Origin of the sequence: Dialister succinatiphilus (genome assembly GCF_928721695.1) — a bacterium.
GTDB lineage: Bacteria > Bacillota > Negativicutes > Veillonellales > Dialisteraceae > Dialister > Dialister succinatiphilus.
Map to the genome: position 1 here is coordinate 292519 of NZ_OV788641.1, position 115343 is coordinate 407861.

Sequence of the window (115343 nt, forward strand, 5' to 3'; positions counted from 1 at the left end):
CAACGAGGTATATCATGAAAAGCTTACTGAACCATTCCTTTCTCTCCATGCTGGACTACACACCGGAAGAATTCGCCTACTATCTGGACCTGGCGGAAAAGCTGAAGCAGGACAAGGCCGCCGGAAAAGAAATCAAAACTTTAAACGGTAAAAATTTTGCCCTTATTTTCGAGAAAGACTCCACCCGCACCCGGTGTGCCTTCGAAGTGGCAGCCCATGACCAGGGAGCTTTCACCACCTACCTGGGGCCCACAGGCACCCAGATTGGCAAGAAGGAATCCATTGCCGACACCGCCCGGGTACTGGGAAGCATGTTCGACGCCATTGAATTCCGGGGGTATGCCCAGAGCGCGGTAGAAGAGCTTTCCGCCAAAGCCGGCGTTCCCGTATGGAACGGTCTTACGGACTATGACCATCCCACCCAGACTCTGGCCAATTTCCTTACCCTGAAGGAACATTTCAAAAAGCCCTTAAACCAGCTGTCCTATGCCTATGTAGGTCATGGCCAGTCCAATATGGCCCACGCCCTCATGGCCGGCGCCGCCCTTGCCGGTATGGATTTCAGAATCATCGGCCCTGCCCGGTATTTCCCGGAAGATGATTTCACCGCCAAGTGCAGGAAGATAGCCGAGAAAACAGGAGCTTCCTTTACTTTCACCGATGATCCGGTGGAAGGAGTGAAGGGACTGGATGTCATTTACACCGGCGTATGGGTAACCATGGGAGACCCCTACGACCTGTGGGGCGAAAGAATCAAGCTCTTCATGCCTTACCGCATTACCATGGACATGATAAAAAATACAGGAAATCCGGATACCGTTTTCTGCCACTGCCTGCCTTCCTTCCACAACACAGAAACAAAGGTGGGAAAAGACATTTATGAACGTTTCGGCCTGAATGGCATCGAAGTGACCGATGATGTATTCGAAGCCCCCTTCTCCCTGGCTTTTCAGGAAGCAGCCAACCGGCTTCCCACTATTAAAGCAGTCATGGTAGCCACCTTCGGCGAATATCCCATGGACTGAAAGGAGGAACTATCATGAAAACACTACCGAAAGTATTCATTGTAGGTGAATCGGGAACCACAGGACTCCGTCTTCAGGACCGGCTGTCCGAAAGAAAAGATATAGAACTCCTCCATCTGCCGGAAGATAAAAGAAAAGATCTCCCCACCATTCAAGCCTTCGCAAAAGAAGCAGATCTCATGTTCCTCTGCCTTCCCGACGCTGCCTCGAAAGATGTGGTAGAGGCCGTGAAAGATATCCCCATCCGCATCCTTGACACATCCACCGCCCACCGCACCGACGACGACTGGGTATATGGATTCCCGGAACTTTCCAAAGACCAGAAAGAAGCCATTTCCAAAGCGCAGAAAGTAGCCGTTCCCGGCTGCCATGCCAGCGGAGTCATTTCCATCCTTTATCCCCTGATCCATGCAGGCATCCTTCCCATCAACTATCCCCTCCACTGCTTCTCCCTCACCGGCTACAGCGGCGGCGGAAAGAAAATGATTGCCCAGTACGATGAAGAAAAAGGAGCCGACTTCAAAGCGCCCCGGCAGTACGGCCTTTCCCAGAACCATAAGCACCTTCCGGAAATCATGAAAGTGTGCCACCTCTGTGAAGCGCCCCTCTTTTCCCCGGTGGTGGACGACTTCTTCGAAGGCATGGAAGTCACCATCGGCTTCCACACCCACTTCCTCCAGCTGCCCTGCGGACTGCCCGGTGATATCGACACCGATGATTTTCATATGATTTTCAAAAAACATTATGAAAATTCCAAGCTCATTCACCTCTCCCCCCTGTCTCTGGAAGAGACAAACGGCCTCTTCCTCTCTGCCAATGAAAACGCAGGAAAAGACAGCCTCACCATCCATATCGCCGGCAACGATGACCGGGTCCTTGTCATTTCCACCTTCGACAACCTGGGCAAAGGCGCTTCCGGCGCCGCCATCGAGTGCATGAACCTCATGCTGGGTATGCCGGAAGAAACGGGACTGGTGATCTGAAAGCGGCGAGCCGCTTTCACAGGGTTCTTAAGATTGATCGGCCTAACGGCCGGAGGGTTCTTAGGTTTGACGGCCCTTCGGGCCGAAGGTTGTGGTGGCGCCCTATGGGCGCATATTGAAAAAAGGGGCGCGGCTGGCGCTGATATTAAAAAGGCGCCGAAGGCGGCAGCCAATCCCGGGCCGAACCCGGGCAGCCCAGGGCGCAGGCCCGGCGGCTGCTTGAACCCGAACGCCATAGGTGCCTGAACCCTCTTGTGTACGGGAATACAGCCCACTATCCCACTAGCTCACCAGCCCACTAAATAAAGGAGTCCACTATGAATACATCCAATGCAGTACGGGCGGAAATCCTGACCCAGGCCGTCCCTTACATTAAAGAATATACAGGAAAATATGTAGTAGCCAAGTATGGCGGAAACGCCATGACCGATCCCCAGCTGAAAAAATCAGTGATGCAGGACATTCTTCTTCTCCAGCTGGTAGGCGTCAAGATTATCCTCGTTCACGGCGGAGGACCTGAAATCAGCGCCATGCTGAAGAAACTGTCCATCGAGTCCCATTTCGAAAACGGCCTCCGCGTCACCGACGATGACACCATGGAAGTGGTGCAGATGGTCCTGGCCGGCAAGGTCAACAAAAGCCTGGCGGCTGATCTGTCCGCCCTGGGCGGCAGGGCCGTAGGCCTCTGCGGCATCGACGGCGGCCTCATCAAGGTACACCAGAAAAATGAAAAACTGGGTCATGTAGGCGAAATCGATGAAATCAATACGAAAATCCTGGATGACCTTTTGGATGGCGGCTTCATCCCCGTCATTTCCTCCATCGGCATTGACGACGACGGAAACCCCTACAACATCAATGCCGATACGGCGGCAGCCAAAATTGCCGCCGCCCTTCACGCCGAATCCATGGTAGTCATGAGCAATATTAACGGCGTGCTCAGGGACAAGGACGATGAAAACTCCCTGATCAGCCAGATGTCCCTTGCTGACGCAGAAGAGCTGAAAAAGAGCGGAATCATTGCAGGCGGCATGATTCCCAAAGTAGACTGCTGCACCAACGCCGTCAAAGAAGGGGTAAAGAAAGTTTTCATCATAAATGGAGAAATCCCCCATGCCATCCTCATCGAACTGCTCACCGATGAAGGACTGGGAACCATGTTTACGAAATAAAAGGACCGATTCCCCGCCCCGGGTTCAAAAGGTCACCAGCCCACTCATAAAGGAGATTCACTATGAATACAGAAGAAAAAGATGCTGCCTATATAGCCCATACCTATTCCAGATATCCCGTATGCTTTGTGAAAGGAAAAGGCTCCCACCTCATAGATGAAGAGGGAAAAGATTACATCGACATGGGAAGCGGTATCGGCGTTGATATTTTCGGCGTGGCCGACGAGAAATGGATGGATGCCGTCACCAGCCAGCTTCATGTGCTGAACCACGTTTCCAATCTTTTCTACACGAAGCCCATGGCCGGCCTGGCGGAAATGCTCTGTCAAAAGACCGGCATGAAGAAGGTTTTCTTTTCCAACTCCGGTGCCGAAGCCAATGAATGCGCCATCAAGGGAGCCCGGAAGTACTCCATTGACAAGTATGGAAAAGAAAGAAATGAAATCATTACCCTCATCAATGGGTTCCACGGCCGCACCATTACCACCCTTGCCGCCACAGGCCAGGACATTTTCCACAAGGATTTCTTCCCCTTCACACCGGGCTTCCTCTATACTCCGGCCAATGACCTGCCATCTTTCATCAAACTCTGCGAAGAACACCCCCAGGTCTGCGCTGTTATGGTGGAACCCATCCAGGGTGAAGGCGGCGTCCACCCGCTGTCCAAAGATTTTTTCGAAGGCGTCGGCCAATATGCCAAAGACCATGATATCCTTCTCATCGTGGATGAAGTGCAGACCGGCAACGGCCGCACCGGAAAGCTTTACGGCTATATGAACTATGACGTGGAGCCGGATATCGTGTCCACCGCCAAAGGTATCGGCGGCGGTCTTCCCCTGGGTGTTACCATGTTCAATGAAAAAACGGAAAATGTATACACCCCCGGCACCCACGGTTCCACCTTCGGCGGCAACCCCATTGCCTGCGCCGGTGCCCTTTCCATTATGGAAAGAATCGATGATGCTCTATTAAAGGAAGTAACCGCCAAAGGACAGTACATCAAAGATGAATTCACCGGTGCCAAAGGCGTGAAATCGGTGGCCGGCATGGGCCTCATGTGGGGCATAGAGCCGGAGAAAGACGTGAAGGAAATCGTGCCCCGGCTCCTGGCTAAAGGGGTGGTGGTGCTTACGGCCAAGGAAAAAATCCGTCTTCTGCCGGCTTTGAACATTCCCTGGACAGATTTGAAAAAGGCAGTCTCCCTCATGAAGGATGTACTTGCAGAATCCATCATTTAACCCCCTAAACCGGGCTGATTGTTCAGGAAATCAAAAGGGGCAGTGAAGAAATGTAAACCATTTCTTCACTGCCCTTTTTCTATTTCACTATGGTCACCATGGCCCTGGCATGGTGAAGGATATACTGGCTCACGCTGCCCATGACGATGCTCCGCACAGCGCCAAGGCCCCGGCTTCCCATGACGATCAGATCCGCTCCTGTATCTTCTGCCATGGAAAGGAGTGTCTGCGGCGGAGCGCCGATACGGACCATGGTATCAAGCTGGATACGGGGCGGCACCCTGCGGGCAGACCGGGAAAGGAGCCGGTACCCTTCATCCAGTATTTCCGAAGGCACGTAACCGCTCATGGTGACCTGATCCAGGGCCGTCATTTTTTCATTCATGTCCACCACATGGGCCAGCACCAGACGGGCATCATACTTTTCCGCCAGGTCCAGTCCGAAGGTGAAGGCTTTCTCTGATTCCGGTGATCCGTCCAGAGGAACCAGGATCTTTTTGATTTCCATACTGCCTCCTGTTCTGCAGTTTCTGCTGTTAAAAGAATGCCCTCTCTAAGCAAAGCGTTACGAATGAATCAGCCCTTCCTTCACGCAGTCTTTCCGGGCCTTTTCAAAGCGGAGGCAGAAAACCACCGCAATGGCCAGGAGATAGAGGAAGAACGCCCCGATTTCCTGCATTATATCGCCAAACCCGGCGCCCCGCATGAGGATATCCCTGACGAAATGGAACTCCCAGGTCAGGGGAAAGAAATGGGACAGCACCTGGGCCCAGTAGGGAATGAAAACCAGGGGCGCCGTCTGTCCGCCCAGGATGAAACCGCCGGGGATGAAAAGAATCATGCGGCTGGAAGCCACACCGGGATTGGCGGCGGTCCAGCCGAAAAGAATGCTCATCATGCCTACGCCCCAGATGTAGAAAATCTGGAGGGCCATGAAAAGAAGAAAGCTGCCGGATATAACCATATTGCCCCAGACGCGGAGAATGGCCATGCCCACCATGAGGGCTGTAATCAGGCAGCCCATGTAGGGAAGAATCCGCACCATAAGGTCAAAGGGGGATCCCTTCTCCAGAAGGGCCTCCCATTTGTGCTTCAGCTTCAGTCTTGGCACCATGCCGATGGTGGCAAAGGTAAAGAACATACTGGAGAAAAAGAAGAGGAACCCTTCGGTTTCTGAATTGCTGGTACTGCTTGTGGGGTTGAAAAGGTAACGGGTACTCACCACCAGACCGCCGCTTTCGGTAGAGCCGCTGTTCATTCCATTCAGCTCCGCGGCGATTTCATTCATGGCAGCCTGGATATCGGCCGTCAGGGCGATATTGGTGTAGTCGCAGTAAAGGCCTATATTCACCGAGGTGCCGGAATACAGGTCCCGTTCCAGGTCCTTAGGCAGACACACCACCGCATAGGCCTTGTCTTCATAGAAGAAATCCTTCGGGTCCGCCGGAGTGTACAGCACATGGCCCACCTTCATGTGGGGAGAAGAGTGAATCATTTCCACTACTTCCTGGCTCGTCCTGGAATGGTCCAGGTCCACCACCACCACATTGACATCCCTGGTATAGTTGTAGCCCATGGCCGCCGTAAAGAAGACAGTAATCACGATGGCCACCAGGAGGGACACCTTTTCATAGGGCATGCCCCTGCCGGAAAAGAGGAAATGGATTTCATCGGCCAGTGAACTCATGACGGTTCACCTCCACTGTCATTCCCGGAATCACACCGGGTACGGGGTCGATATAGGTACGAATCTGGAAGGCTGTCAGATCAGCCGAGCTCTTTTCCCTGGACATTTTAAAATCCGCAAACCCCGGCGCTCTGGCTATGAGACGCACCGTGCCGGGCACTTCCCTATTTCCGGACACCGTATGACCTGTGAGCCGGTCTCCTTCCTTCATCTGTCCCTTTTCTACCTCATTCACATAAATGTCATAGTAATAGCGGCTGCTTTCCAGAAGAATCACCGGCGTATTAGCTGAAACCATTTCTCCTTCCTTAGCAATCACCTTCAGGATTTTCCCGTCTTCCGGGGCCCGAAGGATCAGTCTTTTCTTATTGACTTCCTTCTGTTCCAGAGCCACCTCCAGCTGCTTTTTCTGCTGTCTCAGAGATTCCAGGTCATTGGCTTTATTGTCAGCGCTCTGCCTTTCCTGGGCAATGGTGGGAAGAGCAATGTCTTCTGTATTGTCCCGGTCCTCTGCACCGCCCAGCAGTTTATGGAGAAGCTCCTGCTGAGCCCGCACATCTGCCTCGGCAGTGCGGAGACTGGCGGTGATATTATCCATTTCCAGCTGGGAAATGGCGCCGGCCTCCACCAGCTGCCGTTTCCTGTTGTAATCAGACAGCTTGTTTTCATACACCGCCTGTGACGATGCTAAAACCGCCTTCTGCTGATCGATCTGGCGATGGGTTTCCACCTCGTCAGTATCCGCTTTCTGGTAAGCCACATCAATGCTTCCTGCCATGGAGCTGATCTGTGCATCCAGCTGGGCAATCTGGGAACGGAGTTTTTAATATCCAGGTCCGTATCCGTTGGGTCCATCACCATGAGCACATCCCCCTTCTTCACCCGGTCCCCTTCCTTCACGTTTTCCTTCAGCAGGCGGCCGCTGACAGAATCGAAGGACACCTTGATCTGCTCGGCAGTCACAATGCCGTCCCGCTTTTCCTTGGCCATGGCTACGGCATCATTTCCCTTGAAGAGGAGTACCAGCCCGCACACCGCTATGAGCCCCAGAAAAAACAATCCAATTTTCACCGGTTTACTATGCATATTCATGTCCTTACCTCCAAGCCTGTTTAGTTAGCCGACTGACTATATAGGGCTGAAAATACCGGTCACTTTCTATCAGAAAATGACCGGAAAATCAGAGTGATTTCCATTATTCATCCACGATTTTATGGAGAAGCCGCACCAGCTCCTTCTTTTCCCCTTCATCCAGCCTGCCGATGAGACGGGAAATCCGTACATAATGGTCCGGCAGGATACTGTCCATCTCCCGCCTGCCCTTGTCGGTAAGATACACCAGCCGGGCTCTTCCATCATCTGCATTCACCGATTTTTTCACCAGCCCGTCCCGCTCCATGCGAGCCAGCATGACGGAAATGGTGGCCTTCGTCACCCCTGCCATAACGGCCAGCTTCGACGGTGCCAGCCCTTCTCTGTGCTGGTGAAGGATAATCATGACACAGAGCTTTCCCTGGGACATGTGGTACCTCCGCTCCAGGATACCATCGGTTTTCCCTTTGATTTCCTCGGCCGCCTTCATCACCGTAAGCATGGTAATCACATCGTCAGGATGGATTTCCGGCATCTCCCGGGCATGGGATGCCAGTTCCTCCCGTGATGGAAACACAAAATTTCGATACATAAATCCTCCCGTATCAGGAAAGGCCGATTTCATGATGTGTCTTTTCCTGCCATGGCAGGAAAAGGACAGAAAGGATGCCCCGGGCTGCTTCATAATTTTCTGACCCGGCGGTCCAGACAATCCTTATAAGAACAGACTTCTTTCATGAGCGGCGTTTTTAGTTAGTAAGCTGACTAAATAAATAATAAACCACTTCAGGAAAATTGTCAAAGCCTGTCAAAAATCCTCTTGACGAAAAAAGGGAAAGAGTGATATAGTATTTTCAACTTCATAAAGGCAATGAAGAGAAGAGTACGCGGGAAGGAAGAGCAAAGAGAGCCCCCACAGGTGGGAAGGGGCCTTGGATAGCCTGCCGAACATGGCCTCTGAGCCTCTCTGCTGAATCATCAGGCAGACCGGGAATTCCCGTTACAGAAAAGAAGTATCAAGGCAGAGCCGGCGTACTTCATAAGGCTTTTCCGGCGACGGAAAAGTAAATCTGGGTGGTACCACGAATAGAATCCTTCGTCCCTTTCGGGAGGAAGGTTTTTTTATTGATTTCATCATAGGAGGAGTATTATGAACTACAAGAAGACCCTGATCGCATCCATTGCCGCACTGGCAGCTGTCGGATTTTTAGCAGGCTGCGGAGGAGAGAAAGCCGCTGCCCCTGCCAAATCTGCCGCTCCGGACAAAGCCGTTACCATTAAAGTCGGCGTTTCCCCCGTTCCCCATGGAGAAATCCTGAATTCCGTCAAGGACCAGCTGGCCAAGGAAGGGGTCAACGTGGAAATCGTGGAATTCACCGATTATGTACAGCCGAACCTGGCACTGAACGACAAGAGCCTGGATGCCAACTATTTCCAGCATAAACCCTATCTGGACGAATTCTGCAAATCCCGGGGCCTGAACCTGGTTTCCATCGGCACCGTCCACCTGGAACCCATGGGCGTATATTCCAGCAAAATCAAAGACATCAAAAATCTCCCTGACGGTGCCCATGTAGCAATCCCCAATGATCCCACCAATGGCGGCCGTGCCCTTCTGGTACTTCAGTCCGCCGGTCTCATTAAGCTCCGCGACGGTGCCCCCATTACCGCAACGCCCCAGGACATTGCTGAAAACCCGAAGAACCTTCAGTTCTCCGAACTGGAAGCGCCACAGCTGCCCCGTTCTCTGGAGGATGCGGATATTGCCGTCATTAACATGAACTTCGCCCTGGAAGCCAAACTGGACCCCAAGAGCTCCATCTACACCGAAAGCTCTGACTCCCCCTATGCCAATATCGTAGCTGTCCGCGCAGGCGATGAAAAACGTCCGGAACTGCAGAAGCTCATGAAAGCCCTGAACAGCCAGGAAGCCAAGGATTTCATCAACAAGAAATACAACGGCTCCATTAAGGCCACATTCTAAGTTTCTCCAGGGAAATCCTGGAGCAGGGCTGACCTGCCATGGAACCCTTCATTTAAAAGATGAGAAAGTGAAATTACTTTCTCATCTTTTTTGATGGAATTATAAAAAGAATCATCGCCTCTGATGATGAAATTATAAGGGAAGTGTAAACTAAAGTTAAAATTCCTTTTTCTCCCTTTCCCCAGCTTGCATTGCAGCCTTTCCTATATTACACTAGTACTGATAGCGAACAAATAGTACTATAAATCAGGAAGTCAGGCCATGATTCCTGATTTCCGAAAGCCAGACAGGGAGAACGTTTATGGACCGTCGCCAGCAGAAAACAAGAGCGGCTATTTTCAGCGCCTTCAGCGCCCTTTTGTCAGAAAAGCCCTACTCTAAAATCACCATCCAGGACATTATTGACCGTGCCAATATAGGAAGAAGCACCTTCTATGCCCACTTTGAAGCCAAGGACAGCCTTTTGAAGGAAATGTGCAGCGAGCTTTTTGACCATATCATCGAAGGCGTCATGCACGACAATGTTCCCAGTGATGCCCATATGGCACCCGGTGTGCCGGATCCCGTATTCTGCCATCTGCTGCAGCATATCGATGCCAACACCAACCATGTGAGAGATCTTCTCACCTCAGAAAGCAGCGATATTTTTCTCCGTTTTTTCAAATCCAGTCTGGACAGACTCATTTCCTCCTACCTTTTAAAGGACCGAAAGCCTTCCTGCCCGGTGCCTGAAGAGTTCCTGCTGAACCACATTTCCGGAAGTTTCGTGGAAATGGTGCAGTGGTGGGTGAGACGAAATATGAAGGAAACGCCGGAAGAACTGGACGCCTATTTCAGGGCCGTGATCAGACCCCTGCTGTAAAGAGAAACGCCGCAGACTGCGGCGCTTTTTTTATGACTGCCATTGCCGGTCATTCATGAATGGGAGACAAAAAGCATCCCCCTGCCCGGTCTTTTTAAGGCCTTTGGACAAAAGCAGTCGGTCCTCTCTAAAGCCCCGCCATGTTCCCCCTTTTCTCCCTTTCCAATATAGGCTATAATGGGTAAAAATATAATGACAGCGTAACAGAAGGGAACCTGCAAAAAGCACTTGACCCTTTGCAAGGAAAGATGTATATTTATCCTTAATACCCTGTTATGGAATTTTTTTATTCAAGGAGGAAATGATGGCAACCTACATTAATGAACCGGCACATACCTTTAATGAATATCTTCTGATTCCGGGATATTCTGATACGAACTGCATTCCTGCAAACGTGTCCCTGAAGACACCACTGGTGAAGTTCAAAAAAGGTGAAAAACCGGCTATTACATTAAATATCCCCATGGTTTCTGCAATCATGCAGGCCGTATCCGGTGAAAGACTGGCAGTGGAACTGGCAAGAAACGGCGGCGTTTCCTTCATCTACGGCTCCCAGACCCCGGAAGAGGAAGCAGCCATGGTTGCCAGAGTCAAAGCCCAGAAAGCAGGCTTTGTTCCCAGCGATTCCAACCTTTCTCCTGAAAACACCCTGGCCGATGTACTGGCTCTGAAAGCAAAAACCGGCCATTCCACCGTAGCCATTACAGACGACGGCACCTCCGGCGGCAAACTGGTGGGCATCGTTTCCAGCCGTGACTATCGCGTGAGCCGTATGGATAAATCGGAAAAAGTTAAAAATTTCATGACCCCTCTGGAAAAACTGGTTACCGCCAAGTACGGCATCACCCTTTCCGAAGCCAACGACATTATCTGGGACAACAAAATCAACTCCCTCCCCGTTCTCTTTGAAGATGGCAAGCTCTACGGCTTCGTATTCCGCAAGGACTACGATTCCCATCAGGAAAACCCCAACGAAATGCTGGATGCCCAGAAACGCTTCATCGTCGGTGCCGGCATCAACTCCCGGGACTATGAAGAAAGGGTGCCGAAGCTGGTAGATGCAGGCGCTGACGTACTCTGCATTGATTCCTCCGAAGGCTTCTCCGAATGGCAGAAAATCACCCTGAACTGGATTCATGAAAAATACAACGGCAAGGTCAGAGTAGGTGCCGGCAACGTGGTTGACCGCGATGGCTTCCTCTTCCTGGCCAAAGCAGGCGCTGACTTCGTAAAGGTAGGCATCGGCGGCGGTTCCATCTGCATCACCCGTGAAACAAAGGGCATCGGCCGCGGCCAGGCTACCGCCCTCATCGAAGTATGCCAGGCCAGAGATGAATACTACAAGGAAACAGGCATTTACGTGCCGGTATGCTCCGACGGCGGCATCGTTTACGACCACCACATCACCCTGGCCCTGGCCATGGGCGCTGACTTCGTCATGCTGGGCAGATATTTCGCCCGTTTCGACGAATCCCCCACACAGAAGAGAACTGTAGGCGGCACGGTGGTCAAGGAATACTGGGGTGAAGGTTCCAACCGCGCAAGAAACTGGGGCCGCTACGATCTGGACGGTTCCAAGAAGCTGGCCTTTGAAGAAGGGGTGGATTCCTACGTTCCCTATGCAGGGCCGCTGAAGGAAAATGTAGAAAAGACCTGTGCCAAGATTAAAGCCACCATGTGCAACTGCGGCGCCATCACCATTCCGGAACTGCAGAAGAAAGCAAAGCTCACCCTCGTATCCGCTACCTCCATCGTAGAAGGCGGCGCCCACGACGTCATCCGGAAGGAAAAAGACGGCTCCGACCGCTGATTTTCCCCACCAAAAATGTAAAAAAGCTGTGGAAACAGAAAAATCCTGTTTCCACAGCTTTTTTGATGACCACCGGCCTGACCGCTGATTTCCCATGATCTATCTGCCCAAAGCCAAGAGGGATATTCGCCCATAGGCCTTCTTATATATCAGAAGGAAAAGACCCACTTCCATAGGGAAACAGATCAGATTCTTGATCAGTCGTCCCAGAAAAATGGCAGAGGCCGCCTTGTCATAGTAAAGTACCAGCCACAGGGTATTAAGCCCCAGGTGGATCAAGACCATAATGACAAGGAACGGAATACACACATAGGGAAAGGTGATTTTCTTTCTGTAGAAGAAATAGCCGAAAATGAAGCCTGTAAGGAAATCGGACAGGGTAAAGCCGGGGAAAAATATGCTTGTCCCCACAAGAGCCGTGCCGATCAGGTTATCCAGCGCCCCCACCAGCCCCGCTTTCCATGGCCCATAGAGGGCCCCTGCCAGAGCCAGGGGCAGGAAACCGAAGGTAATCCTCACAAAAGGTGTCTGTATGGCAAAGACATAGGACAGAAGCACTGCCAGTGCCGTAAGAATTCCCAGAACCACCATTTCCTTTTCTCTATTTTTATGCATTATAAAAAGACCTCCTTCATGCAGAGCTGCATGGAAAGGGGTCTCCATGCAGCAGCGGGATGCAGCACAGGCACCGCAAGCTTCTGCTTTTCGTCCGGATGACAACTCCCCGTTCATCCGGCACTGGAGGAAAAGGACCAGCCTTTTCCTGCGCACCTGCACTTACTCTGCTAACTTATAAATTGGATACAGTATATCACTCCAATCAAAAATTGCAATCAAAAAAGCTGCCCCCTAAGGCAGCTTTTTGATTAGTTACTTCATGGATTAATAAAGTTTGGCACCGGCAGGAATGTGGCGGTCTACCATGAGGAGGTGAAGCTTTTCTTCCCCTTCTTCTTTATGAATGGCAGAGAGAAGCATGCCGCAGGAGTTGATGCCCATCATCTTTCTCGGCGGCAGGTTCACGATGGCAATCAGTGTCTTTCCTACCAGTTCTTCCGGTTCATAGTAGGCATGAATGCCGGAGAGAATGATGCGGTCTTCTCCTGTACCGTCGTCCAGGGTGAACTTCAGGAGCTTCTTGCTCTTGGGCACTGCTTCGCAGGCCTTGACTTTGACAGCCCGGAAATCAGACTTGCTGAAGGTATCAAAATCCACATAGTCCTTGAAGAGCGGTTCGATTTCTACTTTGGAGAAGTCGATAGGTTCATCATCTGCTTCTTTGGCCAGTCTTTCAGCTTCCTGGGCCGTCTTCTTTTCCAATGCCGTTTCCGGTTTCATAGCCGGGAAGAGGAGAACGTCGCGGATGGAAGCGGAGTTGGTCATAAGCATGAAGAGGCGGTCAAGGCCGATGCCCAGTCCACCGGTTGGCGGCATGCCGTATTCCAGAGCAGTCAGGAAATCTTCATCAATCGGATGCGCTTCGTCGTCGCCGTGCTTTCTTTCTTCCACCTGCAGTTCGAACCGTTTTCTCTGGTCAATGGGATCGTTTAATTCGGAGAAGCCATTTGCCAGTTCACGGCCGTAAATGTAGGATTCGAAACGGATGGTGTAGCGCGGATCTTTCGGGTCCAGTTTGGAGAGAGGAGATACTTCGATCGGATGCTTTGTGATATGCACCGGCTGAATCAGGTGTTCTTCCACATAGGCATCAAAGCATTCGGAAAGAATCTTGCCGAAGCCGTCGTATTCGCCGTATTCCACATGGAGCTTGTCTGCAATGGCTCTGGCGTCTTCGATGGTCTGGCAGGCATCAAAGTCCTCGCCGGTGTATTTTTTCACAGCTTCAGCCATGGTAAGCCGCGGCCATGGCGGAGTGACATCGATTTCCGTATCTTCATAGGTGAATTTCATGGAACCATAGGAAGCCATAGCGCAGGCAGCCACGATCTGTTCTGTCTGGTTAATGACATCTTCGATATCACCATAGGCCTGGTAAGTTTCGATGGCAGTGAATTCCGGATTATGACGGATGTCCATGCCTTCATTTCTGAAGTTTCTGGTAATTTCAAAAATCCGTTCATAGCCGCCGACCAGAAGTCTCTTCAGGTACAGTTCCGGAGCAATGCGCAGGTACATGGTCATATCCAGGGCATTGAAATGGGTAGTGAAGGGTTTTGCATTGGCGCCGCCATAGAGAGGCTGCAGCACCGGGGTTTCCACTTCCAGGAAGCCGTGGTCTGTGTACCATTTGCGGATAGCAGACATCATGGCAGCTCTCTTCACGAAGGTTTCCCGAACTTCCGGATTCATGATGAGGTCCAGATATCTCTGGCGGTAGCGCTGTTCCTTGTCTGTGAGGCCATGCCATTTTTCAGGCAGCGGGCGCAGGGACTTGGAGAGCATGGTGAAATGGAGAACCCGCACGGTCAGTTCGCCGGTATGGGTAGTGAAGACGGTGCCTTCAATGCCAAGGATATCACCGATATCCACCAGCTTGAAAAGGGCCCATTCATTTTCAGGAAGCTCATCTCTCTTGAAATAAACCTGGATGTCACCGGTCTGGTCGCGAAGCACGCAGAAGGCTGTCTTGCCCTGGCCGCGGCGGATCATGATTCTGCCGGCAATGCGGACATGGGTCTCATCCTTTTCCAGCTGTTCCGCTTCTTTGCGGATATCGGCAGCATGGTGGTCCCATTCAAATTTCTGTCCGTAGGGTTCCACACCCAGTGCACGGATTTTATCCAGCTTTTCGCGGCGGATGATCATCTGGTCATTCAGTTTCGGACCGCTGTGCTGTGTATTCTGGTTTTTATTTTCTGTCATTCCTTAACCTCATTTCCTACCAGTCATATTATTCTTCAATAGAAATGACTTTGTATTTCAAAACGCCGTTAGGCGCTTCTGCTTCCACCGTATCGCCGGCCTTGGCTCCCATCAGGGCACGTCCTACCGGGGATTCGTTGGAAATACGGCCTTCAAAGGGATTGGATTCGGTGGAACCTACAATGGTCACCCTTTCCTGAAGATGTTCTTCCATATCTTCGATGAGTACGGTAGAACCAACATCTACACGGTCCTTGGCCACCTTTTCAATGACCTGGGCGGTGCGGATCTGCTGTTCAAGCTGGAGGATACGGCCTTCCAGGAAAGCCTGGGCGTTCTTAGCTTCATCATATTCGGAGTTTTCGGAAAGGTCGCCCATTGCGATGGCGGCCTTCAGGCGCTGTGCAATTTCCGCACGTTTTGTGGAACGGAGTTCATCCAGTTCCTTCTGCATCTTTTCAAGGCCTTCTCTGGTGACCAGAGTACGCTGCATTTCTGCCATAACAATCTGCCTCTTTTCTTTAATACTTATACCTTATATAGATATCATAGGGGAATCCTAAACAGGGCATATTTCATAGTATATAGCAAAATGAAGGGTGTAGTCAAACAATTTACGTATTGTTTCCCATTTCCCCAACATGCCTTTCTTAGGATAGCGTTTGACAGAAAACTTTGTTCTATCTCCCCTGCTCTGCCAAAACCGTGTCCACCAAAACGGTCCTTCTTTCTCCTCAGGAAGAAGGGATTTTTCCCTCTTTTTTCCTATAAAACATTTTTCTAATTGACTCAAGAAAAAATATATTATTCTCATTATTTTGCTTGTTTTCTCAATTAAAAATCAGAAATTTCCCCTGTGAGGTTATATGGGGCAATTTGGGGCTGTTTCAGGCGGCACAGGGCTAATAGAAATTTACGCCCATTTTGCAAAATTGTATTTTTATCCATATTGGTTTCAATTTTATACAGGATATTCATCCCCGCCAAATCGAAGAATCCCCCGGAATGCCCACCATGGCGCCCTTCCGGGGTTTTGTTCATTTTTACCATGAAATTCCACAATACATCATGATGTATCATTCCAATCCATGCCAAACCATGATGGCAAGCATTTTTTGCTATTTTTCTTCTATTTCCTCAAAAGTTCTCAAAAGTCCATAGGAGTTCATAGAAAAAAGTTTACAAAAAAAATTGTAAAAAAGTCTTGTCATATGATTTCATTTATGGTATATTGCAGTAAATAAAAATTCATCGCGCCCTGCCCCGAGAGCAGTTGAGCAGCGAACCGTTAAAAAATAACGGATGGTTTTCTTTATGCCCTGTTTCTTTCACCTTTATAGAAAGCAAATGGGGCTCGTGCATGCCTTGATGATTTTCATGACTGCATCATCCGGTTTATTCCGGGACAATATTTTTCCCCCAATACGCTTCATGCGATTTGGATTAAGAAAGAAGGGAACAACCTTGTCTAAGAGCAAAAAAATGGGAGTGGTACAGCTCACAACAGTAACAGCCATCAACATGATGGGTTCCGGTATTATCCTTCTGCCGGCCACACTGGCAGAAATCGGGACAGCTTCAATTTTCGCGTGGATTCTGGCCTCCATCGGAGCCACGATTCTGGCTTATGCCTTTGCCCGCTGCGGCATGCATACCTCCAAGGTAGGCGGCATGGGCGGCTATGCGGAGTACCGTTTCGGCAGAGCGGGAAATTTCCTTTCCAATTTCTGCTACACCATTTCATTAATCATCGCCAATGCAGCCATCGCCAGCGGCGTCGTCAGCTACGGCTCCTACGTGTTCGGCCTCACCCTTTCCCCTGTGGAAGTGTGCATGGCTACCATCGGTGTCCTCATTCTGGCAGCCACCATCAGTCTGGTGGGCCCCAAGAAATTCGGCAAATTCACTTCCCTCGGCGTTTTTTGTGTCGTATCTCCAGTGGTAGGCCTTCTCCTCTGCGGCTTCTTCTTCTTTGATACCGGTATCTACAGCGAAGCCTGGAACCCCGGAAACCTGCCATTCTACGATATCATGAAAGACTCCATTGCCGTTATCATCTGGGCCTTCCTGGGACTGGAAACTGCCTGCGCTAACTCCGACACCGTGGAGAATCCTGAAAAGAATGTGCCCATTGCCGTACTGGCCGGTACTCTTCTGGCCGGTGCCTGCTACACCACTTCTACTGCTATCATCGGCGGCCTGGTGCCTTACAAGGAACTGATGGCTTCCGGAGCTCCTTTCGGACTGGCTTATGCCACCATGTTCGGAGAAAAAGCAGGATATATTATTTCCTGCATGCTGGTATGCTCCTGCTTCGTGTCCCTCACTGCCTGGCAGTTCACCGTTTCCGAAGTAGCAAGAGAAGCTTCCTCCATCGGGCTTTTCCCGAAATTCCTGTCCAAGGTCAACCGTTTCCGTTCCCCCTATGTGGCTATCGGATCCCTGGTGGCCATCCAGGTCATCATGACCCTCTCCACCATGAGCCCCACTCTCTTAAAGCAGTTCAATGTGCTCATTAACCTGGCTGTCATGATTAACCTCATCCCCTACCTTCTAGCCATGGGTGCCGTATCGGATCTGCAGAAAGCCGAAGGCATTCCCCATGACAAGGCAAAGCTGGCCAATGCAGCAGCCATTGTAGGTGGCATTTACAGCTGCTATGCTGTATACGGCTGCGGCTGGACCGTCATTCTGGAAGGCGCTTTCGTAGCTGCCATGGGCCTCGTAATCTATGCCCTCATTTCCTCCCGTCTCCGCTATGCGCCGACGCCGGAAGTTTCCACCTATCCGCCTATTGACAAGAAATAAAAAATTAAATAAAAGGAGCGGTGAAAGAATGTAAATCATTTCTTCACCGCTCCTTTTTGGTCTGACCGTGGGATGGCAAGTCTGCCATTCTGTAAGAAAGCAGAAACCTTTCCATCCATTGACAGAATCTTTTTCCCCATGTATTATTATATGTGTAATTTCATAAGAAACTCTTCCCTGTCACCGGATAGGGAGCCAAGAGGGTTTATTCCTGCTGCAGGTAATATGGCGAAAGCCATTGAAAGGCAGGAATAAATCCTCTTTTTTTTAAGGAGGTTATATCATGAACATTAAACCCTTTGCTGTCGAAGAATGGATGAATGCCTATGAAACAGGTGCCCGGTACAATATTGCCGAAACCTGCGTGGATTCCATTTCACTGGACGAACTTTTTGAACTGTCGGGAACCCATAAGGAATCATTCCTTAACAAACTCTGTGCCCGCCGTCTCACCTATGGCTATATAGAAGGTTCTCCTGATTTGAAGGAAGGCATTGCTGCCCTGTACCACACCATCAGGCCCGATGAAATCGTTCCTGCCCATGGTGCTTCCGGGGCTAACCACCATGTTTTTTATTCCCTTATCAATCCGGGAGACAAGGTCATTTCCATCATGCCCTCTTACCAGCAGCTCTACTCCATTCCTGCCTCCCTGGGAGCAAAGGTGGAAATCCTGCATTTGAAAAAGGAAAACAGCTATCTGCCGGACCTGGAGGAACTGGAAGAAATGGCCCGGGGCGGTGTGAAGATGATCTGCCTCAATAATCCGAACAACCCCACCGGCGCCCTGATGTCTCCCGAAATTCTGAAGAAAGTGGTGGACATTGCCAAAAAATCTGACGCCTACCTTCTGGTAGATGAAGTATACCGCCATCTCACCCAGGATGACGAATGGCAGCCGTCCATTGTGGACATGTACGAAAAAGGCATTTCCACTTCTTCCATGTCCAAAGTGTTTTCCCTGGCCGGCGTCCGTCTGGGATGGATTGCCACCCATGATAAAGAGGCCTTAAAGCAGTTCTGGTCCCATCGTGACTACAACCTCATCAGCTGCGGCATGATAGACGATACCATTGCCGCGCTGGCCCTGGCTTCCAAAAATCAGATTCTGGAAAGAAATAAAAAAATCATCCGGGAAAATCTGGATATCCTGGATCACTGGATTCAAAAAGAACCCCGCCTTTCCTATGTGAAGCCCAAAGCCGGTACCACCGCTCTGGTGTATTATGATTTTCCCATAGATTCCTATACCCTCTGCCGCCGCATGTATGACAGCTGCGGCACCTTCGTAACCCCGGGGGACTGCTTCGATGAACCCCGTTCCATGCGTATCGGCTATGCTGCCGACAGGGACACATTAAAAAAAGGCCTCCAGGCCATGAGTACCTTCCTTGGCTCCCTGGAAGCTGAATAATCATCTGCTTTTTTCAAGGTCTGCCATCTATCATGGTGGCCTTGCCTTTTCCCTTCCCATATGATAGACTGCAGACAATAAAACCGTCATGGTTGTGGATTTTTTCAGAATTTTCTGTTTTCGCCGCACAGTGCATGCTGCACTGTGCTTTTCTTTTGGAGGAAATCATGCATAAAGGATTCTATGCATTTATTGTATTTTCCGCCGGCGCCTGCTACGGCATTCTTTCCACCTTTGTAAAAACCGCCTATGCCGCTGGTCTCACCCTCACCGATGTGAGCGGTATGCAGTGTCTTTTCGGCATGCTCTTTCTATGGCTTTCCGCCATACTCACTGTAAGACGGATTCCTTCTTTCTTCCAGATTCTGTCCCTTGCATCCATTGGCATTCCCATGGCGCTCACCACCATTTTCTACTACCATTCCCTGGAAAGTCTCTCTGCCTCCCTGGCAGTGGTTTTCCTGTTCCAGTCTATCTGGATGGGTACGGCGGCGGAATCTTTGATCTTTAAAAAGCTGCCAGGAAAGAAGCAGCTCCTTTCCATCATTCTCTGCCTCACGGGCACCCTGCTCTCAGCTGGTCTTCTGGATGAAGGCGCCGACTTTTCCTTTTCCTCCGGCATGGGATGGGGCCTTCTTTCCGCCCTATCCTACACCGCCATGATGTGCGCCAGTTCCCTTCTGGGAAAAGGCATAGCCCCTGCCCTGAAGGGAGCTCTCATGTCCACCGGTGATACCCTGCTGACCTTCCTTCTCCTTCCGCCGGTCTTTCTTTTTGATTTTTCCGCCTGGCCCCTTCTCCTCCCCTATGGCTTCCTCCTTGGTATTTTCGGCGTAGCCCTGCCGCCTTTTCTTCTGGCCTGGGGCATGCCCCATGTAGGTCCCGGTCTTGGCTCCGTGCTGGCCGCATCGGAGCTTCCTGTGGCCCTCGTCATGGCCCTTCTGGTGCTGGGTGAATCCATCACCCCCATCCAGTGGGCAGGCATCTTCCTTATCGGAGCAGGCATTGTGGCAGGAAATATTAAGGATTCATAAGGCTTAGAGGGTTCAGAGGGGAGTCTTCGCCCGCTCCGCAGGCAGATTGTGTCCCCCAGGGGGAAATGAGGCACTATTTTGTGCATCGCTTCACTCAGGGCGCAGCAGCTTTTCAGGCTGAAGGTGGCAGGGCGCTGTCTGCTTTCCCGCCGTCCACCAGCCTGCGTAAAGCAGACAGCAGACAGCGGATAGCTGACAGCCAGCAGCCTTCCCCTGTCACCAGCGCACGATCTCACAATCCCATCTTTTTCTCTATCTCTTCCTTTGCCTTTCTCACGAAGGAGAGCATGTCTTCATCCAGGGGATAGCGGATGACGCAGCCCGGAGAAAGAATGACTTTTCTGCCTCCAGTCTGTTTCAAAGTTTCATAGATTTCCCGTTCGATTTCATTTTTATGGTGTTCTGTAATATCCATCCGCTCCAGACCTGCCATGATGCACTTTCCTGTCAGGAGCTGGGCTTCTGCGATTTCCGGCAGCGATTCGAAGGCATGCCAGTTGAAAACCTGCACCGGATATTTGCGAAGGAGGGGGAACATGATATTTTTGCCATGGGCATGAAGCACGTTGCACCAGCCCGACGAGGCGGAGAGCACTGCCAGATCGTAGGGCATGCCATATTCCCGATAGTAGGATTCTTCTGTGAGATTATAGGATGAAAGCTGGGTGGCAAAAAAGATACCGTCAGCCCCCAGTTCGATAACCCGCTGCACCAGGGCACAGGTGGTTTCTGTAATCACCTTCAGCGCTTCCTTCACCTTATCTCCATGGCCCTGCCGGATATGGTCCATCATGGAAGGACAGAGTTTATTGGCCGTGGTGAGGGGGCTGAACACTGTAAATATGACCGGCACTTCTCCCTTTGTTTGATTCAGGAGAAGCTTCAGATACTTCTGCTCCCTGGCCAGGGCCCCTTCATTCACGGATACCGGCTTGAGCCTGAGCCAGTCCTCCGGTTCCTTCACCGGCGTCTCTGTAATCCGGGCCACGCCGCCTTTGGGTACATCGCTGAAATCAGTTTTGGCTCCGAAATCCTCGACGCTGTACATGCCGTTATTCATGGTTTTCAGAATATCCACATCATATTTTTTATAGAAATCGTATGTATGCTCTGCATTGCTCACAGGATCCAGGTCTATCATAGGCAGATGGGTCCACAGGGAATAGGGCACCCGGTCCACTTCCTCGCCGCGGATGGCCGCCTGGATGCGTTCCTTCTTTGTCATGGCAGAAATGATTTTCTTTTTCATAGGATTCCTCCTTAAAGAAATAGGGTTCAGAGGGCGGTGGTATCGCCCTGCGGGCGATGAATATGAAATGAGCGTTACGGGATTGGCTTGCCGCCCTGCGTGTCATTCTGAGCGAAGCGAAGAATCTCGGTAAGAACCGTAAGTAACAGAAATATTGATAAATGCCGGTCGGCGGGAAGCCCTCGTGGAAAGCCCCCGCAGCCAGCGGATAGACGACAGCCGCCTTCACTGTCCCACTAGCTCACTATCTCACTAATCTATACCCCTTTATCATACCATACATATCTGCCAGGGCCCAGCCGATGGGAATGGAGAGCCAGATACCGGTGACACCGATTTCCGGGAAAGAGGAAAGAAAGTAGGCCAGCACCACCCGGGTGCCCAGAGAGAGGATGGTAAGGATGACACTCATTCCGGCCCGTTTGATGGCGCGGTAGAAGCCGTAGAGCATGAAAAGGATGCCGATGCCCAGATAGCAGCTGCCTTCGATGCGAAGGTAATGCGCCCCCACTGCAATCACCTCTTCTGCCGTTTCCGGTACGAAGAAGCCCATAAGCGTTGGCGCCAGGAAGGACACCAGGCAGCTGGCCAGGATGGAGAAAAGGAAAATCATCTTTCCTGCTGTAATCACGCCCTGCCGGATACGTGCTTTGTTTCCTGCGCCCCAGTTCTGGGCCACATAGGTGGAAAAAGCGTTGCCGAAGTCCTGGAGCGGCGAATAGGCAATGGTGTCGATTTTCACGCCTGCCGCAAAGGCTGCCATCACAGTGGTGCCAAAGCTGTTCACCAGCCCCTGCACCAGAAGAATGCCGAAATTCATAATGCTCTGCTGGAGGCTGGTCAGAAGGGAGAGCTTCGACATGTCCCAGAAGATTTCACGGCTCCAGACCCTGTCTTTCCCTGAAATATGGAACTCCCGCCGAAACAGGCAGTAAATAAAGATACCTGCGCCGGACGCGTACTGGGAAATCACGGTGGCCTCTGCAGCACCACTTACGCCGAATCCCAAATACACCACGAAAAGAATGTCCAGCGCCACATTCATGAGAGAAGAGAGAATGAGAAAGAGAAGGGGCGTCACGGAATCTCCCACGGCCCTCAGGAGTGCGGCGCCGAAATTATAGAGAAACACCGCCAAAAGTCCGGTCAATATCCACCATAAATAGTCCCGGATATAGGGAATGACCTCGAAAGGCACCTGCATGAAGGAAATGAGCTCGTCCAGAAGGAGGTAAGCAGCACCGTTCATGATGACCGTCAAAAGACCGATGGACAGGAAGGAAATAAAAACCGCCTGTTTCATGCGGTCAAAATTTTTCCTGCCGAAGCAGAGGGAAAAATAAACGCCTGCCCCCATGGTAAGGCCAATCAGTATGGAAGTGAGGAAAATCATGAGAGTATAGGCGCTCCCTACCGCCGCCAGCGGCGCTTCTCCCAAAAATTTCCCCACCACCAGCGTATCCACCACATTGTAAAGCTGCTGGAATACATTCCCTACCATGAGAGGCAGGGAAAAGAGGAGGATTTTCCTTCCCACCGGGCCTGATGTGAAATCAATATGTCTCATTTTACCCCCTGCGACAGCCTGCTCTATACAGACTATCCTTTGCCAGATTATATAAGTCATTATAATGGCCCCATGATAAAAATGAAATATGTACCCGAAGCAAGTGGTGAAAGAAGAAAAAGAGCCATAGAAAAAGGGGCTGTGAAGAATGGGGAATCCTTTCTTCACAGCCCTTTTGACCTGACTTACTTTTATTTCATATTGGCTTTGGCCCAGTCTGCTTTGAACCGGGCAATGCCGTTATCGGTGAGCGGATGTTTCATGGCATCCATGAGCACCTGGAAAGGAACGGTGGCAATATCAGCGCCGGCCAGGGCACACTGCATAATGTGCTGGGGCTTTCTGATGGAAGCGGCAATAATTTTGGTTTCAATGCCATGGAGTTCAAAGATTTCAGAAATGGTCTGGATCAGTTCGATGCCATCCCAGCCGATATCATCGATACGGCCTACGAAGGGGCTTACATAGGAAGCGCCTGCGCGGGCTGCGAGCAGTGCCTGGTTGGCAGAGAATACCAGGGTCACATTGGTGCGGATTCCCAGTTTTTTCAGGCCCTTGACTGCTTTCATGCCTTCCGGGGTCATAGGAATCTTCACTACCACGTGAGGATCCAGTCCGGCCAGGACTTTGCCTTCTTCAATCATGCCTTCTGCATCGTCAGCCAGTACTTCAGCGGAAATAGGGCCGTCCACAATGGATGCGATTTCCTTAATGGTGGCATGGAAATCCTTCCCTTCCTTGGCAATCAGGGAAGGATTGGTGGTTACACCGGAAATAAATCCCATATCATTGGCCTTGCGAATGGCCTCTACATCAGCAGTATCAATAAAAAATTCCATTTGTTTTTCTCCTTTGCTTCAATGTATATAGTACATTTTCACACCATCTGCCCCTTCTGTCAATGAAAAAATGAAAACGCCATCCAATGATGGAAGCAACCGCAAATCACAGAGGTCACGAAGTGTGTTTTCGCAGGAAATGATGCCCTGCCGGGTGACCGGGGCTTAAACAGCTCCTGCGGTTCCCCGGTTCCCGCATTGTATACCATTTCAGGAATAAAAGAAGTCAATGATTGAATCAGCCCTCCCTTAGATGATTCTATAAAAATTTTTTATAAATGCCCTTTCCTGTTCCTATTTCTCTCCGGTTCTTTTTCAATCCCCCCTGTTTTCTATACTTTCCGCAGGTTTTGCAAAAATGAATCATTTACTGGAATTTCTAAATTACAATGCATGATATTTTATATTCATTGATTATTGATAGAGTGAAGTGTATAATTAAATAAAAGAAACTATTGTTTTTAATTCGAACTCCACCATTGGAATTGAGGGGGATATTATGAAATTAACGCTCCTCGCTTTGAGCTATTTCCAGAAAACAGCTGAGCTCCAGCACCTGACCCGGGCGGCTGAAGCCCTTCATATTTCCCAGCCTTCTCTGTCCCACACCATCAAAGTGCTGGAAACGGAGCTGGGCGTACCGCTTTTCTCCAGAAGCGGCCGCAATATCGTACTCACCAAGTACGGCGAAATTCTTCTCCGCCACACGAACCGCATCATGCAGGAGCTTCATGGCGCCCAGAAAGAACTGGCAGATACCAAGGAAGCCCAGAAACTCACGGTCACCATTTCCCTTTTTGCCGCTTCCATGATTATTCCTGCCTTCCTTACCCGCTTCCGCCAGGAACATCCGGATATCCGCTTTGAAATCCTGCAGCAGCGCAGCAAACCGGGGCAGCAGAGCCAGAATCATGTGGACCTTTTCCTGTCCTCCTCCATCAATCCCATTGAAAATGATCACTCCGTCACCCTGTTGAAAGAAGACATTATGCTGGCCATGCCAGACACGGATCCCCATGCCCGAAAATCCTCAGTCAACCTGGATGAATTTGAAAAAGCCGGCTTTATTTCCCTGGAAGCCGGAGCCAGCCTTCGAACCATCACCGATTTCTACTGCCGCATGGCCGGTTTCGTCCCCCATGTGGTGCTGGAAAGCGACAGCCCCATGACCGTGCGTGAATTTATCCGCGCAGGTCTGGGCGTATCCTTTGCGCCCCGCATTACCTGGCATGGCGTAGGCGGAGACCATGTGGCCCTGGTGCCTATTGCCTCTCCGAACTGCCAGCGCTACATCAGCCTGTCCTGGAAGAAAGGCGAGAAGCTTTCGCCGCCAGCAGAAATGCTGAAGAAATACATTATTGACAACTTCTCCGACTTCGCCAGAGAATACGCCGGCCTTCCGCCGGAAAGATAAATCCATGGGACTGTGAAAAAGACTCCTCTTTTCACAGCCCTTTTTTATTCGCCAAAGGAGCCCCTATGAAAGAAACCGCTGATTCCCATTTTGAGGAAGAAGTCAAACAGTCCAAAACCAAAGTCATTGTCGAGGAATACGAGAAACTGTCCTCCTCCCTGATTTTTGAAATCATCCGTCATGATGGAGAAAAGGAACTGGACCGGGCCACGGTGCCCCTCATCTTTTCCGCCCTGGCTGCAGGACTTATGATTTCCTTCTCCTTTTATTTCCGCGCCGTCCTCTCCATGTATACCGGCCATAGCCCCTGGGCCGACGCCATCAGCGGCATAGGCTACACCACGGGCTTTCTTATCGTCATTCTGGGAAGGCTTCAGCTTTTCACGGAAAATACCATTACCACCGTGATTCCCTTCTTTGAAAGCCCTTCCTGGAAAACGCTCCTTCGTATAGGGCGGCTATGGGCCATCGTCCTTCTTTCCAATATGGCCGGTACCCTGCTTTCTGCCCTCTTCATGACCTCCTCCTGTTTTGCATCGCCGGAAATCACATCCTTCCTTCTCTCCACCGCCCACCACATCATGACCCCTACTCCCCTGGAGAACATTTTCAAAGGGATTCCCGCGGGCATGCTCATTGCCGCAGTGGTCTGGATGATTCCCATGTCCCGGGGCTTTTCCTTCTTCACCATCTTCACCTTCACCTACTTCATCGCCATCGGCGGCTTCGCCCATGTGGTGGTAGGCTCCGGAGAAGCAGCCTACGCAGTGCTCATGGGTAATTCTTCGGTTTACGACTATTTCTTCCGATTCCTGATTCCCACCGGCCTTGGAAATATCATCGGCGGCACCGGCATCTTCACCCTGCTTGTCTCTGCCCAGGTCAAGGTGGAAAAGAAATAACTTTTTAAAGGCCCCTTTTGCGAAAAAGGGGCTTTTTCTTTCTCCCCGGCGCCTGGCTCCGGTTGATGAATGGAGCCATATGGGTTATAGTGTATAAGAACAAAAATTCACGAAATCGAACATAAGGAGACTCCCATGAAAAGAAAAGTAGAAATGGAAGAAGACAGCCTCTTCTCCCAGACCGATATGGCTCCGGCGAAAAAGAAAAAAATCCCAAAAACAGCCCCCTCCCTCAGGCCCGCAGAAGAAGCGGCCGCCCATGCGTGGAAGGAAAAAATCTGGGAATTTGACCTTACAAAGCCCTCCCAGTGGATGAAGGATACCATGAAAGAAGATATGCTCAAGGAAGGCTTCGGCAAAAGGGAAGCCAATAAAGTATTCAAGGGCCTCTTCTTCAAGGAAAAGGTCTGCAATACCCGCACCCAGGCGCTGGAATACCTGAAGTCCATCCCCACCTCCTATGCCGTGAAATATAAAATCGGCATCACCCCTTCCCCTAAAATGGTATCCCTGGAAAAAAGGCTCCGGGAAAAAGAAGAAAAGCTGTCAACCTATACAAAGGAACAGAACGAGAAGAAATTCACCGCTCCCTTCGTATCCTGCCCCCACTGCAAATCCAGAGTGAACCGCAGCTTCATCCATCCGCCCCTCTGTCCGGTGTGCGGCAAAGACATGCGCTCCGACACTGCCGTCAAAACCATAACCACTTTGGAAGAAACGGTCAGGGACTTGAAAAAGCGCTATGAAGATACGGCCAGAAAATACAACAGTAAATTCACCGGAGGCGAAACCTGGATCATCCGCCTGGTGAATCCCCTGTATGAGGGGAATTGAGGTTCAGCGCCCTTCAGGCGCTGAAGGGTTCTTAAGATTGACCGGCCTAAAGGCCGGAGGGTTCTCAGGTTTGACGGGCCTATGGCCCGAGGGTTGTGGTATCGCCCTTGCGGTGCACAGCGAACACATTTAGCACTAGCGAACTGGATTTGTAAGGGAGCATCAGCGACCCGAAAATCCAGTGAGTCAGTGACAGCAGAGGATGAAGGAGCGCTAGCGACGCGCAAAATGTAGTGAGTCGTTTCCCTTTTAGGGGGCGATGAATATAAATGCCGCTTAGCATCCCCCTTCCCGCCCTGCGTGTCATTCTGAGCGCCAGCGAAGAATCTCGGTACTCGAAGCGTATGAGACAATCGGTAGTAAATACCAGCCTGTGGGAAGGAGCCGCTGCCGGGCATAACCGATATTAAGCATTGTGCAGGGAGATTTCTCGACTCCGCTTCGCTGCGCTCGAAATGACAGGAACGCCAAGGTGTCAAAGTGCCGTTAGCGATTCCAACCAGCCCACCAGCCCACTAAACTATCCCAGGTCCCAAAAACTCCCAATCAAAAATCCGTCACCCCAGAGATGACGGATTTTTTTACATGAGAAAAATGGTATTCTTCCCCCGGAATTTGGCCTGGTAGAGGGCGCTGTCCATTTTATGGTAGAAGGACTCGAATGTCTCTCCTTCCCTGGCCTGTGTGACGCCCAGACTGGCAGATACAGGGCTTCCGTCGGGGCAGGACACCGTTTCTTCTATGGTTTTTCTCAAGGTTTCTGCCAGAGCGGCGGCTTCCTCTTCCTCCATTCCAGGAAGAAGGATAACGAATTCATCGCCGCCCCACCGGCCTATACAGGCATTGGGCGGTGATTTTTTGGAAAACACGCCTGCCACCTCCTGCAGTACCCTGTCTCCTTCCCCATGGCCGAATTCATCATTAATTCCCTTGAAATTGTCAAGATCCACCATAATGGCTGTGAATACATGGTGATTCTTCTGCACAGGGCCGGTGAGTTCGTGAAGGATGGATTCCACACGGCCACGGTTTAGAAGGCCCGTAAGGCCATCATGGGTCGCCACGTAGACCAGTTTCCGATTCACTTCCTCCAGACGGCGGTTTGCCTGCTCCAGTTCTTCCGTAGACGTGGTAATAAAGGAGGCCAGACGCTGTATGGTGGTCATGGTTTCCGTATAGAAAACGATGCCTTCCGAAGACTTTTCTTCCTGCCTCATCCCGTTTTCCTCTTTTTCCCTGAAAGCAGCAGCCACCAGAGTCATGTTGAAGGCCGATGTCCTGCCGCCGGAGCGGCTGATTTCGCCGCGGGAATAGCCGCCGCATACAGGCGCCAGGGCTCCGTATGCCGCCAGCACCTGATTGGTATCTTCTTTCAGGAAAAGACGTCTGGTAATGCAGGAAAAAATGAGAATTCCCTCCGGTGCAAAGGCCCGGAGCTGTTTCGTGTTCTCCTGGCAGCGGGCGATGATTTCATTGGGATCCCCGTAGGCCAGCCTTACCTTTTCCCCTTCAAAGCAGCTGGCTGACATGATGAGGCTCCCATCATCCCTGCAGGCCGCCGGAAGCCTGGCCAGCATGCGGCCCTTTCTCATAAGAATCAAAGGGAAGGAAATCAGCTGCTGTCCGCCAAAATCGGATTTCTTCATTTTCAGATATTTCTCATACACCTGAAAAGCAGGCCTGCCGTCCAGTTCACGAATCACCTTGTCCCCATCAATGGCAGTAATGGTCATCACCTGTCCCAGGGGCTGCCAGCCCAGGTTCTGGGACACCCGGATTTTCACCTTCCCTGCAAAGCACACTGCCACAATGGCCTTTCGGGAAATGAAATCATTGCCAAAGACGCAGGTATCATCGCTGCCGGTATAGGCATCGGCGCCGCCGCCGAAAATGGCCGTCTCCGGCGGCAGGTGATCCAGCTCCGTAAGGAAATCATCCACGTCCACCGTGGAAAGGGTGGTAAATACTTCCACCCCTGCCAGATTTCTGATACCGCTGAAGCTTTCCAGCGCCCTTTTCCCTGCCTCGCCGGGGGTCATGCTGCTGATGTCATAGCAGTGCACCGACACTTCCGTATCTTCAAAGGAAAGAAAAGCAAGTACGCTTTTCCCCAGTACCATGCGTCCGTCCTTAATACCGCCGGAAGCGGACATGCCGGCAATGGCCGATTGGGGAAAAGCCTTCCTCAGTGTCTGTATGCTCTCCTTAACTTTTTCCAAATCGTTGGACTCATGATAAAGGGTAATAAAAAGCCCCGCCTTTTCCCTTCGTTCCTGCCTGAACCGGTCTATCACTTCTTCCAGTTCATTTTCCCCATAGAAATCATACACATACTGTTTCATGCAAAGCCTCCTGATGAAACCGGTGTATCTCACGTATCCATCAAATGATGGTATCCTGCTTCAAGGCATGCCTTCTGTAAATTCTCAGTTATGTCGTTCTTATATTTACTATAGCATAAAAGCAAAATAAATTAAAATCACATTTTAAACATCGAAGAGGACTGCGAAAAAATGATTGAAGCTCCGTCCGGTCCTCCTATGCAGAAAATCAGAGGCCCTTTGCCAATCTGAAAAGGAAACGAATCGCAAAGGGACCGCGCCGCTCTGCCTGAGATGACGAATCCTCTGACTGCTTAGCTTCACCCCAGGTAAAATAGGGGTGCACTAAAAAAGGAGGGGAAAGATAATTAACCTTTCTTCCCCTCCTTTTCTCCTTAAAATTCTCAGGATTCCGGCCAGGACTTATTCTTATATTCTGTGCCGGTTCGCGGGTCAAAACCGTTATTTTTGTTATACCCTTTACCCTCTACATAGGACAGATTATAACTGTCTCCGTTTCTTGTAATCCCCACGCCATACCAGTCTATATCAGACTGGTGAACAGAAGCTTTACTGTAGGAGCCTTCCGTGTCCACCGCTTTCCAAAGACCGTCAAACCCAACCTGGTTTGCCTTGTTCCCATAGCTCTTCCCATTCACTTTAGTTTGTCCATATACAGCTCCATTCACAAAACTATTGTCAAGCTTCGTGCCCGGTTTATTTTGAGCAAGAAGATATACGGTGGTTTTGTCATCCATCACCAGTACCCCGTTCTTAATTGCATCTTTCAGAAGCTCTGCCATATGGTCCGCATAGTTTCTGTCATCATTCCTGGCCGCTGCTTTCTCCGCTTCCTTTTTCGCCTCTTCCTGGGTTTTATTCACCTCTTCCAACAGGTTTCCTGCATGGTTGAAAACGGCAGAAATGTTGTCCCCATACCCCTGGGTGTAGATAAAGCTTCCGATGCCTACCACCAGTGCCAGCATGAGGGCATATTCAATGATGTTCTGTCCTTTTTCCTTCCACATGGTTCTCACCTCTTTACCGATCACCTATCTTGAAAACGATTTCTATCTACCTGTATTTTACCATTTTTCTATATGTAAGTCATTATTATACCCTTCCCACATAAAAAGCTGCCCTGCAGGGGCAGCCCGGGAAAATCGGAAAACACGGAGTATCAACTCTCCTTCCTGTGATGAGCCTTTTCCATGATTCCTATGACATGGAGAGAGATTTCATAAAAGAAAACGGCAGGCAGGGCCAGGAGGGACTGGGTGAGAATGTCCGGCGTAGGAGTAATCACCGCCGCCAGGATGAAGGCGGCCAGAATGACAAACTTTCTTCCTCTTTTGAGTGTCTTCTCCTTCACCAGCCCTGCCAGAGCAAGAGCCATCATAAGCAGGGGAAGGTTGAACATGACTCCGAAAGGAAGAATCATGAGCAGCACAAATTCCAGATAGCTTTCCATGGAAAGAAGAGGCGTGAAATTCTCCCCGCCGAAGGCCATGAGGAAATGGAGACTGTGGGGCATGACAAGGAAATAGGAAAATCCAATGCCTCCCAGAAAGAGCGCCACCGAGAGGGGGACGAAGAGAATGGTCCAGGTCCGTTCCCTGTCCGTCATGGCCGGCAGGATAAAACGCCAGAACTGGAAGAAAACCACCGGCGACGCCAGGATGAAACCGGCGATTACTGCCGTCTTCATATAAATGACAAAGACCTCTGCCGGCCGGGCAAAGTAAAGATGGCCCGCCGGTGCTGTAAGAAGGGAAATGAGGTTTTGAATGAAGAAAAGACAGATCACTGTACCGGCCAGCACGGCCGCCAGTGAATAGAGGATCCGTTTTCGCAGTTCCGCCAGATGGCCGGTGAGGGGCATATCACCGGCTGCTTCACCGGGAGCTGTCATTTTTTAGCGCCTTCCGTTTTCACTTCTGTCCCTTCTGCCTTCACCACCACTGTCTTTTGTGTATCCATATTCACCGCATCCTTGAATTCATGCATGCTTTTTCCCAAAGCTTTGCCGATTTCCGGCAGCTTGCCGGGTCCAAAAACAATGAGACCGATAACCAGGATGAGAAGCAGTTCAGGAATTCCAATACCAAACATGGGAAGCCTCCTTTATGAAAAACAATTGAATTTCCTTCCATCATAAAGGAAAGATTTTCCGATTTCGTCAAATCTTTTTATGGACTTTGTCATATTCTGCCAAATTTCTGCAAATTTACAAAAATCTGACGGTCTTTGTCCTTATTTTTCCATACCCTGTTATCTCCTTTGCAAACCACAGATACACTGAGAGGAAAGCAGGAAATCCCCCTTTTCCGGATTTTCCCCTGCCCTGCCGGTCATTTGCAATCCGGCTTTTATGGTAAGCGGACCCCCGCTTCTGTCAATTGAGGAGGATGAATCAATGAGTGAATCCATGATGAAAGAACCTATTTCCAGAAGGACTTTTCTGAAGCTGGCAGCCGGCAGCGCCGCCGGTGCCCTTCTTTTCCATTTCCCCTTCCAGGCCTCTGCTGCCGAGGAAACCGCTAAGACTCTGGAAATCAGACCCTGCGCCCTTTCCGCCCTGCCTGCCGCAGAAGAATCTGCCAAAAATTCTCCCCTGGTCAAGGGTTCCTTTAAGGACATTATCAGTCAGGTCAATACCATTCATGACAGCGGCCTGAAATCGGCAGTTCTTTCCATGATCAACCATCCGGAGCCTTCCTTCATGGAAAACTACAGCTCCTCTTCCACCATCCAAAAGATTTACAATAAGCTGGTGGAAATGAAGCTGGCAGATCCCTCCAAAATTACTGCAGAAACCCTTCTTCCTCCCCTTCCGTCCCGCCTGCAGCCCTTTATGACTGCCCCGGGCAGCGGCTACATGAGCCACCATCCCTATCCCGGCGGCCTTGCCACCCATGTATCAAGCAACCTGCATATCACCGCCGGCATCTGCCGTACTTACAAGGATGTGTTTGGCTACCATGTGGATTATGACACCGCCATGGCAGGCCAGGCCCTCCATGACATTGAAAAGCCCTTCGTATTCCAGTGGCAGAAGGACGGCAGTTCCCGCAAGGAATACACCCTGGCCGGCCAGGGTGCCCACCATGTGTTAAGTATTGCCGAATCCATGTACCGCGGCATACCATCCGAAGTGGTGGTGGCACAGGCCTGCGCCCACGGTGCGCCTTCCAACCCAAAGGATGAAGGGGATGTGGTGGGCTGGATCAAGGCAGCTGCCCTGATTGCCGGAAAAGATCCCGTCCGCCATGGTTACCTCCGGAAGGATGGAGAAGGCCTTCCCGCTCCCCACAAACAGGAAGGATACATCGTTCATCTGGGCGACCATGACTGGGTTCTCACTTCCCCGGCATCCCAGAAGTCCATTGCCCTCCTGAAGAAAGCGGCCTCTTCCCTCTACGGTATCGATGCCGAAAAGAATCCTAAAAAATTCAACCGCTTCCGGAATTATATCGGTTCCCAGGTTTCCTTCATGTACATCAACCACCTGTCCTCCTTCCCTGACGGAGAAAAGCAGATTGAAGGACTGGTAGAAAAAATTGTAATCAAGGACTGAGTCTGAATCTTCCCACCCTGTTCTGGCAGCCGGTGTCCCCATGCTTTTGGAAAAAGCAATCAAAAAGGAGCTGTGAAAAAATGATTACCATTTTTTACAGCCCCTTTTGAAATGCCGGAAATTCAGGAAAGAATTCTTCTCCAGAAAAAGTAGTAGGCAAGGCCAAGAAGAGAAGAAGAAAGACAGATGACGCCGTACATGAAGGGATAGCCGAAGGCATTGGCTGCCACGCCCAGCACTGCTGCCGCCAGGCCTACGGAAATATCGAGAGACCAGAAATAGGTGGACGTAGCCACCCCTGCCCGGGATGCCGGGGCGCTCTGCACTGCCAGCGTCTGGAAAGCGGGAGCCAGAGCGCCAAATCCGATTCCCAGCACCGCTGCTGAAAGGAGAAGGACCGGCAGATTTCCTGCCAGGCTGAAAAGGATGAAGCCCAGGGAGAAAAAGGCAAATCCCGGATACACGGTAGCATTGGGGCCATGATGGTCAAAGAGATAGCCCACAAAAGGCCTTGTCACCACGATAACCAGGGCAAAGACCAGGAAGAAAAGACTGGTGCTCCCGCCCATGCCCAGACTTCTGGTATACATGGGGATAAAGGTCAGCACGCCGCCGTAGGCAAAAAACACAAGACCTCCCAGGATTCTGGTCATAGGTCAAGTCTTTTTTTTGAAGAAATTTATTATTTTTTCTTAAAAAAGTGTAACCTTAACACACCACCGGGTAAATTGATTTTTTCGAATATATTCCGGCGTTCGATCTTTCTATTCCAACGTTACCATTACTTTGTTATCGGAATACAGCTGATGTTTATCCAGTAATGTAAAGATCAGCCGGACGATCTTTCGAGCAACGAGATTGAGTGCGGCCCTGTATGGAAATAGGGTCTTACGACTGCGAATACGTTCATATGCCTCGCGATATTTAGCGCTGTAGTTTATGATCTGTCCTGTAGCTAAGAGCACATAATAGCGGAGATACACATCACCGGCTTTTGACAGATGCTTAACCGGGCTTTCTGATTGACCGGATTGCTTTCCTCTCCAGGTTAATCCTATGTATTTAGCTAGGGCATCATCGGTTTTGAACCGCTTGATATCGCCAATTTCCGCTAGGAGCCCTCCGGCTATGACTGGTCCGACGCCGTCGATTGACAGCAGGATCTGATATGAGTCGCTTGAAAAACTTTTGGCCATTGTCTCAATGGACTTGTCCAATTTCTTTATTGCAGCCTCAAGAGAGTGTATAATGAAAAAGGACACGGATAATCCCGAAGTCAGTGGCTCATAAACCCTTTTGTCCAACCGATAGGAATTGCGGGCTGCCTTCTTCACTTTTTCGACGACATCTAAAGGATGGGAAAATCTTCCGTGTCCTTTTTCTGTGATGAAATTGAGCAGTTCCTCATCGGACAGACTGAGGATTTCATCAGGGCCCTGAAAGGTTGTCAGCAGCTCCTGGCAGGTGGTGGTCCATACATTACAAAAGGGATTCTCTCCTGTCATAAGTCCGCTGCATTCAAGGTAGATGCTGTTTCCGGTCGAGTTCTTCACTATTCCCATGAGTTTGGCGATGCGGAATCTCAAACGTGTAAGTACCCGCAAGCCAAGCAGTTCTGGCCCTTTCCAAGGGCGTGACCGGATTTTGTTGGAACGCGCATAATCGGCAATAACCATGGCATCGACATAGTCGTCTTTCCCTACATCCGTAAAAGTTTTCTTGTAAGCATGAATCTCTTTGGGATTAACGGAATAGACGATGGCTGGGATGTGTCCGTTAAAATGTGCAACGGACAGAAATGTTGCCAGGTGAAAAGAATAAACCGAAGTAGCCTCTAACGCAATGACAACCTGTATGACATCAGGATAGAATTTCAAGAAGTCACTGACTTTTTCGACAATTCCTACAGATCCAGCAGGAGTGTTAGGAGCGGAAAAACGCAGATGCGCGTGCCCAGGATGGTCCTCAGGGGAAAAAGGCATCGCATGCACAACGTTCTCTTTCATCGAAACGTCTATACCAACAAACAAAGAATGGAGTAATTCATATTGTTTCATAATCGCACCTCCTTCCTGGCAACATTCATGAAATAGGAGAAGGAATCCTGATCTCAAACTCCCTCTAAAATCTCGTTAATAGGCAATCACCCGTGGAGGTAAATCGTTTACTGGAAGAAGCTCCGCCCGGGGCCGCAAATTCTGAAGTAGGCAGAATGGGAGAAAGAGCCAGGCGAGAATACTGAGCTGGCGGTAGAACCGCAGGATGACTTGGTCGTCTTCTGAGCTATTCCATGTTACTTTCATCGTAGCACCAGGATTCCCTACCCATCAAGATGGGCAATGGAAGTATTTGACTTCATGCCCTACACATACTATACGAGGATGACGGAAGGAAGGGCTCTTTTTTCTATGAAATCACTGATATGGAAACCCTTTTGCCTTTTTCCGCCAGGCAGGATGGTTTCATCGGGCAGCTTCTTTCCGTTTCCTGCCACAATGGCTCCCAGCGCCAGCAGGGCCAGGAAAATAAAGAGAGGATGAGCTCCCAGGTAATCCATAATCAAAAGTCCCACCAGCGGCCCGATGACCATGGCCATGTTCCCGCAGACCGCAAAATAACCGATGCCCTCTCCCTTACGCCGCCGGGGAAGCACAAGAGCTGCCATGGCTGCAGAGGCAGTGGTGCCCAGAGCAAACACGGCGCCATGGACAAGGCGGAGAAACCATACCGCATGAAGCGAAGAGGCAAAGTAGAAACCGGCCATGAGCAGGAAAAACAGGAAAGACGCCCCCAAAAGAAGTTTCTGCTTGTTTACCCCATCAATAATCCGTCCCGCCAGGGGCCGGCAGAGCACCGTGCCGATCTGGAAGCAGGTCATGGCCATGCCTGCCTCCCACTGCCCCTTCCCTAAATCGTCCATGATGAACACAGGAAGAGCGGCGATCAATATGTACTGGGACATAAAATAAAAGAAATTCGTGAGTCCCATTCCCACGAATTCCCGGGTCCAGATTTTATTTTCCGACATAGCATACCTTTCATTATTATTACGACAACGAAGTAATCCTATTGTATCATAAAATGACGGAAAGTAAACAGTTTCAGAGATTCCAGTGCTCGTGGATATCATGGGACTTTGATCCCCTGGGCCTGCCCTTTTCTTCCTGCGGTTTTCTATCTGTCATAGTATAATGAATATATTACAGGGTGAAGGGAGATAGAGTGATGGGACTTCATTTTATATTCGGCCGCGCCGGCACGGGAAAAACGGAGCGATGCTGCCGGGAAATCAGGGAATACGTGGAAGGCCATCCGGAGCGGAAGGCTTTTCTTCTGGTGCCTGACCAGGGCACATACACAGCAGAGTACCGGCTGGCAGAATCCTTCCCCGGCAAAGGATTTACCAATGTGACGGTGTGCGGTTTTTCCCGCCTGGCCTACCGCGTATTTCAGGAGCTTCATTCGCCGGTGAGCGATGCCCTGTCACCGCTGGGACAGCAGATCATTCTCCGCCGTCTTCTGGAGGAAAACAGGGACCATCTGCAAATGATGATGAAAGCGGCTTCCCAGCCCCATTTTTCTGAAGAGCTGACGGGCTTTTTCCATCAGCTGGATATGTTCTGCGTATCAGAGGAGGATCTGGAAAACGCCGCCATGGCCCAGGGCGACACGCCGCTGGGGCGGAAGATGAAGGACCTTTCCCTCCTCTATCGCGCCTACCACCGGTACCTGAAAGACCACTTCGACTACCAGGGGAGCCTTTTCGACCTGCTGGCCCGGGAAATTCCCAAATCTCCCACCCTCCGTTCCTCCCGTGTATGGATTGACGGGTTCAACGGCATGGCGCCCCAGAAAATCCACATTGCTTACGCCCTTTTACACACGGCAGAAGAAGTCACCATGACACTGCAGATGGACAGGCCGGAAGAAGCGGCAGTCAATCCCAATTTTGCCCGCCCCTTCCATCTTTTCTCCCTCCTTTCCGCAGAGGAGCGCCACTTTTCATCCATTCTCCTGTCCGAGGACTGCCGCTTTGCTTCTCCCCGCCTGAAAGCCATGGCCCGTTTTTTCTTCAACCGGCGGGCAGCCCATTCTCCCCTTCCTCCAGCAGCCACGCCGGCACCCGACGAAGGGCTTCACCTCATCACTGCCTCCCACAGGGCTGAGGAAGTGGATTTCATTTCCAGAACCATTTTGTCCCTGGTGCGGGACCGGCATCTCCGTTTCCGGGATATTCTGGTCCTTCTCCGAAACCCAGAGGACTATGACGATGCATTGGAGCGGTCCTTCAAGCGCTATGAAATTCCCGGATTCATCGACCGGAAGCATCCTATGAACAACCATCCCCTGGTGGTGCTTCTGGACAGTCTGGTCCGTTTCCTCACCGCTGAATGCAGCCGGAAAAACAGCGGCTGGCAGCGGGAAACCATTTTCCGCATGCTGAAAACCTTTCTCCTCCCGGAATGGCAGGAGGAAGAGGTAGACCGGCTGGAGAATTATGTGCTCTCCCATGGCATCCGCCCCTGGCAGTACCACGAACCATGGGAATTCCGCACCTACCGGGATCTGGATGCACCTGCGCCTGCTCTTTCCGAAAAAGAACAGGCCGAGCTCACAGAGGTCAATGCCTGGCGCACCCGCCTCACTGCTATGCTGGACGAACTGGCAGAAAAATGGAGCCAGAGCCCAAAGTCTAAAGACCGCTGCCGCCTCCTCTACCAGTGGATGATGGACAAAAAGATACCGGACACCCTCTCAGCCATGGATGAAAAGGAAGTGCTCCGCACCAACCTTCGTCCTCACCTGCAGGTGTGGAAGAAAATCCTTTCCCTTCTGGATGAAATCGTCCACACCGCCGGTGATGATGAGATTTCAGAAAAGAATTTCCTCTCCATCTTCGAAGACGGCCTCACTGCCCTCACCTACTCCACCATCCCCCCTACCCTGGACCATGTCACCGTCACCGGCATGGACAGGGGCTATGCCATGGAAGCTGCAGCTGTCTTCATTCCCGGCGCCGTGGAAGGGGAATTCCCCCGCCGCGTAGAAGAAGGAGGCTTCTTCACCGAGCTGGAGCGGCAGAAGATTTTCAAAGACAGCCGCCTCATTTTCGGCGAAAGCCTGCTGGAAGAAGTGCACAAGGAACAGTTCTTCACCTACCTGGCCCTCACCAGGGCAGAGAAGGTGCTGTACATGACCATGCCTTCCGTGAACGATGACCACAATGACACGGAGCCCTCTTTCCTCCTTTCCCAGCTCCGCCGCCTGGGCTATGCCTCGGAAGAACGCACCCTGACGCCGGAGGATCGGGAACATGACCGTTCCTATTTCGCCAATCCCCGGCAGGCCCTCTCCCTTCTTCCTGCCCTTCTCCGGGAAAAAATCCCCGAAGGAGGGTCCCCCTGGGCAGCCCTGGTCCGCTGGGCGGAGGACAATGGCAAAGGAAAAGACGTAAAGGAGGCCCTCTCCGGATACCAGTACAAAAACGAAGCGCCGCCCCTTCCGAAAGACCTGGCGGATCAGCTTTTCAAGCCGGGGGGCCGCTTCTTCGGTTCTGTCACCCGCTTTGAAAACTACCGCCGCTGTCCCTTCATGTACTTTGTCCGTTACGGACTTAAAATCGACAAACGGGACGAAGGGGAAATGGAATCCATGGATTTCGGCAGCTATCTGCATGCAGGACTCCACCAGTTCGGGCAGTCCCTGTCAAAAGAAAAGAAACAGTGGCGGGATGCCACGGACGAAGATATCCGGAATCTTTCAGAAACCATTGCCTCCCGCCTGGCCCCCAAGGTCCGCTACGGTGCCCTCCACGCCGACGGCGCCTCCCGTTATACGGAAAAGGCGCTGAACGAAACCTTCCGCCGCTCCCTTACATCCCTCCGCAAATGGAGTCAGAACAGCTCCTTTGACACAAAGGCGCTGGAAAAGGAATTCTACCTCCATCTTTCCGGCGAAAAGGATACGTTCACCCTGAACGGCAAAATCGACCGCATCGACAGCTGTGATGATGCAGTGGCCATTTTTGACTACAAAACCGGCCATACCACTGCCACGCTCCAGGAAGCAGTGGCAGGGCTGAAACTGCAGCTTCTCACCTACCTTTTGGACGTGGAAGAAGAAGGGGGCGGAGGCCTTCTTCCCGCCGCCCTCATGTACATCTACCTGTCCGGCGATGTGAAGAGCCTTCCTGCCGTGCCGCCGGGAGGAAAACCGCCGCTGAAAGATAAGGAGTATACCTCCGGCTGGATTCTTTCCGACACCGATATCCTGCGCCGCCTCGATGGTGCCGCCGGAGAGGAGGACTCCTTCCTCCCTGTCAAATTGTCAGGGAAAGGCACTCTCACCCAGACCGCCTCCACTCTGTCTGCCGAAGATTTCCAAAATCTTCTCACCATAGTGAAAAGAAAACTGCTGGAAATCTATCATCACATGGAAAAAGGCCATATCCCCATCCGTCCGGTACGATACAAAAACCAGGTACCCTGCACCTACTGCCCCTTCCATGCCATCTGCCGCTTCGATCCAAAAGGTGAAGGGGAAAGCTACGACTATGTCAATCTTCCCACCGACAGGGAACTGAAAAAACAGCTGGCGGAAAGGGCAATGGAGAAACCCCAAGGACCAGAGAGTTCAGAGGGTTCAAAAGGGGAAGGCTGACGGGGCCGGCGGCCCCGAAGGTTATGGCCGCTCCGCAGCAGGTTGTGTTCGCTTCGCTCAAGGGGCATCATTGGCCTTCGCCTCCGAGGGTGGTGATATCGCCATTTGACACGCCCTGATGGGCGTGTCGATTCAAAGGGTTCAGAGGGGGGTATCGCCTTCGGCGATGAATATGTATGCCGCTTCGCGGCCCCTTTCCCGCCGGGCTCGTCATGCTGAGCGGAGCGAAGAATCTCGGTACTCGAAGCATATGAGACAATCGGTAGTAAATACCGGTCTGCGGGAAGGAGCCTGCGTTACGCTTTCCTCCCCGCCTCCCACCCGTCATCCTGAACGTCAGCACCTGCCGATAGTGACACAAAAGTTAGTAAATACCAGCCAGCGTGGAGCCGGGAGCCGGAAGCCGACAGCCCCCTGACTCTCCCACTGTCCCACCAGCACACGAATACACCAGTCCACTACCCACCTCACTGAAAGGAGAAATACCATGAGTAACCACTGGACAAAAGAACAGGAAGAAGCCCTTTCGGTGAGAGGGAAGAATCTTCTTCTTTCTGCTGCCGCCGGCAGCGGAAAAACAGCGGTCCTTACGGAACGGATTGCCCGTCTGGTCAAGGATCCTGCAAACCATACGGATATTAATGAGCTTCTGGTGCTTACCTTCACGAAAGCCGCCGCCAGCGAAATGAAAGCCCGTATTTCCCAGGCTTTGTCTGACGCTTTAAAGGAAGCTGACGAAGCAGATGATGAAGGGCGGATCCGCCATCTGGAAAAACAGATCTCTCTCCTGGGAAGCGCCCAGATTTCTACGCTGGATTCCTATTTCCAGTCCATTATCCGCCAGTATTTCTACCTTCTGGACCTGGACCCGAAAACAAGGATTATTTCCGATGAAAATGAGGAATTCCTGCTGGAAGATGACGTACTGTCCGCGGTACTGGAGAAATGGTATGAAAAAGGAGATGCCCATTTCCTTGACACCGTCGACCTTTTTGCCGACCGCTACCAGGACCGGGCCTTAAAGGATATGGTACTCCGCATCTTCCATTTCGCCTCCTCCCTTCCCTTTCCGGAAGACTGGATCCGCCGCCTTCCCTCCCACTACTGCATTCCGGAAAAGGCCTCCATGGATGACCTTGCCTGGGACAGGCCGGTACTAGAAAAGCTCATGTCCCTTTCCGAAAAAATCATGGACTCCTATCGCCAGATATTTGCCATCATGGAAATGAGCCCCGCCGCAAAAGCAGTATACGGCGAGCAGATGAGCAATGAATATGCCTATTTTTCTACCCTTTCTGCCATGAAAAGTTGGAAGGACTGGTTTTTCCTGCCCTCTTTTACCTTTGATCGGCTGAAAAGTATGAGCAAGGCCCAGGCGGAAGCCTACCATTTTGCCAAACCCGCCGATTTCACCAAATCGCCGGAAGCAGAAACCATCAAAACCCTTCGGGACAGCGCTAAAAAGCTGTGGCAGAAGGAAATTGCCCCCTTTGCCCAGATACCGGAAAAGCAATGGATTTCTGAAACGGCAGCCATGCTTCCCACAGTCACCGTCCTTTCCCGTCTGACCCTGGATTTTTCTGCCGCCCTCAGGACCAGGAAGAAGCAGGAAGGCCTCATGGATTTCAATGACATGGAGCATTACGCCCTGGACATCCTTCTGGACAGGGATAATCCTCATTTCACGCCGGAAAAGGCGGCCCTTTTCCCTTCCGCTGCCGCCCTGTCCATCCGCCGCCGGTTCAAGGAAGTGATGATTGATGAATACCAGGACACCAACGGCGTGCAGGAACTCATTACCGCCCTGGTATCGAGCGGCAGCAGCCGCTTCATGGTGGGCGACATCAAGCAGAGCATTTACCGCTTCCGCCAGGCGGATCCCACCATTTTCCTTGAGAAATACCACACCTATTCCCTGGATAAAGACGCCCCTTGTCATCGAATCGACCTGAACCGCAATTTCCGAAGCGACGCCGCCATTCTTTCGTCCATCAATTTCATTTTCCACCAGATCATGACAGCCAAATCCCTGGAGCTGGACTACGGAGATGCGGAAGCCCTCTATGCCGGCCGCCACGAAGAAGAAAGGCCCCTGTCCTATGTGGGCGGCAGCGTTTCCATGGACCTCATCGACAGGGAGGGCCTCAAAGATGCGGAGGTGTCCGAAGATGTGAGGGACATGGAAAATATAGCGCTGGAAGGACGCCTCATAGCCCGCCGCATCCATGAAATCATGGACGGCGGCATGGTGATGGAAAAAAACGGCACCTTCCGGCCCATAAAATACGGGGATATTGTCATCCTTCTTCGTTCCATTGCCGGAAAAGGGCCCCAGCTCATGAAGGTGCTGGAAGAAAATCACATTCCCGCCGTTTCTGATAAGGAAGAAGATTTCATGGAAAACAGCGAAGTGGAAGTCCTGTGGGCCCTTTTAAAAATTCTGGACAATCCCCGGCAGGACCTGGCCCTGGCGGCAGTGCTCCGCTCCTTCTTCGCAGGGCTTGACGAAAAGGACCTGTCCCTCCTTTATCTGGAAAAGGTACGTCAGGGAGAGACGAACCTCTGGCCCGTCCTTACATCATCGGTTCTTTCGAAAGAAAAGGAAGAAAAGCTCCGCCGATTCCTCCACCATTACCGTGACTGGCGGGAAAACGGCATGCAGGACGGCACAGCGCCGCTGCTGCGCCGTATACTGGGAGATACGGACTACCTCACCTATGTATCCGGCCTTTCCGGCGGCGCCTGGCGGGCAGGGCATATCCTCTCCTTCTATCATCTGGCTCTGGAGCGGGACAGCGCCCCGCAAAGCGGGCTCTACTCCTTCCTGAACTATCTGTCCAGGCTGAAAAAGGAAAAGAAATCTTTCAAAGCCCTGGCTGTTTCCGCCATGCCCGACTCTGTCCACATTATGACCATCCACAAGAGCAAGGGCCTTGAATTTCCCGTGGTCTTCCTGGCAGATGCCCGTAAAGAATTCAACCTGCGAGATACCTGGCAGACTGCGATTTGTCATAAAGACCTGGGCCTTGGCATCCAGTACTACGACAAAAAGAACAGGGTCCGCTGGCCCAGCCTGTACTGGTATGCCCTCAGGGAAGCGTCCCACAGAGAAAACCTGGCTGAGGAAGCCCGCCTTCTCTACGTGGCCATGACAAGGGCCCGGGACAAGCTCTTCGTTACAGCGGTCATGAAAGACGCTGCCTCGGACCTGGACCGCTGGACCACGTCCCTTTCCTCTGCCGGATCCGGTGAGGCCCTTTCTCCCCTTCCTGCCCACCTCACGGCCAACGCCAAATCCTTTCTGGACTGGATCATGCCCGCCGCCCTGCGGCACCGCACCATGAAAGATGCCTGGGAGAGGGCGGGAAAAATCCCTTCCTATCGGAATGACGCCCCCTCAGACCACTCCCGCTTTTCCTTTTCCATCACCAGCCAGATGGACCTTCTCACAGAAGACGAAAAAGAGGCTTCCCTTATAAACGGAAAGGACAGCCTCCTTCCGTCACCAAAGGAAGAAAATCGGGAAGAAAAAACAGAGCTTTCCCATTTCCTCGCTCATCTTCCAGCCAAGGCGCCAGACTGGATGGACGCCCAGCTCTCCTGGACCTACCCCTGGCAAGGTGCCCTCGAAACGCCGGCCAAGCTCACTGCCACTGCCGCCGTGCACCTCAGGGAGCTGGCGGAATATGCAGCAAGCGATGAACCGCCGCAGCCGTCAGTGATACTGGCAGACGAAGGGGACAGCCTGGACGCAGACTATGCGGCGCCGCCCCTCTTCCTCTCAGGCGATGAAACGAAATACCAGGGCACCTCTTTCGGCACCCTCATGCATAAGGCCATGGAAATGATAGACTTCACCACCCTTCCAGCCGATGCAGAATCCCTGAAGGCCGCCCTGCGGCAGCTGGTGGAAGAGAAGGTTTTCACCGAAGAGGAAGGGAAAATCCTTCTCTCTCAAAAGAGAAAACCCAGCCCCCTGTCCTCCCTCCTTGCCTTCGCCAGAGGACCGCTGGCAGAAAAGATGAAAACCGCCTCCCACATCCGCAAAGAAATGCCTTTTTCCATCCTTCTCCCTGCCCGTTCCTTCTACCCGAAATGTGAAGAAGGAGAAAATATTTTCCTCCAGGGCGTTATGGACTGTCTTCTGGAATACGAAAAGGATTTCATCATCATCGACTACAAAACCGACCGCACCATGACAGAAGAAGAGCTGAAAGAGCATTATAAAATCCAGCTCCAGGTCTATGGAGAAGCAGCAGAAAAACTGCTGGGAAAACCGGTGTCCCACCTCTACCTCTGGTCCTTCACCTACGGGAAAGCCATAGAAGTGGAAAAGATGTAATGGGCCCTTTGGCGGCCCCGGGTTCACCAGCTCACTAGTCCACCAGCTCACTAGTCCACCAGCTCACTAGTCCACCAGCTCACTAGTCCACCAGCTCACTAGTCCACCAGCTCACTAAAAAAGAGCCCCCTTTGGGAGCTCTTTTTTGCACTATGATCAGATGCCCAGTGCCTCTTCTGCCGTAGCCGGCATTTCAGGCAGAGGGGTCTTGAACCATTTTTCATGAAGTTCATTCAGTGTGCCCTTCTGTTTCAGGTCGGCAATGGCTTTATTGACTTCCTGCTGCAGCTGTTTATTGTCCTTGTTGAAGCCGAAGGCGAAGTACTGGACCTTGGAGTCCGGCACATCCACCACCCGGAAAGCGCCTTTGCCATCGGTGGCTACGAAGTAATCGGCCGCCGGTTTATCCAGAATGCCTGCTATGGCGCCGCCGGCTTTCAGTTCCATAATAATATCGGAAGAGTGATCGAAGTTTCTTGTTTTCATACCCTTGTCCTGGGCGTAGTAGGCAGCTGTGGTGCCTACCTGCACGGCAATTTCCTGGCCCTTGTTCATGTCATCTACAGAGTGGATGTCACTGTCTGCCTTGGTGACCACTGCCAGCTTGGTTTCATAGAAAGGAGCCGCGAAAAGGATTTTTTCCGCCCTTTCTTTCGTAGCCGTCATACCGGAAGCAGACATATCCACTTCCTTAGACTGGAGGGATGGGATGAGACCGTCGAAGGCAATGTTTCTAAACTCCACATCCCGGCCCATTTCCTTTGCCACCGCCCTGACCACGTCGATTTCATAGCCTGTATAATCCTTGCCGTCCTTTGTTTTGAATTCAAAGGGCACATAGGTGGCATTGGTAGCTACCTTCAGCACATTTTTTCCGGAAGCGGAGGAAGCGGCCTGTTTTTCTCCGCCGCAGCCTGCCATCATGCCTGCCGCCAGCAGAAGAGCCGATGTAATCAATATGCCTTTTTTCCAAAGTTTCATAGGAGCACCTCATTTTTATGCAATTTATACGTTTTATGTAAATAATTATACACTCCCATGTTCCTTCTGTCTATAAGGAAGCATGGATTCATTCATAAAATCTGCTTTAATCAAAATTCTCATGCCCTGCATCGTCATAAGGATTCGTACACAGGACGGCTGTTCCCATGGCGCCTTCCCTCCATGGCATAAAAAGGGAAGAATCCAAAAAGGCCTCCAGGAAATCCGTGCTTTCTGAAAAAAGGGCCACAAAGAAATGATTAACCTTTCTTCGCAGTCCCTTTTTTATCGGATATTTCTATTCAATTCGTCCAGCGTTTCCATGAAGCTGGAAGCAAAGTGTTTCATAAACCAGTCCACTTCTTCCATATGAAGAGCCTTCAGCTTTTCTTCCGTAGACTTGAAGGCTTCCCTGAACTCGCTGTTGCCATCCCGGATTTCTTCCATGCATTTCAGGTAGGCGCTCATGGTGTCCGCCGCCTTGGCCAAAGGCCAGAGGGGATCTTTTTCCATGTCCACCACATAGGGTTTATAGGAAGGCCGGAGACTTTCCGGCAGGGTGCGAAGCAGCTTTTCCCGAGCCTGATCTTCGATTTTCTGGTACTGCTCCCGAAGATCACTGGTGAAATATTTCACTGGCGTCGGCATATCCCCGGTAAAAACTTCGCTGGCATCATGATAGAGCGCCAGCAGAGCCGCCCGCTCCGGGTCCAGGTCCTTGTGGAAGATGTCCCTTCCTATGACCGCCAGAGCATGGGCAATCATGACGGTCTGCAGGGTATGCTCTGCATCGTTTTCAGAAATGGAATTCCGCATGAGACCCCAGCGAGAAATATATTTCAGCCGGGCCATGAAAGCAAAGAAGGGATAGTTCATTCCATGTGCCCCCAGTTTTCCCCATAAAACCAGAAATGGTGCACCGGGCCGTGTCCATGGCCTACGGAATCTACGGAAGCCCTTCTGATGGCCCCTTCCATATACTTTTTCGCTTCTCCCACCGCTTCGGTGAGGGAAAGACCCCGAGCCATGGAAGCTGCAATGGCACTTGAAAGAGTGCAGCCGGTGCCATGGGTGTTTTCCGTCGAAATCCGCCTGCCGGAAAATACATGAAATTCCCTGCCGTCATAGAGGATATCCCTGGCATCTTCCACGCTGTGGCCGCCCTTCACCAGCACCGCCGAAGGACCCAGGTCCATCAGGGCCAGAGCCGCCTTTTTCATGTCCTCCTCATTCTGAATGGAAAGACCCGACAGCACCTCCGCCTCAGGGATATTGGGGGTAATCAGGGTGGAGAGGGGAATGAGCTTTTCCTTATAGCTTTGAATGGCATCTTTTTCCAGCAGCACGGCGCCGCTGGTGGCCACCATCACCGGATCCACCACCAGGGGCACATTTCCATGGGAAGAGAAGAAATCCGCCACAGTCTCCACAATGGGGGCAGAAGAAAGCATGCCCGTTTTCACCGCCCTGGGCGGAATATCATCAAATACAGCCTCCAGCTGGGCCTTCACCATGTCCACCGGCGTATTCACCACCATGGTGACCCCCTTCGTATTCTGGGCGGTTAAAGCACAGATGCAGCTCATGCCGTAGGTGCCAAGGGCGGCAAAAGTCTTGAGATCCGCCTGGATACCGGCGCCGCCGGAAGAATCAGAGCCTGCCACTGTCAGTACTGGTATCAAGATTCAGTCCTCCTTTTTCAGCTGACGAAGATCGGAAGTGAAATAGCCTATCAGCTTTCCCTGGTTCCATTTCAGGTCATAATCAATCACCGCAATGCCGGCCAGGTCAAATTTCACAGCCGCACTGCAGGTGGTCAGGAGATAGGACTGCAGGAAAGGATGGTGACTCACCAGGGCAATGGGAGAGCCCTCCTGCAGAAGATGATTCCGTACCATCTGCCAGTTGGGCTGGAGCAGCTCATCGGCCGTATGGATTTCCTCGGCAAAGCACTCCTCCGCCAGGATACCGGCAGTCTGCCTGGTCCGCACATAGGGGGATGTAAAAATCCGGATCGGATGATCCTTCAGGAAACGGGCCAGCATACGGGAGGACCGGCGGGCCTGCCGCATACCTTTGGGCGTAAGCCCTCTTTCCCTGTTCGTTATATCTTCCGTCTGGGGAACCGCTTCCCCGTGACGCATCAAAATAATGTACATAGGTCTCCCTCCATTTCTTATTGTTTTTCTTCCATATCCCTGCCTACGGAATAGGCATCCTTTTCCTTTCCGCTTCTGGCATATTTCACAGACAGATTCTTTCCCACTGTGGTGTAAGTCTGCTCCACCGGAGAACCATTGGCCAGCACCTTGGAAATCACCACCCTGCCGTCCTTGATATGGATCAGGGCAGTGAGGTCGTTCTTCATCCTTGTTTCCGTCTTCTTCCCGCTCTTATCCTTCAGCTGCACCCGTTCCGACAGCTCTACCACCGACAGCTTCTTCAGCTGCTCCGGCAGCATGTACATGCGGTCCGCAGGGAAGCGGAAATGTACAAGCCCGTCCGATGCAGAAACCACCCGGGTTATGATATACATACCGCCGGGCTTCCTGTCAGAGGCGCCTGTAATTTCCAACAGCCCCTCCCCGTTCTTATCAAAGGACAGGTAGATTTCCTCTCCCTTTTCCGGCGTGGCCGTGCCCTTCCAGGGCGCTTCGGTGAGAGGAATATAAATGGGCAGATAATTTCTCCCGTAAAAATCCCCCTTGAAATCGATGGCTGCCGGTACCTCGTATTCTGCTCCGTCCAGCATGGTGGAGCGGTAATCACCGCGAATCCAGAAAAGAGAACCTGCTTCAATCACAAAAACCACGGCCAGAAGGATAAGGGATAACTTCTTCGATATCATCGGGATCCCTCCTCTCCCTGATTTTCCCTGTCCCTATGGACCGGCGCCTTTTTCCTGGAAGGAAGATAGAGAAAATAACAGATTACCGCCGCCAGAAGGCCGATGCCCAGGAAGAAGAACCCTCTTTGGGCAAAGGTAAGGGCCGAGTCAATGACCCGGATGGCTCCGTCACCGGCCAGAAGGAACACACCGGCCCAGCTCTGCACCGCACGGTCTGTCAGAAGGCCACGGATGATGACGCCTCCTGCCAGAATGCCCGTATATACGGAAACGATAATGGCCGGCAGGGCACCGGAAGTTTCAAAAATAGACACAATAGCCGAAAGGCCCATGACAAAGGGCGTGAACCCTGCCAGCACCGAAAGCCATTCCTTCTTCAAAGCCATACGGAAAAGAAGTACTCCATCCGCCGCCAGGAAAAGAAGGAAAATGAACCACAGCGCATAGCTGCCGGAAATATCCGCCCACACAGCGCCATAGGATCCCTCCAGAAGTACGGCGAATACCGCAATACCGCCGAAGAAACGGAGTGCATCAGCCCCCAGGCCGTAGGAACGGAAAAGCCCCCCTGCCATCCAGGTAAGCGAAGCTGCCAGGGAGAAGAAGATCGTCTGCCAAAGCATATTTCCTGCAGACCAGAAAATAAGAAGCAGTATACCTACCGCCCACACCCAGGAAAAGCATACCACCGCCCGGTCCCGGTGGCTCCGGAGCATGTGGCCCAGGATGCCCAGAGCCAGGAACATGTAAATCCAGGATGCCGCCTCCGGCCAGCCCCTCACCGGTGCACTGTAAAAAATGCCTACGGACACAATCATGTAAATAATCCCCATGCCCGCCGACTCCGTTACCACCGTCATGATAAGAAGAAGAAGGGCACAGAGGGCAAGGGCTGTGTACAGATCAGAAGACAGCTTAAAGGAATCCCCCACCATCCAGAAGGCGGCGATAAGGCATATGCCATGGAAAGTGGAGGCCGCCTCCCGCAGGAACACCGGCACCCGGTGCACCGGTGGCGATTTCTTCGGAAGAAGCACTTCCTCCTCCGTTTCTTCGCCATCCATCTCCTTTTTCTTTTCCTTCGGAGCCAAAAGACCTTTATCCACCAGCGCCACCGCTGCTGCCAGAATAAAAGACACAGCCAGCGGCGCCAGGGCGAGCAGGAACCGCTGATCCTGGTCCAGTCCGCTCCACAGGCTGGCACAGAGAAAGAAAATCCCACCTATAATACACACCGCAGCCAGGATAAACAGGGCTTCCCTGTAAGCCGCACTGTCCTGTCTTTTATACCGGGAAAGAATCTTCTTCCCCGCATCCTCTGTAATGACCTCTTCCTTCACCCAGTGAGGAATCTCCTGCTTCAGCCATCCTCGATTCGACATACCTATCACATCCCGATTCATTTTATTCCACGGCAGCCAGGGCTGCCCTTTGATTTCTTTATACTTCTTTCTTTATTCTATACAACCGCAGGGAAAAAAGCTATTACTTCGTGAAAAGCCCCGGAGCTTTCCCCCCGAGGCTTTCCATAGAAAATGTATATGACTCCTTAATCCATACCATGTCAAACATAATGTACAAAGATTCTCATCCTTGACAGACTGTGCAAAGTAAAGGAATTTCTTCGGAAACGGCGCTCAAAATCGGTCACTCTATAATAAGGCAATGCGTCCATTATAAATCCCTAAAAGAATAACCAGCAAAATCATCATAAATCCGATAAAGATGACCACCTGTCCATAAGATGCCAATCGAATCAAGTCATAATATTTCTGTACATCTTTTGATTGTTCATCATGCTTTTTGGCATTTTCGTATATGTAATAGATGAAAGCAGCATAAGAAATCTTGTCTAGCCAAATATATTCCCTTAAAGTTTTCCATTATGGAATCCAACCCCAAGTACAAATATAAAAATCGCCAATCCAATATAATAAGCTTTATTTAATATCCGCAAACAGCTGATATGCCTTCTGCATTGCTTTGCTTCTTTAGAATTATCCCCATATAGCTTTATCTGTATATCATATTTTTTTCTGGAGCACCACTGAGACCTTCTATTCTGCAGAATAAAAATAGCACAAATAAGGCAGAACATGACTGCTACATTAAAATCATAATGGTTTACACTAATGTATAAAAGCCATGAAAAATATAATAAGCCTGATAAACCGCCTGCATAATAATATAATTTTTGCGTTTTCGTCTCGCCTTGCTGCAGGCGATTGCTTATCATAAATAAAACGCTGTCCATAAGCAAAATCAAACTATACTGTATCAATATAGCATCCCTTTCTTTGGGTAAGACATTTAATTAATCATTCTTCTGTATCTTGACCCTTTCTATTTCTTTTTCACTTTCTTTTTCCTCATCAGTTACCAAAAGATCTTTTTTGCTTTATCCTTCAGCTGTTCAGAGAGTTCATCTGATACACTTTCTCCAATAATAGATATGACTGCTCCTATGATGGGATTATTAGTTTCTGCAGCTACGTACGAAATAGTTTGTGCCATATGAGAGATATGATAAAACATAGGAAATATACATACCGTCTGTTTTGTAATCTTCTCTGTTCCCCATATTTCTCAATTTAATGCGCCAAGTACAGAGAATGGCTTTTTCAATGTAAATCGATCCTCAACGGTGAATAATTATTAATAATATTAGTTCTAAATATGCAAAATCAATTTTACCAAAACATAAACTGCATCTTTCCATAAATACAGCCAGCCAATATTAACAATCATTAAAATTGGAAGAATTAATGGATTAGCCCTTTTTTGCTTTTGGGCACATTTGGTCGAATTGCTTTGGTTATTGTTATGTAGATAATAATATAAAGCCACTGCATAATCAGCTATACCTAAAATTCCAAAAGACATAATTATAGTTCCTCTATCCATCCCATGACCAAACCCCATAATGATTTCCGTCAGATTTGTCGACGTTAGTAATTGCAACATTGCGCAATTTATTCCACTTAGAGCAGTGAAAAGGATAGGTACAATATACAAAAATATATTCAGCTCATGATTTTTTACGTTTTGATATATAACAGCTAAAATAAAAAGTGCAACATAAATTTCAACTCCGCTCAACATAAGCCAGCCTGAAATATCACTAAGTATCATTTATTATTATCCTCCCAAGCATGAGATTGCGAACGTAAATAAATATATTTAGCTTCTTTAAGCGTATTTTCTTTTTGATCTTCCCAATTATTATATATCCCCTTGAGTATCGCTCCACCTATATAACTTACTACAAAAACAATCCCACCTTTTCCAATTAATCTTATTACACCAGGTTTTCCTGCAAAAATTCCGACATTATCAAAAACATAGGTTGCACCTTTACCAGCTCCATAAGCCCCGAGCAATCCTGCCGCTGCTTCTCCTTTGTCGTCACTGGTATAAAGTGTCCGCGCTCGAGAAAAATAACCATATCCACGATTAAAGTCAGCCCCTAAATTATTAGGAACATACTCACCAATAGTCGGACCAGAAATCTTCAGCAGTATATCTGCTTTTTTCCAAAGCGGATTATTCATGAGTTTATCTACATCTTCCTCATAAAAACCGGGCCTATAAATATTACCATCATATTGCCCTATTTCATACGTCGACACCTCATTACTCAATCTGCATTCATGCCGTGATTTGTGGAAATATTCAACCGGATCTTGTACTGTATATATTTGTATTTCTTCTCCAGCGCTCCCCAGACTACTTCCCTCGTTTAACTGGAAATGTCTTTGCTTTAGCCCTTCAATCAGATTCACATCAGTCGCATTTCCTTCTTTGTCTACAGCGACTCCAACTGTTGTTCCATTGTGTTCTGCATAAAGAACAACATACTCATTATCCCTGAGCAGATTCAGTGCTCCCGATGCTTTCAGCCTTTCTATCTTATCCCGAAGTTCTCGAATATTCTGGTATTCATTCCACTTTGCCGCATCCAGGGAAATACCCGCCATACCGAAAATAGAAGCATCAGACGCTTTGCCAATTACTGCCCCCAGGCCTGCGCTGAGCCATTCTACCGTATCCGGATGGTTTCTCACCCATTCCTGAGATTTCGCGCGGTTCAGGTATCCCATCACATATTCATGGATACTTCCGGACAGGGCGCCTGCCAGAGTCTCTCCTGTGCCCATGTCTCCCATGAGGGCACCAAAAGCTCCATGGAGGAGGACTTTTTCTGCGGAGCCGTCTTTCCATCCCCTGCTTTCTGCATAGGCATGAATGGCCTGGTTGCCGTATTTCTCCATCATGCCCAGAAGTTCCTGCTTTTCTTCCACCTTGGATTTATCAAAGATTTCCTTCAGCCGGTTCAGACTGTTTTGTGTATCCCGATTCAGCGTAGAAATATCCTGGTTCTTCTTGTCCGTAATAACGATAGTCCCTTTCGCAATGGCCGCTTTGGTACTGCTATCCGCCTTATCCTTCACGGTGGGGCTCATCTGCGGCGTAAGGCCGCGGGCGTTGAGGGGCGTGATGCTGTCTTTAGGAGCATAGGAGATGCCCATGCCGCCTGCTTTGTAGTCGGCTTTATTTTCTACATTTTCCCAGCTTAAAGTACCGGTGCGGAGATTGTTCTTATCCGCATCGCCTTTGCTGTCTATGACGGCGCCTTTGAGGTGGGTATTATCCTTGACGGTAATGTCAAAGCCCTTGTCTCCGGCGTAAATGCCTGCCTGGTTTATCACACTTTCGTAATGGGAGTTTGTGTGAGATTTACCGGCAGAAGCAAAGCCGGATGCTTTGCCGGAGGAAATGTCATAGCCCAGGGAGATACCGGTGTTCTTCCCATTTTCCCGGTAGGTCTTCCTGTCCTGTTCGCTTTCCATGCTGAGGCTTCCGCCTGCATCTGCCTGTACTTTTTCTCCTTCTATCCGGCTTCCGTTAAGAATCATATCCCTGCCGCTTTCCAGTGAGAAGAACCTATTTTCTCATTTAGTAAGAAAATCTCAATATCCCCGCAATCATACAGGAAAAGCGTTCTTTTACAAGTTAATATTTCCATCTTTATTAATCAATAAACTAACTCCACAAAAAATAATGGAAACATATGCTAACCCTCTTACATCTAGATATATAGCCCAAAAACAGTAATTATTCCTATTAACAGCACAGTTCCACTAACACCTAAATGCTTTTTCATATATTTCAAAATATTCATAATCATGTCTCAATTTGAAGGCTGCTGCTAATATCTGTAGTCTTCTTTCATAATCTAGCTCCATAAGGATCCTATTAACTTAACAAACTGCAATAAATATAAATGATAACTAAAGATAATCAAAAATTGCATACCAATGATAAATGCAATAACAAGAATGCATTTCATCATTCGTTTACTAAAAATCTTAAAGCTGAAATCCTTCTTCAAAATGAAATGACTATAAATCCATCCATGAGCAAACATCCCGGCAAACTCTAATAAAAATATTCCCAGGGTAATTTCTGTATTTATATCCTCATCATCATTTATTTTCAAATTAATACTAGTCGAAATTATCCAAACCAGCGACAATAAAAAGCAATTTATCAATAGTATAAGGCTGATAAGATAGCTAATTAAATTCTCTCTACAAATCAAGTGATTTGCCAGACTGTCGTAAATATAATGGAAAATCATATAAACCAAATATAGCGAAACCGCACTGCCGCTAAAAAATAGCAGAGGAGATCCAATAGCAAAGCTAATATCATTCATATTCTTAATCCTCCGCAGAATGATATTGATTTAGCCTTTTCCTGAACTCAATATCATTAATAGATTCATATCCACCATTTAATAAATATTTAACATACTCACGTCTTGAATCAACTATTCTGCCAAACGCATTTCCTAAATCCCCAGTGCCATTTAAGTTTAAAGCGTAATCATCCACATCAATTGAAGACTTGCCCAGCAACTCCTAGTCATATTATTCAGTATTATCTATAATAAATAGATTTCTTAATTGTCTTTTCAAAAGATACAGCATCCTGGCAGGTTTAATTTTCTCAATGCATTGAAGCAAAATGCGTCCCTTTATAGATGGTTATTTTATTGTTTCTTTGTATAAATATATGATTGCATGAGTATTCCGCAGTAGGTGTACCGCCTGTCCGCCAAGGTGTACCGTTTGTCCGCCGAGGTGTACCGCTTGCCATTTTTAGGTAACTTCTTGAACTATTGGTGTACATGCCAGCTGAAATACTCCTAAATTCTTTTAATAAATATATTAATATATGGCTTCCTGCCATAGAATGAAAACAGGGACGTAGTATTTCCCTTTGTTCTATGAAAGGAGGCCTTTTAATATGTCCAATTTTGCCAGGATCCGGCTCATCCTGGAGCTCCATGACCGCGGAATGTCTCAAGATGAGATTTCCCGCTCCCGTCACATGTCGAGGAGTACGATTACTACCGTACTGCGAACAGCGCGGAAGAAGGGCATCACTTATGCGGGCATCCGCAAGCTGGATGATGCAGCACTACAAAAGCTCTTCTTCCCTGACCGACCGGAAGGTTCAGACATGTACGAGCTGCCGGATTACGAATCCATCCATAAAGAGCTCAAGAAGCCGGGTGTGACTCTTTCATTGCTCTGGACGGAGTATCGTGACAGGTGTCACCAGAATGGAAACATTGCTGTAGGGCATACCAAGTTCTGTGAGGATTACGGCCGGTACTGCACAACCCATGACCTGACCAATCATCTGGAGCATAAGCCCGGAGCCCAGTGCGAGGTCGATTGGAGCGGGCCGACCATGCAGATCATCGACCGTGATACCGGCGCGACCATTTCCGTGCATCTCTTTGTTTCCTGCCTCACATACAGCAGGTATGCCTACGTGGAGGCCACGCTGGATATGAAGATGGATACATGGCTCCGGTGCCATGTCCACATGTACGAGGCATTTGGCGGCGTTCCTGTGCGGACAGTCTGTGACAATCTCAAAACCGGCGTTGTGAAGCATCCCAAAGAGGGTGAAGTGGTTCTCACCGACGCCTATGAGGCACTTGGGCTTCATTATTCAACTGCTATTATGCCTGCCGGTGTGCGGAAGCCCAAGCAGAAAGCATCCGTGGAGAATACGGTTGGAAATATTGCCACCGCTATCATCGCCCGTCTTCGCAATAAGGTTTACTTTACTCTTGGCGAGCTGCAGAAGGATGTAGTAACTGCTACAGATAAGTACAACCGGCAGCCCTTCCAGAAAAGGCAGGGAAGCCGCTATGAAGTATGGCTGGACGAGAAGAAATATCTCCGGGCTCTTCCACGAGCTCCTTATGAAATCGCCGCGGTTATTCTGGGAAGGAAAGTATATCCCAATTTCCACGTTTCCTTTAAGAAAAACTGGTACTCCGTTCCCTACGTATACCGCGGGCAGTCCGTGGACATCCGTTACACCGACAAACTTGTGGAAATCTACTGCGGAAACCGGCGTATTGCCTCCCACATCAGATTTCCTGACTACATGACCAACCACTATTCCACACGCCCGGGAGATATGCCGGATGAATTCAACCAGCCGGAAATGGACAAAGATCGCATCTGTGCCTGGGCCGGGAAAATCGGACCGTGTACGTCGGAAGTCATCAGGAGGATCTTTGACAGTGTAACCATAAAAGAGCAGGGCTATAATGCTTCATTGGCCGTTCTGCATCTCAGTCAGAAATATCCGAAGGACCGCTTCGAGAATGCCTGCCAGTATGCTTTAGCCCACACAACATCGCCCCGCTACAACTATCTTAAAGCTGTATTGGGGAACAATCAAGACAAAATCCTGGACGGCGTACATTCCGCCCGTTATGAAAATACCGGAAAACACAGTATTTCCGAAAAAGGCGCTTACATCCGCGGCGCAGACTATTATGGAGGAAAGACAAAATGATCAATGAAGAAACACAGCGGAAACTCCGCAACATGAAAATGGAACCTCTGGTAGAAGCCCTGCAGAACCAGCAGAGTGATCTGGAATCTTATGCCCCTTTGGACTTCGATTCGAGGCTGACACTGGCCATCGATGAATGCTATTCAGTAAAATTGGATGATCGCATCCGGAGGCTGACGCATATTGCTAAGTTTCGCTATCCTGATGCCGATGTTCACACCCTTATCCTGCAGGGAAGAGGTTTCAGCCGCGAAGAAATCCTGGGCTATGCCAGCTGCGGTTACATTGAACGCCATAAGAATCTGATCATCAACGGATTTACCGGAGTAGGAAAGACCCACCTCGCCTGTGCTTTAGGGAAAGAGGCCTGCCGCCATCTGTACAGGGTCAAGTATTTCCGCATGCCGGAGCTTATGGAACAGTTCAATTATGGAACCGAAGTCGGACGGAGCGTGGCCAGCATTGTAAAGAAGTTCTCCGGCTACGATCTCCTCATCATCGACGAATGGCTTCTCGAGATGCCGACGGAAGTGGAGCAGCAGTATCTTCTTGAAATCTTGGAAAACAGGTACGATGCCCATTCTACTATTTTCTGTTCCCAGTACAAAAGCTCAGAATGGTATCCGCGCCTCGGTGATGGGGTTCTGGCCGATGCGATTATGGACAGAATCATTCACAATGCCTACCACATCAATTGCGGATCAATGAATATGAGAGAATATTTGAATAGCACCGATGCGAAAAATGACTAAATTATTTTAACATCATAACCTAAAGAATAAGCGGTACACCTTGGCGGATAAGCGGTACACTTTCCGCGGAAAGGCGGTACCGCTTTTTCGGATAGGCGGTACACCTGTTGCGGAATATTCAATTGCATATTTCATGTAAAAGAGTAGAACTCAATTCTATTATAAAATAATATATTTACGTTTTATTTCGTTTTTATATTATATATTACTTTTGTAGAAAAGGCGAGTTGAGACTATGTGCAGCCTTTCCCTTCCTGATACCTCTTCCCCTTCCCCATGACTATCCATATAGAAACAGCACCGGCAAAGTCCTCTCAGAAATCCTGCAGGCGCCCATCCATGGAGCAGGAGGGAGGGGATGGAAAGGAGGCTGCTTCGATTCAGTGCACTGGAAAATGGAAAACAAAGAGCATAACGGCCAGGAGCAAAATGAGGGGCATGGCGGAATGCCTGCCATGTGGTATGTTCTTTTCCATGCAAAAAGGCTTCACAGATGTATGTGAGGCCTTTTTGTGGTGCCGATTGACCATGACCCAAGCTGCATGTCGGGATGACGCAGGGACAGGCAGCATGCCGTCATTTGAAGAATTTTCAGGAGAATAGGGGAGCAATAAAAAACTGTAAGGAAATGATTCATATTTCCTCACAGTTCTTTTTTATTTCACAATCAGTACGGGGCACTTGGAGCGGCTCACCATGTAGCTGGATACGGAGCCCATGAAAATACCCTTCAGCGGTCCAAGGCCGCGGCTGCCCATGACTACCAGGTCGCAGCCCTTTTCTTCTGCCATATTGAGAAGCACCGGTCCCGGAGATCCCACTTCGTACAGTTCTTCGTGAGCAACGCCTTCCGGAATCATGGCGGCTGCTTCTTTCAGATCATCTTTGCACTGTTCTTCCAGATCTTCCGAAAGCTTCGTGGTGAGACAGCCTTCGGCAATGGATACCTGGTCGAAGTTGCTCATGGCAGACACCATATTGCACACAGAGGCAATATAGAGGGTCGTGCCGTCTCCTGCCTTTGCCAGGTCTATGGCATGGAGAAGTGCTTTTTTCGCATGGTCGGAACCATCATAGGGAACCAGAATTTTTTTATACTTTAACATAAAACCCCCACCTTTCTTTTCCTGTGAAACGGGGAATCTTTTCTTTTTCTTATTATATCATACGCAGGAAAGGACAGGAAAGCAGAACGGTTTCATTCCCGCTGAAGAATTTTCTAAAAGATGAAGGTATCATTTTCGGGCTTCACCTTTTTATTATGGAAAGGCACCACCAGCGGCATGTCATTCTCAGCCTTCAGGTCTTCCATTTCCTGCCAGGTAAGATGATTGGGCCAGAGGGCAAATTTGGCTCTTCCTGTCTGGAAGAAGCAGCGGGCCTTTCCATAACCGTGAATGCTTCCGGTGAGGAGGACTCCCATATCAGGATGGTCCAGGATCAGCTGACGGCTGGAGGCTCTGGAAAGCTGGGCGTCGGTGAGGAAATAGATATTTCCTTTTTCAATGGTTTCGTTATCCCAGCGCTGGAAGATGGAAAAGGGAAGTTCCGTGATTTCATCATGGACGAAATATTTTCTGTGCCCCAGATGGAGCCATTCATCGTACAGTTTGGGCGACATATAAATCCCATGGTCCCTGCCGAAGGTCTCATGGAAAAGGATACCCATAGAAAGGCCCCTTCCATAATGGGGCACCGGCAGGAGAAGGGGCGCGCCGTCCTTCATGAGGGAGGCCGCGGTGTCTGCCACCTGTCTTCTAAGGTCCCTCCCCCTATCCATCCTGCTGTAGGCGGCGTCAATGACTGCCATGTCGGCGTGAAGGCCCCGCACGGCGTCGCAGCGGTAGAAGGTATCATTTTCCCGATAATCGCCGGAGAAGAAAAGGCTTCTTCCTTCTACAAAAATATGAAACCACACGGCGCCGGCGCAGTGGCCTGTACGTCCCCATTTCACCCGAAATCCCGGCTCCAGTTCCAGTTCCGGCGCCGTGGAGTCCAGAATCATGGTATTCCAGGGTTTATAGTGAAGCTGGCGGTAGGTCTGGTTAGACATGAGCACCGGCCCTTCAAATCCCTGTTTCACCAGGTACTCAATGGCCCCGGTGTGATCCCTGTGGGAATGGGTAATGAAGAGATACTCTGCCTTATGAATCTGCTCCGGTGTCAGGTCCGGTATCCGATCCAGCCCGTCGGTAGAGGTCCCTGCATCCACTATAAAAGCGTGGCGGTCTCCCTCCACGTAGAAACAATTTCTTCCTTCATCACCGCATCCACCTGCTATAAAAAGCTGCATATCCACATCTCCATCAGGGCTCCTTGGCGGGCCCTTCCAATTTTGATTTCGCAGGCTTTTACCATGGGCCAGTGGCCGGATATTTCCTACAAAACCGTATTTTCGTATCATTAAGACAAATAAAAGGAGCCTTGCAGCATGGTAAGGCTCCTTTGCTTTGTATTTTATTAATACTATTATATAATTTTTATTTACCTTTGTAAAGGCAGCGGCATCGGGGAAATGCCGGTTTCAGGGTCCGCTTTGTCTTTAATAAGAAGTTTTGGATACGCGGTAAAGGGCGATGTAAATATCCTCTGCTTCGTCTGCCGGTTCATTGGGATTGCCGGGATAGGACACGGCTTTGCCATCGGGGGTATAGGCGCCTTCCAGCTTGTTCAGGATACGGTACTTGATTTTCTGCCCCAGCTGGTCTGCTCCCACCGCCGTATCATACCGGAGGATATAGTCCACCATGCGGTAATTTCCATAATCCGGCCAGGTGAGGGGATCCTTGTAAATTTCCGCATACAGGGTGGCCCGGATGACCGGAAGCTCACCGGCGGAAACGGGATCCCGCTCAATGGTATCGGCATCGGCGTAGATTCTCTCTTCGTCAGAGGTATACACCACCACATACTTATCATAGTCATTCATCAGCTTTTCCGACGAAGGCAGTTTGTCAGCCGCCATGGATACGCCGGGAATCAGGGCACAGGCAAGAGCCAGCGCTGCCAGTTCTTTTTTCATGGGAAATCCTCCTTTTGAATAAGAGTCATTTTTACTAATCCTATTATACCCTATGAATCGGGCCTATGGCAAAAGGGGAAATCGTTATATTGTTAATTATTGTTATTTTATTTAAAGAACAGGCTTGACAATGATAATAAACCGTTGTAACATATAGTCGTAAACAAAAAGGAAATCACCATTGGCCGTGGTGGTTCCACTCATTGTTACCAATCTTTCTCAACAATCCAACGTCTCCAAAAAAGCCTCCCGCAAGGGAGGCTTTAGACGTGTATGGGAGATGAGTGGGCCAGTGGGCTAGTGTGGGCTGGTGAGCTGGTGATCCGGTGAGACAGCTTTCCGCTATCTGCTGTCCGCCGACTGGCATTTAACGGCTGCTGTGCCACTAACGTCATGCACCGAGATTCTTCGCCTGCGGCTCAGAATGACGAGTCCGGCGGGAAAGGGAACGCGAATCAGCCGCACAGCGGCTGTCACCCCTTCCCCTCTGAACCTTTTTCAATACTATTACTTCAGTTCTGCCGTGCAGTGAGGGCAGCGGGTGGCATCGTCGGCAATCACTTCTTTGCAGTAAGGGCATTTTCTCGGTTCTTTGGCCGGTGCCTTCGGGAAGAAACGGTTGATCTGCTTGACTACGATGAAAATAGCGAAGGCCACAATGAGGAAGTCGATGACATTGTTCAGGAACTGGCCATAGGCAATGACAGGGATTCCCATTTCCTTGGCTTCAGCCATGGTAGAAACAGGCACCCTGGACAGAGGCAGGAAGAGATTGGAAAAATCAATGCCTCCCAGAATGTATCCCAGAGGCGGCATGATGATGTCGCTCACCAGGGAGGAAACAATCTTCCCGAAAGCGGCCCCGATGACAACGCCGACTGCCATATCCACCACGTTGCCGCGAAGGGCAAAATCTTTAAATTCTTTGAGCATGCTCATGAAACAGGAGCTCCTTTCTCACGACGAGAATACGTTAAAATATTTATCTCACTATATCACAGTTTCCACAGGGAGTACAACAGTATTTTACAGGGAATTTTTCCCATGTCCCGTCGCTTTTATAATAATGACTATTAGTCATATCTAATCAAATGCTTATGCAGTTTTCTCAAGAATCTTTCTCGCCTTCCTTAAAAGCGTTATAATAAGGGTGAACCAAAAGAAGGATTCCGGGCAGGGATACATATAATAGTAAAAGATACCTGTACCAGAATCGTTCTAAACAGAATAAAGGCCGGCCTTGATGCCGGAAAACAGGCAGGCGGCCGGCATCTTTCTTAAAAAGGAGGAGATTTTTATGTTCCGTTTTACACTGCCAAGAGATATCTATGCAGGTTATGGTGCCATTGAGAAACTGGCTGTGCTGAAGGGCCATAAGAGAGCCTTCATCTGCACCGGCGGCCATTCCATGCGTCGGGGCGGGTTCCTGCAGAAAGCAGAAAAGGTACTGAAGGATAATGGCCTGGAAACCCGCATTATGGAAGGCATTGCGCCGGATCCCTCCATCGAGGCCGTCAGGGAAGGTGCCAAAGCTATGAGTGAATTCCAGCCTGATGTGATTGTAGCCATCGGCGGCGGTTCTCCTATTGATGCGGCCAAAGCCATGTGGGTTTTCTATGAACATCCGGAGCTTTCCTTCGACGATGTGAAGAAACCCTTCTCCCTGCCGCCTCTCCGGCAGAAGGCCATTTTCGTAGCCATTCCTTCTACCTCCGGCACCGCTACGGAAGTCACTTCCTTCTCGGTAATTACGGACTATCATACGGGCATCAAGTACCCTCTGGCTGATTTCAACCTGACGCCGGACCTGGCCATTCTTGACCTGGATATTCCGCTCACCATGCCGCCCAAGCTCACTGCCCACACCGGCATGGATGCCCTCACCCATGCCACAGAAGCCTATGTTTCCACCTGTGCCAACGGATTCACCGATCCTTTGGCCAAACAGGCAGTTTCTGACATTTTTGACAGTATACTGGAATCCTATCACGGCGATAAGGAAGCCCGGGGTAAAATGCACATCGCCCAGTGTCTGGCCGGCATGGCCTTCTCCAATGGCCTTCTGGGTATCACCCACTCCCTGGCCCATAAGATCGGCGCTGTGTTCCATATTCCCCACGGCTGCGCCAACGCCATCCTCCTGCCCTATGTGATCCAGTACAACAAGAAGGCCTGCATGAGCCGCTATGCCGACCTGGCACGCATTGTGGGACTGCCGGGCCACACCGACGCCCAGCTGGTTCTGTCCTATGAAGATGCCATCCGGCACCTGGACCGCATGATGGACATTCCTCTTTCCCTCAAAGATTACGGTGTTCCGGAAGAGCTGTACCTGGAAAAGAAGGACGCCATTGCTCACAATGCCGTCCTGGACGCCTGCACCCCGGAAAACCCGCGGAAAGTGGATGATGAAACCATGGGCCGCATCCTGGAATGCGCTTACTACGGAAAACCAGTCACGTTCTGAGAATATCTCACAATAAAAAGGGCTGTGAAAAAATGATTTCCATTTTTTCACAGCCTTTTTTGGTGCGAGCGAAGGGACTCGAACCCTTATGCACAAAGCGCAGGATCCTAAATCCTGTGCGTCTACCAGTTCCGCCACGCTCGCATGAATAGTTTTATTATATAAGAGAACACCGCCAGGGTCAAGAAATTCCAGCTCCCCCAAAAGAGAGTATAGAAAAACAGTTCCCTAAATTGGAGGAGGATGATTGAAAATATCTTTCTGGTGGGGAACTGTTTTTGACGAACAAAGAGAGGCAGGATTTCCTGCATCTCTATTGTACACCTTTTTTGAGAAAATTTATCAAAATTTATGATAGTCATTTTCTATAAAGAGGTATAAATTTTTTGTCATCATGAGGGCCGCAGCTTTGACGCAGACGGGGGAAAAAGTTCTGCGAAACGATCCTCACCGCCCATGACCTTCACACGGTAATATCCCCTGCCACGTCAGAGAGCGTAAAGGATGCCAGCTTGTCTTCCATGGCTTTCTGCACTTCTGCCAGTTTTCCATCCAGCGCATGGTGGATATCCCTTCCCACGGGACATCGGGGATTGGGATGCTCATGGAAGTGGAAGAGACCTTCTTCTTTCAAATTTTCCGTGGCCTCATAAACATCAAGGAGGGTAATATCCTTTGGTTCTTTGGCCAGAAAGGTGCCGCCGGTGCCGCGGTGCACTGTAATCATACCGGCCCCCTTCAGGCGGGAAAGGAGGCGGCGGATGATGACCGGATTCACCTCGATGCTGCCGGCCAGCACGTCGCTGGTAATCTTTTCCTTATGCTGGTAAAGGGCTATATAGGAAAGCATGTGAATGGCAATGGTAAATTGACTGGAAACCTGCATGGTACCTCCTTCATTTCAATGCATCTGATACTGCTATCATAGCAGATTGCGGAAATAAAAGTAAGGCGGGCATGGCCCGCCTTGTTTCTCTTCCAGGAAAGGAATCAGTGAAGAACTGCAAATCCGCCGGTCCAGGAAATCTTCTTTCCTGCTGCCAGGGAAATCTGCAGGAATCCCAGCGCTTCCATTTCACGAGCCCGCTTCAGGGAGCCTGCATCCATGACAGAAAGTCCGCTTCCTTCCAGGGCCTGAGCCAGTTTCTTCTTAGCATCTGCAGAGTCAGAAGCTGCCAGTACCACCGTCGGTTCCTTCTCTCCCACCTTTCCTGCCGCGAGCACGCCGGCGAAGGTGGTATTGAAGGCCTTGACCACCAGTGCTTCCGGTACTTTTTTCTGAATTTCAGCGGCTGCCGAGGAATCTGCCGGCACCACCAGACCGTCGAAGGTAGCAAAATTCACGGGATTGGTAATATCCACCACCACTTTGCCTGCCAGTTCCTCTTTATGGGCAGAAAGGATGCTGTCCACTGCGCCGTAGGGAACGGCCAGTACCACCATGTCTCCCAGGGCTCCTTTGAAATCGCGGCCTCCGTAGGTGACCTTCTGTCCTGCTTTTTCAAAATTGCCGCCAATGGCCTTTCCCATATTGCCTTTGCCAAAAATTGTGATTTCCATTTGAATTCCTTCTTTCTATCAATGAAGAATGATTCTGTTCATCCTGTATAAAATATGTAACTTCTTGTGTTACATTTAATATAACAGACTTCCTTACATCTGTCAATCACTATATCGAAATTTTTTCATATTTATTTTTTGCAGGCAAAAAGGGCTGTGAAAAAATAGTTGCCATTTTTTCACAGCCCCTTTGAGCCATTTTATTATTTTTCCTTCGGAACCATATCTTCCGCCCGAAGGGTGCCTTTCTTCCGCCGGTCTGCAAATTCAGCGGTAGCAGTGAAGAGGACATCACTGGAGCTGTTCAGCGCCGTTTCGCAGGCATCTTCCAGTACGGAAATAATAAATCCTACTGCCACCACCTGCATGGAAATATCGTTGCCAATGCCGAAGGAAGCGCAGGCCACCGGGATGAGGAGGAGGGATCCCCCTGCCACACCGGAGGTGCCGCAGGCGCCGATGGAGGAAACGATGCAGAGCAGGAAGGCTGTAGGCAGGTCGATGGCAAGGCCCAGTGTATGGGCAGCTGCCAGAGCCAGCACGGAAATGGTAATGGAGGCGCCGGCCATGTTGATGGTGGCCCCCAGAGGAATGGAAATGGTGTAGGTATCGGGATTGAGTCCCAGCCTTTTGCAGAGAGACAGATTCACCGGAATATTGGCTGCAGAAGATCTGGTAAAGAAGGCATACACGCCGCTGTCCTTCACCGTGGCCCACACCAGGGGATAGGGATTCTTACGGGTCTTCAGATACACAATGAAAGGATTCATAACAAAAGCCACCAGGCCATAGGAAACGATGAGCACTCCCAGAAGCTGGGCATACCCCAGGAGGGCGGAAAGGCCGGCGGTTCCCACGGAATCGGCTACCAGTCCCATGATACCCAGGGGTGCAAAGTGAATGACCCAGCTTACCATTTTCGTAATGGCGCCGGCCAGATCATTGAGGCAGTTTCTTGTCGCTTCACCGGCCGTGCTGCGAAGGGCAATGCCAAGAATCACCGCCCAGGCCAGGATACCGATGTAGTTGGCATGCATAAGGGCCGATACGGGATTATCTACCACGCTCAGAATGAGGGAATGAAGGACTTCCACAATGCCGCTGGGCGGTGCCAGCTTCGCATCCGGTGCCACCGTCAAATTCAGGGTCGTAGGGAAAAGGAACGACATCCCCACCCCTACCAGGGATGCGCAGAAGGTGGCAATCATGTAAAGCTCGATAATCGGCTGAATGCTGTTTTCTGCATTCTCCTTCTTCTGGGCCATGGCATTCATCACAAGGAAGAACACCAGAATCGGCGCTACCCCTTTCAGGGCCTTCACGAACAAATCGCCGAAAATCTTCACCACCGGAATCACCGGCTGGAAAAACAGGGCTATCACGATACCAATCACAAGACCTATGGCGATCTGCTTAATCAGCGCCACGCCGGTCACCCATTTTTTTATTGTTGTAAGCAAAATAAACCTCCTCTATCCCAATAACATAAAACTTCTGTCCTTCCCGCAGACAGAAGGAGCAGCCCTGCTGCCCACAAAAAAGAAAGAACCCCCCTGGACAGGCATTCTTTCCTTGAACTTTTATAGTATACAGCACCGGCCCGTATCTTGCAATCAGTTTATTTTTGAATGATATTTTGGCATAGCTATGCAGGAGATGAAACAGAATTTAAAGATGCCACTTCCACTTGGATGTCTCTTCAAAATGCCAATAAAAAAACTCCCCGAAGGGAGTCTTTTTATTTCCTTATTCCTCATCTTCCGGAAGTTCTGCGTTGGTGTACACTTCCTGTACATCATCCAGGTCTTCCAGTTCAGCGGTCAGGTGAGCCATGGTCTGGGCTGCATCGCCTTCCAGCTTTACATAGTTATCAGGCACCATAGCCACTTCGGAGGCCTCTACCGGAATGCCTTCTTTTTCAAGGGCATCGGATACGGTGAGGAATTCTTCCGGAGTGGTGGAGATTTCATAGCTGTCTTCATTGGAGGATACATCTTCCGCACCGGCATCAAGGGCAACCATCATGACCGTGTCTTCATCAGCTGCATCCTTGCTCACAATGATGGAGCCTTTTTTCTTGAACATCCAGGATACGCATCCCGGGGTGCCTACGGAACCGCCGTGATGGGTGAAAGCATGACGGATATCTGCTGCCGCCCTGTTTCGGTTGTCGGTGTTGCATTCGACAATGACTGCTGCACCGCCGGGGCCATAGCCTTCATAGGTCACTTCATCGAAGCCTGCACCGCTGGCAGCGCCTACGCCTTTGGCGATAGCTCTCTGAATGTTTTCCTTAGGCACATTGTTCTGCTTTGCCTTGGTAAGGGCCAGCTTCAGACGCATGTTGCCTACAGGATCACCGCCGCCCATGCGGGCTGCAATGGTGATTTCTTTGGAAATTTTCGTGGTAATTCTAGCGCGGATGGCATCGGTTTTGCCTTTTTTACGCTTAATGTTTTCCCACTTGGAATGTCCGGACATAGTAAATTATTCCTCCTTTTTATTCCACCAGGGTTCGCCCAGAAGGCGGTCGAGGATAATGGCCACGGCGCTTCTCACACAGAGGTGATTGTAAGTGCCGGCGCCATAAATCGGTTCCACAATATAATCAAATTTTTTCATCATTTCCTTGGTCATGCCAAAGCCTGTACCGAAGAGAATGAAGATGGGAGTATCCTCGTCGTGGATTTTCCTTCGCATGGCTGCGTAGGAGATAGTATTAGGATACACCCTGGCGTCGGTGGTGACAATAGCCGGTTTTCTGCCGGTTTCTTTTTCAATCCATGAAATCGCATCTTCCAGTGTGGGAACCAGTTCGGTTTCTTCAAAGGCTTCCTTGCGATTGGCATTGTAGTGTACGCCGCCGCCGGTTTTCCAGTGATTCATAATGCGAAGGGCCATTTCACGCTGTGCTTCCACAGGATGCACGATGAAATATTTCTTCACGTCGTAGGTTTTTGCCGTTCTGGCAATGTCATGGAGGTCGTAGTTGGTCAGTGCCGTGGTGACGACTTCCATGTGCTTGTTGTAAATAGGATAGTGGATGAGACCTATGTATACAGGTGCCATAGTCACTCCTCCTTTTCTTCCCTGAGGAAATGCTGATTAAATCAGTGTCTGCTTTTATCTTATGAAAGCAAACTCTATGAATGAATCAGTTCTTCCTTAATTTCCGCCATGAGTTTTCTGTCTTCTTTGGAGAGCTCCTGCCCTTCCAGAAGGTCCGGGCGGTATGCCATGGTGCGGCGGAGGGCTTCTTTCCTTCTCCACCGGGCGATGTTGGCATGGTGGCCGGACAGAAGAACATCCGGTACTTTCCATCCGTTGTATTCCGCCGGTTTGGTGTACTGGGGATATTCCAGGATGGGCTCGTAGAAGGAATCCGTGGCCGCGCTGCCTGCATCTCCCAGGACACCGGGCACCATGCGGGCTACTGCATCGCTGATAACCATGGCTCCCAGTTCGCCGCCGGTAAGCACGTAGTCACCGATAGAAATGAGTTCATCTGCCAGATGTTCCTCTACCCGGTGGTCCACGCCTTCATAATGACCGCAGATGAGCACCAGGTGGTCGTAGTCCCGCTGAAGTTCCTTGGCTTTGTCCTGGTTAAAGGTCTTTCCTGCCGGTGACAGGAAGATGACCCGGTCCCGGGGGCCTTTTTCGGGGAGCACATGATGGCAGGCATCAAAAAGCGGCTGGCACATCATCAGCATGCCTGCCCCGCCGCCGTAAATGGTGTCGTCCACCTGTCTGTGGCGGCTTTTGGTAAAGTCTCTGGGATTGGTCACAGCCATTTCTATAAGTCCCGCTTCCAGGGCCCGTTTGATCATGCTCTGGTGAAAGAATGCTTCCACGAATTCCGGAAACAGGGATAATATATCAATTTTCAAGTTGACAGCCTCACAGCGGCTTTCCGCCGCCTGCCTCTTTCCGATAAGGAAGGGGCAGCCGGCACACAGGGTTAAACTATTCCCACTCCGGCAGGCGCACCGTCATACGTCCTGCCTCGACATCAATGGAGAGAACGCATGACGGTATGGCCGGAATCAGGATTTCCTTTCCTTCCGGTGTGCTGATGGAGTACACATTGTTGGCTCCGGTTTCTATGATTTCCTTCACAGTCCCCACAGCCTTTCCGTCTTCCGTCACTACCTGAAGCCCTATGAGCTGGAAGTAGTAGTAGGACCCTTCTTCCCTTTGAGGGAGTTCCGAGAAAGGAACTTCCACCACTTTGGAAATCAGGGTTTCTGCCATGTTCCTGTCATCCACCCCTTCCACATGAAGGATGTACACATTCTTGTGGGGACGGGCGGAAAGGAGATGGCAGGGTTTCCCTCCGATATAGATGGTTTTGAGCTTTTTAAAAATCTCCGGCCTGTCCGTATCGGGAAGAATACGCAAATCACCCCGCACACCATGCGGGGCTACGATTCGGCCGACGATTATCATTTCATCGGGTTTCATATCAGTTGCGGAAAGCGATGATCTTTCCATCTTCCACCAGGATCTCGCCGCCAATTAAGGCGTTCATGTCATCCCCCACCTGGACGGTGACGATCCGGTTCATGGGCTGACGGTTCAGTTCAGCACCGATAGCCAGCTTTTCCAGGTGTTCCTTGTCAGCATTCAGCTTATCCTTCACCTGCTGCATACGGGCTTTCTGGGCTTCGTACTGAGCGCGGAGAGGAGCGACGGCCTGAATGTTGATTTTGGCCTGTTCAGCCAGTTTGCCATTCGCTTCGAATTCAAGCTGAGCCATATCGTGTTCGACACGGCTGATATTCTGCCCGATTTCATTGAGCAGCGTGGTCTTTAATGTCTCGGTGAGCTTGGATTTCACAGCTACCGGAACAAGAATCTGCATTTCTTCCATTAAGGCACCTCTCAAATAATATCCACAGCTACCTTGCGGTTTTCACGCAGGGCACCTGCTCTGACAACGGTGCGGATTGCATTGGCAATGCGGCCTTTTCTGCCGATGACCTTGCCCATGTCTTCCGGGGCAACATGGACCTGATAAATCTCCAGGCTGCCCTTTTCGACTACGGTAATGGAGACGGCATCAGGGTTCTTTACCAGAGCCTTGACAAGTGTTTCCACTAATTCTTTCATACGCGGCCCCCATTATTTCTTTGCTTCTGCAAACTTAGCAAGGATGCCATTCTTTCTGAGAATAGAACGAACGGTGTCGGTCGGCTGTGCGCCTTTTCCAAGCCAGGAAAGAACCTTTTCTTCATCAATCTTTACCGGAGCGTCCAGTTTTGCAGGGTCGTACCAGCCGATGGTATCAGCAGGAGCGCCGTTTCTTGCTTCTCTGGAGTCGATAACTACGATACGGTAGAAAGGATTCTTCTTAGCACCCATACGGGTCAAACGAATTTTTAACATGAAATTCACCTCCTTGAATTGGTCTCGATTATTTATGGAACATCCCGGGGAAACCGGACAGATTTCCCAACTTGGATGGATTCATCTTCTTACCCCTCATCTTCTTCATGGTCTTCTGCATTTCAGCAAACTGCTTCATCATGCGGTTCACATCCTGAATCTTTACGCCGGCGCCGTTGGCAATGCGCTTCCGGCGGCTGCCGTTCAGGATTTTCACATTGGCCCTTTCTGCAGGGGTCATGGAGAGGATGATTGCCTCAATATGCTTGACTTCCTTACCGTCCAGGTCGATGTCCTTCAGCTGATCCTTGAACTTGCCCATACCCGGGAGCATGCCCAGGATGGACTGGAAGGAGCCAAGCTTTCTCACCTGTTTCAGCTGCCGCAGGAAATCATCCAGGGTAAATTCGCCCTTTCGAATCTTTCCTGCCGCATCCTTCAGGGATTCGGCATCCATATTTCTCTGGGCTGTTTCAATCAATGTTTCCAAGTCGCCCAGATCCAGAATACGGCCGGCCATGCGGTCCGGATGGAAATCTTCCAGCCCGCCGTCCAGTTTTTCGGAAACGCCAATCATTTTGATGGGCTTACCGGTGACAGTCTTGATGGAAAGAGCTGCACCGCCTCTGGCATCGCCGTCCATCTTTGTCAGGATGGTCCCGTCGATGCCAAGGTTTTCATCAAAAGCCTTGGCTGTAGTCACTGCATCCTGGCCGGTCATGGAGTCCAGTACCAGCAGGATTTCCTGGGGATGCACCTCAGCCTTGATATTCCGAAGCTCCGCCATGAGCTTCTCATCAATGGTCAGACGGCCGGCAGTATCCAGAATGACGATATCCCGGTTATAGGATCTGGCCGTATCCACGGCGTAGGACGCAATGTGTACAGGATCCACATTCGGCGGCATCCGGTACACCGGTACATCGGTCTGCTGCCCCAGCACTTCCAGCTGCTTGATAGCGGCAGGACGGTACACGTCGCAGGCTGCCAGAAGCGGCCGGTGTCCTTTTTTCTTAAACATAAGCGCCAGCTTGCCGGCGGTGGTCGTCTTACCGGCCCCCTGGAGACCTACCAGCATGATCACCGTCATGCCGGTGGATGAAAGGGTAATCTTGCTCTGGGTGCCGCCCAAAAGTTCCGTAAGCTCATCCCGCACGATCTTAATGACCGTCTGGTCCGGCTTCAGACTGCCGAAGACCTCTTCCCCCATGGCTTTTTCACGAACATGGGCGATGAAATCCTTAGCCACCTTGAAATTGACATCTGCTTCCAGAAGAGCCCTTCTGACCTCCCGGAGAGCGCCGTCAATATCACTTTCAGAAAGCTTGCCTTTCCCCCGCAGATCTTTAAATGCAGACTGCAGCTTATCTCCTAAACTTTCAAATGGCATAAGGTCACCTCAATCCCATAAACAGTCAATCAGTACACGAGCTCTGGTATGATACTGATCCGGAATCAATTCCATGAGCTCCCTGGCCGCCCTCTCCTTATCCCCTCTCATGGAAACAAGATGAAGAGCGGACTCATAAGTCATAAGCTGTTCCTCCCCGTGGCGCATGGCATCATGCACCGCCTGCCGGGAAATATGAAAATGCTCCGCAATCTCCGCCAGCGTCAGATTCTCATTATAGTATAAGTCAAGACAATCCCGCTGGCGGTCTGTAAGGAGGGCCCCGTACTTATCCAGAAGCTCTCCTTTTTCTACAATATTTTCTATCGACATAGTATCACCACAACGTGAACCATTATACAGGAAGAAAGGAGACTTGTCAAGGAAATCTGCTTTACATAAGGTGGGGCGCCCTGCGCCCCACGGGTTCAGAGGGTTCAAAGGGGAAGGTTGACAGCCCCTGCGGGGCTGCGGGTTCTTAAGGTTCGTAAGTTTGACGGGCCTGCGGCCCGAAGGTTGTGGTGTCGCCCTTACGGGCGATGAGTATGAAGTCAGCGTTACGAGCTTACCTTACTGTGTCATATGGCTTAATAAGCATTCTGCGGATTGGCTCACTGCGTTCACCACCAAAGGGGGAAACTGCGGAATGGTACATGAAATATATGACTCTCTGTTTTTCCTCTCCATACTTCTCGTTTCCCCTTGAGGTGGCAAGGGAACTGGATTCATAGGGGAGAGAAGCGACCCGCGAATCCAGTGACACGCTTCCCTGTGGGTGAACGCCTCGAAGAGGCAAAGGGTGTACAAGGCAGAGCACCGATTTGACACCCCATCGCTATCCTGACCGCCAATCGGCGGCCTGTGTCATTTTTGTTTCTTACCCTTGGACACGCCTTCGGTGTGAGGGTTCAGAGGGTTCAGAGAGTGGTGGATTGCCCTTACGGCGCACAGCGAACACATTGTGCACTATGCGAACTGGATTTGTAAGGGAGCATCAGCGACCCGAAAATCCAGTGAGTCAGTGACAGCAGTGGATGCACTAGCGAACTGGATTTGTAGGGGAGCATCAGCGACCCGAAAATCCAGTGAGTCAGTGACAGCAGTGGATGCACTAGCGAACTGGATTTGTAAGGGAGCATCAGCGACCTGAAAATCCAGTGAGTCAGTGACAACAGAGGGTGAAGGAGCGCTGGCGACGCGCAAAATGTAGTGAGTCGTTTCCCCTTTAGGGGGCGATGATTATAAAGTCAGCGTTACGGGACTTGCTTTTGTGTCTTCCGTGCTGCGTGACGAAAAGCCAAGGTCCCTTCCTTTGAAGGGCAGAAGCCCTGCAGCGGATTTCTGAGCCGGGCTAATATACGAGCATAGCCTGCACATAATGCGCACACCGTAATGCCTGGCCACAGGCGGCGGAAAGCCGGAAACCGACAGCCGGAAGCAGGAAGCCGGAAGCAGGAAGCCAACAGCCGGCCGCCTTCCAGCGTCTGACTATCTGACATCTGATTGTCTCAATACCTTTCCCATCTGCTTCCTATCCTTTATAATAAGTATATAAAATAAGAAAAGAGGTTATACCATGAAGAAACCTGTACTTGCCCTTACCCTCTGCGCCCTGATTTCCACGGGTTCCGTGTTTGCTGCCCAGCCGCCAAGAGATAATTTCTACTGGCTGGGGCAGATTAATAAAGCCTCCGATGTCATCAATACGGACGAAGGCCTTCTCACGCCTGAAGAGGGCCATGCCTTTGCCAAAGGCATCGACAAGGTCCTCCGGGATGGAAACCTGCCCGGTGCGGCAAGGCCCCATAATGTGATTACCTTTGAGCCCTATCTCATCAAAGCTGCAGGCCCCGATGTCACGAAAATCCATGCCGGCCGCTCTTCCCAGGACATGCTCACCACCGTAGGCATTATGGAACAGCGGGAACACCTTCTCACCATGGCGAAAAAGCTGAACCAGGTGCAGGAAGACTTCATCCGTCTGGCAGAAGAAAATAAGGATACCCTCATCCCCAACTACACCAATGGCGTAGCCGCCCAGCCCAACAGCCTGGCCCACTATTTCATCGCCTATGCCAACGCCTATGGCCGTGACATGCAGCGGGTGCGGGAATATTACAAACGCCTCAACCGCTCTCCCATGGGAAGCACCGTGCTGAACGGTACCGGCTGGCCACTGGACAGAGACCGCATGGCAGAATACCTTGGATTTGACGGTCTCGCCTACAACACCTACGATGCCGGCCAGATTTTTCCCCAGGAAGCGCCCATTGAAACCGGCGGCATCACCAACTGCATCGCCATCCACACCACCAGCTTCATCGAAGAAATCATGCAGCAGTACGCCCAGCCCCGCCCCTGGATCATATTGAAAGAAGGCGGCGGCAATACCTACGTATCCTCTGCCATGCCCCAGAAACGGAATCCGGGCCTTCTGAACAGCTGCCGCACCGACGCCTCCACCCTTCTCGGCATGTCTGTGGAAGCCATGTTCCGCTCCCATAATATTCCCGCCGGCATGGCTGACGGCCGCCTGAGCGGCGCCAGGGACATCATGCCCCAGGCCTCCAAAGTCCTCACCTCCATGGACAAAATTCTGAATAACCTGGTCATCGATCCTGCCCGTTCCCTGGAAGAGCTGAACCTGGACTGGACCTGTTCCCAGGAAATTGCCGATGAGCTCATGAAAAACCACGGCATCCCCTTCCGCATGGGCCATCACTTCGCCAGTGAAATCGTTACCTACGCCCGGGCCCATGATATCACTCCCCGGGACTTCACCTATGAAGACGCCAAGGCCATTTATACCAAAGTCTCCGTAAGTGACCCCAATCTCCCACGCAGCTTCCCCATGACAGAAGAAGAATGGAACCATGCCAAAGACCCTGCTTCCATTGTAAGAAACAGAAAAGTCAAAGGCGGCCCCCAGCCGGCAGAACTGGACAAAATGATCCAGATGGCCAAAGAGGAACTGTCCGACAACAGAGCCTGGACAGAAGAGACTGAAAAGAAACTGGCCTCTGCAGAGCAGAAACTGAACCAGGACTTCGATAAACTCCTGTGAGACTGCATGGAATAAAGCAAGAAACGCCCACCTGCGTGCTGCAGATGGACTTTTCCATTGCTTTTCTTTCAGCCCTATATCATTTACCTGCATAAAATGAACAGCTCCCAGTAATCTTCTTTCTTGTGATTCTGCCAATAGCCGTATGCCAAGGGGCTCTCTGGTCTGCCATCAGCTTTGCCTCATGAAGATCATTGAAAGCAAGTTTTCCTAAGAGGCCTGCCAGTTCCTTTATCGCCTAGGGGGCGTTATGTATACCTTTTTACCTGCTGCAAAAGCCCCCATCTGCTTACAGCAGAGAGGGGCTTTTATATTTCGCAGGATCCTGTGTGTTTTCTGTCACAGTCCGCAGGCGGACCATCCGCATTCTTCGCAGGTGCTGCAGTGGCCTTCTATGTGGATGTGGTGGGAATGGCATTTGGGGCATTCGGGGATGTTATCTACAGGTTTCATTGTTATTATGTTCGTTTCTTCCTGACTGTCCTCTTTTTTGCCTTCCGTTTTTCTTTCTTTTTCCATTTCCTTTTTATCTTCTTCTCCTACGCCCAGGATGTTGCCCCGGCGGCAGCCGTCACGGAAAACGGTGATGCCTTTACATCCGCTTTCCCAGGCAGAGATGTAGATCCGGTAGATGTCTTCCGGGGTGGCACTGTTTTTCAGGTTCACCGTGCTGGAGATGGAGTTGTCCACGTATTTCTGCATGGCAGCCTGCATGCGGACGCGGTTCATGAAAGGCACGTCGTGGCTTTCGATGACCCAGGGGAAGCGGGCCACGATTTCTTCGTCGGAAATAGTGAGGGGCAGGTGGTGGTATTCCAGAAGGTCTTTAATGCTGTGGGCATAGACTCTGAAATGACCGTGCACTTCTTCCATTTTATGGGTGGTCCGTTCGTAGGAAATCTTGTAGAGCGGTTCGCAGCCGCCGGAGAAGCTGCCCATGAGGAGGGAGATGGTGCCGGTGGGAGCAATGGCCAGAAGGGTGCCGTTCCGAAGGCCATGCTGGTGGATGTCCTCATAAAGCTCGGGATCCAGTTTTTTCACCATGTCCATGATCGGAGATTTCTTTGTGGCTTCCCAGCGGTAGTGGCCAAAGGTGCCTTTTTCCTTTGCCCTGTCGCAGGAAGAGCGGAGAGCGGTGAGGAGCATGGTTTTCATGACGCGGCCCATGAAGTCATTGGCTTCTTTGGTACCGTAGGTGAGTTTCATGGCAATGAGAGCGTCCGCCACGCCGAAGAGACCGAGGCCCAGAGAGCGCCAGTCGTCGATGCAGGTTCGGTTAGCGTCCAGGGGCTGCGCTTCATAGCCATAGTCCACAATTTCATCGAGGGCAGTGATACCGTCGTACACGGTCTTTTTGAACCGCTCTTCATTGAATACGGGGTGGGCGCTGAACTTGTCGTCAATCATGGTGTACAGGTTCACGCTGCCCAGGTTGCAGGCATTGTAGGCGTTGCCGCCGAATTCGCCGCAGGGGTTGGTGATTTCGATGTTGTATTCATCGTAGCCTGCAAGGAGGTGGTTCCGGTTCATCCGGTCGATGAAGATGGCGCCGGGGTCTCCCCAGTCCCACTGGGTTTCGCAGAATTCTTTGAAGAATTCCCGGGCTTTGATGGTTCTTTCGATGGTTTCCCCCGTGGCTTCCACGGTGAAATGGAGGTTGTATTCTTTGTCATCCCGCACGGCTTCCATGAATTCATCGGTGAAAAGGATGCTGATGTTCATGGAGGACAGCTTTTCCTCGTTCTGTTTGATGTGGAGGAATTCGTAAATGTCGGGATGGCTGCAGTTGAGGCCCACCATCATGGCGCCCCGCCGTCCGTTCTGGCTGATCACTTCACCGGTAACGTTGAAGATTTTCAGGAAGGAAACGGCACCGGTGGAGCTGCGGGCCACGTTCCTCACTTCACTTCCCTTGGGACGGAGGTTGGAAATATTGATGCCGATGCCGCCGCCATAGGAAAAAATGCGGGCGATTTCATAGTTGGCCCGGAAGATGGATTCCAGATTATCCTCCGGCGATGGCAGGATATAGCAGTTGGACATGGATACCTTGAATTTTCCTTTGGCCCCTGCCGCATAGAGAGTACGGCCTGCGGGGCAGAAGGAGGTGTCTTCCAGATAGCCTCTGACCCTCTTTTTCAGCTCCGGATCAAAGATGGAGCTCACCCGGTCCATAAATTCCTGAGGAGTTTTTTCTCCCTTATGATAATATTTTTCTTTCAGGATGCCCTGACTGATTGTATTGTCGTACCAGTGGTTCATAAGAATCCCTCGTTTCCGTAATTTTGATAAACCCATGGTAGCACATACTATGTATTGAGTCAAATACCATAAAGGCATACAATATATTGTATTTTACATGAGATATAGAAATATGGCGATATAGTGAGAATAAAGAAGGAAACAGCGGAAAAGGGGTATGAAGGCCTCTTTGAAACGCTGTCAGATGGTCAGATAATCAGACTTCAGACGCTCCCATGTCATTTCGACGATTGGAAGTGAAGTGGAGAAATATTACTGCTCTATGCTGCGTGGTTCCATTGCGGCAGGAGATTTCTCGGCTCAGAGCCTCAATAGAGCTGAAAATATTTGTCTCCATACTGACATGCAGCTCCGCTCGAAATGACAGTTACGGTGAGCCGCTCCCATGTCATTTCGACCGCAGCGAAGTGAAGTGGAGAAATCTCACTACTCTATGGCACGTGGCTGTTATGCCTCTTCCGCCTTCCTGTTCATCGGTATTTAAGGAAGCACTGATTAATTCATAGAGTTTTCTTTTATAAGAATTTTTATGCACTGTTTCGTCATGGGCTTCCTTAAATAGCTCGCTATTCGCGTCAGCCCATTCCTCACATTGCATAAAAATTCAAGAATAAAAGCAAACAATGATTTAATCAGCGCTTCCTTAACGACATAATTCCCACTAACATCAGGCACCGAGATTCTTCACTGCGTTCGGAATGACCGTCCCCGCAGGAAGGCTCCGCAGCGGCTGTCGTCTGTCCGTTTCCATGTCTAACTGTCTTTTTTCCCCCTCCACTGTCATTTTGGAATGTTTACTCTTAAATCTCAGGCAGCGCAAAAGAGACAGTGAAGAAATATCGTCATTTCTTCACTGTCTCTTTATTTCATCAAAGGATTTATATTTATTCTTCCTCTTCGTTTTCCGTATCACCGGAAAGAACGTCGATGGATGCGATGCGGTCGCCCTCTTCCAGTCTCTGGAGGATGACGCCCTGTCCTGCCTTGGCTTTTTTGCTGGTAATCTGGCTGGCCTTGGTCTTGATGGTGATGCCCTGTTCGGAAACCCCTACCAGTTCATCATTATCATCGGCAGCCACCAGAGCCACCACTTCGAAGCCTTTCTTAAAGTTGCGGACACCCATGCCGTTTCTTCCCTGGATGCGATAGGCATCGGCCTTGTTCCTCTTGGCGTTGCCGTCGGCGGAGATGGTGAAGATGTCTTTATCGGCAGCAATGACAGCGCCTACCACTTCATCTTCCACACCCTTCACTTCAGAGAGGCGGATGCCGTGGACACCGGCAGCGGCTCTGCCGAGAGACCTGACTTCGTTGTCATTGATGGAGAAGCGGATGGCCATGCCGAAGCGAGTGCCCAGGATGACATCTTCGTCACCTTTCACGCGGAGCACTGTCACCAGTTCGTCCCCTTCATTGAGGCGGATGGCGATGAGGCCGTTCTTGTTGATGTTCCTGTATTCCGCGATTTCCGTCTTCTTCACATAGCCCTTCTTAGTCACCATGAGGAGGTACTTCGTATCTTCTCCGGCAGCATCAATGTCCAGAAGTTCCGTCACCCTTTCTCCCTTGGAGAGGCTGGGAATGTAGTTGATGAGGGCGCTGCCTCTGGCTGTGCGGCCGGACTTGGGCAGGTCGATGGCGGTCTTCATGTACACTTTGCCGTAGTTGGTGAAGAAGAGGATGCGGTTATGGGTGGAGGTGTTCAGTATCTTCCATACATAGTCCTCGTCCTTCATCTTCATGCCGGATACGCCGCGGCCGCCCTTTCTCTGTACCCGGATGTCGGCGGAGTCCATGCGTTTGATGTAGTTCTGCTTGGTCAGGGTAATGGTCATAGGTTCGTCGGGCACCAGGTCGGTAATGGTGAATTCTTCCTGGGCATCGGTGATTTCCGTGCGCCGGTCATCGCCGAAGTTCTTCTTTTCGTCCTGCAGTTCTTCCTTTACCACGTTCATGATTTTGTCCCTGCTGGAGAGGAGGTCTTCCAGGTAAGCGATGGTTTCTTTCACGTCCTTGTAGTCAGCTTCCAGTTTGTCTCTTTCCAGTCCGGTCAGGCGGCGCAGGCGCATATCCAGAATGGCGGTGGACTGCTTGTCGGACAGGTCAAACTTGCTCATTAATGCATTCTTTGCAATCTCGTCGGTTCTGGATTCGCGGATGGTACGGATGACTTCATCAATATGATCCAGTGCAATGAGCAGACCTTCCAGGATATGGGCCTTGGCTTTGGCCTTATCCAGTTCGAAGCGGCTTCTCCGGGTAATCACTTCTTCCTGATGCTTCAGGTAGTAGTAGAGAATCTGCTTCAGGTTCAGAATGCGGGGATGGCCGTCCACCAGGGCCAGCATGATGGCGCCGAAATTAATCTGCATCTGGGTATGCTTGAAGAGGTTGTTCAGCATGATTTCCGGGCTTACGTCGGCACGGAGTTCAATAGCAATGCGCATGCCCGTGCGGTCTGATTCATCCCGAAGCATGGTGATGCCATCAAGCACCTTCTGCCGCTGCAGGTCTGCAATGGAAGAGATGAGTCGGGCTTTGTTCACCTGGTAAGGAAGTTCGGTTACCACGATACGATGCTTGCCCTTCTGCATATCTTCGATGGCCGTTTTGGCCCGGACGGTAATGGAACCGCGGCCGGTGCGGTAGGTATCTTCGATGCCTTTCCGGCCCAAGATAATGCCGGCTGTCGGGAAGTCAGGACCTTTGATGTATTTCATGAGTCCTTCGATGGAAATATCGGGATCGTCAATCATGGCGGAAAGGCCGTCCACCACTTCCGACAGGTTGTGGGGCGGAATATTCGTGGCCATACCTACGGCAATGCCGTAGGAGCCGTTCACCAGAAGGTTGGGGATACGGGAAGGAAGCACCACCGGTTCCTGCAGGGAACCGTCGTAGTTGGGCATGAAGTCCACAGTGTTCTTGTCAATATCCCGGAGCATTTCCAGGGTGATTTTGGACATACGCATTTCCGTATAACGCATAGCCGCCGGAGAGTCACCATCCACGGAGCCGAAGTTGCCGTGGCCGTCTACCAGGGGGTAGCGGGTAGAGAAATCCTGGGCCATGCGGACGGCCGATTCATATACCGCAGAATCGCCATGGGGATGAAATTTACCGAGTACATCGCCCACGATACGGGCCGATTTCTTGTAAGGCTTATTCGGAAGCATGCCGGCTTCACTCATGGCATAGAGAATGCGGCGGTGAACCGGTTTCAGACCATCCCGCACATCCGGCAGCGCACGGGTGACGATGACGGACATGGCATAGTCAATGTAGGAATTTTTCATCTGCCCTTCCAGAGGGGTATTGATGATTTTTCCTTCCTTCCATTCAATGGAATCCATAGGTCCTCCTTTGATGAGGCATAAAAATAAGGACTTCAGGAAGCCCTGTCAGTCCTTTGGGAACTTACTTTGCTTATGATTATTATACCATAAAATGGCTTCCAGGGCCATTTAAATGCGTTTACAGGCCCTTTTCCATTTTTATCACACGGATGGTGAAATCCGTTTAAGATGCTGGAAACCCTGTTTCAGCCATTTCAAGGAAATGAAAATTTCTCTCTTTTATTCATTCATATTTTTTTATATAATAAGGCATAGACTCTTTTTATCTGAAGGATGTGGAATCATGAAGAAATACCTGGCAGCCATTGTGATTGCCATCGTACTCCTGGCGGGCGGCGGCTTTTTCGCCTACGTCCATTTTCTCAGCGGCGGTCCCTGGCAGGGCACCTGGTGGGGCGTGCAGGACGCCGGCGTGAACTGGTCCGGCGACCATATACGGAACCTGGAAACCCTTACCTTTACAAAAAATGATGATAAAACCATTACGGTAGAGCATAAAGTGCAGCAGGGCAGCAAGGAAGTCAATGGTTCCCTGGCCGGTACAGGCACCGTAGACGGCGGCCGTCTGGTGATTACTCCCGACAAGGGCGGCAGGGAAATCGCCCTGTCCTACAATACCATGTCCAAAACCATTGAAACCCCTCTGACCAATGCAGATAAAACAGCGGTCACCCTCCAGGCCCTCACCCAGGACAACAATGATGAAATGGAGCAGATTCGGAGTGAAATCGTACAGATTTCCCAGAAACCGGAAAATAAGATCGACACCACCCTGTCCTCCTCCAAAAGCTGAATCCACAAAAAAGGCTTTGAAGAAATAGAAATCATTTCTTCAAAGCCTTTTTTATTTCCTATGGAACGTAATAATCACAAGCTCCCTGGGGCAGCTGAATCGGAAGGGGAACCAGCTGGCGTCGCCCCGGGACACGTAGCCCACATTCTTTCCATCACTGTAGAGCCCCCGGGTATAGGTGAAGGGCGTAATGATGGGCCTGCCGAAAAGGCCGAACTGGGTGCCGTGGGTATGGCCGGTCAGGGTGATGGCCGCTCCTTTCCGGAATCCTTCATCCAGGAACGCGGAATGATGAGCCAGAAGCACCACCGGTGCCCCCGTAGGAATACCGCGGAACGCTTCATCAGTCATGGAATCCATTTCTATCTCCATAGCCCTTCCCCGGGACCAGGGATAATCGACCCCGGCTACATAGAGGGACTCCCCGTCCCTTGTAATCGCATCATGGTCATTCACCAGAAGCTTCACCGGCGTCTTCAGAAGCTCCTTTTCAATATAATCCTTCCCCCGGTAATACTCATGATTTCCCCACACATAGTAAATGCCGTCAGGGAACACAGGATACTTCTCCTTCAGCGTATCGGCAGCCTCAGGCATATGGCGGATATCATCGATGAGATCTCCGGTAAAGAAAAGTACCTGTGCCCCTTCGCTCCTGGCCCGGTCAATCTCACCGGGAAGGTCGGTATACCGGAAATAGGGACCGATGTGGGTATCCGTCATCTGGGCTGCCTTGTATCCCTCAAAGGCAGGCGGAAGCCCTTCCACATAGACATCCAGATGCTCCACCTTCTCGCTGGTATTGCCGTCCACGGCGCCATACAGGCCTGTCCCGCACGCCAGAAGAAGGACACCGAGAGCCAGCCTGCGAGTACCCTTCAAAAGCCTCTGGGGCATGGACAGAAGGGACAGGATGAACAGGCAGGGAAGGGCAATGATTTCCGCCACCATGAGCCCGCAGGCCAGATATCCCACATAGAGGGACCAAAGTCCCAGTCCCTCATAGCCTCTGGCATACCAGAGGAAATAGGCGGCTGAAAGAAAAGAAATGAGCCAGCTTCCTGCCATGTAGAAATAAAACCGTTTCCTTCTGAAAATCACGGACAGAAAAGCACCGTTCAGAATTCCCAGCAGGGAAAAAATGGTCAGAATCATCCGTTCAAACAATGGTATCACTTCCTTTGGACCGCTTTGCGGCCCGGGTTCAAAAGGTTCAGAAGGCTCAGTGGGGAAGGTTGACGGCGCCTTCGGCCCCGAAGGTTCTAAAGGTTCTAAGGTTTCACGCAGCCTGCGGCTGCAAGGGTTGTGGTAGCGGCTGCGCCGCAATTATAGCCTGCGTTACGTGCCCTCTCCCCGCCCCTGCGGTCATACTGAGCGGAGCGAAGAATCTGGGTACCTGCCGTTAGTAATGCCAACTAGTTCACTAGTCCACCAGCCCACTAGCACACTAGTACACTAGTACACTATTTTCCCCACGAACGCCGCCAGCCTTGCATGGGGCCCGGCCAGGGGGATTTCCCTGTATTCTTCCGGCGAAAACCAGCGGTATTCCCCTTCCGGCACAGACCCTTCCCTGACAGGATAGGCCTTCATATGCCAGATGCGATGGGTGAAAACATGTTTATATTGCCAGAGGAAATCTTCTGCTTTTCCAGAGAGAAGCTGTTCCAGCCTTTTTTTGGCTTCCCCTTCCGTTTCTCCAAGGGCCATGGGAAATTCCCACATGGAAGCCAGCATGCCCCGGGCCGGCCTTTTGTGGAGAAGTACCTTTCCCTCCCTGATCCAGATGCCGCAGGCCGCCTGTTCTTCTTTTGGCGGCTTTTTCGGCGTGCGGAAAGGCAGTTCCTTTTCTTTTCCATTCCTAAAGGCTGCGCAGTCTTCCGCCAGAGGGCAGAGGCTGCAGCGGGGATTCTTCGGTATGCAGATATCCGCGCCCAGATCCATTAAAGCTTCATTGAAATCGCCGGCTCGATCCGGCAGGGTTTCCTTCACCAGAGCTTCGATTTTCTTCCTGCCCCGGCTCTTTAAAATATCCTCTTCCACCTGGTAGAGGCGGGCATAGACGCGGAGCACATTGCCGTCGATGGCACCCTCCCGCTTCCCATAGGCCATGGAAAGGATGGCACCGGCCGTATAGCTTCCGATGCCTGGCAGGGAAAGAATATCTTCCTTCCTGTCCGGAAGGCGGCCGCCATAGGTTTCTGCCATTTCCATGGCGGCTTTATGGATATTTCTGGCGCGGCTGTAGTAGCCAAGGCCCTGCCACTGGTGGAGCACCTCGCTTTCCTTAGCTCTGGCCAGGGCGGAAATATTGGGAAACCGCTCCATCCAGCTGTTGAAATAGGGCTTCACTGCTTCCGTCCGGGTCTGCTGCAGCATGATTTCAGAAATCCATACATGGTAGGGATTCCGGGGTTTATCTTCCCGCCAGGGAAGGTCCCTTTTGTGGCCGTCAAACCAGGCAAGGAGCCTTTCCTGCCAGTTTCCCTCCCCTTTCTTTTCCTCCATCATGTCATCTCCTGGAAATCATAATCAAAAACCGTTTCCCCGTCTTCTGCAAAACAAATAGTGCCCCGGATTCTCTTTCCCGAAAGAATCATGGGAAGCCATACCTTATCGGCCATCCACATGTCTTCATAGGGGAAATCTTCCACCCGGAACCAGCGAGGTTCCATTTCATCAGACAAATGGGGACTTCCTTCCCATCCTCGGGCGAAGTATACAATGCCCCCATGGGACCATTCGGGATCCGAAGGCTGATGGAAATAAAGATCTGCTGCCATGATGAGCTTCTCCGGCGCCATGACCAGGCCGCATTCTTCAAAAAGCTCACGGCAGGCGCATTGGCGCATAGTCTCGCCGGGCTCTATTTTTCCGCCAAAACCGTTCCATTTCCCATATCCCATGCCCCGCCTTTTCCGTCCCAGGAGGATGGAGCCATCGTCCCGCACCGGATACACCAGGGACGTATCTCTCACTTTTTGATTCCCTCGTAGGTATCAAAATACAGTTCCCTGAACATTCTCTTGCCCGATTCCGTTTTATAAAGGCGGTGGTACAGTGCTTCGTTCTGCTTCAGCGGCGCACAGTCTTCATACTGGTTCACCAGCATATCCGCTTCTGCCAGGATCTGGGCATCGGGGCCGTCAATGCTGCCATAGGAATGATGATGGGCTACCAGCCAGCAGATACGGTCCACATCTTCCTTTTCAAATCCCAGCTCTTCCAGCATGGGACGGGCTTCATCAGGTCCCAGTTCCTGCTGGATCTGTCCATCGTTCCTGCCAAACCGTCTCTCTCCCTCATGGATACCGATATCATGCACATAGGCAGCTGCTTCCAGAAGGAAAAGGGTCTTTTCATCGAGCCCTTCCTCCCTGCCGATCTGGGCAGCAAAAGCGTGAACCTTCAGGAAATGGTGAATCCGCCGGGGATCCCCTTTGTCATAAGTAATCATGGCTTTGCATAAAGCCGTCAGTTTATCCATGGTGTATCTCCCTCTTTTGATAAACACATAGTATTCAAAAAGAAAAAAACGGCGCAGCCGCTGCTGCGTCGTTTTCCTTTACTCATTATTTTGAAAGTTTCTGGGCAACGGCAGAAGTTACATCTACACCGCCGTCTACGACAGCACCCTGTTCAAGGATGACATCCAGACCCTTTTCCTGGCGAACCTGCTGGATGGCTTTCATAATGTCGGAAAGGATAGGCTGCATGGCAGCTCTTTCTTTCTGGTCCATTTCTTTCTGCAGTTCCGTGGCAATCTGCTGTTTTTCCTGGTCAGTCTTGCCGGCACTGCGGCTCTTGAATGATGCTTCTGCCTTCTGGGCAGCGGTTCTCATGTCAAGCTGGGCTTTCTGCATTTTCGGATGAGCCTGCAGAAGAGCATTAGAATTTACATAGCCAATGCCTGCTGCGGAAGCAGAAAACATGGCGCCAAATGCGATCATACCAGCAGCTGCAGCTGCTACTGCTTTATTCATTTTCATAGTATCCTCCTAACTGCGCCCCCATTGTTCGGGAGACTCAAGGGAAGCGCCGATGTCATCATTTTTCAGATGAATCAGTGCTTACCAGGTAAGCATAGCTTAATTCTAATCAAAGAATCGACAGGTGTCAATGGCCTGTCCGGGATTTCTTGCAAATCCTCTATTACGGGTAAAACGGTTTATTTCCCCTTGGCTTCGATGGCCGCCGTTTCCGCTTCTTCCGCCATGGCCTCCTTGGCTTCCTTCAAAGCGGCCTCCCGCACTTCTTCCTTCTTTTCCTTCTTTTTGGTGAAATGGGAAATCACTTCCGGCACCATATTGATAACCTTGTCAATGGTTCCATTGGCAGTGGCATTCTTAATGGAGAAGAGCTCCACTCTTTCCCCCTTCATGATGAGCACCGCCGTAGGTGTCACCTTTCCGCCGCCGGCGCCGCCGGAAGTATTTCCGCCATGGGCGCCGCTGCCGAAGCCGAAGGAAATGTCCACAAAGGGAACGATGGTGGCATCTCCCAGATAGATGGGCTCTCCTACCACCGATTCTGTGGTAATCATTTTTTTGAAATCATCAAAAATCTGTTTTCTTACTTCATCATCCATTGTCATTTCCCCCTTGTCTGAAATGCCAGAATTCTCTTGCCGGTTTGGACAGGGCAAGTTTGATCAGTATATACAGCACATACAGCGGAATGAGCCTTCCCTCACTCTTTCCTGTCAGTGTACACTCTTTATCCACATAATTCCACCGGATTTCTTCTGCCGCCTTCGGCAGGAAGGCATAAACCATACCGCAAAGGACACCAGTGGGCATGGGGTCTCCCAGCCCAAGCCCCCCTTTGAACTCCAAGGTCTTGGGAAATCCATGGGCAATCAAAAGAGAGAGACTTTCCAGAAACCGCTCTGCCAGACCGTTTTCCAGGGCAAAGCAGATCTGGGAAAGATAGGAGGGCCCCTTTTTTTCTCCGGAATTTGAAATCTCTTCCTCTCGGAAGGACTTCTTTTCGGAAAAGGGAACCTCTTTCCTTTTTTCTTCTTTCCCCATCTCCAGAGGCGCTGCTTTTTCTATGGGATTTCCTTCTGCCGATGACTCTTCGCGGCCCTTCACCCTTGCCTCTAAGGCATCCAGGGCTGCATCCAGCTCTTCCAGGGCCTTTTCGGAGTCTTCCCCTTCTGCCGATGCCTCTTCATCATGGAGGGAAAAGGTCTTCCTTTTCGAAATCAGCCCCAAAAGGAGGGATATCCGGATTTCCAGTTTCCATTTTTCAAAGGAAAGGGAATAGGAAAAAGGAAGAACCAGAAGAAGGATCACCAGCCCCAGAAGGGCCAAAAGGATTTCTACGATCATCATGGCGCTCCATAGAGGCGACAGAGACCGTCAGCCGCCTCCTTGACCTCCTTCACCAAGTATGAGGGCGCCGTCACCTTCACCAGCGGCGCATGCTTCAGAGCCCAGGCCTTCATGGCAGATGCGGGAATAGTCACTTCCACCGTTACCAGATCCTGGCGGGCCGACACCAGATGGGCCGCCTTTCCGAAATCATCTACAATGTCACTCATGAGATGCCAGTCGGCCTCAAAGGTGCATGGCACCGGATCGCCTGTATACAAGCCGTGATAAGCGAAGAGCGAAGATAAGAGCTTTCCCCCCTGTGCCACGCTTTCCAGAGATGTCTGCAGCCGCACCGGCTCCTCAAGCACCGTCACCTGGGACATCATATCGGTCTTAAAAACAGAAATACCCTCGCTTCCATCCTCATTGCCCAGAAGGAAGTAGCGATCATCGGAAGCCACCAGGTGATAGGGACTCACCCGGTACAGCTTGTCTTCGCCGGACACTGTGTAGCCATGGTGCTTTTTTCCGTCCGCCTCATAATGGTCATAGTAAAAGGAAACCTGTTTCTTCTGGGACAGGGCCCGGGTCAGAAGGGCCAGCGCCTCTCCCGACTCTCCCGGCCGTCCCAGAGCAGGCAGGTTCTTTATATTTTCCTTTCCGTCGTCAAAAGTGCGGCTCTGGAGCCGTTTCAGCTTTTCCGACAGCTGCCGGACCTGCTGGGCAGGCAGATGGGAGAAATAGAGAAGGTCTATCAGTACTTTCAGATCATTCTGGGACAGTACATGGTCCCAGTACCAGTCCAGAGCGAGCGGTGCTTCCTTACCGTTCACCACCCGGGTCACCTCCCGGCACACCACAGGAAGCCCCGCTTCCTTCAGGCGGCTCAGGTTCCGGCCGATGGACTTGCGGCTCACCGTCATGGCATACTTCGTTTCCATAAAATCAAGGATTTCCTGCTGGGTCAGCGGATGGTCCCGGTCCGACTCCCGAAGGAGGACCTGCGCGATCCGCATAATGGACATCTTGCTTCCTCTGTCACTCTTCTCTCCTGCCATCCCAATCACCGCCCTCTGATTCTGCGAATAGCTTCATCACTGATCAGAGAAGAAATCACGGTGAGAAAGCGGATAAAGGGAGAATGGGCTATGGACTGCAGGGCGCGGTGTACCAGGAAGGCCACGGCCGTGCCGCCCAGAAGATCGCTGGGATAGTGCACCCCTGCAAAGAGTCTGGAAAAGGCCAGAATCATGGCCATGAAGGTCATCAGCCTGGACCCCTTCATGTGCATGGATAGAAGCTCCATCACCACCACCGCACCGTTCATGGTATGGTTGCTGGGGAAAGACGCATTGGCCTTATGGCCTGTAAAGTTCCATATCCGGTAATCCCGGGTAAACGGCCGTTTTCTGAACCATATTTTGCCAAGGGCAAAGGAAATCAGAGATGCCACGCATACGCCCAGGAACGAAAGAATGCAGCAGCGCCGCCGCACCTCCCGATCCTTCCCGGGAGTAAACCAGAGAAACAGGCCGTAAATCACAAATGCCCAATGCCCGTAGCGGGCAATCAGATCCATCATCAGGTCAAAGGGCCGCACCCTGCCGGCCAGCCCATTGATTTTTCTTACTATGTCTAAATCCGGATTCATGAAAAAGCACCTCTTTCCGGGAGAAGCCGCCGCCTCTGCCGCTTTCCTATGTTTTTAATTTTATCATAATCCCCACTGTTTGACAAAAAGGGCAGGCCCGGTTGTAAGTTCGGAAGGGATAGGTTGGCAGAGCTTTGCGTCAGGGTTTTACGGCCCCACCGGGCACAGTCATTCCAAACACCTCGAAGAATCCCGGTACGCATCGATGGAAACTCTAAGCCCCTACATACCAGCCGGCAGGAAAGCACTGCAGTCCATATCATAAGCGGCACAGACCAGACCGCCAGGCCGCCAGAAATCTCCTCCGGCCATAAGGCACCGCCCTCATGGTATAATGAATCCACAAGAAAGGACTACCATGAGAAAAGTACTGATTACCCTGGCCTTCATCCTGGCAGTGGCAGGCATTATCCTCTTAAACGCCCTTACCTTTTCCGGTCGATACGCCAGAATGATGGAGACCTCCATCACCGTCACCTCTGCGGACGACAGCTTTATAGGAAAGAAAATGAAAGAATTCTTTGCCCGGGAGGATCTGGAAGAAAAGCTGGCCCATGAAATGGAATCGCTTCCCCTTTTCCCTGATCATCCGGAATACCATGAAGAGCTGGCTAGTCTCATTGTCTCTCTGGGAAGGGAGGCCTCTTTGGAGCAGGTCCGCTGCCAGGGCCGCCGCTACTACGGCGGCTACCGCGTCTCACTCTCCCTGCCCAAAGAAGAATTTCAATTATGGAAAGACCGCTTTAAGGAAAATCTTCCGGAAGACAGGCTCTCATCCATCACCAACAGGGACAGCTCCCACATCCGCCTCCGCAAATTCACCGGCTGGGAGGAAAAATCGGAAGATGGTGACATTCCCTACGTACAGGGCAGTGCCAGCTTTCTCCTCACCGGGGGCGGCATGACCCAGCTGGTCTACATAACCGCTGTCATCATAGAAAAAGAAGAGGATGTTCTCCTTACCCTTTTCATTTCCGACCATAAACAGGATACCAGAGGCATTCCCTTTGGGAAAATGGCGGAGCTGCCCCCTGCAGGTGCAGAGGATTCATAGGGGAATGGATAACGGGCCCCAGGTTCTTAATACTCTCAGGTTTGAGAGTATTTGGGCCAGAGAGTTGCGGATTGCCCCCAGCGCGGCGATGATGTAAAGCCAGCGTCACGGGACTGGCCGATGACTCATCAGTGAAAAGCCGCCCGGCGAATAGCAAACATCGGATAGCGGACAACCGACAGCCGACAGCCGATAACGGCTATCCCTCCTATTTTCCATGAAAAAAAGAGCCTTTCCGGCTCTTTTTATTTTTCCTTATTTTCCTCTTTTTTCTTCATAGCCTCTTCCCTCTGCTTGTGGGCCCTGTCATAGGCACCGCTCCGTTTGAGGGCCATGGAAATGACCGCCACCACAGCACAGAGAAGGATGAAAAGGTTCACCGTAGTGACGCCTTCTCCGAAGCCGATACGGTAAATGGAGTAGAAGAGAACCACCACCAGAAGAAAATCCTGAAATTTTGAGAACATACTGCCTTCCTCCGCTTCCTAAAGACTTATCCTTACAATAGCGGAAAGGAGAGGCTTCGTCAAGTCCGTTTCTATTACAGCCCCTTCACTGTATCTGCAATTTCCGCAATCGAATACAGCGCCGCCCTGCCGCCAAGGCGGACCCGACTTCCTTCCATCCGGCCGTTTTATGGCTTCAAACCACGAAGAAAGCAGTTTTCTCCGTGTATCCCTGTGCTCCGCCGGAAATACGGCCCGTCTCCGCAAAGGGCTGATGATTATAAAAAACTATATGAACCCATAAAAAAACTGACTTCCTGGCAGAATCACATTCCACCATGAAGTCAGTTTTTTATTAATTTGGCCCGTCAGCAGGTATGGCAGTCCTCATAAATGCCCTTTTCCTTCAGCAGTTTGATGACCGTTTCTCCGATATCCGCTACAGTCCTGGCCACCGGAATGCCTACAGCGTTCAAGGCAGCAATCTTTTCAGCCGCCGTGCCCTTGCCGCCGGAAATGATGGCCCCCGCATGACCCATGCGCTTTCCTGGAGGCGCCATGCGGCCTGCGATGAAAGCAGCCACAGGCTTCTTCATATGTTCCTTGATCCACTGAGCCGCCCTTTCCTCTGCATTACCGCCGATTTCACCAATCATAAGCACCGCTTCCGTTTCCGGATCTTCATTGAAAAGGGTCAGGGTATCAATGAAATCCATCCCCTTGATGGGGTCACCGCCGATGCCGATGGCCGTGGTCTGGCCAATACCTGCCTCTGTGAGCTGGTAGGTGGCTTCGTAGGTCAATGTACCGGATTTGGATACGACGCCTACATGGCCTTTTTTATAAATCTGGGAGGGAATGATGCCGATATTGGCTTCATCCACAGAAATGATGCCGGGACAGTTCGGCCCGATGAGACGGGTCTTTTTCCCTTCCATATAACGATGCACCTTCACCATGTCCTCCACTGGGATATGCTCTGTAATGCATACCACCAGATCAAGACCTGCTTCCACCGCTTCCAGAATGGCATCAGCTGCAAAGGGAGCCGGCACGAAAATGACGGATGCATTGGCGCCGGTCACAGCCACTGCGTCTCTCACCGTATTGAACACCGGAACACCGCAGCACACCTGGCCCGCCTTTCCCGGTGCCGTACCGCCTACGATATTCGTACCGTAAGCCTGCATCTGTTCTGTATGGAAACGGGCTGCCCTGCCGGTAATGCCCTGTACAATAACCTTCGTATCTTTATGGATTAATATGCTCATAACCAGCCCTCCTTATTTCTTTTCCTTCTGCTCTTTCGCCAGGCGAATCACTTTCTTAGCGCCCTCATCCATGGAAGAAGCAGGGAAAAGGTTCACAATGTGGGCTTCTTCCAGAATCTTCCGTCCTTTTTCCACATTCCGTCCTTCCAGACGCACCACCACAGGAATGGGGAACTCTTCCTTTCCGCCGGAAAGGAGCGCTGCTGCCTCCACAATGCCTGTGGCAATGACATCGCACTTATTGATACCGCCGAAAATATTGATCAGAATGCCATGCACCTGGTCATCTTCCAGCATGATTTTGAAAGCAGCCACGATTTTCTCAGGTGTGGAATCGCCGCCTACATCCAGGAAATTGGCCGGTTCTCCTCCGTTTTCCTTTATAATATCCACCGTAGCCATAGCCAGGCCGGCACCATTCACCATGCAGGCCACATCGCCGCCCAGGTTTACATAGTTCAATCCTTCTGCCGCCGCTTCTCTTTCCTTCTGGTCCTCTTCCGTAATATCCCGGAGAGCCACGATTTCCGGATGACGGGACAGGGTACTGTCATCAAAATTCAGCTTGGCATCCAGAGCCAGCACTTCATTTTCCTCTGTCACCACCAGGGGATTGCATTCTGCCAGGGAGCAGTCCTTATCCACAAACAGCTTGTACAGATATTTCATAAAAGTCTTCGCCTTCGGCACCACCGCCGGCTCCATATGAAGAGCATAAGCCATGCGGTTGGCCTGGAAATCGGCCAGGCCGATGGCCGGGTCGATATATTCCTTCAGAATGGCTTCGGGATTTTCTGCAGCCACATCTTCAATGGCCATGCCGCCAGACTCGGAAGCCATCATCACCACGCACCGGGATTCCCTGTCCACCACAAAGGAAATATAATATTCCTTCTTGATGTGGGCGCCTGCTTCGATGAGAAGACGATTCACTTTCTTTCCCTGGGGCCCGGTCTGGCGGGTCACAAGGATGCTGCCCAGAAGCTCTTTGGCATATTTTCTCACTTCTTCCGGAGAATGGGCCAGCTTGACGCCTCCCGCTTCTCCCCGGCCGCCGGCATGAATCTGGGCCTTCACAACCACCACCGGTGTGCCGATACGCTTCGCTGCAGCCACCGCATCCTCCACGGTGAATGCGGGATATCCTTCTGGCACATGAATGCCATATTCCTTCATAATGGCCTTGCTCTGATACTCATGTATATTCATAAACATCCCCCTTTTGGAAATGAAAGAACCGCCTCTGCGGTTCCAGGGGAAGGCGCGAAAAACGGTCTTCCTCTCATTTTCGATGATCAAATTACATTTCCTATCATATCACCTTATGTGTCAGCAAAAAAGGTGAAGTTTCATAAATAAGGTACTCTTTGCAAAATTAGCATAGCCTATATAGGGTATGGTGAGAAAAAGGGATAATATACTGGAATTGGAAGAGTTATATCTCCATTGCATGATGGCCTTGCCTGTGCAGGAGCATTTCAGGCAGAAAGACTCTCCAAGGCGCCAGGGTCACCTCTTTCCAGGCCTTTTTGACCATATACCAGCAGGATAAAAAATCGATTCCTGGCATAGACTCTCCCCGGGCTGATACGCCTTCCCTTTCTCCATGACTATCCCTATAGAAACAGCCAACCGGCAAAATCCTCTCAGAAATCCTGCAGGCGCCCATCCATGGAGCAGGAGGGAGGGGATGGAAGCAGGAAGGCCGTTTCCCTTCAGTGCACTGAAACCAAGGAAATAGGAAAAGCATACATCGGCCAGGGGTAAGGCAGGATATGGAATGCCTGCCATGTGGTGTGTTCTTTTCCACGATAAAAGGCTTCACAGCTATCTGTGAGGCCTTTTTGACGTGGAGATTTTTATTTCCTGTGGCTTTTCAAGTATCCCAGGACGCAGACCGCCAGGGCCAGAAAAGCGGGGAGGCCCGTTTCTATCCAGCTGCCAAAAGCAGCGGTAATCACCGGGCCCAGCACCTTGTCGTGGAGGAACATGGTGCCGGAGGTCCAGTCGATCATGGCGGCGCCGGCGTACATGAGGAAGGGGAAGCGGTCCAGTACTTTTCCTATGAGCTGGCTGCCCATGACGATGATGGGGATGCTCACCATGAGGCCGAAGACTACCAGAAGGAAATCGCCGTTGGCGGCACCGGCGACAGAGAGGATATTGTCGATGGACATGAGGAAATCTGCCAGAATAATGGTTTTCACCGCCGTCCACAGATTATCGGATGCTTCTATATGGGGATCTTCATCGCCCGGTGCCAGAAGGTGGATGGCAATGGGAATCAGGAGGATGCCGCCCAGCACCTGGAGATAGGGAATGGTAAGAAGCCATACGGCCACAGCAGTCAGAGCCATGCGGAGGCCTACGGCGCCTATGGTGCCGATGAGGATGGCTTTCTTCCGCTCCTTTTCCGGCAGGCGGTTGGAAGCCATGGCAATGACCACCGCGTTATCACCGCCAAGGGATAAATCCATCAATATAATAGCTCCTACGCTGAGCCAAAACTGCAGTGTAAATATTTCCATGGTTTCTTCTCCTCACAATAAAAGAAACGGCATGATTCACTGCCGTTTCTTTTCAATGAATAACTGTCAGTCCTTATTATAGCCGTTCTGCCTGCCCTGTCAAATAAACAGGACGCAGATGGTAAGTGCCTAGGAGCAATCCATCCTTCCAGAGCTTGAGATCCATGGCTTTCCATGGCGGATGGCGGAAACAGGAGTCTTACTTCCTTTCATTCTCCGCTTTCCCAATGGTTCCCAGTTCTTCCAGAAGGTCTATATGGATGGGCGTGTAGGTGCCGGGGTGCTTTCTCAGGAAGTACTGTTCTTCTTCCGGCGCTTCGTAGAAGTTTTCCAGCCTCTTCATTTCCGTCCGAATCGGCGGCCGCCTTCCGCCTTCTCCTTCAAATGCATTGAATACCACTGCCGCTTCGGTCATGCGGCGGTGGATGCCGCGGTTCTGCAGGAATGTCAGGTAATAGCTGATCTGCATGGTATCTTCAGGGCTGGTGTAGTAAACGCCGCTCCGGAACTGAGGTCCCTCGGCTTTCCCCTGGATGCCGTCAGTATAGGGGTTGATAATGGTAAAGAAAAGGGAAAGGAGGCTGACAATGTCGATTTTCTTCGGGTTGTAAATGACCTGTATGCATTCCCTGCCTTCCACTTTCCCGCTGTATATGTCTTCTTTGGAAGGGGAGTCGGTGCTGCAATTGGCAAAACCTGCCCGCACCCGGGCCACGCCTTTGACCCGGGAGAAAACTTCCTGCAGTCCGTAGTAGGGTCCTCCCGCCAGGTACAGTTCTTTCATGAATGCTCCATTGATATACATGATTTCCTCCTTGACTTTGGACTTAGCGAAAGGGGGAGCGGCCCCGTAATGGACGCTCCCCCTTTTCGCAGGTCGGATTTCCTTATGAATCCAAATGGCGGGCGGCGGCGCGATCAAGATCGAAGGTCTTGATCAGTTCCGCCACTGCCTGGCTGGGTGATACCACCCCTGCCAGCACGGCTGCCCTCACTTCCGGAAGTCTGCCTTTGATGACAGGGTCTTCATAGAAGAGATTGTGCAGATGCTCGTCAATCATGGTTTTGACCCAGGCGATGATCTGGCGCTGGCGGCGGTTTTCAAAGGCGCCGGATTTTTTCGTCACCTTTTCAAATTCCCGCATCACCGCCCACAATTCCAGAAGTCCCGTTTTCTGCAGAGCAGAGCAGCGGTAGGCATGGGTTTTCCAGCCTTCCGTAGCGGGGCGGATAAATTCCACCATCCGTTCGTATTCTCCCTGGGTGACCTTAGCTCTTTCCAGATTGTCCCCATCGGCCTTGTTCACCACGATGGCATCGGCCAGTTCCATAATGCCTTTCTTGATGCCCTGCAGGTCATCGCCGGCACCGGTAAGAACCACCAGCATAAAGAAATCTACCATGGAACGGACTGTGGTTTCTGACTGGCCTACACCTACTGTTTCTACCAGGATCACATCACAGCCTGCCGCTTCGCAGAGCATCATGGTTTCACGGCTCTTCCTGGCCACGCCTCCCAGGGTACCGCCGGAGGGAGAGGGCCTGATGAAACAGTTCGGTTCCCGGGACAGTTTCTGCATCCTGGTCTTATCGCCCAGAATGGAACCGCCGGTGATGGAGCTGGTAGGGTCCACCGCCAGCACGGCTACTTTATAGCCCTGCTGACAGAGGAGCTGCCCGAAGGCTTCGATGAAGGTACTCTTGCCTGCGCCGGGGACCCCGGTGATGCCGATACGGAGGGAATGTCCTGTCCTGGGAAGGAGTGCCTGCAGGACCCGCTGGGCCTTGTCGAAGTCTTTGGGGGCGTTACTCTCAATGAGGGTAATGGCCTTGGCCAGAATCATACGGTCCCCCTTTTTCACGCCTTCCACATATTCTTCCACGCTCATTTTCTTCCGAAGCGGTATGCGGCGGAGATTTTCCTTTGGGTAATACTTGGCACTGGTAACGCTGTTCACGGCACTGTCAATGCCGCGCATAACGGTACAGGCAAATTCAGGGTTCTTTTCCTTCGGCACCCAGCTGGGTCTCAGGTCATCATCGTTATCAGGCATAAGCGCTTACCTTATCCTTCCCTGGCTTCGGCTTTGGCACGGTCCACAAGGATCTGCAGAAGTTCGATGCAGCACTTCGGAATGTTGGTGCCCGGTCCAAAGATAGCAGTGGCGCCATGGTCATAGAGGTACTGGTAATCCTGGGGCGGGATAACGCCGCCAATGCAGACGAGGATATCACTGCGGCCCCGTTTCTTCAGTTCTTCCACCAGGGCTGGAAGCAGTGTCTTGTGTCCTGCAGCCAAAGAGGAGAAGCCAACAATATGAACATCGTTATCTACGGCATCCTGGGCCGCTTCTTCCGGTGTCTGGAACAGGGGACCTACGTCCACGTCCCAGCCCATGTCGGCGAAGGAGGATGCCAGTACCTTCTGGCCTCTGTCATGACCGTCCTGACCCATCTTGCAGAAGAAGATACGGGGACGGCGGCCTTCGAGTGCATCAAATTCTTCAATCAGTTTCTTCGCCTTGTCAAACTGGCCGTTATCCTGGAATTCGCTGGAGTACACGCCGGATACGGTATGGATGGTGGCATTGTAGCGGCCGGATACCTTTTCCACAGCGTCGGAAATTTCACCCAGAGAGCAGCGGTCATGGGCTGCCTGTACGGCAGCGTCCAGAAGGTTGCCATTGTCCCTGCTTTCCGCACACTTGGTAATGTGTTCCAGGTCCCGGCGTACTTTCTCAGGGTCCCGGATGGAGCGGAGTTTCTCAAGGCGTTTAATCTGCGCATTCCGTACGGCGGTATTATCAATGGAGAGTACGTTCAACGGGTCTTCCTTGGCCAGACGATACTTGTTCAGGCCCACAATGGTTTCTCTGCCGGAATCAATGTCAGCCTGGCGGCGGGCAGCGCATTCCTCGATACGCATCTTCGGAAGGCCTGTGGCAATAGCCTTGGCCATGCCACCCAGGGATTCCACTTCCTGGATATGGGCCCAGGACCGTTTAATCATTTCATTGGTCAGGTATTCCAGATAGTAGGAACCGCCCCAGGGATCGATAATCTTGCAGACCTTCGTTTCATCCTGGATATAGAGCTGGGTATTTCTTGCCAGACGGGCGGAGAAGTCTGTAGGCAGCGCGATGGCTTCGTCCAGGGCATTAGTGTGCAGGGACTGGGTGTGGCCCAGGGCTGCGGACATGGCTTCCATACAGGTTCTGGTGATATTGTTGAAAGGATCCTGTTCGGTAAGGGACCAGCCGGAGGTCTGCGAATGGGTACGAAGAGCCATGGACTTCGGATTTTTGGCGCCAAAGCCTTTCAGAATCTTAGCCCACAGCACTCTGGCAGCCCTCATCTTGGCTACTTCCATGAAGTAGTTCTTGCCCTGATCCCAGAAGAAGGACAGACGCTTGGCGAAAGCATCCACCGGCAGTCCTGCTTTTTCACCGCAGCGGATGTATTCCATGCCATCAGCCAGGGTATAACCCAGTTCCAGGTCGCAGGTAGCGCCGCATTCCTGGATGTGGTAGCCGGAAATGGAAATGGAATTGAACTTCGGCATGTACTTGGTGGTGTATTCGAAGATATCGCCGATGATACGCATGGACATGGCCGGCGGATAGATGTAGGTGTTGCGGACCATGAATTCCTTCAGGATATCGTTCTGGATGGTGCCCTGGAGGATTTTCCTATCTACCCCCTGCTCAATGCCGGCGCAGATGAAGAAAGCCAGGATGGGAAGCACGGCGCCATTCATAGTCATGGATACGGACATCTGGTCCAGAGGGATACCGTCAAAGAGGATATTCATATCCAGCATGGAGCATACCGATACGCCTGCCTTGCCCACATCGCCTACTACGCGGGGGTTATCCGCATCGTAGCCCCGGTGCGTAGGAAGGTCGAATGCAATGGACAGCCCCTTCTGTCCGGCAGCCAGGTTTCTCTTATAAAAGGCGTTGGATTCTTCGGCTGTGGAGAAGCCGGCATACTGACGTACTGTCCATGGACGGAATACATACATGGTGGAGTAGGGGCCTCTCAGAAACGGAGGAATGCCGCTCATGAAATCCAGATGATTGCATTCCTTATAAATATCTTTGGTATACAGCGGGCCTACGGGGATACGCTCCAGGGTGGTGTCGTACAAATCATTGTAGGATTTGCCCGTCGTTTCTTCCAGCCCTGTTTTCCAGACATCGTAATCACAGGAAGGATGATTTTCCAGGTCCAGTTTTGTGAAATCGGGATTCATTGCCATATTATTTTACCTCCTCTTCCGTAATCTTCATGCCTTTTTCCCTCTGAAGACTGCGGATGATCTCATAGCAGTTTGCCTTCACACTGATGAAATCGTCAATACCGGCATCACGGTATGTCTGCTCCAGATCTTTTGGTGCAGCTCCTGCCAGGAACAGTTTTCCTTTACCAAGCACTTCCTTCAGCCGGGGAGCCAGAGCCGGTACATCTTCAGGATAGGTATCATCCTTGGAGCAGATGACCGCGCAGTCATAGGGCGTACCCTTATCGTCACAGCCAGCTTTCAGCGCTTCCACGCATTTATCCCAGCGGGAGCCCGGTTTTCCTTCGTCATCCTGGAAGCCGTTGTTCAAATGCACATTGAATTCACCTACCTGCAGGAACGAAGTGGAAAAATCGGCCCTTGCCTTGTGCTGCGGGATACGTCCCATATTGGCCAGGAAGACTTCCACATTCTTTCCTGTTTCTTTCTTATAATTTTCCGTATCAAAGCGGAGACGCTCAAACCTTTCTGTCCAGCGGTGTTCCGTGATAGGACGAACTTTTTCTGCTTCCCCATCCGGAGTCATGGCCTTATAGACCTCGTTCTGGGTGGCACCGGCAGAAAAGGCTTCGATAGCCTTATCCAGCTTTCCGGCAGCCGGAGATGCTTCCAGTTCTTCCAGTTTTTTACCCAGATACTCCTTGTCCATGTCCTTCCTGTAATCTTCTACTCCTTTCACCAGCTGTTTCTTGAGAGTCGGTGTATCTTCCGGTCTTGGTTCGATGAGTTCTTCCGCCATGTTCGGATACATGTTGTTTCCTACAGCCCGGTCTTTGCGGAAATCCAGTGCCTTGAAACGCTGCTTCAGGATATCAAGGATCTGTTCCTGCGGATATTCGGCTTCCAGGGCTTTCGTAAAGCCGCCCATGGACTCGATTTTCTGGAATTCCTTCCAGATTTTTTCAGCCATTTCCTTCGTCAGATGTTCCAAGGCCCAGGAACCGCCGGCAGGGTCGATAGGACGAAGCATGCCGAATTCTTCCTGCAGGATAATATGGGCATTTCTTGCTATACGGCGGGAGAATTCATCCCCCTTTCTCACCGTTTCATCATAGGGCTCGTTTTCGTAGGTATCTACGCCGCCCACCACGGCGGAGAACATGGCTGTCGTATTTCTAAGCATATTGACGCCGGCATCAAAAATGGTGCGGTAGAAATAAGCGGGACGGGAATGGATACGGCAGCTCCTGTCTGCTTCTTTTGCGCCGAAGGCCTTCATGATATTGGCCCATACTTCCCGGGCAGCCCGAAGTTTGGCGATTTCAATAAAGAATACGTTACCCACATTGAATCCGAAATTGATGGACTGGGCTATATCATGAATGGAAACTCCTCTTTTTTCCATTTCCCGGATATATTCCACCGCCATGGCGAAGGTATAAGCCACTTCCTGCACTGCATTGGCACCGCCTCTGGAGAACACTTCGCTTCTCGCCATGATGGTACGAAGATGGGGTGCATTCTTCCTGGCCCAGCGGATAGATTCTGCCATGTCGTCATAGCAGGCAGAGAGCGGCTTGATCAGAGTACCATTCTTTGCCAGCTGAGCCAAAGGATTGGCACCGATTACACCATGAAGTTCACTGGTATCTTTTCCCTTTGCTTTCAATGCAGCAGCTGCCAGTGCAATCATGCGGACAGCGGAAGGTCCGCAGTACATCATGAAAGGATAGGTCTTAAGATCAAGGCCATCCAGAAGATGAGCCATGTCTTCCAGCGTCGTAATAGATACGCCGGTGTCCCCCGGTTTTTCCGCATCCTTCACATCCACACCATCCATGGATGCACTGTCAAGACGGACATTATACACCGTGGACCCCTTATCGATTTCATGCTTCAAAAGCTCATTATTTTCGGAAGGCAGCGTCTCGTCGCAGGCCTGGGCAATGCCCCAGGGCGCTTCCTTATAGCCATTCACCGTGGACCCCCGGAGATAATCACCCATCCCTGGATAATCATCAAGAGGCAGGTCCTTATCCATAGCTACAGGACCGGTGCGGAGCGTGTAAATGGGATCGAACGTAATGCCTTCATAAGTTTTCGTATACATGAGTTTATCAAAAGGCTTGCCTTTGAGAAGTGCATTGCAGGCATCCACCCATTCTTCCCATGTGGGCGGTGTGAATTCATCAAATTTAACTGCCGGGAAATCCGTTTTTCCTTCAGATTTTTTAAGGATCGCTTCAAGCTCTTTATCTGTCAGCTGTTTTACCGGTTCCTGGGATTTCTGTTCATCCATGAATATATCCTCCTTTAACAACATGAGAGAAGCAGAGATTCCGATAGTATCAGAACTTCTCCGGACAATTCCACCATGACCCCGAGTTTCACCTCCTTAAAGGTATGTTGGCATGAAAAAAGCCGGCACCTATGGATGGCAGCCGGTCAAAGGGACAATATGTCCCAATCCCCTCCCCATCATTCGCAGGTTTCTGGAAGCAGGATTTATTTTGAAAATCGAGCTTCCCTAACGGTGATTCTTTGACAGATAGTTCTCCTGGCTTGGACTCCTCATTCCTGCTCGCCTTCCCAGGTTTCCCCAGTGACATTTTTGAGCAGGAACTCCTCCTTACAGTGGCGGGACCGCTCCGGCTTATACCGGATTCTCTTTTATGCTTTCGCATCTGTCAGAAATGTGAAATTGTCCAAAAGACTACATCCACAGTATAATTCATTAATTTCTAAGTGTCAATTATTTTACTGTAATTTTTGTCTAATTTTATTGTTAATTTATAATTTTATTTGCAAATACTATTTGAAATAAAGGCATAAAAGAAAGTATAATGGATAAAGAATGAATAATTCATTGGTCATTCATTATTTCACAAATAAGGAGAATCATAATGAATCAGGAAATGGAACGTCAGAAGTCGGTAGAACTGACAAAAAAATTGGCAGACATGGAAGGCAGAAGGCCTCGTCTCTACATGGCAGACATGGAAGAAGACCATTCCAAAGAAGAAAGGAAGCTGGCTGCCACCACCTTCGCCGATGGAGGCTGGGACGTGGATGTAGGCTCTATGGAAACCCCGGAAGACACCGCGCGCCATGCCATAGAAAACGATGTCCATTTCATTTACTTCAGTACCGACAGTCCCCATAGAGTCCGTCTGACAGTGGAGCTGGAAAGAGCCCTCACCCTGCAAGGCAGGGATGACATCCTGATTGCTTTACAGCAGGGAGAAGAAAAAGAGAAAGAAACACTCTTTCGCTATGGCATAGCCGCTGTTTTCCCAAAGGATTATCCCCTGGAACGGGCAGGCCTCACTATGCTTGGCCTCCTCATGGCCCAGATGGAGGATGAAAGTGATTAAGAAAGCAGAGAGTTGTCTTTCTTAACGTTCTAGATCAATAGAAATTACAGGCTCTTAAGCGCCCTGAGAACCAAGGGGCACCTCACTTTTCCATATTTCCACGAATAGAAGAAATAAGGGAGACAAAAAGGGAGTTATCATTTCTTTTCATAGAAGAAGACCATGATCATAAAGGGCATTACAGAACAGAAGGGGAATGAGAAATGAACTTTGGCACAGGGGAAAAGACTGCAATCATGTAAAGAGATTTTTCTCGCTCTCATACCATGAAGGCAATAAAAAAAGCAGTGCCGAAGCACTGCTTTTTCTTATGCATAGTTCAAGCTGGGATTAGCCAACGGTGAACAGCGGATCGCCGCCCTGTACGCTCTGGCCTTCGGAAACCTGCATGGAGGTTACTTTGCCATCGCATGGAGCCATGATCGGGTTGCCCATCTTCATAGCTTCGAGAACGAGGACTTCATCGCCGGAAGCTACTGCATCACCAACATGTTTGTTGATGCGGATAACTTTACCAGGCATCGGAGCTTCAACGGATTCGCCTGCACCTGCAGGAGCTGCTGCCGGAGCGGGAGCCGGAGCCGGAGCGGGAGCCGGAGCCGGAGCTGCTGCCGGAGCCGGAGCTGCTGCTGGAGCCGGAGCTGCTTTCGGAGCTGCTGCCGGAGCCGGAGCTGCTGCTGCAGCGCCGCCATCTTTAACTACTACATCGTAATCCTGGCCGTTAACTGTTACAGTAAATTTTCTCATTGTCTTTCCTCCTAAATGATTGTACTTTCAACTTTCAATTAGAACTGCTGATTGCCGGAAACGCCTGCAATGCGGGCTGCGGTTGTCCAGCCGGTTCTAGCTGCCGGGCGGATGGAGACGATTTCGCCGCCACCCATAGCAACGATAGCAGCAGCAATTGCTGCTACGACTGCACCATTGTCAGCAGCTTTGGGAGCTGCTTTAGGAGCTGCAGCTGCTCTCTTGGGAGCTGCGGCCGGTGCCGGTGCTGCGGACTGATTGAGAGATGAACGTACCTGCCAGATCATGATCAGGGCAATTACTGCAACAACGGCAGCAAATACCGCGATATACATAACTGTACTGTTATCCATCTGTACCCATCCTTTCAATTAGAGTATTTAAGCGGCAAATATTAGAGCGGAATGTTTCCGTGTTTCTTTGCCGGATGTACTTCGTGCTTGGAAGCAAGCATCTTCAGTGCATTGATGATTGTCGGACGAGTGTTTCTCGGATCGATAACTGCATCTACATAGCCGCGTTCTGCAGCTTTGTAAGGAGTAGCGAATTCTTCGACATATTCCTTGGTACGCTGTTCTTTATCTGGATCTTTCTTGAAGATAATGTTAGCTGCGCCTGCAGGTCCCATAACAGCGATTTCAGCGGTCGGCCAAGCGAATACCTGGTCAGCGCCCTGTTCACGGGAGCACATAGCAATGTAGGAGCCGCCGTATGCTTTACGGAGAATCATGGTGATCTTCGGAACGGTAGCTTCGCAGTATGCGAACAGCATCTTAGCGCCGTGACGAATTACGCCGGCATATTCCTGCTGTTTGCCGGGCAGGAAGCCTGGTACGTCGACGAGGTTAAGTACAGGAATGTTGAAGCAGTCGCAGAAACGAATGAAGCGAGCTGCTTTATCGGATGCGTTGTAGTCAAGGCAGCCTGCCATGAAGGATGGCTGGTTAGCAATGATACCAACAGTCTGTCCGTCCATACGAGCGAAGCAGGTGATGATGTTCTTTGCGAATTCCTTAGCTACATCGTAATATTCGCCGTTATCTACAATGGACTTGATAACATCGTACATGTTATATGGAGCATTGGAGCTTTCAGGCATAAGGGTATCGAGGGCCGGATCGGTTCTTGTGGGATCATCACCGGTTTCAACGATAGGAGCATCTTCCATGTTGTTGGAAGGCAGGAAGGAGAGCAGGTAACGAATCTGTTTAATGCAGTCTTCGTCGTTTTCAGCTGCGAACTGAGCTACACCGGAAGTACGGTTGTGGGTCATTGCGCCGCCGAGAGCTTCTGCTGTAATAACTTCGCCGGTTACAGATTTAACTACAGCCGGGCCGGTCAGGAACATCTGGGATGTTTTCTTAACCATGTAAATGAAGTCGGTCAGAGCCGGGGAGTATACAGCGCCGCCTGCAGATGGTCCCATGATGGCGGAAATCTGAGGAATAACGCCGGATGCAATGGTGTTGCACCAGAAAATCTTGCCGTAGCCGGAGAGGGCATCGACAGCTTCCTGAATACGAGCTCCGCCGGAATCGTTCAGGCCTACGCAAGGTGCACCGACTTTCAGAGCCAGTTCATTTACGTGAACGATTTTAGCTGCATGCATTTCACCAAGGGAGCCGCCTTCTACAGTGAAGTCCTGAGCGAATGCAAATACAAGTCTTCCATCAACAGTGCCGTAACCTGTTACTACGCCTTCACCAGGGAGATCTTTCTTTTCCTGGCCGAAGTTGTGGCAGCGGGATTTTACAAGGGCATTGACTTCTACGAAAGTACCTTCATCAAACAGAAGAGCCAGTCTTTCACGAGCAGTCAGTTTGCCTTTTGCATGCTGTTTTTCAATACGTTTTTCGCCACCCATAGCCTCTACATGAGCGAGGTTTTTATGGAGAAGTTCAATTCTTTCTTCAACAGTTGCCATTCTTACACCTCCAAAAATTTTAGGGTCCCCCACAGGGGGGATGACTTGCCCCAAATGGGCAAGTCATATGCCATCGTTCAAATTATTTCTTGAAGGATGGGCCGCCGGGGCGTTCTGTCAGTTCAAGCAGAAGGCCAGTTGCCTTTGGATGCAAGAATGCAATATGACAGCCGCCTGCACCAACGCGGAACTTCTTGTCGATGAGCGGAACTTCTTTAGCCTGCAGATCAGCCAGAGCAGCTTCGATGTCATCTACACGAAGAGCAACATGCTGGAAACCGTTCTTGCCATTGTTTGCTTTTTCAATGAAACGAGCAATCGGGCCGTCCGGAGTGGTGGAACCCAGGAATTCGAGTTCGCAAGCTTCGGTCTGAGCGGATGGTTTGAAGAAGCTTGTTGTTACATGCTGTTCTTCAACGGTTTCATCCGGCAGAGAAGGTTCAAGTCCGAAAATGTCTTTCATCTGCTGTTTAATCTTTGCGAGATCTTTAACAGCTACGCCAACATGATCGACAGTTAAAACTTTGAATGCCATAATAACTCCTCCTTTAAAATTATTTGAATATTTTGCCCACAATGGAATCAACGACTGTGTACGGATCAGTTTTCCGTTCAAAGACTTGTTCCACGTAGTCACTAAATTCACCCGTCTTGGAGATGGTTTCTTCAATATGACGGGAAATGCGGTCGTGAATCATCTCAAGCATTTCGGAACGAGCCCGGTCGCGTCTTCTTTCATCAAGAACGCCGGATTCTTCCAGATACTTACGATGATCGCCCAGGGCTGCTACTACATCATCTACACCCTGGTCTTTGTTCGCAATCGTCCTTTCAATCGGAGGACGCCAGTTCTGGGCTTCGCCCAGATCGAGCATCATTTCGATTTCTACATTCAGACGATCTGCGCCATCACGGTCACATTTATTGATGACGAATACATCACCAATTTCGAGGATACCTGCTTTAATAGCCTGAATATCGTCACCAAGTCCAGGTACGAGCACAACAAGTGTTGTATCCGCATTTTTGACGATATCGACTTCTGACTGTCCTACGCCTACTGTTTCGATGAAAATAACATCGAGACCGAAAGCATCCATCAGTTTTACCGCATCAGCTGTCTTGCGGGAAAGTCCGCCGAGACTGCCTCGCGTGCCCATACTACGGATATAAACACCCTTATCCAAGGTCAGGTCGTTCATACGGATACGGTCGCCAAGGATGGCGCCGCCGGAGAACGGACTGGTAGGATCGACTGCAACGATACCTACGGTCTTACCCTGAGCACGGTATTTCTTGATCAGGGCATCTGACAGTGTGCTCTTACCCGCACCAGGTGCACCAGTGATACCGATGACCTGTGCACGACCGGTATGATGATAGATATCTTTCATGATATCTTCAAATCCATCCCGTTCGTCTTCAACGATGGTAATTGCTCTCGCTAAGGCACGTCTGTTTCCATTCCAAAAATCTTTCATTGAGAATTCCATGGATACACCGCCTTTTCGAAGAGTAAAGAGAAATAATATAGTTGCAAGGGGCTGGGTATTAGCCCAGTCCCTAGCAGCTAAATTACCAAACGTCAGTCAATAACAGCTACAGGCTGATTATTTCTTAACGTTTTCTTTAATGAAGTCAATAACTTTCTTTGTTGGGGTGCCAGGTGTGAAGATAGCTTTTACGCCAGCTTTTTCGAGGCCTGGGATATCGTCTTCGGGGATTACGCCGCCGCCGATAACCAGAACGTCGCCCATTCCTTTAGCCTTCAGTGCTTCTACAACTTCCGGGAAAAGGGTGTTGTGAGCGCCGGAGAGCAGGGACAGAGCTACTACATCAACGTCTTCTGCATCTGCTGCTTCAACAATCTGTTCAACGGTCTGACGAAGACCGGTGTAAATAACTTCCATGCCTGCGTCACGAAGTGCACGGGCAATAACTTTTGCACCACGATCGTGTCCATCAAGACCCGGTTTAGCTACGAGTACTCTGATACGTTTGTCTGCCATTGTAAATTACCTCCAGAAATATGTTCAGTAATGTAAGATTCTCTTGCTTCAGGCTGCCCTAAGATTAAAGGGTGTTGTGCGGTTTGTATTCGCCGAATACTTTACGGAGAACGCCGCAGATTTCGCCTTCGGTGCAGTAAGCACGTACGCAGTCGAGGATGACTGGCATAAGGTTAACATGATCTGGACCTTCAGCCGGAGTCTGAGCTGCTTTTTCAAGTTTAGCCAGTTCTTCAGCAACTTTAGCCTGGTCACGGTTTTCCTTATCTTTAGCGAGCTGAGCTTTCTTTCTTTCGCCAACGGAAGCATCAATCTTCAGCAGGCCGGTAACCGGCGGTTCTTCCATGGTGAACTTGTTGACGCCAACGATTGTCTTTTCGCCGGATTCAACAGCCATCTGCCAAGCATAAGCGGAATCCTGAATTTCTTTCTGGATGTAGCCTTTATCAATAGCTTCTACAGCGCCGCCCATTTCATCAATCTTCTTGATGTACTGCATAACTTCTTCTTCGATAGCGTTGGTCATTGCTTCAACATAGTAGGAGCCGCCGAGCGGGTCAACTACGTCAGCCAGGCCGGATTCGTAAGCTACGATCTGCTGGGTACGAAGAGCGATGGTTACGGATTCAGTGGTCGGAAGAGCCAGTGCTTCATCGCGGGAGTTGGTGTGCAGGGACTGGGTGCCGCCCATAACTGCTGCTGCGGTCTGCAGAGCAACACGAACGATGTTGTTGTTCGGCTGCTGAGCTGTCAGCATGGAGCCTGCGGTCTGGGTGTGGAAACGAAGTTTCATGGACTTCGGGTTTTCAGCATGGAATCTTTCTTTCAGGATTCTAGCCCAGATACGACGGGAAGCACGGAATTTAGCAACTTCTTCGAGTACGTTGTTGTGAGCGTTCCAGAAGAAGGACAGACGTGGAGCGAATTCATCAATCTTCATGCCTGCTTTCAGAGCTGCTTCGATGTATGCAATACCATCAGCAATGGTGAATGCAACTTCCTGAGCAGCGGTGGAACCAGCTTCACGGATATGATAGCCGGAAATGGAAATGGTGTTCCACTTCGGTACGTTAGCGGAGCAGTATTCGAAGATATCGGTAATCAGACGCATGGACGGTTTAACCGGGAAAATGTAGGTACCGCGTGCTGCGTATTCCTTCAGGATATCGTTCTGAATGGTGCCGCGAAGAGCAGATGCAGGAACGCCCTGTTTTTCAGCTACTGCAATGTACATAGCCAGCAGGATGGAAGCCGGTGCGTTGATGGTCATGGAAGTGGAAACTTTGCCAAGATCAATGCCGTCGAACAGTCTTTCCATATCGTAGAGGGAGTCGATAGCTACGCCTACTTTACCAACTTCGCCAGCGGACATTTTGTCATCGGAGTCATAGCCGATCTGGGTCGGAAGGTCGAATGCAACAGACAGGCCGGTGCCGCCGTTAGCAATCAGGTATTTATAACGTTTGTTGGATTCTTCAGCGGTGGAGAAACCAGCATACATACGCATGGTCCAGAGACGGCCACGGTACATGGTGGGCTGTACGCCACGGGTATATGGATATTCGCCCGGGAAACCGAGGTCTTTTTCATAGTCGAAACCGTCGAGATCGAGTGGTGTGTACAGGTTCTTATGTTTCAGACCAACTCTTTCCGGATGTTTTGCAACCTGTTTTGCATATTCTGCATTGTAGGCATCAAGTTTAGCTTTCAGGGATTCGTTAGACATGAGTTCATCTTCCTCCTAAAAAAGTAAGTATGTAACTATCTGGAAGTTAGTCCCCTTTTCCGGGGAACCGCGGCTTTATGCTCTTCTTGTTCTCCTGTGAGGGAAGTCTTCCGTCAGGGTTCCGCAAAGCCTTTCGCTGCCGCAGCGATCGTTTGAATCTTCTTGCAGCAGCTTTCGGACTCTTGCGAGACCCATGTGTATGACACTGTCTTTGACAGCTATCACCATAGGTAATTATACATTATTTGGATTATTTGTAAAGTATTAAAAGCAAATCAAATTATTTCTTGAAATGCATATCTCCGGTTTCTGCCAGGCTTTCATGGAATTTGAAAGCTTCTTTAAGCAGATGCGGGGTCTGGCTGTTGCCGCAGGCAGCACATGCTCTTTCGTAGTAATCCATGAGCTGATCTCTGTAGGACGGATGAGCAACGTTGTTGATGATAACCTTTGCTCTTTCCTTCGGGGTCAGGCCGCGGACATCTGCAACGCCCTGTTCGGAAATGAACACATGGGTATCATGTTCGGTGTGGTCAACATGGGAGCACATCGGAACAACTGCAGAAATCTTGCCGCCTTTTGTGGTGCTGTGGCAGAAGAAGCAGGACAGGAATGCGTTGCGGGCAAAGTCGCCGGAACCGCCGATACCATTCATCAGCTTGGTGCCTGTGATATGGGTGGAGTTTACATGACCGTAAATATCCATTTCCAGAGCAGTGTTCATGCCGATAACGCCGATACGACGAACAACTTCACCGTTGTTGGAAATTTCCTGCGGACGAAGAACGATCTTCTTGTTGTACTTCTGAATGTTTGCATAGAAGCGTTTCAGTCCATCCGGGGATGGGGACAGGGAAGTACCGGAAATCATGTCGATCTTGTCTTTATCAATCAGGTCGAACATGCCATCCTGAATAACTTCGGTGTATACGGAAAGGTTTCTGAAGTCGGATTCAACGAGGCCGTGGATAACTGCATTTGCTACGTTGCCTACGCCGGACTGCAGCGGCAGCAGGTTTTCCGGAAGTCTTCCATGTTTCACTTCGTTCTTCAGGAAGTCTACCAGGTTGTTGCCCATAGCTTCTGCATCATCATCCAGCGGAGCCAGTGTACGGGTTACATCTGGCATATCGCATGGAACGATGGCAACGATCTTGGAGGGATCGCAGGGGATGTACGGGGTGCCTACGCGGTCGCCGGCATGGAGAATCGGAATTGGTTCACAGAATGGCGGATTCTTACGCATGTAAATATCAGCCATGCCTACCAGGTCCAGCGGCTGGGTGGTGTTGACTTCTACAATGACTTTCTTTGCAGTGTCAACATATACCGGAGAGTTGCCGATAGCGGTTGTCGGATAGAGCTCGCCGTTCGGTCCGATCTTGCAGACTTCAACTACTGCAAAATCCGGGCCTGTTACGTGTTCACCCTTTACGTTGGTGAAGAAGCCGGCACGTACCTGCTGTGCAACATGGGACAGGTGCAGATCGTAGTAGTTTACCTTGCCTGCATTGATAGCTTTTCTCAGGTTGGCATTGGTCTGATAAGGCATACGGTTTCTGATGCCGTTTACAGCAACCAGTTCGGTATCGATCTGGGAACCGGTGGAAGCGCCGGTCCAGATATCAACCTGGAATGGAGTTTCTTTCATGCGTTCTGCGAGTTCATGCATTGTAATCTTCGGATAGCCGCAGGGGGTAAATCCGGAAATACCGATGATATCGCCAGGATTGAACATTTTTGCTGCAGTCTTGGCATCGCATACCTTGGAGAGAAGACCTTTGTCTTCAATTCTGCTAAGGAATTCACTATCATTGGTGTCGATCATTACTATCATCCTCCCAAATATGAAAAATAAATTATATAAAAGTCCGCAGCCGCAAAACCTGATTACTCGCTTCAGCATTGCCGCAGAACTTTTTACCCGTAAAAAAACAGCCGCCTAATCCTTGTGGTATGAGTTTATCTTAAGATTATGTATGCCCGTAAAGTGTAATACTATAATCACAAGACCAAACCCTCCAATCGTAAGATTTTGCTGACTGCATTTTGGTTCATTCAATCACCAGTATTATTATAACACACTTTTCCTCATGAAAACCCCAAAAATGTACTATTTGCCTTACAAATTCCCTTGTACCCGTTATAGATAATTCCTATTAGACAAATTATGAATTGCGTGACCTATAACTCCATGTTTACAGATGTTTCTATTAATTGACGTGAATTTAATGGAGATATGTCTATTTATATACTCAGACGACCTGTGTATTGAAACTTATGGGTTTCGTCAAAATCATATATGAATCAGGAAAAGAACGAACCCGCCGCCGGATGCCGCCCGCTAAGCCTCTGCCTTCCTGCCATTTTCTTTTTTTCCGCAGGAAACGCAGAGGGCGGCCAGAGACCAGAAGCAGAAGGATACGGACCGGCTGAAGAGGACATGGTCCCCCATGCTGATGACAGAGAGGGCCATGACCATGAGCACGCCGCCGAGGCCCATGGACTTGGTGAAGCTGTCCTTTCCATGGCGGTAATTTTTCCAGCACAGGATGCCCTGGGCAAAGAAGGCGCCAAGGAATGCCAGTCCGCCGGGAATGCCTACTTCCGCCGGCATATTCAGGTACATATTATGGGCATGGAAGATGAGCACTCCTTCTTCCTGAATGAAAAAATTATAATCAGGATAGGCAAGAAAATAGGTCCCCCAGCCTACGCCCAGAAGCGGATGTTCCTCAATCATGGCCACCGTACTTTCCCACAGGGCGAAGCGGAGGTCCACCGACGTATCTTCGCCGGAGAAAAGGGAAAGGAACCGTTCCACTACCTGGCCGTGATAGAAGGCCAGCACCACCGGCACCAGAAGGAAGAGGAATCCGAACCTTTTGTCATAAAAAAGAGTAAGCCCCAGCACAATGGCTGCCAGGCTCACCCAGGCTCCCCGGGAATAGGTGAGAGCCAGGCAGAGAAGGAGGGCAAGAAGAATCCCTGCAAAGACAGTTTTCCTTTTCACTGCCTTCTCTCTCAAGGTAAAAGCGGTGAGGATACTGATCATCATCAGCAGATAGGCGCCAAAAAGATTGGGGTTTTCAAGGGTAGAGTACATGCGCCGCCGAAGGAGGGGAAAACGTTCCGGGTCCACCCAGCTCTGGGCTTCCATATCCGCCGCCATTCCCGCTGCATTGGCATACTGGAAGAAGCCGTAGGCCACGGTGACCACGGCCCCTGCCAGGAAAGCATACAAGGCCTTTTCCTTTTCTTTCTCCGTGGAAACGGTGGTATAAATCAGAAGATACAGCAGACCATACATGAGGGGCTGCAGTGCCCAGTTCATCAGAGAAAAGGCGGTGTTCTTAGATACAAAGGCAGAAAGGAAGGAGCAAAGGAGGAAAACAGCCCCCATCTGCCATAAAGGCGGAAGAGAAAGCCCCACCTCTTTCTGCCTCTTCCAGTTATAGAGCCATGCCCCTATGGCAGGAAGAAGGGTGATATAAAAAAGAAAGGGATTTAAGGGCAGCAGAAAAAGTGTAGCATACAGCAGATGCAGGATATGCTGCTTCGAACAGAGACCATTTGCAGAAACTTTCCCCATTGATTCCTCCGGTATATGAAATCGGTGATTTTAGAGCTTTATTTCTTTTATTATATAGGACCCCGCCGCCGGTATCAACGAGAGAATATACAGGGCGGCGGGATTCACGGGGCAGAGAAAATAAAAAAGGCCAGGCCCCGTGCCTTTTGCTTTCGTTTTTCTTTTCATGATACAATAAGATAGATAGAAAATATGCGAAACCGAAGATTGTCCTTTGATGGAGGTTATGATGAATAAACGAATGACTGTGGACCTGGGGATGCTGATTTCCTTCCTTGTCCTTCTGGATTACCGGCTGGTCCGAAATTTCGGCCATGAAACGCTGGCCCTTGTTTTCTTTCTTCTTTTCCTTCTTCACACCTGGTTCAACAGGCAGTGGTATGCTTCCCTTCCCCGGGGCCGGTGGAACATGGACAGGAAACTGACCTTTCTTGCAGACCTGCTGCTCCTCGGTTCCTTTGCCGCCGTCATGGCAAGCGGGTTCATGATATCCCATACCCTCCCTACAGGAATGCAGAAAGCACCTCTCTTGGCTCACCAGATTCATCATGTAGCCGGCTATGTCATGGTCATTGCCCTGGGATTCCATCTGGGACTTCACTGGAGCAGCATCCTTCCCCGGCTGGAAAGAGGAATGGGCTTTTCTAAAATCCCCCATCTGTCTCTTCTCTACAAAGTGCTTGTCATTCTTCTCACCGCCGGTGGCATTTACTTTTCCTTTTACTACAGCCTGGGAAGCAGGCTTCTTCTTCTCCGCATTCCCAATGCCCGAAGCATCCCCGTGACCCTCTGGACTTTCACATTCGGCCATCTTCTGATTATGTCCCTCTATGCGGCAGGGGCCTATTATGTACAGAAGTTTTTCAGGCAGAGAAAGCGGAAACCTGCCAGAACATAAAAAAAAGACTGTGAAAAAATGGAAATCATTTCTTCACAGTCTTTTTTCATGCCTTATTTTTCTTCCCCATTCCAATAGGCTGTCCTGATACCCAGCACCTTTTCCGATTCGAAGGAGTCCCTATGGCCATCGGAATAATGGCGGGCCGCTCTGATTACATATTTCAGCCCCAGGTAAAGCATAGGTACGTTGCAGTATACCATGATGATATTTCCCAAATCGGAGAAAGCCCAGAGGTTTGACAGGTCGTAGCCTGCAATGTTGCAGGCTATGCCGAAGGCTGCCACAAAAACACAGAGACAGCGGATGAAATTGATGAAACCTTTGGACGAGGAAATACGATTGGCAGAAATTTCAGAGAAGGAAACGAAGCCGATTACGCAGGTATAGGCAAAGAGGCAGAAGCAGATGGAAACCATGATCTGCACCATCACCTGCAGCATTTCCGGCGCCAGGCCGTTCACCGAAAAGAGGAATTTCCCATAGGTGCCTGCGGCTTTCCAGGCCGCAGGATCCAGTGCCCATTCATGGGCCATGACGATGATGAAACCGGTCATGGTACAGATTACATGGGTATCCAGGAAAACGCCCAGAGCGGAAATAATGCCCTGTTCACAGGGATGACGGGCTTCGGCGGAAGCAGCGGCCATGGTGATGGTGCCCTGGCCGGCTTCATTGGACATAAGCCCTCTCTTGACGCCCTGGAGAAGAGCGGTCCCCAGAAATCCGCCGAAAACGGCTTCCGGCTTGAAGGCCCCTTCAAACACGGCCTTAAAGAAATAGGGCACACTGTCCACATTGAAAAGAATCAACAGCAGCGCGGTGACTGCATAAATGACAGCCATCACCGGTACCAGCACGTCTGCCCAGCGGGACACACGGCGGATACCGCCGAAAGCCATAAAAGCCATGAGGAGAATCACCAGCACAGAAACCACATAATAGAAAGTAGACTGCACCGGTATCTGAATATGCTGTGCAAGTCCTGCGATGGCGCCGGCCGAGGTAACCACGTTGAACCCCTGGGCAGGCAGGCACATGAGGGCATATACGATATACACCAGTGAAAGGATGGTGCCCACCCACACCTTGTTGCCGCAGAGCTTTCTGGCATAAAAGGGAAGACCTCCTACGAAGGTATCTCCTCTTTTTTCCTTGAAAATCTGGGCCAGCGTTCCTTCCGTAAAGGCGGTAGCCATGCCGAAGAAGGCGGAAACCCACATCCAGAACAGAGCCCCCGGACCGCCGGCAGCAATGGCGCCGGTAACACCGATCATATTGCCCGGTCCCACACGCATGGCCGTACTGAGGAGGAAAGCAGCCAGCGGAGATATGCCCGCCTTAATGCTCCTTCGGGAAGCCAGCGTATGAACGCCCACGGAAAACAGCCTCACCTGGATAAAGCCCAGGCGGATGGTAAAGTAAATGCCGGAACCAACCAGTACGATAATTGCCAGGGAGAAGGATCCCAGCAGGGGAATATCTTTCCAGAAACTGAACATTTTTGGAAAATCCCAGAAAAAGTCGGAAACCGGAGTGACAAAGCTCAGCACCGCATTGAGGGCGGCAAATAAGTTCTCCATATTCCTCTCTCCTTTCGTAAATACCAGACAGGCCGGTCATGATCCCCATACCATGACCGGCCCCGAATGATGCTGAGAAACGCCCGAAAATTACTGTCTGGCCCCTGCTGCCTTGATGGCCAGAGCCAGCTTATGGGCCAGCCCCTTCATCTTTTCACGGGACACAGAGCACACAGCCAGACGGATACCTTTCTTTAAAGGTACCAGGAAGACATGCTGCTTTTCCAAATCATCACATACAGCCTGGGAGTTGGTCACAGGGATGGTGATAAAGAAACCGGAAATATAAGGTACAAATTTAACGCCCTCTTCTCTGGCTTCCTTCATGAAGATGGAAGCCCTTTCCTGAATCAGTTTGAAATAGCGGGCTCTTTCTTCATCGAGCTGCTTGATTTTATCCGGATCTTCACAGATATGAATCATGGCATTCTGGGCTGCACTGTTGCAGTTAGACCAGGTAGCACGGCTGCTGTACTGGTTAATGTCTACGAATTCCTTAATTACATCCTTATCGGAAGAAATACCAATCATGGCACCCATGCGCTGGCCGTACATGGTAAATCCTTTGGAAAGGGTGTAGGCGCAGACCACCAGAATATTCTTCGGCAGCCCGCCAAAGACCTTGAAGAATTTCCGGCATTCCTGTTTTTCCCCGCTGTAGTCCAGATAAGCCACATCGGGAACCAGGATGGCATTCTTTCTGCCGTCTGCCACAGCGTCTTTCAGTATATCCACCGCTTTCTGCCATTCAGCCACAGACATGCAGTAGCCCGTAGGATTGTTGGCAATACCGTTCAGAATGATGACGATGTTATCCTGGTTCTTCAGAATATCTTCCACTGCTTCCTTAAAAGCAGGCGCATTGAAGTGTCCCTCTTCCGTAAGGAAGGAAAAACTTCTCACCCTGCGGTTATTGTCATCAATCAGGCTGTCGTAAGCCCCCCAGTGCCAGTCCGTAATGAGTACTTCATCGCCAGGTTCCGAATAATTGTGAACTACATGATGGAGCACCCCGGTACCGCCAGGCGTAGAGCAGGCATCAATATATCCCTCCGGTCTGGATTCGCCAAAGCACTGATCGATACAGTCATCCAGGAACTTCCGGTACCCCTGGATAGGTGCATAGGCACAGATTTCCTTCGGACTCAGCTTTGTCAGTGCTTCTTTCACCACATCCAGCACTACCAGGTTTCCATCTTCATCCAGAATGGAACCAACGGTGCCGTTCACCACCTGATCGTTGCCGATTTTTTCCGCCAGCGCAATGGCTCTGTTATTGGCTGCGAAAATATTATCTTCTGCACATTTTCCTTTTGCATGAGGTGCTGCCACACTGAACATAAAAAATCCTCCTTGAAATAAGAAAGAAGAAAAGCCTTCTTCCTGAACATGGAAAAATAAAGCAAATCAATGAAAAAGCCCGCGGCAAAATAGTGCCACAGGCTCCCTTGCCCATTTTTCTTATGAATTTGACGACTTTATTATAATCCATGGATACAGAAAAAGAAAGGGCACCCCGGCATTGGACACACCTTCGGTGTGAGGGTTGACGGGGCTGCGCCCCGAGGGTTGTGGCCGCCTGCCGGCGGCGGGTTGTGTAGAAGGGTTGTGAAGGGAACGGTTCTTAAGATTGACTGGCCCTTTCGGGCCCGAGGGTTCTTAAGTTTGACGGCCTTTCAGGCCGAGGGTTGTGGTATCGCCCTTACGGGCGATGAGCATAAAGTCAGCGTTACGGATTTACTTTCAGTGTCATATGGCATGATATGCATTCTGGTGATTAGCCGCTGCGCGGCTCCCCCCTTATCCGGCTGCGCCGGGCTTCCACCTAAAGGGGAAACGACTCACTATGATTTGTGCGTCGCTTTGCTCCTTCAAATCATGTTTGCTGTGCACGCCAGAGGCGCGTCAAACTTTAGCCCCTTAAGAACCTTCGGCCCAGCGGACCGTCAACCCTCAAGCCCTATAGGGGCTTGTCCATATGGCGCCCTCCACAACCCTCAGCGGCATAGCCGCTGTCAAACTTAAGAACCCTCGGGGCGATAGCCCCGTCAAACTTTAGAACCTTCACGCCCCAATCCCCCATTCTCCATTCTCCATTCCCCGCCAGTCCCATTTCCATTATAATAAAAAGACATCTTATTCCTGCGGAGGCTTTTCATGATAAAAAAATACACCGATTTGCTGCTGGCCGCCCTTTTGGCTCTGGCCACCGGGCTTTTTGTGCCTTTCTCCCCTGCCCTTCTTTGGGAAAGCATAAACTGGAATCTGCTGGGCATCCTGTTCTGTCTCATGACCATTACGGCGGAAATCGGAAAATGGGGCATTCCCAAGGCTCTCTGCCTTCATTTTTTTGACGGAAAAGTCACGGTGCGGCAGCTGGCCCGTTTCTTTACCGGTGCCTGCTTTTTTTCGTCCATGGTCATAACCAATGATATATCCCTTATTATCTTTGTTCCCTTTTCCATTTCCACTTTTATCGAAATCCATGAGCGGTCACTTCTGATTCCGCTGATTACGCTGGAAACCATAGCTGCCAACATGGGCAGCATGCTGACACCCATAGGAAATCCGCAGAATCTTTTCATTTATGAATACTTCCATCTGCCCCTGTCTGATTTTCTATCGACCACAGCGCCGGTGGTCTTCATCAGCGGCTTTTTTCTGTATCTGGCAGGACGGCTTTTCCCGGAAACCGTCATTTCTTCCCTGCCTTCCAGGGAAATGGAACTGCCAAGGAAGAAGTCCCTCTTTCTCCTTTTCCTTCTCCTCCTCTGTGTTCTTCATGTCCTTCATCTGATTCCTCTGGCCCTCGTCATGGCGGTGGTGGTGCCGGCCATGATTTTCCTGGACCGGAAGGCCTTTTGGGAGGTGGATTACAAGCTGCTTCTCCTCTTTTCCCTTCTCTTCATGGCTGTCGGAAATCTGGGACGCCTGGACATCCTCAGCACCTGGGCCCGGCAGACCATAGGGGGCCATGAGTTCTGGATATCCCTTCTCCTCTCCCAATTTATCAGCAATGTGCCGGCCACGGTCATGCTTTCTCCCTATACGGAAAACTGGGCGCCCCTTCTCCTGGGTGTGGATGTGGGCGGCCTGGGCACCCTCATTGCTTCCATGGCCAGCCTCATTTCCTTCAAAGCCTATACCCATATTCCTGCCGTCTCCAAAAAGGAGTACCTGGCCCTCTTTTCTCTATACAACCTGCTCCTTCTGGCAGTGCTCATCCTGTGGTATGTGATGGTGTATTAAGAAAGGGCAGAGGGGCTTCCTTCGGGTTATGGCCTGCTGACCTGGGCCGGTTGTGGAAAAGGATTCTTGGGTTTGACGCCCCTGCCGATCCGAAGATTCGGTCAGGCAGCAAAGGGAAAGCGCCTTTACGGGCAGGCCAGACCCCCGCTCTCCACTCCCCGGTTCCTATTCCCCAGTCCCCACCAGCCCGCACCAAAAAACGCGATGCCATGGATTACCATGGTATCGCGTTTTTTTATTTTACATTCTTTGTGCCGCCGGCATTGACGGTAGTATCATCACCGATGCGCCACCGGGTATTGACCCGGACTCTTCCGTCA

At 50.6% G+C, this 115343-nt stretch carries 100 protein-coding genes, 1 tRNA gene, 2 riboswitches and 1 other annotated feature (1 of these 104 running past the window's edge); of the genes, 25 read left to right on the plus strand and 76 right to left on the minus strand.

What is annotated here, in order from left to right; genetic code table 11:
• The first annotated feature begins 14 nt into the window (after nucleotides 1-14).
• The 4 genes from argF to NW747_RS01310 all read left to right on the plus strand — a co-directional run bounded on the left by argF (nucleotide 15) and on the right by NW747_RS01310 (nucleotide 4418).
• Nucleotides 15-1025, plus strand: coding sequence for an ornithine carbamoyltransferase (argF, locus tag NW747_RS01295; RefSeq protein WP_472924492.1), 1011 nt, complete (start codon nucleotides 15-17; stop codon nucleotides 1023-1025).
• 14 nt (nucleotides 1026-1039) lie between these two features.
• Complete coding sequence (gene argC / locus NW747_RS01300; protein WP_273187661.1) at nucleotides 1040-2008, plus strand: N-acetyl-gamma-glutamyl-phosphate reductase; 969 nt, start codon at nucleotides 1040-1042, stop codon at nucleotides 2006-2008.
• A 317-nt stretch (nucleotides 2009-2325) separates the two neighbouring features.
• Entirely contained in the window at nucleotides 2326-3180 is an 855-nt protein-coding gene (gene argB, locus NW747_RS01305) for an acetylglutamate kinase (protein ID WP_273095211.1), read from the plus strand.
• A 62-nt stretch (nucleotides 3181-3242) separates the two neighbouring features.
• On the plus strand, nucleotides 3243-4418 hold the full coding sequence (locus NW747_RS01310) for an acetylornithine/succinylornithine family transaminase (RefSeq protein WP_273187663.1): 1176 nt from the start codon (nucleotides 3243-3245) through the stop codon (nucleotides 4416-4418).
• A 79-nt stretch (nucleotides 4419-4497) separates the two neighbouring features.
• Here the strand turns inward: NW747_RS01310 and NW747_RS01315 are convergent, their stop codons facing one another.
• The 5 genes from NW747_RS01315 to NW747_RS01335 all read right to left on the minus strand — a co-directional run bounded on the left by NW747_RS01315 (nucleotide 4498) and on the right by NW747_RS01335 (nucleotide 7789).
• On the minus strand, nucleotides 4498-4926 hold the full coding sequence (locus NW747_RS01315) for a universal stress protein (protein ID WP_273187665.1): 429 nt from the start codon (nucleotides 4924-4926) through the stop codon (nucleotides 4498-4500).
• A gap of 57 nt (nucleotides 4927-4983) precedes the next feature.
• Nucleotides 4984-6105: an ABC transporter permease gene (locus NW747_RS01320; protein ID WP_273187667.1), complete on the minus strand. Its 1122-nt coding sequence runs from the start codon at nucleotides 6103-6105 to the stop codon at nucleotides 4984-4986.
• Nucleotides 6086-6865 (minus strand): HlyD family secretion protein, encoded by a 780-nt coding sequence (locus NW747_RS01325; RefSeq protein WP_273187669.1) that lies wholly within the window; start codon nucleotides 6863-6865, stop codon nucleotides 6086-6088. Before NW747_RS01325 ends, NW747_RS01320 begins: the two co-directional genes overlap by 20 nt.
• The gene (locus NW747_RS01330) at nucleotides 6793-7197 is read right to left on the minus strand and encodes an HlyD family secretion protein (protein ID WP_273187671.1); all 405 of its coding nucleotides are present in this window, start codon (nucleotides 7195-7197) and stop codon (nucleotides 6793-6795) included. Before NW747_RS01330 ends, NW747_RS01325 begins: the two co-directional genes overlap by 73 nt.
• A gap of 103 nt (nucleotides 7198-7300) precedes the next feature.
• Nucleotides 7301-7789 (minus strand): MarR family winged helix-turn-helix transcriptional regulator, encoded by a 489-nt coding sequence (locus tag NW747_RS01335; RefSeq protein ID WP_273095222.1) that lies wholly within the window; start codon nucleotides 7787-7789, stop codon nucleotides 7301-7303.
• A gap of 270 nt (nucleotides 7790-8059) precedes the next feature.
• Nucleotides 8060-8304 (plus strand) — a binding site (T-box leader).
• A gap of 43 nt (nucleotides 8305-8347) precedes the next feature.
• Between NW747_RS01335 and NW747_RS01340 the strand changes: the two genes are divergently transcribed.
• The 3 genes from NW747_RS01340 (at nucleotide 8348) to NW747_RS01350 (ending at nucleotide 11853) form a co-directional block, all read left to right on the plus strand.
• Nucleotides 8348-9181 (plus strand): MetQ/NlpA family ABC transporter substrate-binding protein, encoded by an 834-nt coding sequence (locus NW747_RS01340; RefSeq protein WP_273187673.1) that lies wholly within the window; start codon nucleotides 8348-8350, stop codon nucleotides 9179-9181.
• A gap of 301 nt (nucleotides 9182-9482) precedes the next feature.
• Nucleotides 9483-10043, plus strand: a complete 561-nt coding sequence (locus NW747_RS01345) for a TetR/AcrR family transcriptional regulator (RefSeq protein WP_008859964.1) — start codon at nucleotides 9483-9485, stop codon at nucleotides 10041-10043.
• A 304-nt stretch (nucleotides 10044-10347) separates the two neighbouring features.
• The gene (locus NW747_RS01350) at nucleotides 10348-11853 is read left to right on the plus strand and encodes an IMP dehydrogenase (RefSeq protein ID WP_273187675.1); all 1506 of its coding nucleotides are present in this window, start codon (nucleotides 10348-10350) and stop codon (nucleotides 11851-11853) included.
• 99 nt (nucleotides 11854-11952) lie between these two features.
• On the opposite strand, the gene NW747_RS01355 is transcribed toward NW747_RS01350, so the two are convergent.
• From NW747_RS01355 to NW747_RS01370, 4 genes are all read right to left on the minus strand, one after another.
• Nucleotides 11953-12468, minus strand: a complete 516-nt coding sequence (locus NW747_RS01355) for a folate family ECF transporter S component (protein WP_273187676.1) — start codon at nucleotides 12466-12468, stop codon at nucleotides 11953-11955.
• Between the two features lie 50 nt (nucleotides 12469-12518).
• A riboswitch (THF riboswitch) is annotated at nucleotides 12519-12640 on the minus strand.
• Nucleotides 12641-12735: 95 nt separating this feature from the next.
• Entirely contained in the window at nucleotides 12736-14676 is a 1941-nt protein-coding gene (gene lysS, locus NW747_RS01360) for a lysine--tRNA ligase (RefSeq protein WP_273187678.1), read from the minus strand.
• A 28-nt stretch (nucleotides 14677-14704) separates the two neighbouring features.
• Nucleotides 14705-15178, minus strand: a complete 474-nt coding sequence (gene greA / locus NW747_RS01365) for a transcription elongation factor GreA (protein WP_273187679.1) — start codon at nucleotides 15176-15178, stop codon at nucleotides 14705-14707.
• A 332-nt stretch (nucleotides 15179-15510) separates the two neighbouring features.
• On the minus strand, nucleotides 15511-15756 hold the full coding sequence (locus NW747_RS01370; RefSeq protein ID WP_273187681.1) for a hypothetical protein: 246 nt from the start codon (nucleotides 15754-15756) through the stop codon (nucleotides 15511-15513).
• 384 nt (nucleotides 15757-16140) lie between these two features.
• Between NW747_RS01370 and potE the strand changes: the two genes are divergently transcribed.
• From potE to NW747_RS01385, 3 genes are all read left to right on the plus strand, one after another.
• Nucleotides 16141-17484, plus strand: a complete 1344-nt coding sequence (potE, locus tag NW747_RS01375; RefSeq protein ID WP_008859959.1) for a putrescine-ornithine antiporter — start codon at nucleotides 16141-16143, stop codon at nucleotides 17482-17484.
• Between the two features lie 283 nt (nucleotides 17485-17767).
• A complete protein-coding gene (locus NW747_RS01380; RefSeq protein ID WP_273187683.1) occupies nucleotides 17768-18898 on the plus strand; it encodes an aminotransferase in 1131 nt (376 codons plus the stop codon).
• Between the two features lie 167 nt (nucleotides 18899-19065).
• Nucleotides 19066-19932: an EamA family transporter gene (locus tag NW747_RS01385; protein WP_273187685.1), complete on the plus strand. Its 867-nt coding sequence runs from the start codon at nucleotides 19066-19068 to the stop codon at nucleotides 19930-19932.
• 232 nt (nucleotides 19933-20164) lie between these two features.
• Here the strand turns inward: NW747_RS01385 and NW747_RS01390 are convergent, their stop codons facing one another.
• From NW747_RS01390 to fsa, 3 genes are all read right to left on the minus strand, one after another.
• The gene (locus NW747_RS01390) at nucleotides 20165-21181 is read right to left on the minus strand and encodes a uroporphyrinogen decarboxylase family protein (protein ID WP_273187687.1); all 1017 of its coding nucleotides are present in this window, start codon (nucleotides 21179-21181) and stop codon (nucleotides 20165-20167) included.
• A 244-nt stretch (nucleotides 21182-21425) separates the two neighbouring features.
• A complete protein-coding gene (locus NW747_RS01395; RefSeq protein WP_273187688.1) occupies nucleotides 21426-22748 on the minus strand; it encodes an MATE family efflux transporter in 1323 nt (440 codons plus the stop codon).
• Nucleotides 22749-22939: 191 nt separating this feature from the next.
• Nucleotides 22940-23587, minus strand: coding sequence for a fructose-6-phosphate aldolase (gene fsa, locus NW747_RS01400; RefSeq protein WP_008859954.1), 648 nt, complete (start codon nucleotides 23585-23587; stop codon nucleotides 22940-22942).
• Nucleotides 23588-24086: 499 nt separating this feature from the next.
• On the opposite strand from fsa, the gene NW747_RS01405 reads away from it, so the two are divergent.
• The 3 genes from NW747_RS01405 (at nucleotide 24087) to NW747_RS01415 (ending at nucleotide 26737) form a co-directional block, all read left to right on the plus strand.
• Nucleotides 24087-25001: a LysR family transcriptional regulator gene (locus NW747_RS01405; RefSeq protein ID WP_008859953.1), complete on the plus strand. Its 915-nt coding sequence runs from the start codon at nucleotides 24087-24089 to the stop codon at nucleotides 24999-25001.
• Between the two features lie 65 nt (nucleotides 25002-25066).
• Nucleotides 25067-25903: a formate/nitrite transporter family protein gene (locus NW747_RS01410; protein WP_273187690.1), complete on the plus strand. Its 837-nt coding sequence runs from the start codon at nucleotides 25067-25069 to the stop codon at nucleotides 25901-25903.
• Between the two features lie 135 nt (nucleotides 25904-26038).
• Nucleotides 26039-26737 (plus strand): hypothetical protein, encoded by a 699-nt coding sequence (locus NW747_RS01415; RefSeq protein WP_273187692.1) that lies wholly within the window; start codon nucleotides 26039-26041, stop codon nucleotides 26735-26737.
• A 581-nt stretch (nucleotides 26738-27318) separates the two neighbouring features.
• Here NW747_RS01415 and NW747_RS01420 read toward each other — a convergent pair.
• From NW747_RS01420 to tatA, 4 genes are all read right to left on the minus strand, one after another.
• Nucleotides 27319-29079 carry a sensor domain-containing diguanylate cyclase gene (locus NW747_RS01420; RefSeq protein ID WP_273187693.1) on the minus strand — a complete coding sequence of 587 codons (1761 nt, stop codon included), beginning with the start codon at nucleotides 29077-29079 and terminating at the stop codon, nucleotides 27319-27321.
• 383 nt (nucleotides 29080-29462) lie between these two features.
• Nucleotides 29463-30086 (minus strand): Flp family type IVb pilin, encoded by a 624-nt coding sequence (locus NW747_RS01425; RefSeq protein WP_273187695.1) that lies wholly within the window; start codon nucleotides 30084-30086, stop codon nucleotides 29463-29465.
• 152 nt (nucleotides 30087-30238) lie between these two features.
• Nucleotides 30239-30970 carry a twin-arginine translocase subunit TatC gene (tatC, locus tag NW747_RS01430; protein WP_273187696.1) on the minus strand — a complete coding sequence of 244 codons (732 nt, stop codon included), beginning with the start codon at nucleotides 30968-30970 and terminating at the stop codon, nucleotides 30239-30241.
• Nucleotides 30967-31170, minus strand: coding sequence for a twin-arginine translocase TatA/TatE family subunit (tatA, locus tag NW747_RS01435; protein ID WP_273187698.1), 204 nt, complete (start codon nucleotides 31168-31170; stop codon nucleotides 30967-30969). The genes tatC and tatA overlap by 4 nt, the downstream gene beginning before the upstream one ends.
• Before the next feature lie 304 nt (nucleotides 31171-31474).
• Here tatA and NW747_RS01440 point away from each other — a divergent pair, with 304 nt between their 5' ends.
• Nucleotides 31475-32635 (plus strand): twin-arginine translocation signal domain-containing protein, encoded by a 1161-nt coding sequence (locus tag NW747_RS01440; RefSeq protein WP_273187699.1) that lies wholly within the window; start codon nucleotides 31475-31477, stop codon nucleotides 32633-32635.
• 122 nt (nucleotides 32636-32757) lie between these two features.
• On the opposite strand, the gene NW747_RS01445 is transcribed toward NW747_RS01440, so the two are convergent.
• The 3 genes from NW747_RS01445 to NW747_RS01455 all read right to left on the minus strand — a co-directional run bounded on the left by NW747_RS01445 (nucleotide 32758) and on the right by NW747_RS01455 (nucleotide 35663).
• A complete protein-coding gene (locus tag NW747_RS01445; protein WP_273187700.1) occupies nucleotides 32758-33288 on the minus strand; it encodes an MFS transporter in 531 nt (176 codons plus the stop codon).
• A gap of 111 nt (nucleotides 33289-33399) precedes the next feature.
• On the minus strand, nucleotides 33400-34692 hold the full coding sequence (locus NW747_RS01450; protein WP_273186860.1) for an IS110 family RNA-guided transposase: 1293 nt from the start codon (nucleotides 34690-34692) through the stop codon (nucleotides 33400-33402).
• A gap of 314 nt (nucleotides 34693-35006) precedes the next feature.
• The gene (locus NW747_RS01455) at nucleotides 35007-35663 is read right to left on the minus strand and encodes an MFS transporter (RefSeq protein ID WP_273187701.1); all 657 of its coding nucleotides are present in this window, start codon (nucleotides 35661-35663) and stop codon (nucleotides 35007-35009) included.
• Between the two features lie 197 nt (nucleotides 35664-35860).
• Between NW747_RS01455 and NW747_RS01460 the strand changes: the two genes are divergently transcribed.
• Both NW747_RS01460 and addA read left to right on the plus strand, forming a co-directional pair.
• On the plus strand, nucleotides 35861-39295 hold the full coding sequence (locus NW747_RS01460) for a PD-(D/E)XK nuclease family protein (protein ID WP_273187702.1): 3435 nt from the start codon (nucleotides 35861-35863) through the stop codon (nucleotides 39293-39295).
• A gap of 487 nt (nucleotides 39296-39782) precedes the next feature.
• Nucleotides 39783-43637 carry a helicase-exonuclease AddAB subunit AddA gene (gene addA / locus NW747_RS01465; protein WP_273187703.1) on the plus strand — a complete coding sequence of 1285 codons (3855 nt, stop codon included), beginning with the start codon at nucleotides 39783-39785 and terminating at the stop codon, nucleotides 43635-43637.
• A gap of 156 nt (nucleotides 43638-43793) precedes the next feature.
• On the opposite strand, the gene NW747_RS01470 is transcribed toward addA, so the two are convergent.
• From NW747_RS01470 to NW747_RS01510, 9 genes are all read right to left on the minus strand, one after another.
• A complete protein-coding gene (locus tag NW747_RS01470; RefSeq protein WP_273187704.1) occupies nucleotides 43794-44618 on the minus strand; it encodes a basic amino acid ABC transporter substrate-binding protein in 825 nt (274 codons plus the stop codon).
• Between the two features lie 285 nt (nucleotides 44619-44903).
• Nucleotides 44904-45494 carry a 5'-deoxynucleotidase gene (gene yfbR / locus NW747_RS01475; protein WP_273095907.1) on the minus strand — a complete coding sequence of 197 codons (591 nt, stop codon included), beginning with the start codon at nucleotides 45492-45494 and terminating at the stop codon, nucleotides 44904-44906.
• On the minus strand, nucleotides 45491-46300 hold the full coding sequence (thiD, locus tag NW747_RS01480) for a bifunctional hydroxymethylpyrimidine kinase/phosphomethylpyrimidine kinase (RefSeq protein ID WP_273187706.1): 810 nt from the start codon (nucleotides 46298-46300) through the stop codon (nucleotides 45491-45493). Before thiD ends, yfbR begins: the two co-directional genes overlap by 4 nt.
• Nucleotides 46301-46303: 3 nt before the next feature.
• Complete coding sequence (locus NW747_RS01485) at nucleotides 46304-46777, minus strand: SixA phosphatase family protein (RefSeq protein ID WP_008859942.1); 474 nt, start codon at nucleotides 46775-46777, stop codon at nucleotides 46304-46306.
• 17 nt (nucleotides 46778-46794) lie between these two features.
• Nucleotides 46795-47466, minus strand: a complete 672-nt coding sequence (locus tag NW747_RS01490) for a hypothetical protein (protein WP_273187708.1) — start codon at nucleotides 47464-47466, stop codon at nucleotides 46795-46797.
• Entirely contained in the window at nucleotides 47463-48848 is a 1386-nt protein-coding gene (locus NW747_RS01495) for a DUF2157 domain-containing protein (RefSeq protein WP_273187710.1), read from the minus strand. Before NW747_RS01495 ends, NW747_RS01490 begins: the two co-directional genes overlap by 4 nt.
• A gap of 1288 nt (nucleotides 48849-50136) precedes the next feature.
• A complete protein-coding gene (locus NW747_RS01500) occupies nucleotides 50137-50598 on the minus strand; it encodes a hypothetical protein (RefSeq protein ID WP_273187712.1) in 462 nt (153 codons plus the stop codon).
• A complete protein-coding gene (locus tag NW747_RS01505) occupies nucleotides 50595-52400 on the minus strand; it encodes a hemagglutinin repeat-containing protein (protein WP_273188268.1) in 1806 nt (601 codons plus the stop codon). Before NW747_RS01505 ends, NW747_RS01500 begins: the two co-directional genes overlap by 4 nt.
• 302 nt (nucleotides 52401-52702) lie before the next feature.
• Entirely contained in the window at nucleotides 52703-53185 is a 483-nt protein-coding gene (locus NW747_RS01510) for a hypothetical protein (RefSeq protein ID WP_273187714.1), read from the minus strand.
• Between the two features lie 593 nt (nucleotides 53186-53778).
• On the opposite strand from NW747_RS01510, the gene istA reads away from it, so the two are divergent.
• Both istA and NW747_RS01520 read left to right on the plus strand, forming a co-directional pair.
• Complete coding sequence (istA, locus tag NW747_RS01515) at nucleotides 53779-55356, plus strand: IS21 family transposase (RefSeq protein ID WP_273187715.1); 1578 nt, start codon at nucleotides 53779-53781, stop codon at nucleotides 55354-55356.
• Nucleotides 55353-56108 (plus strand): ATP-binding protein, encoded by a 756-nt coding sequence (locus NW747_RS01520; RefSeq protein WP_273185728.1) that lies wholly within the window; start codon nucleotides 55353-55355, stop codon nucleotides 56106-56108. The genes istA and NW747_RS01520 overlap by 4 nt, the downstream gene beginning before the upstream one ends.
• A gap of 656 nt (nucleotides 56109-56764) precedes the next feature.
• Here NW747_RS01520 and NW747_RS01525 read toward each other — a convergent pair.
• The 4 genes from NW747_RS01525 to mscL all read right to left on the minus strand — a co-directional run bounded on the left by NW747_RS01525 (nucleotide 56765) and on the right by mscL (nucleotide 60069).
• The gene (locus NW747_RS01525; protein WP_008859931.1) at nucleotides 56765-57214 is read right to left on the minus strand and encodes a universal stress protein; all 450 of its coding nucleotides are present in this window, start codon (nucleotides 57212-57214) and stop codon (nucleotides 56765-56767) included.
• Between the two features lie 113 nt (nucleotides 57215-57327).
• The gene (locus NW747_RS01530; RefSeq protein WP_273187718.1) at nucleotides 57328-58401 is read right to left on the minus strand and encodes an MBL fold metallo-hydrolase; all 1074 of its coding nucleotides are present in this window, start codon (nucleotides 58399-58401) and stop codon (nucleotides 57328-57330) included.
• A gap of 249 nt (nucleotides 58402-58650) precedes the next feature.
• Nucleotides 58651-59130: a hypothetical protein gene (locus NW747_RS01535; protein WP_273187719.1), complete on the minus strand. Its 480-nt coding sequence runs from the start codon at nucleotides 59128-59130 to the stop codon at nucleotides 58651-58653.
• A gap of 507 nt (nucleotides 59131-59637) precedes the next feature.
• On the minus strand, nucleotides 59638-60069 hold the full coding sequence (gene mscL, locus NW747_RS01540) for a large conductance mechanosensitive channel protein MscL (RefSeq protein WP_008859927.1): 432 nt from the start codon (nucleotides 60067-60069) through the stop codon (nucleotides 59638-59640).
• Between the two features lie 358 nt (nucleotides 60070-60427).
• On the opposite strand from mscL, the gene NW747_RS01545 reads away from it, so the two are divergent.
• Complete coding sequence (locus NW747_RS01545; protein WP_273187721.1) at nucleotides 60428-61597, plus strand: iron-containing alcohol dehydrogenase; 1170 nt, start codon at nucleotides 60428-60430, stop codon at nucleotides 61595-61597.
• A gap of 60 nt (nucleotides 61598-61657) precedes the next feature.
• Here the strand turns inward: NW747_RS01545 and NW747_RS01550 are convergent.
• The 13 genes from NW747_RS01550 to ylxM form a co-directional block, all read right to left on the minus strand.
• Nucleotides 61658-61741 (minus strand) — tRNA-Leu (locus tag NW747_RS01550).
• A gap of 319 nt (nucleotides 61742-62060) precedes the next feature.
• Nucleotides 62061-62483, minus strand: a complete 423-nt coding sequence (locus NW747_RS01555; RefSeq protein ID WP_273187723.1) for an Rrf2 family transcriptional regulator — start codon at nucleotides 62481-62483, stop codon at nucleotides 62061-62063.
• Between the two features lie 104 nt (nucleotides 62484-62587).
• Nucleotides 62588-63157 carry an NADPH-dependent F420 reductase gene (locus NW747_RS01560; protein WP_273187725.1) on the minus strand — a complete coding sequence of 190 codons (570 nt, stop codon included), beginning with the start codon at nucleotides 63155-63157 and terminating at the stop codon, nucleotides 62588-62590.
• A 203-nt stretch (nucleotides 63158-63360) separates the two neighbouring features.
• Entirely contained in the window at nucleotides 63361-64617 is a 1257-nt protein-coding gene (gene sstT / locus NW747_RS01565; protein WP_273187727.1) for a serine/threonine transporter SstT, read from the minus strand.
• A gap of 286 nt (nucleotides 64618-64903) precedes the next feature.
• On the minus strand, nucleotides 64904-65638 hold the full coding sequence (locus NW747_RS01570) for a YebC/PmpR family DNA-binding transcriptional regulator (protein ID WP_273095926.1): 735 nt from the start codon (nucleotides 65636-65638) through the stop codon (nucleotides 64904-64906).
• A gap of 6 nt (nucleotides 65639-65644) precedes the next feature.
• Nucleotides 65645-66226: an RNA methyltransferase gene (locus NW747_RS01575; protein WP_008859921.1), complete on the minus strand. Its 582-nt coding sequence runs from the start codon at nucleotides 66224-66226 to the stop codon at nucleotides 65645-65647.
• Between the two features lie 74 nt (nucleotides 66227-66300).
• Complete coding sequence (gene trmD / locus NW747_RS01580; protein WP_273187729.1) at nucleotides 66301-67047, minus strand: tRNA (guanosine(37)-N1)-methyltransferase TrmD; 747 nt, start codon at nucleotides 67045-67047, stop codon at nucleotides 66301-66303.
• Between the two features lie 76 nt (nucleotides 67048-67123).
• The gene (gene rimM / locus NW747_RS01585; RefSeq protein ID WP_273187730.1) at nucleotides 67124-67651 is read right to left on the minus strand and encodes a ribosome maturation factor RimM; all 528 of its coding nucleotides are present in this window, start codon (nucleotides 67649-67651) and stop codon (nucleotides 67124-67126) included.
• The gene (locus NW747_RS01590) at nucleotides 67623-68030 is read right to left on the minus strand and encodes a YlqD family protein (protein ID WP_273187731.1); all 408 of its coding nucleotides are present in this window, start codon (nucleotides 68028-68030) and stop codon (nucleotides 67623-67625) included. Before NW747_RS01590 ends, rimM begins: the two co-directional genes overlap by 29 nt.
• An 11-nt stretch (nucleotides 68031-68041) precedes the next feature.
• A complete protein-coding gene (locus NW747_RS01595; RefSeq protein WP_273187733.1) occupies nucleotides 68042-68269 on the minus strand; it encodes a KH domain-containing protein in 228 nt (75 codons plus the stop codon).
• A 12-nt stretch (nucleotides 68270-68281) separates the two neighbouring features.
• Complete coding sequence (gene rpsP, locus NW747_RS01600) at nucleotides 68282-68545, minus strand: 30S ribosomal protein S16 (RefSeq protein ID WP_008859916.1); 264 nt, start codon at nucleotides 68543-68545, stop codon at nucleotides 68282-68284.
• Between the two features lie 28 nt (nucleotides 68546-68573).
• Nucleotides 68574-69935: a signal recognition particle protein gene (gene ffh, locus NW747_RS01605; protein ID WP_273187735.1), complete on the minus strand. Its 1362-nt coding sequence runs from the start codon at nucleotides 69933-69935 to the stop codon at nucleotides 68574-68576.
• 9 nt (nucleotides 69936-69944) lie between these two features.
• Nucleotides 69945-70268: a YlxM family DNA-binding protein gene (gene ylxM, locus NW747_RS01610; protein WP_008859914.1), complete on the minus strand. Its 324-nt coding sequence runs from the start codon at nucleotides 70266-70268 to the stop codon at nucleotides 69945-69947.
• 1243 nt (nucleotides 70269-71511) lie between these two features.
• Here ylxM and NW747_RS01615 point away from each other — a divergent pair.
• Complete coding sequence (locus tag NW747_RS01615; RefSeq protein ID WP_273187737.1) at nucleotides 71512-72999, plus strand: lyase family protein; 1488 nt, start codon at nucleotides 71512-71514, stop codon at nucleotides 72997-72999.
• Between the two features lie 339 nt (nucleotides 73000-73338).
• On the opposite strand, the gene NW747_RS01620 is transcribed toward NW747_RS01615, so the two are convergent.
• A complete protein-coding gene (locus NW747_RS01620; protein ID WP_273187739.1) occupies nucleotides 73339-75261 on the minus strand; it encodes an adenosylcobalamin-dependent ribonucleoside-diphosphate reductase in 1923 nt (640 codons plus the stop codon).
• A gap of 884 nt (nucleotides 75262-76145) precedes the next feature.
• Complete coding sequence (gene gyrA / locus NW747_RS01625; protein ID WP_273187741.1) at nucleotides 76146-78614, minus strand: DNA gyrase subunit A; 2469 nt, start codon at nucleotides 78612-78614, stop codon at nucleotides 76146-76148.
• Nucleotides 78615-78900: 286 nt separating this feature from the next.
• On the opposite strand from gyrA, the gene NW747_RS01630 reads away from it, so the two are divergent.
• Nucleotides 78901-79410, plus strand: a complete 510-nt coding sequence (locus NW747_RS01630; protein ID WP_008859902.1) for a hypothetical protein — start codon at nucleotides 78901-78903, stop codon at nucleotides 79408-79410.
• A gap of 51 nt (nucleotides 79411-79461) precedes the next feature.
• Here the strand turns inward: NW747_RS01630 and NW747_RS01635 are convergent, their stop codons facing one another.
• The 9 genes from NW747_RS01635 to NW747_RS01675 form a co-directional block, all read right to left on the minus strand.
• A complete protein-coding gene (locus NW747_RS01635; RefSeq protein ID WP_273187742.1) occupies nucleotides 79462-80577 on the minus strand; it encodes a metallophosphoesterase in 1116 nt (371 codons plus the stop codon).
• 288 nt (nucleotides 80578-80865) lie between these two features.
• Nucleotides 80866-81921, minus strand: a complete 1056-nt coding sequence (mutY, locus tag NW747_RS01640) for an A/G-specific adenine glycosylase (protein ID WP_273187744.1) — start codon at nucleotides 81919-81921, stop codon at nucleotides 80866-80868.
• Nucleotides 81918-82388, minus strand: coding sequence for an 8-oxo-dGTP diphosphatase (locus NW747_RS01645; RefSeq protein WP_273187746.1), 471 nt, complete (start codon nucleotides 82386-82388; stop codon nucleotides 81918-81920). The genes mutY and NW747_RS01645 overlap by 4 nt, the downstream gene beginning before the upstream one ends.
• Nucleotides 82385-82897, minus strand: a complete 513-nt coding sequence (locus NW747_RS01650; RefSeq protein ID WP_273187748.1) for an HD domain-containing protein — start codon at nucleotides 82895-82897, stop codon at nucleotides 82385-82387. Before NW747_RS01650 ends, NW747_RS01645 begins: the two co-directional genes overlap by 4 nt.
• A gap of 85 nt (nucleotides 82898-82982) precedes the next feature.
• On the minus strand, nucleotides 82983-83399 hold the full coding sequence (locus tag NW747_RS01655; protein ID WP_008859896.1) for an OmpH/Skp family outer membrane protein: 417 nt from the start codon (nucleotides 83397-83399) through the stop codon (nucleotides 82983-82985).
• A gap of 179 nt (nucleotides 83400-83578) precedes the next feature.
• Nucleotides 83579-83998: a GerW family sporulation protein gene (locus NW747_RS01660; protein WP_008859895.1), complete on the minus strand. Its 420-nt coding sequence runs from the start codon at nucleotides 83996-83998 to the stop codon at nucleotides 83579-83581.
• Nucleotides 83991-84746: a hypothetical protein gene (locus NW747_RS01665; RefSeq protein WP_273187750.1), complete on the minus strand. Its 756-nt coding sequence runs from the start codon at nucleotides 84744-84746 to the stop codon at nucleotides 83991-83993. Before NW747_RS01665 ends, NW747_RS01660 begins: the two co-directional genes overlap by 8 nt.
• Complete coding sequence (locus NW747_RS01670; protein WP_273187752.1) at nucleotides 84743-85753, minus strand: helix-turn-helix transcriptional regulator; 1011 nt, start codon at nucleotides 85751-85753, stop codon at nucleotides 84743-84745. The genes NW747_RS01665 and NW747_RS01670 overlap by 4 nt, the downstream gene beginning before the upstream one ends.
• Nucleotides 85754-85791: 38 nt before the next feature.
• Nucleotides 85792-86379, minus strand: coding sequence for a phosphatase PAP2 family protein (locus tag NW747_RS01675; RefSeq protein WP_273187754.1), 588 nt, complete (start codon nucleotides 86377-86379; stop codon nucleotides 85792-85794).
• A gap of 358 nt (nucleotides 86380-86737) precedes the next feature.
• On the opposite strand from NW747_RS01675, the gene NW747_RS01680 reads away from it, so the two are divergent.
• The gene (locus NW747_RS01680) at nucleotides 86738-87433 is read left to right on the plus strand and encodes a hypothetical protein (RefSeq protein ID WP_273187755.1); all 696 of its coding nucleotides are present in this window, start codon (nucleotides 86738-86740) and stop codon (nucleotides 87431-87433) included.
• Between the two features lie 245 nt (nucleotides 87434-87678).
• Here the strand turns inward: NW747_RS01680 and NW747_RS01685 are convergent, their stop codons facing one another.
• The 8 genes from NW747_RS01685 to NW747_RS01720 all read right to left on the minus strand — a co-directional run bounded on the left by NW747_RS01685 (nucleotide 87679) and on the right by NW747_RS01720 (nucleotide 98220).
• Nucleotides 87679-87900 carry an RNA helicase gene (locus NW747_RS01685; RefSeq protein WP_273187757.1) on the minus strand — a complete coding sequence of 74 codons (222 nt, stop codon included), beginning with the start codon at nucleotides 87898-87900 and terminating at the stop codon, nucleotides 87679-87681.
• Between the two features lie 347 nt (nucleotides 87901-88247).
• Nucleotides 88248-89150: a succinate--CoA ligase subunit alpha gene (sucD, locus tag NW747_RS01690; RefSeq protein ID WP_273187758.1), complete on the minus strand. Its 903-nt coding sequence runs from the start codon at nucleotides 89148-89150 to the stop codon at nucleotides 88248-88250.
• A gap of 12 nt (nucleotides 89151-89162) precedes the next feature.
• Complete coding sequence (gene sucC, locus NW747_RS01695; RefSeq protein WP_273096328.1) at nucleotides 89163-90359, minus strand: ADP-forming succinate--CoA ligase subunit beta; 1197 nt, start codon at nucleotides 90357-90359, stop codon at nucleotides 89163-89165.
• Nucleotides 90360-91009: 650 nt separating this feature from the next.
• Nucleotides 91010-91678, minus strand: coding sequence for a TerC family protein (locus NW747_RS01700; RefSeq protein ID WP_273187760.1), 669 nt, complete (start codon nucleotides 91676-91678; stop codon nucleotides 91010-91012).
• A gap of 199 nt (nucleotides 91679-91877) precedes the next feature.
• The gene (locus NW747_RS01705) at nucleotides 91878-92483 is read right to left on the minus strand and encodes a peptide-methionine (S)-S-oxide reductase (protein WP_273187761.1); all 606 of its coding nucleotides are present in this window, start codon (nucleotides 92481-92483) and stop codon (nucleotides 91878-91880) included.
• An 82-nt stretch (nucleotides 92484-92565) separates the two neighbouring features.
• Nucleotides 92566-93732, minus strand: coding sequence for a methylmalonyl Co-A mutase-associated GTPase MeaB (meaB, locus tag NW747_RS01710; RefSeq protein WP_273187763.1), 1167 nt, complete (start codon nucleotides 93730-93732; stop codon nucleotides 92566-92568).
• Nucleotides 93733-93743: 11 nt separating this feature from the next.
• On the minus strand, nucleotides 93744-95939 hold the full coding sequence (gene scpA / locus NW747_RS01715; protein ID WP_008859884.1) for a methylmalonyl-CoA mutase: 2196 nt from the start codon (nucleotides 95937-95939) through the stop codon (nucleotides 93744-93746).
• A 1-nt stretch (nucleotide 95940) separates the two neighbouring features.
• Nucleotides 95941-98220 (minus strand): acyl-CoA mutase large subunit family protein, encoded by a 2280-nt coding sequence (locus NW747_RS01720; RefSeq protein ID WP_273187766.1) that lies wholly within the window; start codon nucleotides 98218-98220, stop codon nucleotides 95941-95943.
• Between the two features lie 231 nt (nucleotides 98221-98451).
• A riboswitch (cobalamin riboswitch) is annotated at nucleotides 98452-98624 on the minus strand.
• Between the two features lie 200 nt (nucleotides 98625-98824).
• Between NW747_RS01720 and NW747_RS01725 the strand changes: the two genes are divergently transcribed.
• Nucleotides 98825-99295, plus strand: a complete 471-nt coding sequence (locus NW747_RS01725; protein WP_273187768.1) for a hypothetical protein — start codon at nucleotides 98825-98827, stop codon at nucleotides 99293-99295.
• A 330-nt stretch (nucleotides 99296-99625) separates the two neighbouring features.
• Here NW747_RS01725 and NW747_RS01730 read toward each other — a convergent pair whose 3' ends face one another.
• The 9 genes from NW747_RS01730 to NW747_RS01770 all read right to left on the minus strand — a co-directional run bounded on the left by NW747_RS01730 (nucleotide 99626) and on the right by NW747_RS01770 (nucleotide 109293).
• The gene (locus NW747_RS01730; protein WP_273096269.1) at nucleotides 99626-100042 is read right to left on the minus strand and encodes an acyl-CoA carboxylase biotin carboxyl carrier protein subunit; all 417 of its coding nucleotides are present in this window, start codon (nucleotides 100040-100042) and stop codon (nucleotides 99626-99628) included.
• A 38-nt stretch (nucleotides 100043-100080) separates the two neighbouring features.
• A complete protein-coding gene (locus tag NW747_RS01735) occupies nucleotides 100081-100395 on the minus strand; it encodes a hypothetical protein (protein ID WP_008859880.1) in 315 nt (104 codons plus the stop codon).
• Between the two features lie 41 nt (nucleotides 100396-100436).
• Nucleotides 100437-101966: a methylmalonyl-CoA decarboxylase subunit alpha gene (mmdA, locus tag NW747_RS01740; protein WP_273187770.1), complete on the minus strand. Its 1530-nt coding sequence runs from the start codon at nucleotides 101964-101966 to the stop codon at nucleotides 100437-100439.
• A gap of 82 nt (nucleotides 101967-102048) precedes the next feature.
• Nucleotides 102049-102501 carry a VOC family protein gene (locus NW747_RS01745; protein ID WP_008859878.1) on the minus strand — a complete coding sequence of 151 codons (453 nt, stop codon included), beginning with the start codon at nucleotides 102499-102501 and terminating at the stop codon, nucleotides 102049-102051.
• Between the two features lie 19 nt (nucleotides 102502-102520).
• Entirely contained in the window at nucleotides 102521-103459 is a 939-nt protein-coding gene (gene meaB / locus NW747_RS01750) for a methylmalonyl Co-A mutase-associated GTPase MeaB (protein WP_008859877.1), read from the minus strand.
• A 117-nt stretch (nucleotides 103460-103576) separates the two neighbouring features.
• Nucleotides 103577-103975, minus strand: a complete 399-nt coding sequence (locus tag NW747_RS01755; protein ID WP_008859876.1) for a cobalamin B12-binding domain-containing protein — start codon at nucleotides 103973-103975, stop codon at nucleotides 103577-103579.
• 64 nt (nucleotides 103976-104039) lie between these two features.
• Nucleotides 104040-105701, minus strand: coding sequence for an acyl-CoA mutase large subunit family protein (locus tag NW747_RS01760; protein ID WP_273187771.1), 1662 nt, complete (start codon nucleotides 105699-105701; stop codon nucleotides 104040-104042).
• 280 nt (nucleotides 105702-105981) lie between these two features.
• The gene (locus NW747_RS01765; RefSeq protein ID WP_273187772.1) at nucleotides 105982-107529 is read right to left on the minus strand and encodes a succinate CoA transferase; all 1548 of its coding nucleotides are present in this window, start codon (nucleotides 107527-107529) and stop codon (nucleotides 105982-105984) included.
• A gap of 516 nt (nucleotides 107530-108045) precedes the next feature.
• The gene (locus NW747_RS01770; protein ID WP_273096256.1) at nucleotides 108046-109293 is read right to left on the minus strand and encodes an O-antigen ligase family protein; all 1248 of its coding nucleotides are present in this window, start codon (nucleotides 109291-109293) and stop codon (nucleotides 108046-108048) included.
• 226 nt (nucleotides 109294-109519) lie between these two features.
• Between NW747_RS01770 and NW747_RS01775 the strand changes: the two genes are divergently transcribed.
• Nucleotides 109520-110191 (plus strand): DUF4405 domain-containing protein, encoded by a 672-nt coding sequence (locus NW747_RS01775; protein ID WP_273187773.1) that lies wholly within the window; start codon nucleotides 109520-109522, stop codon nucleotides 110189-110191.
• Between the two features lie 53 nt (nucleotides 110192-110244).
• Here NW747_RS01775 and NW747_RS01780 read toward each other — a convergent pair whose 3' ends face one another.
• Nucleotides 110245-111774, minus strand: a complete 1530-nt coding sequence (locus NW747_RS01780; RefSeq protein ID WP_273187775.1) for an alanine/glycine:cation symporter family protein — start codon at nucleotides 111772-111774, stop codon at nucleotides 110245-110247.
• Between the two features lie 90 nt (nucleotides 111775-111864).
• Nucleotides 111865-113115, minus strand: coding sequence for a pyridoxal phosphate-dependent aminotransferase (locus NW747_RS01785; RefSeq protein WP_273187776.1), 1251 nt, complete (start codon nucleotides 113113-113115; stop codon nucleotides 111865-111867).
• Between the two features lie 816 nt (nucleotides 113116-113931).
• Between NW747_RS01785 and NW747_RS01790 the strand changes: the two genes are divergently transcribed.
• Nucleotides 113932-115023: an SLC13 family permease gene (locus NW747_RS01790; RefSeq protein WP_273187778.1), complete on the plus strand. Its 1092-nt coding sequence runs from the start codon at nucleotides 113932-113934 to the stop codon at nucleotides 115021-115023.
• A gap of 235 nt (nucleotides 115024-115258) precedes the next feature.
• Here the strand turns inward: NW747_RS01790 and NW747_RS01795 are convergent, their stop codons facing one another.
• Nucleotides 115259-115343, minus strand: the final stretch of a protein-coding gene (locus NW747_RS01795; RefSeq protein WP_273187780.1) for a hypothetical protein. 404 nt of this gene lie beyond the right edge of the window; 85 of the gene's 489 nt are visible here — the last part of the coding sequence; its start codon lies off the right edge, out of view — the gene reads right to left on this strand; the stop codon is at nucleotides 115259-115261.

Excerpts from the sequence above, each read along its gene's own strand:
- NW747_RS01340 (WP_273187673.1), top strand. The coding sequence starts at position 8,348 with ATGAACTACAAGAAGACCCTGATCGCATCCATTGCCGCACTGGCAGCT.
- NW747_RS01520 (WP_273185728.1), top strand. The coding sequence starts at position 55,353 with ATGATCAATGAAGAAACACAGCGGAAACTCCGCAACATGAAAATGGAA.
- NW747_RS01670 (WP_273187752.1), bottom strand. The coding sequence starts at position 85,753 with ATGTCCATTATGCGGATCGCGCAGGTCCTCCTTCGGGAGTCGGACCGG.
- NW747_RS01730 (WP_273096269.1), bottom strand. The coding sequence starts at position 100,042 with ATGAGAAAATTTACTGTAACAGTTAACGGCCAGGATTACGATGTAGTA.
- NW747_RS01660 (WP_008859895.1), bottom strand. The coding sequence starts at position 83,998 with ATGGATGATGAAGTAAGAAAACAGATTTTTGATGATTTCAAAAAAATG.
- fsa (WP_008859954.1), bottom strand. The coding sequence starts at position 23,587 with ATGGAATTTTTTATTGATACTGCTGATGTAGAGGCCATTCGCAAGGCC.
- NW747_RS01510 (WP_273187714.1), bottom strand. The coding sequence starts at position 53,185 with ATGAATGATATTAGCTTTGCTATTGGATCTCCTCTGCTATTTTTTAGC.
- addA (WP_273187703.1), top strand. The coding sequence starts at position 39,783 with ATGAGTAACCACTGGACAAAAGAACAGGAAGAAGCCCTTTCGGTGAGA.
- NW747_RS01415 (WP_273187692.1), top strand. The coding sequence starts at position 26,039 with ATGAAAAGAAAAGTAGAAATGGAAGAAGACAGCCTCTTCTCCCAGACC.
- NW747_RS01495 (WP_273187710.1), bottom strand. The coding sequence starts at position 48,848 with ATGTCGAATCGAGGATGGCTGAAGCAGGAGATTCCTCACTGGGTGAAG.
- NW747_RS01335 (WP_273095222.1), bottom strand. The coding sequence starts at position 7,789 with ATGTATCGAAATTTTGTGTTTCCATCACGGGAGGAACTGGCATCCCAT.
- NW747_RS01420 (WP_273187693.1), bottom strand. The coding sequence starts at position 29,079 with ATGAAACAGTATGTGTATGATTTCTATGGGGAAAATGAACTGGAAGAA.
- NW747_RS01700 (WP_273187760.1), bottom strand. The coding sequence starts at position 91,678 with ATGGAAATATTTACACTGCAGTTTTGGCTCAGCGTAGGAGCTATTATA.
- gyrA (WP_273187741.1), bottom strand. The coding sequence starts at position 78,614 with ATGGATTCCATTGAATGGAAGGAAGGAAAAATCATCAATACCCCTCTG.
- NW747_RS01500 (WP_273187712.1), bottom strand. The coding sequence starts at position 50,598 with ATGATACTTAGTGATATTTCAGGCTGGCTTATGTTGAGCGGAGTTGAA.
- NW747_RS01655 (WP_008859896.1), bottom strand. The coding sequence starts at position 83,399 with ATGAAAATGAATAAAGCAGTAGCAGCTGCAGCTGCTGGTATGATCGCA.
- tatC (WP_273187696.1), bottom strand. The coding sequence starts at position 30,970 with ATGACAGCTCCCGGTGAAGCAGCCGGTGATATGCCCCTCACCGGCCAT.
- NW747_RS01395 (WP_273187688.1), bottom strand. The coding sequence starts at position 22,748 with ATGAGACATATTGATTTCACATCAGGCCCGGTGGGAAGGAAAATCCTC.
- NW747_RS01560 (WP_273187725.1), bottom strand. The coding sequence starts at position 63,157 with ATGGAAATCACAATTTTTGGCAAAGGCAATATGGGAAAGGCCATTGGC.
- NW747_RS01620 (WP_273187739.1), bottom strand. The coding sequence starts at position 75,261 with ATGAACCACTGGTACGACAATACAATCAGTCAGGGCATCCTGAAAGAA.
- yfbR (WP_273095907.1), bottom strand. The coding sequence starts at position 45,494 with ATGAACTATCCCTTCTTTGCTTTCATGGCCCGGCTGAAATATATTTCT.
- sucC (WP_273096328.1), bottom strand. The coding sequence starts at position 90,359 with ATGAATATACATGAGTATCAGAGCAAGGCCATTATGAAGGAATATGGC.
- NW747_RS01725 (WP_273187768.1), top strand. The coding sequence starts at position 98,825 with ATGAATCAGGAAATGGAACGTCAGAAGTCGGTAGAACTGACAAAAAAA.
- mmdA (WP_273187770.1), bottom strand. The coding sequence starts at position 101,966 with ATGGCAACTGTTGAAGAAAGAATTGAACTTCTCCATAAAAACCTCGCT.
- NW747_RS01530 (WP_273187718.1), bottom strand. The coding sequence starts at position 58,401 with ATGCAGCTTTTTATAGCAGGTGGATGCGGTGATGAAGGAAGAAATTGT.
- NW747_RS01410 (WP_273187690.1), top strand. The coding sequence starts at position 25,067 with ATGAAAGAAACCGCTGATTCCCATTTTGAGGAAGAAGTCAAACAGTCC.
- tatA (WP_273187698.1), bottom strand. The coding sequence starts at position 31,170 with ATGTTTGGTATTGGAATTCCTGAACTGCTTCTCATCCTGGTTATCGGT.
- NW747_RS01425 (WP_273187695.1), bottom strand. The coding sequence starts at position 30,086 with ATGTGGAAGGAAAAAGGACAGAACATCATTGAATATGCCCTCATGCTG.
- NW747_RS01350 (WP_273187675.1), top strand. The coding sequence starts at position 10,348 with ATGGCAACCTACATTAATGAACCGGCACATACCTTTAATGAATATCTT.
- NW747_RS01685 (WP_273187757.1), bottom strand. The coding sequence starts at position 87,900 with ATGTTCTCAAAATTTCAGGATTTTCTTCTGGTGGTGGTTCTCTTCTAC.
- NW747_RS01745 (WP_008859878.1), bottom strand. The coding sequence starts at position 102,501 with ATGGCATTCAAAGTTTTAACTGTCGATCATGTTGGCGTAGCTGTTAAA.
- argC (WP_273187661.1), top strand. The coding sequence starts at position 1,040 with ATGAAAACACTACCGAAAGTATTCATTGTAGGTGAATCGGGAACCACA.
- NW747_RS01315 (WP_273187665.1), bottom strand. The coding sequence starts at position 4,926 with ATGGAAATCAAAAAGATCCTGGTTCCTCTGGACGGATCACCGGAATCA.
- NW747_RS01760 (WP_273187771.1), bottom strand. The coding sequence starts at position 105,701 with ATGTCTAACGAATCCCTGAAAGCTAAACTTGATGCCTACAATGCAGAA.
- NW747_RS01775 (WP_273187773.1), top strand. The coding sequence starts at position 109,520 with ATGATGAATAAACGAATGACTGTGGACCTGGGGATGCTGATTTCCTTC.
- NW747_RS01790 (WP_273187778.1), top strand. The coding sequence starts at position 113,932 with ATGATAAAAAAATACACCGATTTGCTGCTGGCCGCCCTTTTGGCTCTG.
- NW747_RS01755 (WP_008859876.1), bottom strand. The coding sequence starts at position 103,975 with ATGGCAGACAAACGTATCAGAGTACTCGTAGCTAAACCGGGTCTTGAT.
- argF (WP_472924492.1), top strand. The coding sequence starts at position 15 with ATGAAAAGCTTACTGAACCATTCCTTTCTCTCCATGCTGGACTACACA.
- NW747_RS01555 (WP_273187723.1), bottom strand. The coding sequence starts at position 62,483 with ATGCAGGTTTCCAGTCAATTTACCATTGCCATTCACATGCTTTCCTAT.
- NW747_RS01770 (WP_273096256.1), bottom strand. The coding sequence starts at position 109,293 with ATGGGGAAAGTTTCTGCAAATGGTCTCTGTTCGAAGCAGCATATCCTG.
- NW747_RS01525 (WP_008859931.1), bottom strand. The coding sequence starts at position 57,214 with ATGTTAAAGTATAAAAAAATTCTGGTTCCCTATGATGGTTCCGACCAT.
- mutY (WP_273187744.1), bottom strand. The coding sequence starts at position 81,921 with ATGATGGAGGAAAAGAAAGGGGAGGGAAACTGGCAGGAAAGGCTCCTT.
- NW747_RS01385 (WP_273187685.1), top strand. The coding sequence starts at position 19,066 with ATGCATAAAGGATTCTATGCATTTATTGTATTTTCCGCCGGCGCCTGC.
- scpA (WP_008859884.1), bottom strand. The coding sequence starts at position 95,939 with ATGGCAATGAATCCCGATTTCACAAAACTGGACCTGGAAAATCATCCT.
- NW747_RS01720 (WP_273187766.1), bottom strand. The coding sequence starts at position 98,220 with ATGGATGAACAGAAATCCCAGGAACCGGTAAAACAGCTGACAGATAAA.
- NW747_RS01330 (WP_273187671.1), bottom strand. The coding sequence starts at position 7,197 with ATGAATATGCATAGTAAACCGGTGAAAATTGGATTGTTTTTTCTGGGG.
- NW747_RS01665 (WP_273187750.1), bottom strand. The coding sequence starts at position 84,746 with ATGATGATCGTAGAAATCCTTTTGGCCCTTCTGGGGCTGGTGATCCTT.
- NW747_RS01575 (WP_008859921.1), bottom strand. The coding sequence starts at position 66,226 with ATGGCACCTGTATACATAGGTCTCATCCACTATCCTATTTACAACAAG.
- lysS (WP_273187678.1), bottom strand. The coding sequence starts at position 14,676 with ATGACAGAAAATAAAAACCAGAATACACAGCACAGCGGTCCGAAACTG.
- NW747_RS01405 (WP_008859953.1), top strand. The coding sequence starts at position 24,087 with ATGAAATTAACGCTCCTCGCTTTGAGCTATTTCCAGAAAACAGCTGAG.
- NW747_RS01310 (WP_273187663.1), top strand. The coding sequence starts at position 3,243 with ATGAATACAGAAGAAAAAGATGCTGCCTATATAGCCCATACCTATTCC.
- NW747_RS01455 (WP_273187701.1), bottom strand. The coding sequence starts at position 35,663 with ATGTCGGAAAATAAAATCTGGACCCGGGAATTCGTGGGAATGGGACTC.
- NW747_RS01785 (WP_273187776.1), bottom strand. The coding sequence starts at position 113,115 with ATGTTCAGTGTGGCAGCACCTCATGCAAAAGGAAAATGTGCAGAAGAT.
- NW747_RS01630 (WP_008859902.1), top strand. The coding sequence starts at position 78,901 with ATGAAGAAATACCTGGCAGCCATTGTGATTGCCATCGTACTCCTGGCG.
- greA (WP_273187679.1), bottom strand. The coding sequence starts at position 15,178 with ATGGCAGAAATGCAGCGTACTCTGGTCACCAGAGAAGGCCTTGAAAAG.
- NW747_RS01345 (WP_008859964.1), top strand. The coding sequence starts at position 9,483 with ATGGACCGTCGCCAGCAGAAAACAAGAGCGGCTATTTTCAGCGCCTTC.
- ylxM (WP_008859914.1), bottom strand. The coding sequence starts at position 70,268 with ATGTCGATAGAAAATATTGTAGAAAAAGGAGAGCTTCTGGATAAGTAC.
- NW747_RS01675 (WP_273187754.1), bottom strand. The coding sequence starts at position 86,379 with ATGAATCCGGATTTAGACATAGTAAGAAAAATCAATGGGCTGGCCGGC.
- NW747_RS01485 (WP_008859942.1), bottom strand. The coding sequence starts at position 46,777 with ATGTACATTATTTTGATGCGTCACGGGGAAGCGGTTCCCCAGACGGAA.
- meaB (WP_273187763.1), bottom strand. The coding sequence starts at position 93,732 with ATGCCTGATAACGATGATGACCTGAGACCCAGCTGGGTGCCGAAGGAA.
- NW747_RS01370 (WP_273187681.1), bottom strand. The coding sequence starts at position 15,756 with ATGATACATCATGATGTATTGTGGAATTTCATGGTAAAAATGAACAAA.
- mscL (WP_008859927.1), bottom strand. The coding sequence starts at position 60,069 with ATGAGCATGCTCAAAGAATTTAAAGATTTTGCCCTTCGCGGCAACGTG.
- ffh (WP_273187735.1), bottom strand. The coding sequence starts at position 69,935 with ATGCCATTTGAAAGTTTAGGAGATAAGCTGCAGTCTGCATTTAAAGAT.
- NW747_RS01545 (WP_273187721.1), top strand. The coding sequence starts at position 60,428 with ATGTTCCGTTTTACACTGCCAAGAGATATCTATGCAGGTTATGGTGCC.
- NW747_RS01390 (WP_273187687.1), bottom strand. The coding sequence starts at position 21,181 with ATGAAAAAGAAAATCATTTCTGCCATGACAAAGAAGGAACGCATCCAG.
- NW747_RS01590 (WP_273187731.1), bottom strand. The coding sequence starts at position 68,030 with ATGGAAGAAATGCAGATTCTTGTTCCGGTAGCTGTGAAATCCAAGCTC.
- sucD (WP_273187758.1), bottom strand. The coding sequence starts at position 89,150 with ATGAGCATATTAATCCATAAAGATACGAAGGTTATTGTACAGGGCATT.
- NW747_RS01380 (WP_273187683.1), top strand. The coding sequence starts at position 17,768 with ATGAACATTAAACCCTTTGCTGTCGAAGAATGGATGAATGCCTATGAA.
- rimM (WP_273187730.1), bottom strand. The coding sequence starts at position 67,651 with ATGGAAAGATCATCGCTTTCCGCAACTGATATGAAACCCGATGAAATG.
- istA (WP_273187715.1), top strand. The coding sequence starts at position 53,779 with ATGTCCAATTTTGCCAGGATCCGGCTCATCCTGGAGCTCCATGACCGC.
- NW747_RS01615 (WP_273187737.1), top strand. The coding sequence starts at position 71,512 with ATGAAGAAACCTGTACTTGCCCTTACCCTCTGCGCCCTGATTTCCACG.
- NW747_RS01535 (WP_273187719.1), bottom strand. The coding sequence starts at position 59,130 with ATGAAAAAAGAACTGGCAGCGCTGGCTCTTGCCTGTGCCCTGATTCCC.
- NW747_RS01735 (WP_008859880.1), bottom strand. The coding sequence starts at position 100,395 with ATGGATAACAGTACAGTTATGTATATCGCGGTATTTGCTGCCGTTGTT.
- NW747_RS01460 (WP_273187702.1), top strand. The coding sequence starts at position 35,861 with ATGGGACTTCATTTTATATTCGGCCGCGCCGGCACGGGAAAAACGGAG.
- meaB (WP_008859877.1), bottom strand. The coding sequence starts at position 103,459 with ATGGAATTCTCAATGAAAGATTTTTGGAATGGAAACAGACGTGCCTTA.
- NW747_RS01765 (WP_273187772.1), bottom strand. The coding sequence starts at position 107,529 with ATGATCGACACCAATGATAGTGAATTCCTTAGCAGAATTGAAGACAAA.
- NW747_RS01320 (WP_273187667.1), bottom strand. The coding sequence starts at position 6,105 with ATGAGTTCACTGGCCGATGAAATCCATTTCCTCTTTTCCGGCAGGGGC.
- NW747_RS01445 (WP_273187700.1), bottom strand. The coding sequence starts at position 33,288 with ATGACCAGAATCCTGGGAGGTCTTGTGTTTTTTGCCTACGGCGGCGTG.
- NW747_RS01450 (WP_273186860.1), bottom strand. The coding sequence starts at position 34,692 with ATGAAACAATATGAATTACTCCATTCTTTGTTTGTTGGTATAGACGTT.
- NW747_RS01570 (WP_273095926.1), bottom strand. The coding sequence starts at position 65,638 with ATGTCCGGACATTCCAAGTGGGAAAACATTAAGCGTAAAAAAGGCAAA.
- rpsP (WP_008859916.1), bottom strand. The coding sequence starts at position 68,545 with ATGTTAAAAATTCGTTTGACCCGTATGGGTGCTAAGAAGAATCCTTTC.
- NW747_RS01470 (WP_273187704.1), bottom strand. The coding sequence starts at position 44,618 with ATGAAACTTTGGAAAAAAGGCATATTGATTACATCGGCTCTTCTGCTG.
- NW747_RS01780 (WP_273187775.1), bottom strand. The coding sequence starts at position 111,774 with ATGGAGAACTTATTTGCCGCCCTCAATGCGGTGCTGAGCTTTGTCACT.
- NW747_RS01595 (WP_273187733.1), bottom strand. The coding sequence starts at position 68,269 with ATGAAAGAATTAGTGGAAACACTTGTCAAGGCTCTGGTAAAGAACCCT.
- argB (WP_273095211.1), top strand. The coding sequence starts at position 2,326 with ATGAATACATCCAATGCAGTACGGGCGGAAATCCTGACCCAGGCCGTC.
- NW747_RS01440 (WP_273187699.1), top strand. The coding sequence starts at position 31,475 with ATGAGTGAATCCATGATGAAAGAACCTATTTCCAGAAGGACTTTTCTG.
- NW747_RS01680 (WP_273187755.1), top strand. The coding sequence starts at position 86,738 with ATGAGAAAAGTACTGATTACCCTGGCCTTCATCCTGGCAGTGGCAGGC.
- NW747_RS01650 (WP_273187748.1), bottom strand. The coding sequence starts at position 82,897 with ATGGATAAACTGACGGCTTTATGCAAAGCCATGATTACTTATGACAAA.
- NW747_RS01355 (WP_273187676.1), bottom strand. The coding sequence starts at position 12,468 with ATGCATAAAAATAGAGAAAAGGAAATGGTGGTTCTGGGAATTCTTACG.
- NW747_RS01705 (WP_273187761.1), bottom strand. The coding sequence starts at position 92,483 with ATGTATATCAATGGAGCATTCATGAAAGAACTGTACCTGGCGGGAGGA.
- NW747_RS01490 (WP_273187708.1), bottom strand. The coding sequence starts at position 47,466 with ATGATATCGAAGAAGTTATCCCTTATCCTTCTGGCCGTGGTTTTTGTG.